Below are 89,115 nucleotides of genomic sequence, written 5' to 3'. Positions count from 1 at the left end.
AGTCTTAAGATGAAAACACCAGATATGGTGCATAAAAAATCCGGAGAAAGAATAATTCCTCCGGATAGTAATATTGTTTAATTTAGTGTCAACCTATTTTAGGACGACTCACTCTTAGATTTCTCAGGTGTATTGTGCTGCTATTATTTCACTCACAGATTTAACGGGTGCACAATGATAGTAACGTAATTATATCACCCTATAACGCAAGCAACAGTTCAATCTGCGAGAATTTTTATGCTTGGATTCCTGCGGAATGACAAAGTATGTGGGTAAACTAAGCGCAATATTTGTCATCCTATGTTTGTAAAATATTAATTTTATTATACATTTCACCTTATTTGAGAATAGTTCTTAATAAACTCTGAAGGTGTTTTTCCTGTGTATTTTTTAAACATCCTGTTGAAGTAGGTCACATTATTAAAACCACAGCTATAGCTGCATTCTGAAATGGTTTTATCCTGAGCCATCAAAAGACAGGCTTTATTAATCCGGTATCGGTTTACAAATTCTGTAAAAGTGATCTGAGTTGCTTTTTTAAAGAAATTGCAAAAGGCCGGTAAAGTAAGGTTCGCCAGTTTTGCTACTTCTTCAATATTAATTTCTTTATCATAATGATGCTCTACATAGGTGAAAATATTTTCCAGTCGGGTTTTATTCTTTGAAATGATGGTGTAAGGCATGATTTCCTTATTTAAAAGCTCATAGTCTTTACATGTAGAGAGTTCGAAAAGAATATCAAGAAGTATTAAATATCTTTTGTAACCATCAGACTCAAGCATGAGTTTAAGTTTTGGAAGCACTGCTTTTTTTACTTTGTGATGAAAGTGAATGCCATATTTCGAAAGTTCCAGTAAGTTTTTAATAGATCTGGCTTCTACTTCCTGTTCAGGGAACTGAAGAATTTCTTCTTTAAACTGAAGTACAATTTCTTCATGGGGATCAATGGAATTTAAACCAAATCCAGAATGGGGAATATTGGATCCGATAAGAACGAGATCTCCATGGGTATAATTACTTTTATGATAACCCACATGGCGGGTTCCGTTCCCGGAAATTACACAGACCAGCTCAATTTCGGGATGATAATGATATTCCCATTTGAATTCCGAAATAGGGGAATTATTATGAATAGTACGGAACGAGCTTTTCTCATTGGGAATGACTCTTTCAAAAGTAACTTTCATTTAATTAATCATATTTAATCATTAAAAATACTAATTATATTAATATTGTTCAAATATTGATTTACTGTGTTAAATTATCGTTAACACAAATGCTTCTATCTTAGCCGACAAGAAATGATCTGAATGAAAAATTTCAATATAAAGGCTGTATTATTTTTAAATTATTTTGTTTTCGCAATTCTTTTGAATTCTGTGGGAACAGTTATTCTCCAGGTTCAGCAGAATTTTGGAATTTCAAAATCGTCTGCCAGTATCCTGGAAGGGTTTAAAGATCTTCCGATTGCCATTTGTTCATTTATCCTGGCTTCATTTCTTCCGAAAATAGGGATCAAAAACTCAATGCTGGCTGCTTTATTTATGGTGAGCTGCATGTGTTTTGTAATGCCTTTTGCCAGTGGTTTTTGGATCTTTAAAGTATTATTTGCCATTGTAGGGATTTCTTTTGCCCTTATTAAAATATCAGTTTTTACGTCTATTGGACTGGTTACAGAAACCGATAAGGAACATTCCAGTTTTATGGGATTTCTGGAAGGCTTTTTTATGATTGGAGTACTGGCAGGAAATCTTCTGTTCAGTTTATATATTGATGATCATAATCCTAAATCTACCCGTTGGCTTAATGTGTACTGGGTTTTAGGAGCGCTTTCTACACTTTCATTTTTGTTTTTATTCTTTTCAAAACTGAACGAGAAGGAGACAAAAAGTGATAAAACAGATCTGATAGGCGACTTAAAAAACAGTGCAAGTTTATTCAGTTATAAAAAAGTATTGTTCTTTTTACTATGTGCCTTCCTTTTTGTGTTGGTAGAACAGAGTTTTCAGACATGGACACCTACTTTTTATAAAGAAATCTTAAAGGTGCCAACTTCAATGAGCATTCAGGCGGGAGCTGTTTTAGCCGGGGCTTTTGCTTTGGGAAGGTTTTTATCAGGTTTCTTCTCGAAAAAGTTCAGCTGGATTTATGTTGTTTCATTTTGCGTAATTGGCTTTGCCGTAAGTTTACTTTTGGTATTGCCATTAACCCATCATATTCATATTGGTACCGATACTAATTGGCTGAATGCACCTCTTGTGGTGTATCTGTTCCCGTTAATGGGTGGTTTGCTGGCTCCTATTTATCCCAGTATTAATTCAGTGATTTTAGCTTCCATACCGAAATACTTACACAGTGCCATGTCCGGACTTATTGTTGTGTTTTCAGCAATCGGAGGAACTATAGGCTCAATTATTACCGGTTTTGTGTTTCAGGAATTTAGTGGGCAGCAGGCATTTTACCTTTCATTAATTCCGCTTTCACTCCTGATCACGTCAGCCATTTTCATGAATAAATTAAAAATAAATCCTAAAAAATAAAATGAGTAATCAACTTTACATCAAGGAAATTCAGACTCTTTTTGATGAGGTACAGAAGGCTAAGATTTTTGAAGATCAAAAAATGATGACCGATGCGGTTCCATTATTTCTGATCAATGAAATCAATAAAAAGTATGAAGAGGCAAAAAAAGCTGAAGATTTTATACTGAAAGATTTTGTGATGGCCCATTTTGATTTTCTAGGGGCAAAAATTTCTGTTCAGAGAGAACATCATCTTCCTATTGAAGAGCATATTGAAAAATTATGGGACGAACTGACCCGTACGGCCTATGAAGAAAAAGGAACCCTCTTGAAATTACCAAAACCTTATATTGTTCCTGGAGGGCGATTTAATGAGTTTTTCTATTGGGACAGCTATTTTATTATGCTTGGATTGCAGGTTTCCGGGAGAGTGGAAATGATGAAGAATATTGTGGAAAACTGTGCTTATCTGATCCAGCATGTAGGGTTTGTTCCGAATGCAAGCAGAACTCATTTCTTAAGCCGTTCCCAGCCTCCGTATTTTTCGCTGATGCTGGATCTGCTTTTTGAAACTACCCATCATAATGAAATCTATATACAATATCATGATACTTTAGAAAAAGAATATGCTTTCTGGATGAATGGTGAAGAAGAGCTGGAGAGTGGTTCATGTATCAAAAGAGTAGTGAAAACCAAGGATGGTGATATTTTAAACCGTTATTATGATACGGAAAATACACCACGTCCTGAAAGTTACCTGATCGATATTGAGGATCATGAAAATGCTTCCGGGGATGAATTTTACAGAAATATAAGAAGTGCCTGTGAATCCGGCTGGGATTTTTCCAGCAGATGGTTTGCAGACGGAGAACATATACAGACTATAGAAACGCTGAACCTTGCTCAGGTAGATCTGAATTGCCTCTTATGGCATTTGGAAACCACACTGGCAAAATCTTCAGCACTTCAGAATCTAACTGAAAAGGAAAATTATTTTACTGAAAGAGCAGCAACGCGAAGACAGATGATCAATAAATACTTCTGGGATGAAAAAGCGAAGACGTATAAGGATTATCATACTAAAAAAAACACAAAAACACCGTCTGAGCATATTGCTGCTCTTTACCCTTTATTTCTGGGATTGGCAAATGGGGAACAGGCGAAAGGAGTTGCCAGAATTATTGCTGAAAAATTCCTGTATCAGGGAGGGTTGGTTACCACAACAAAAAAATCGGGACAGCAATGGGATTTACCCAATGCATGGGCTCCTTATCAGTGGCTGGGTTTTCAATCTATGAAGAATTATGGGTGTAATGAGCTGGCTGAAAAAATAAAAAATAACTGGTGTTCGAATGTAGAAAGAGTCTACAACAATACCGGAAAACTTATGGAAAAATACAATGCATTAGATACAGAAACAATTGCAGGCGGAGGGGAATACCCCAATCAGGATGGATTCGGTTGGACGAATGGAGTGTATTTAAAATTACAACAAAACTGAAACTAACAACAAAAAAATAGGGCTATGAAAAATAAATCAATCTTTTTAATTGCCGCCACAGCTACATTGTACTTCAATAATGTGTATGCTCAGGAAACACCGCAGGACTCCGCGAAAGTCTCTTCCATCGACCAGATCGTTATTACCGGAAATTCTAATCCAAAGAAAAAAATAGAATCCAGTACCGCGATTTCTACTTTCAGTGCTAAGGAAATTCAAAAACAGAATCCTATCAGTGCTGCTGCTTTGCTGCAAAGAGTTCCCGGGTTTGCAGTAGAAACCTCCGGTGGTGAGGTAGGCAATAACCTTTTTGCAAGAGGAATCCCTTCTGCGGGAGCTTATGAATTTGTGCAGGTACAGGAGGATGGTCTTCCGGTTTTTGAAGATGGGGCGCTTCAATTTGCCAATGCTGATAATTTTTTCCGTGTAGATAATACTGTAGGACGCCTGGAAGCTTTAAGAGGAGGGTCAGGTTCTATCTATGCCAATAATTCTCCCGGAGGACTGATCAACTTTATTACTAAAGAAGGAACCAACGATTTTAAAGGAACAGCGAAAATTGAAACCAGTACTTACGGATTAATGCGTACAGACCTCAATGTGGGAGGAGCATTGGTGAAGGATCAATTGTTCTTCAACATAGGAGGTTTCTACAGAACGGATGACGGAATCAGAAAAACCGGTTTCAAAGCCAATAATGGAGGCCAGATCAGGATGAATCTGAAATATGTCTTTGATAAAGGATATGTGAAAGTATATTATAAAAAACTGGACGACAGAAATACATTTTATCTCCCAATTCCTCTGATTCAGGACGGGAATACCTTAAAAGAATTTCCGGGCTTTGATCCTAACTACGGAACCTATAGCTACAGGGCAATCAGTCAGTTGAATATCCCTCAGGCCGGAGGAGGATTTTTTAATAGAAATCTGGAAGATGGAATTCACCCGAAAGTGGATGTAGTAGGGGCTGAATTCAAATATGATCTGGGAAATAATTTCAGTGTTTTAAATAAGACGAGATATACCAATATCAATATGAATTATACAGGGATTTTCCCTGCCGGAAGTCCAAAGACAACTTCTGAGTTTGCAAAGGAGATGGGGATGTCCAGTTATCAGTATTCTCTTGTGAGTAATGGAGCAGTTGTTGATCCTGCGTATGTTCAAAAGTTAGGATTCTGGGCCATTGACAAGCAGATGAATAATTTTGTAAATGACTTACAGCTTAATTATAAATTTGACAAAGGAAATCTAACAGCAGGTTTTTATAAATCTAACTGGAAGTCTCATCAATACTGGAACTGGAGCAATATTTTGGCTACAGCTACAGACCGCCCCCAGCTGCTGAATCTTGTAGACCCTTCACTCAATCCTTCAGATACAGGATATTCTAAAACCTATAATGGGGTTACAGATATGACTTTCCTGCAGAGAGATACCCAGACGCAAGGGAGCTTAAATGATCTGTATTTAAATGTGGATTATAATGTGACAGAAGCACTGAGCCTGAATGGAGGTATCCGTTACAGTCACGATTTTTATAAGGGTAGTTTTGCCAATACGACAACATCTAATTTAAATAACTCAGGATTGACGACAGATGGAACTCATAGCTTTGCAACGACTACGGCTGATGATAACATGAGTGTATTAGGAAATAAATTTACATATTGGAACTACAATATAGATAAGGTGTCTTTCACATTAGCGGCCAATTATAAGATCAACCGAGAAAATGCAGTCTATGCCCGTTTCTCTAACGGTTTCAGATCACCCAATGAGGAAGCTTATTATAATTACTTTTCCAATCCAGCCCCTGATAAACCTTTAAAATCAGTATTAACCAATCAGCTGGAGGTCGGATATAAATATTACTCCCGTACTTTTGATGTGGCGGTAATTCCGTTCTATTCTACATTGAAGAACCTTTCCTTTACAGATATCTTTTCTAGCGGGAAGTCTGAAAACACTTTTGCCAATACAGAAAACTATGGGGTTGAATTAGAAGGGTATGCCCGCTTATTTAATAATATTCTGGAAGTTACATTTAACGGAACTATTCAGAATCCTAAATATAAAAACCTGGAAGCAGGAAGCCTTTTGGAAGGGAATACCGTAAGAAGAATGCCTAAATTTTATTTTAATATTGCTCCTGCAGTCAATATTACAAAATCCTGGAGAGCCTATGTAAGCATGAATTACTATGGTAAAAGATTTCAGGATGAATTAAATGTTCAGACGTTACCTTCTTTCTCAGAATTTGGAGCAGGAATGTCTTACCAGCTAGGGAAAATTCGTTTTGCTGTAGATGGGACCAATATTTTTAACACTATTGGAATTACAGAAGGAGATCCTAGAGCCGGCTCACCAACAGGTGACGGTATTATCATGGCCAGACCTATTATGGGAGCTGCAGCCAGGGCATCCGTTACTTTAGATTTTTAAACTCTATTTCTTTATAACGTGAAACCGTCAGGATTTTTCTGGCGGTTTCTTTTTTTTATAGGCTCTCACAGACCGGGCAGATGTTTGTACCCGCTGACCCGAATACCGTACCCATCTAATTAAAAAATGGATTATACTGCTTTTCAAAACCGATTGAAGTAGGGTTTCCATGTCCGGAAAATACCTGAGTATCATCATGTAAAACAAAAAGCTTAGTTCTGATACCGTCGATAAGCTGCTCATAATTTCCTTTGTATAAATCTGTTCTTCCAATGCTGCCTTCAAAAAGAACATCACCTGAAATCATGAACTTCTGATTTTCATTGTGATACACTACACTTCCCGGAGAATGCCCCGGAACATGATAGATCTTAAACTTTTCTCCATCAAGATCCAGCTCGTCACCTTCTTTTACATAGTTTATCTCTACTTTTACAGGATCTATACTCATTCCGAATCTTAATCCGCTTGCCTGAAGCATATCCAAAACCTCCTGGTCTTCTTTGTGCATATTAACCGGTACTTTAAATGTGTCAGAAGCCCACTGAAGTCCCAAAACATGATCAATGTGAGCATGAGTCAGAAGGATTTTCTGAATTTGTAAGCCATTTTCTGTGATGAATTTTTCAATGGCCTGAGTTTCCTGTCCGTTCATATTTCCCGGATCAATAAGCCAGGCGTTTTTATTTTCGTTGTAGACAATATATGTATTTTCGCTCGCAAAATTGAAAACGAAACCCTGAATCTGAAGCATATCCGAATATTTTTATTTCAAAAATACGATATTATTAAGAAAATGCCGATTTTTCGTTATCTTCGTCATAATGAAAACTTTGCGAATACTTTTACTCTCTTTGGGCGGATTGGTGTATGGACAAAATATCCAGAGTATCCAATTATTCAACCCACAAACGAATGACGAAACTCCTGTCATTAAATTTAATTCAGATGAAAAACTGGTGTTAACTTTTGATGACCTTACCAATGCCAGTGAAATTTATCGATACACGATCAAACATTACGACAGAAACTGGAATGACGATAACCTGTTTTTTACAGAGTTTGCCACAGGAAGCATGAATGGCCTTCTTGATCAGTTCCAGTATTCTTTTAATACATTACAGGCTTATACTCACTATAAACTGACTTTTCCCAATGATAAAATACAAGCGAAAATTTCAGGTAACTTTGAGCTGATTGTTTATAAAGACTCTGCAGATAAACCACTTTTCAAAAGACGTTTTTATCTGGTAGAAGATGCCGCTTCATTAGCTCTCAATATTTCAAGAATAGCAGATGCCAAAAAACCTAATATCAATCAAAGAGTAGAGGTAAAAGCAGTGCCCAGCGGCGGTGATCTTTCTTCCAATGTTAATTCTATGACACTGAATGTGATGCAGAATAACAACCCAAATACGACCATTTCGAATTTGAAAGCAAGTACTGTTTTAGGAAATCAGTTGCTTTTTCAGCAGATGAACCTCAGTTTTCCGGGAGATAATGAATTTTATTATTTCGATAATAAAAATATGAATACCCCTGCGGATATGGTTCGTACTGTAGAAATAAAAGACGGCGTAAACCAGACGTATTTGCATCCGGTTTGGGCTTTCCCTTTAAATTATCAATATCAGCCCGACGTAAACGGAGCGTGGTATTACAGAAGAAATGACTTAGGAAGAGAAAGAGATGCTGAAAGAGAAGCAGACTATTCATGGGTATATTTTTCTTTGGATTCTGATCCTGTAGACAAAGACATTTATATTCTTGGAGGATTTAACGGATATAAGCCGGGCAAAGAAAATCAGATGCAGTATGATGCCGCCAGTAAACAATATGTAGCTAAAATTTTTCTGAAGCAAGGATTTTATAACTATGTTCTGGCAACTAAAGAAAGTGACGGATCTCTAAATTTTGGAGAAATAAACGGAAATTTCTGGCAGACAGAAAACCTGTATCAGGCATTTTTATATTATGCTCCATTCGGAAGAAACTATGATGGTCTGATGGGGTATGGAGAATTTAGAACTCCAATTGGAAATAAACGGTAAAGAATCTTTACTTTTTTGAGAATTAAAAATAATCCAGTATATTAAAAAAATAGGCTGTCTCCCGATGAGATAGCCTATTTTTTGTAAAGCCGTATGAATACTGATTTCTCTGAAAAATACTAGATTATTTGAGCGGTAAAATACAATGTAACACATAATTAAAATTTTAATTCACAAAAATTTGATTTGTGTTAATATTATTAATTAAAACCTTTTTTAATCATAAAATTATCTTTAATTAATTCCTTTTTTTATAAAATCATTATTGTGTTTTATTAATCGATTTATAGTATCTATTGAATTTTATTCATTAAATTAATCATTTTATTGATGAAAATTTATAAATTCGTTTTTCACACTAACAAAAATTATTATGAAGACAAAGTTTATTTTAGTAGCAAGCGTTGCTGCCTGCTCTTTTGTTTTTGGGCAAAACACACCATCAAAATTAGTTCCGGGTAAAAGCGGATTACACGCAGAATTTATGAGGTTTGATAAAAACGCACCCACTTTTCAGGGAGGTCCGGTTTTATTTGATGAAACTTCTCAAAGGCTTTCATCGGGACAGGCCCGCAAACTGGGACTTGAAAAAGATGCCCTGGGATTTGAAACCCACAGATTTCAACAAACCGTAAATGATATTCCTGTGGAATACGGAATGATGGCCGTACAGACTAAAGGAGGCAAAATTGTTGGAGAATCAGGAAAATGGATTCTTAAAGTCCCTGAAAAAATTGAGAAAAAAGCAAATATCTCCGAAAATATAGCATTACAAAGTGCATTGTCATTTGTAGGAGCAGACGCTTATAAGTGGCAGAATAAAGAAGAGGAAGATTTTCTTAAAAAAGATTCAAATGATCCTAATGCCAGCTATGCCCCGAAAGGTGAATTGGTATATTATTCAGATCCTACTGATGAAAAGCTGAATGATTTAGTATTAGCATACAAATTTGACATCTATTCAGAGAAACCATTGAGCAGGCAATATGTTTTTGTAGATGCTAAGAATGGAAAAGTGTTAGGCGTAGATGCCATCATCCATGAAGTAAATACTCCGGGAACGGCTACTACCGGTTACAGCGGAAATCGGAATATCGTAGCTGACTCTTACAATGGAAGCTACAGATTAAGAGAAACCGGAAGAAATGCAGGAACAGCTGTAGAAACCTATAATTTGAAAAAAGGGACCAGTTATTCATCAGCTGTAGATTTTACAGATACTGATAATGTATGGAATAATGTTAACACGAATAAAGATCAGTATGCTACAGATGCCCATTGGGGAGCAGAAATGACTTTAGATTATCTATATACAAAATTTGGAAGAAAAAGTATTGACAACAATAATTTTGCGATCAAATCCTATGTTCATTATTCAACCAATTATTTCAATGCTTTCTGGGATGGTTCCAGAATGACTTATGGGGATGGAAGTTCCACTACTAATGGAGGTAAACCGTTAACTGCGATTGATGTTTGTGGTCATGAAATCACTCACGGAATGACTTCTAAAACAGCTAATCTTGTGTATCAGAGAGAACCGGGAGCATTAAATGAAGGATTCTCCGATATCTTTGGAAATTCTATCGAACGCTGGGCAAGACCTACCCAGGCCAGCTGGACTTTAGGAGAAGACTTTAGCTATGTGATCAGAGATATGGCGAATCCTAATGCATATAGCCAGCCGGATACTTATAAAGGAAAATACTGGAAAGATGCTACCACTACAGGCTGTGCTGTACCGGGACAAACAACAAACGATTATTGTGGTGTCCACACGAATTCAGGAGTCCTTAACTTCTGGTATTATTTATTAGTAACAGGAGGTTCAGGAACCAATGATAATGGATTTGCTTATAATGTTTCCGGAATCGGGTTGGATAAAGCAGGTGCAGTTGCTTACAGAACGTTGACTTCCTATTTAACTTCAACATCTACGTATGCCAATGCGAGAACGTATTCTTTGCAGGCAGCAGCAGATTTATATGGAGCAGGAAGTAATGAAGTAACACAGGTTACCAATGCCTGGAATGCTGTAGGTGTTGGAGGAGGTACTTCTTCTGCAGGACTTATTGCCTCAGCATCAAAAGTTTCTCCATATAAAATCAGCCCGAATCCTGCCACAGACAGGTTTATGGTGGAATTTGAAACGAAAGCCGGAAATGGAGTGGTAGAAGTAGTGAGTTTAACAGGTAAGAGAGAGCTTTCTGAAAAAGTGAATCTTACTGACGGAGAAAACAGAATAAATATACAACTTCCTTCTAATATCCTGCCTGGTGTATACGTTGTAACCGTGAATGGTCAGAATGCAGGAAACCTGATTAAAAAATAATCTCTAATATATTTAAAAAAATAGGCTGTCTCTGATGAGATAGCCTATTTTTTTGTAAAACCTCATGAATGCTGAGTTTTAAGAAAATAGGGGTCTATTTGAGGTGCAAAATACAATGTAGTGCATAATTAAAGTTTTAATTCACAAAATTTTGATTTGTATTAATATTATCAATTAAAATATTTCTTAATGATAAAATTATCTTTAATTAATTCCTTTTTTCATAAAATCACAATTGTATTTTATTTAATATTTCGCAATATGAATTGTATTTTAATTATTAAATATGTCTTTTTGTTGTTGAAAATATATAAATTCGTTCCTGTATTTAACAGATATTATTATGAGAACAAAGTTTATTTTAGTGGCAAGCGTTGCTGCCTGCTCTTTTGTTTTTGGACAAAACACACCATCAAAATTACTTCCGGGTAAAAGCGGATTACACGCAGAATTTATGCGATTTGATAAAAATGGCCCCGATTTTAAAGGCCAGCCTGTTTTATTTGATGAAGCCTCTCAAAGGCTTTCATCGGGACAAGCCCGCAAACTTGGATTAGAAAAAGATGCATTGGGCTTTGAAACCCATAGATTTCAACAAACAATTGACGGAATTCCTGTAGAATACGGAATGATGGCCGTACAGACTAAAGGAGGTAAAATTGTAGGTGAAACTGGAAAATGGATTCTTAAAGTTCCTGCCGGTATAGCGAAAAAAGCCAATGTTTCTGAAGCTGTAGCTCTGCAAAATGCATTGTCATTTGTAGGAGCTGAATCTTATAAATGGCAGAATAAAGAAGAGGAAGAGTTTCTTAAAAAAGAATCAAATGATCCTAATGCTACTTTTGCCCCGAAAGGAGAGCTTGTTTATTACTCTAATCCTTTTGATGAAAAATTATCCGATGTAAAGCTTGCTTATAAATTTGATATCTATGCAGAAAAGCCTGAAAGCAGACAATATGTTTTTGTAGATGCTAAGAACGGTGAGATATTAGGAACAAATGCAATCATCCATGAGATAAATACCCCGGGAACAGGCACAACCGTTTATAGCGGAAATCGTAATATCATAGCTGATTCTTATAACGGAAGCTATAGATTAAGAGAAACTGGAAGAAATGGTGGAACCGCAGTGGAAACTTATAATTTGAATAAAGGAATTGACTTTTCAGCAGCTGTAGATTTTACAGATACTGATAATGCATGGAATAATGTTAATACTAATAAAGATCAATATGCTACTGATGCTCATTGGGGTGCTGAAATGACACTGGATTATTATTTCACAAAATATGGCAGAAAGAGTATTGACAATAATAATTTTGCAATAAAATCATATGTACATTACAAACTGAATTTATTCAATGCTTATTGGGATGGATCAAGAATGCTTTATGGGGATGGAGATTCCCGAAACGGGAACATGCCATTAACAGCTATTGATGTTTGTGGACATGAAATCACTCATGGTATGACTGAGAAAACGGCAAACCTGGTGTATCAGAGAGAATCAGGAGCATTAAATGAAGGTTTTTCTGATGTTTTTGGTAATACAATAGAGCTCTGGGCAAGACCTGCACAGGCAAGCTGGAAGGTAGGAGAAGATTTCAATTATCCAATCAGAGATATGGCCAACCCTAATGCTTACAATCAACCGGATACCTATATGGGAACTTACTGGAAAGATGCTTCAGTTTCAGGATGTAGAAAGCCTAGTAACTTAAATGATCAATGTGGAGTTCACACAAATTCAGGAGTTCTTAATTTCTGGTATTATTTATTAGTAAATGGTGGAACGGGAACTAATGACAAGGGGTTTGCTTATAATGTTTCTGCAATCGGATTGGATAAGGCAGGGGCAGTTGCTTACAGAACATTGACTACTTATCTTACGTCTACTTCTACGTATGCCAATGCAAGAACGTATTCTTTGCAGGCAGCGGCAGATTTATATGGAGCAGGAAGTAATGAAGTAACACAGGTTACCAATGCCTGGAATGCCGTAGGTGTTGGAGGAGGCACTTCTCCGGCAGGACTTATTGCTTCTGCATCAAAAGTTTCTCCATATAAAATCAGCCCGAATCCTGCCACAGACAGGTTTATGGTGGAATTTGAAGCGAAAGCCGGAAATGGAGTGGTAGAAGTAGTGAGTTTAACAGGTAAAAGAGAGCTTTCTGAAAAAGTGAATCTTACTGACGGAGAAAACAGAATAAATATACAACTTCCTAATATCCTGCCTGGTGTATACGTTGTAACCGTGAATGGTCAGAATGCAGGAAATCTGATTAAAAAATAATCCTTAGTATAGTCGATTAAAAAAGGCCACAAGCAATTTGCTTGTGGCCTTTTCTATATTTTTATTGAAGTGAGATTATACCAAATAGAAATCATTAAGTTTTTCTTCGCAAAGTGTTTTTACCACTTCGATCCACCGGTCTTCATCATTCAGACATGGAATATAGTGGAAATTTTCACCCCCGCCATGCATGAACTGCTCTTTTCCTTCCACGGAAATTTCCTCTAAAGTCTCAAGGCAATCTGAAACAAAAGCAGGACAAACCACTGCAAGGTTTTTTACTCCTTTTTTCGGAATAGTTTCCAGGGTTTCATCCGTATAGGGCTCAATCCATTTGTCTTTTCCCAGTCTTGACTGGAAAGAAACAATAGTTTTTTCTTTTGGAAGGCCCATCTTAGCAATCACAGCTTCAGTGGTTTTATAACACTGATGTCTGTAGCAATACGCGTTGTGAGTGTCTACCTGACTGTTGATACAGTTGGCGTCATCAATTTTACAGGTTTTGGACGGATCTGTTTTATAGATATGCCTTTCAGGAACGCCATGATAAGAAAACTGCAGTGCATCAAAGTTTTCAGGAAGCTTTTCTTTAATACTCTCCGCAAGACAGTTGATATAAATATCCCTGTTATAGAAAGGCTGGATATAATTGATCTTTACTTTTGGGAATTTCTTTTTTCTTACCTCTTCTGCCTTTTCAATGACTGTTTCGGTTGTACTCATAGCATATTGAGGGTACAGTGGGAAAAGAACAATTTCAGAAACCCCCTGATCCACTAACTTCTGAATACCGGTTTCAATACTCGGTTCAGCATATCGCATTCCGATTTCTACAGGAACATCTACCACTTTCTGAAGTTTCTTCTGAATCTGTTCAGTAATAACGATAAGAGGAGACCCTTTATCTGTCCAAACTGTTTTATAAGCTTCAGCAGATTTTGCAGGTCTTGTGTTTAAAATAATCCCACGAACAAGAAGGGCTCTAAAGATCCAACGGTAATCAATTACCCTTTCATCCATCAAAAATTCATCAAGATATTCTTTTACATCGTTTACCGCTGTAGACTTTGGAGATCCAAGATTTACCAGTAAAATTCCTTTTTTATCCAATATTTTTTATTTTAATTATGAAACAGACCTGTTAAAATCTGTTACTAATTCTGAGACTCTGGCAAAGGTATTATTTTCAACTGAGCCATCACTGTTAAATTTCCCCTTTATTCCTTTTATCAGCAGCTGATGATCTGCTGCTATTGTTGCTCCGAGAGTTTTTAAAATCATTAATAGTTCTTCGTGACCTTTTTCTCCACTTGCTGAAGCAGTAATGACTGCTACAGGTTTCTCAGAAAAAACAGTCGTGGAAACACACCATTCCAAAAGATTTTTTAATCTCCCGGGAATGCTGAAAATATATTCCGGTGTACAGAATAAAACACCCGCTGAATGTTGAATTTCTTCTCTGATTCTTACTATATTTTCCGGAGTATGGCGATCCGTTAATGCAGTATCAAAATGAGGAAGAGCAGAAAGATCTTCAATCATTTTGAAATTAACATGCGGATGCTGCTCCAGCACCTGTTCTATCAATTTCTGATTACTGGAGTTTTTTGAAGCACTTCCAATAATTATTACAATTTTATTTCCGGGAGGCATTTTATTTCTGTTATCCGTTGACAGCTTCCACTCTTTCCACCAAATCGGGAACAAATTGCTTTAAAATGTTCTCAATTCCGTTTTTCAAAGTAGCCGTAGAACTTGGACATCCTGAGCAAGCGCCCTGTAAAAGCATTTTTGCAGTCTTGCTCGCTTCATCATATTCCATTAAAGAAATTTTTCCGCCATCATTTTCTACTGCAGGAGCAACATATTCATTCAGGATATCAGAGATCTTTTGCTCATCATCCGTATAATCTCTGTTGATGATTTTTTCAACAGGATTTTCATGTTTCTGAGGTTCAGCCTTTGATATTTCACCTCCATTCTGAAGATATTCGGCAATATGGGCACGAACAGTCATCATTACCTGATGCCATTCTACAGAATGATCTTTGGTAACAGCCACGAAATTATCAGAAATAAAAACTTCAGTAGCAAAATCAAATTCTTTGAAGATAGCTTCAGCTAAAGGAACTTCAGCGGCTGCATCTCTTGATTTTACTTCTACAAAACCATCCATCAGTAATTTGCTTGACACAAATTTCATCACGTTGGGGTTAGGAGTCATTTCAGAATAAATCTGATACATCTCTTTTTTCTTCTGAAGATAAATTCTTGGGTTTGCCAATAGCTCATCTTCAATCACATTTTTCAGACTTTCAGCAACATGTTCCCATTCTATGGTATCCTGTTTGGCTACAGCTACAAAATTAGCGGTAATGAAAACTCTTTCCACAAAAGGATAATTGAAAAGTTCTTGTGCTAAAGGAATTTCTGAAATATCTGAGTTTCGGTCCAATTCTAAAGATCCCGGGATGAGATTGTAATCTGCTACAAATTTCATCACTTTTGGATTTTCAGTTGGTTCTATAAGTACGGTACGCATTTTTTCGTTAAATTTGAGATACAAAAATACGCATTAGAAGTTAGAAGCTGAAAGTTAAGAGTTAGATTTTTGCTATCGCTTTAATTTAGAAGTTTGATACTCTAAATAAAAATGAGGTAAATTATAATTTTCAACCAAACTTATTTTTTAAATTTCAAATTAAAACTATGGCACTTGTAAAAGAACTTTTAGGGAAAATACCACAGATCGGAGAGAATACTTTCTTAGCAGAAACAGCAACCATTATAGGAGATGTTACCATGGGAAGAGACTGCAGTGTTTGGTATAACGCAGTAATCAGAGGTGATGTGCATTATATTAAAATGGGAGATAAAGTAAATGTTCAGGATAATGCAATGCTGCACTGTACCTACCAGAAACATCCTTTGAATATCGGAAATAATGTTTCCATTGGCCATAATGCTATTGTTCATGGATGTACAATCAAAGATAATGTCCTGATCGGAATGGGAGCTATTGTAATGGATGACTGCCTGGTGGAAGAAAATTCCATCGTAGGTGCAGGATCTGTAGTGACCCAGGGAACTCATATTAAATCCGGAGAAGTTTGGGGGGGCGTTCCTGCCAGGAAAATTAAAGATATCAATGCCCAGTTACTGGAAGGAGAGGTAAACAGGATTGCAGATAATTATGTAAAATACTCTTCGTGGTATAAGGAAAATGTAAAAGATTACGAATTATAATCGAGGATATCTGTTGCGGGTTTCAGGATGGAATAATTTTCTCTTCTGAAACCAAAACTTCATTTATCTTTACATCAATATATAACAAAGCTCCATATTTTGATGGAGCTTTGTATATCATCCTAGTATAAAAATTCCTAAAAAGAATTTGTAATGATTTGAGTATAGAACCTTTGCTTTATTTTTAATTGTTATCCGGAGTGATGAGCCTTATCTTTCCATTGACACATTTAAGAGACGTAGGAGCAGGGATCATCATACAATCAGACACAATATTATATTTTTCATTAAAAATCCTGACCTTTTCCGTGTATTCATTGATTCTCGACAAGATAGAGACTTCTATTTTCTTGGGGTAAGCAATATACTGCTGTGGTCCGCCGCACGACTTTAGTCCCATTGGAGCAAATGCCCATTCATTCACATCAGTACATTTTTCACCTGAAACCTCAGATTCAATGGATGCTTTTAATTTATCCAATAAAGCCTGGTCGTATTTTTGACTGTCCTGATCGGCAGGTCTTTCAGAAATATCTTTCGGAAGATTGGTATTTGCATTCTTCGAGGTATTACATGAAGTAAGAGTAAATGTAGTACATAATACTAGCAGAGGAATAAGGATAAATTTTTTTTTCATTATAGACATTGTTCTTTATAAGAATTTTCAAAACTTATGCCAAGGTAAGAAAATCAAATTCATTTCCGTATTTTTGACAACGATGAACAATCATTTTTTTGACTTATTAGAGCACACGAACCGAAGTGTCTTTCTAACTGGAAAAGCAGGGACAGGAAAGACTACATTTCTTAATGACTTTGTAAAACGGACAAAGAAAAAACATGTGGTAGTGGCACCTACCGGTATTGCCGCAATCAATGCAGGGGGAGTTACCATCCATTCTATGTTTGGATTGCCGTTAAGAACTTTTCTGCCTACCACAGAAAGGATAGATACCAGTTTGGCTAATAATATAGCTGACCTGATGCCCCATTTTAAATACCGAAAGGATAAACTTAAGCTTTTAAGAGAAGTTGAGATCATTATTATTGATGAGGTTTCCATGTTAAGAGCAGATGTTTTGGACATGATGGATTTTTCTTTACGGTTTATCAGAAGAAATAATCAAAGGTTTGGAGGAGTACAAATGCTGTTCATCGGAGATCTTTATCAGCTTCCGCCGGTAGTGAGGGATGAGCATATTCTAAAAATGTACTATAATTCACCATTCTTTTTTGATAGCCATGCCATTAAAGATATTCCTTTAGTGACCATTGAGCTGACGAAAGTGTACAGGCAGTCTGATGAAGAGTTCTTAGAAATTCTGAATGCTATCCGTGATGGGGATGTGGCAAATATAGATTTTGATTACCTGAATAAAAGGTATGATCCTGACTTCAATATAGGAAAAGAATCTTACGTTTACTTGTGCTCTCATAATAAAATGGCTGATGAGATCAACCAGGAAAAGCTGGCAGAAATAAAAGTGGATGCACAAACCTATGAAGCTAAACTTGTAGGAGACTTTAAAGAAAATCAGTTTCCTAATGAACAATTTTTAGAATTGAAAATTGGAGCACAGATTATGTTCATCAGAAATGATATTTCCGGGGAAAAGAGATATTTCAATGGGAAATTGGGTGAGATTATCGGATTGGACGAAAATGAAATCCGGGTTGTTCTGGATGAAAGCGAACTTGAAATCACTGTGAAAAGGGAGACTTGGGAGCAGAAAAAATATTTTCTGGATACCGATAAAACCATTCAGGAAGAAGTATTAGGGAGTTTCGAGCAGTTTCCGATAAAGCTAGCCTGGGCAGTTACCATCCACAAAAGCCAGGGATTAACCTTTGATAAGGTGATCATTGATGCAGGGAAAAGTTTTACTGCCGGTCAGGTATATGTAGCATTATCCCGTTGCAGAACATTGGAAGGAATTGTTTTAAAATCAAAAATTACTCCTGAAGTTATTTTTAAAGATAACAGGATTCTGCATTTCCATACAGATACTGTGGCCAATGACCATATTGAATCAATTCTGAATCAGGAAAAATATGATTACAGCATCAGAAAAGTACTTCGTACGGTAGATTGTGTATGGTTTTTGAAAGAAGTGGAAGACTGGAATAAACTGTCTGTTGTTACCAAAAATTTAGACCATGTTAAAACCAATCAGCTGTACCTTCAGCTGAAACATGAAAGCGTAAACCTTGGAAAGATTTTTGAAAAATTAGAGCGGATAATTTTCCAGAAGGTTAATAATTTCATTGAGAAAAAAGAAGAATGGTCTGAAATTGAAAGCAAAACAAAAGGAGCTGTTAACTTTTTCTTCGTGGAAACCAGGGATAAAATTTTTAATCCGTTAAAAGAGTTTTATGCTGAAATAAAAGGAGCAAAAGGCTTAAAGCAATATAACGATGAATTCAGAAACTGGCTGGAAGATATAGAAGAATATTTGAATAGCCTGAAAGATATTCACCTTCTTGAAACGAAACTTTTAGAGGAGAAAAATAATAAAGAAATCAATCTGAAAATTGCTAAAGTGCCTTCACAGGTTTTAACCTTTCAGTTATTTGAACAGGGGAAAACCATCGGAGAAATTGCCTTGGAAAGAGGTTTGGTAAAAGAAACCGTAATCGGACATCTTGCGAAATTTGCTGAACAGGGGCTGCTGGATATTTCAAGAGTAATTACTTCCGATAAAATCAAAGCTTTTGAAACAGAGTTTTATAAAAATCCACAAGAAACTTTGACAGAATGGAAGAATGTATTGCCAAGTAATTTTGAATTCAATGAGATCAGGATTCTGATCAATCATTATAATTATAAAAAGGAAAAGAATTCATAAGAATTCTTTTCCTTTTTAATTGATATCTTGGTTGTAAAAACTAGGGATACATCGTATTGATTGTATTAATATCTCCGGTTGTAAAACCTGTTCTGTTGTAGGTAAAAGTAGTATTGTTAGCCCTCTTAATAGTAGGCTGTCCGTTTTTAGAATAGGAATTAGGCCAATACATCATCACCGAATTAATATTGAAAGGACCTATATCTGTTCCGGAATTATACTTATTAAAATTATAAGCCTGCCCATCCTGAATATTGTTCCACTGGATACTCAGATACTGATCTCTGTCTTTACGTGCATGTTCATGATAAAGTCCTACAGTATGTCCCATTTCATGGATAACAGATCCCACAGAAATATATTGATCCAAAGAAATAGTTTGCTTTCCACCCTGATACCCGATATGGGCCCATCCATCTGATCCTGATGAACTTCCGAAAATAAATTCTACGTAATTAGCCTGATTGGTGCGCGGAATCCACTGGGTATTGGTTTTGGAATTATACTCATTAACCGCTGTAGTGATTTTATTAGCATTGATAGAGCCCATATTACCGGCAACACTATAGTAAATTTTAGCTCCCGGCCATCTTGAGAAACTGGCGCCTCCTTTATTAAGTGAGTTGTCTCCTGCCAGCTGTTGGTCGGAAAGTACAATATCTCCCTGGAAAAAATTCATTCCATTCTTCCTTTCGTATGTAATATCTTGCCCTCCCAGTCGTCCGTTTTTAACATTTTCGAGCTGTAAGGCATTGTTTTGAGCTTCCGCAGTAATCTCATCGTTATTTTTACTACAAGACGCTAAAGTAGCAGCAATAACAAGACCTATAAAGAAAGTCCTTTTTGTCAGTTTTTTGTTCATAAAAATATTTTTAGTGGTGTTAAAGTGTATTTTATTTAATGCTAATATAGTAATTTATTTCTCTTATGAATGAATTGTTTTTATTGAAATATTTGTTTTTATGAGAATTGTTTATTTTTAATTGAAATATTAAACAGAAAAGGTTTGACTACAGCCAATCCCTTTTTCTTACTATTTGTTGTGTAAATAGTAACTCTTTGCGTATTTTGAAAATTCTACAAAACCTATTCATGCCGGACCATGATGACCAAAGGATTTGTTTTCGATATACATGATTTTTGTTTTCATGATTTGAAATTTATTTAAGCAATGTATTTATCTGTGTAAGCAAAAGGAATCAAACAGAGCTTCAATTTCAATAGTTTTTGCCTGAACTTGGCGATCAGACTTATCAATTACAAAAAGTAACTAATGCAATTTTTATGTTTTAAATTTGTTTGGTTTTTTAAGCCCCAATTTATAATTATGAAAAATTTTGAAATTTCTGTTTTAGACCTTGCTCCGGTAAAGCAGGGAAAAAGCATTCATGATACATTTCAGGATAGCTTATCTTTAGCTACTCATACTGAAAACTTAAACTATACAAGATTCTGGCTTGCCGAGCATCACAATATGGAAAGTATTGCGAGTTCTGCTACCTCAGTTTTAATTGGTTTTATCGCCAATGGAACAAAAAAAATAAGAGTGGGTTCAGGAGGAATTATGCTTCCCAATCATAGCTCTCTGATCATTGCAGAGCAATTCGGAACCCTGGAGTCTCTTTTTCCGGGAAGGATTGATCTGGGTGTAGGAAGGGCTCCCGGAACAGACGGATTAACGGCTCAGGCATTGGGAAGAAATCCGGCGATTATTAATGAACAGTTTCCAAGACAGATTATAGAGCTTCAACGGTATTTTTCCAAAGAAAATGCTGATGCGATGGTACGGGCTATTCCGGGAGAAGGCCTTGATATTCCTATTTATATACTAGGATCAAGTACAGACAGCGCATGGCTGGCGGCAGAACTTGGACTGCCTTATGCATTTGCCGGGCATTTTGCTCCTGAGCAAATGGAAATGGCCTTTACAATATACAGGGAACATTTCCAACCTTCTCAATATTTAGGTCAGCCTTATGTAATGGCTTGTGTGAACGGAGTTGCAGCAGAAACTTCTGAAGAGGCTCATAAGCTTTCTACTACCTTATTCCAGGCATTTATCAATATTGTAAGAAATGACAGGAAGCCTTTTGCTCCGCCGGTAGATGATATGGATGACATCTGGTCACCCATGGAAAAATCTATGGTTTTACAGAAGCTGAGGTATACTTTTATAGGAGACAAGGTGGAAATTCAGGAAAAAATTCAGGATTTCCAGAATAAATTCAACGTCGATGAGCTAATTATCAATTCTCATATCTACGATCATCAGAAAAGACTGAGATCTTACGAAATCATAAGAGAAGCGGTCAACTCTTTATCTCAAGCACAATAAACCATTCATATTAATTGGCAGATGCTTATTTTTATAAGTATCTTTGCAAAAATAAAAAGTAAAAATGTCCGATATTAAATTAAATACTATTCCAGAGGCTATTGAAGACCTTAAAAATGGTAAAATAATCATAGTAGTAGATGATGAAGATAGAGAAAATGAAGGTGACTTTCTTTGTGCTGCTGAACTGACAACTCCGGAAATTATCAACTTTATGGCCCTCCACGGTAGAGGACTGATCTGTATGCCTCTTCCTGAAAAAAGATGTGATGAGCTTGGATTAGAGGTCATGGTAAGCAGAAGCAGTGATCCTAAAGAAACTGCTTTTACCGTATCTGTTGACCTTTTGGGTAACGGGACTTCCACAGGTATTTCTGCCGGTGACAGAGCTAAAACAATTTTGGCTTTAATGGATGAAAAGTCTAAACCTACGGATTTCATGAGACCCGGACATATCTTCCCGCTTCGTGCAAGAAAAGGAGGCGTTTTGAAAAGAGCAGGACATACTGAAGCTGCTATTGACCTTACTCATCTGTCAGGATTGAAAGAAGGGGGAGTAATCTGTGAGATTATGAATGAAGATGGTACAATGTCTCGTTTACCGGAACTTCACGCATTCGCTCAGAAGCATGATATGAAAATTGTTTCTATTGAAGATTTAATTCATTATCAGCTTAAAAAAGGAAATCTGGTTGAAAGACTTGAAGAGAAAAAGGTAAAAACGCATTACGGTGATTTTGATTTCTACGCGTTCAGAGAAACTTCGAATGACCAGATCCACTTTGCCTTGACAAAAGGGGCATGGACGGTAGATGAGCCTGTTTTAGTAAGAGTACAGTCTTCAGATTCTTATTTTGATGTATTGACTAGATTAAATAACGGAGAAAAACCTTTATTGGAAAAAGTAACCGGTATGGTAAATGAAGCAGGAAAAGGAGCTATTATTTTCATCAATAATGTTTCCAACTCTGAAAATACATTGAGGAAACTTCAGCAGTTCCTGAATTATCAGGACGGGCAGGAGCAACACCCTACTTTAGCATACAACTACAGAGATTACGGTATTGGAACGCAGATCTTAAAGAATTTAGGAATTAATAAGTTTAAAGTAATCACTCAAAACCCTAATATCAAACCTCAGGTTGGAGGATATGACGTAGAAGTTACTGAGCTGGTTCAGTTATAACAGATAAATGATCAATAGAGTATCAGCTTTGCTGAGAAAATATTGAAGAACAAAAAAGGTTTAGGATTTTTCTAAACCTTTTTTTATTTTTAAACCATGACAAAGTCTTTAAAAACACATATCAGAGGTTATGTAGATATTTCAGATGAAAAACTGAATCAGTATTGTAATGCTTTTCATCTTCAGAAAATAAAGAAAAAGGATTTTCTTTTAAGAGAAGGGGAGATTTGTGGATTTGAAGGGTTTGTAGTGAATGGATGTTTTAAAGTTTCCCATACAGATCCCCATGGTGCAGAACAGATACTGTACTTTGGAATTGAAGGTTGGTGGCTTTCAGATATTGACAGCTTTATTACAGGTGTTCCATCAAAACTCAATATTCAGGCTATTGAAGACAGTGAAATTCTTCTTATTTCAAAGAAAGATAAAGAAAAATTTTATCTTGAAATTCCTGAAATTGAAAAATTAATGAGACTGAAGTTTCAAAGGTCAATTATTGCGTTACAACGCAGGATTATTGATAATCTAAGCAAATCGTCAGATGAACGTTATCTGGACTTTCTTAAGGAATATCCTGAAACAGCTCATCGTCTTACCAATATACAGATTGGAGCATATTTGGGAGTAACTCCGGAGTTTATAAGCAGAATACGCAGAAAAATTGTAAGTAAGAGTTAGTCTTCAACCACAAAAGGCTTTATATTTTGTTTGAAATAAGATGGTAAGCCTTTTGTGATTGAAGTTTTAATATATAGCCAGGCTTATAATGTTATTTCGTCAAAATTTCTGAAGCCGTTCAGAAAGTCTTTTACAGTCATTCTTTTCTTTCCTTCCAACTGAAGTTCTTGTGGAAAATACACTCCATCCTGGGTATAAATTTTAAACTCATTTTTTGAAATATCTAAAGTTCCGGAAGGTTTTCCGTGATTTGAGATTTCAAATTTACCCCCGAATATTTTTAATCCTTTTTCTTCTTCACCAATTTTTAGAGTGGTGAAAGCTGCAGGATATGGAGACATTCCAAGGATAAACTGATGAACGGTCTTTGAAGGAGCATTCCAATTGATTTTGGTGTCCTCCTTAAATATTTTATAAGCATTTTTAGGATGTTCTACTTGTGGCTGGGGTCTTTCCTCAATGGTATTTTCAGCCAGTCCATCCAATGTTTTTACCACCAGTCTTGAACCCATTTCCATCAGCCTGTCATGAAGAGCTCCTGCATTTTCGTCAGGTAAAACTTTAAGTTCTTCCTGCAAAAGAATATTCCCTTCATCTATTTTTTCGTTGATGAAGAATGTAGTGGCTCCAGTTTTTTCTTCGCCATTAATTACGGCATAATTGATGGGAGCTGCTCCTCTGTAATCAGGTAATAAAGAGGCGTGAAGGTTAAATGTTCCCATAGCTGGCATTTCAAAAAGAACCTTAGGCATCATTCTAAAAGCAACCACCACAAAAACATCAGCCTCAAGATTTCTAAGTTCCTCTAAAAATTCAGGATTTCTCAATTTTTCAGGTTGGAAAACAGGAATATTATTTTCAGAAGCATATATTTTTACAGGTGACTGGTGAATTTTCTGCCCACGTCCACTTGCTTTATCTGCAACGGTTACAACACCTACAACGTTATGATGAGATTGATGAATAGCCTCCAAAGAAGTCTTTGCGAATTCCGGAGTTCCTAAAAAAACAACTTTCAATGATTTCATAGCACAAAGATAAGTTTTTCGCGGATAGTTGCAGGTTGAATTAGATAGAAGAAACGCTATCCAGCCTGGCAAAAAAATCTTATTCCATCTTCTAGGTCTCCAGTCTCTTGTCTCCGGTTTTATCCGCCTCATCACTCATGATTCAGTGCATATGTTCTGAAATTAAGCATTTTTACTTTTCCGGCATCCAGCAGGTAAATCAGGTTTTCTAAAATGTTTTCTTTAGAATGGTAGCTTAGCTGTACCGAAAGTTCTTCAATGGTTGCTGATCTCTTGGACAGTAGATTGATAATTTGCTGAGAAATATTTTTTCCGAAAATAGATTGCTTATTCTTTTCGCATACAGAACACTGACCACAGTTTTTTGAATTTTTTTCACCAAAATAGGAGAGGATAAGCTTCATCTTACAGTAGTCTTTATTTTCCACGTAAAATTTCATTTCCTCCCATTTCTGGATTTTATTTCTCTGAATATGCTCAAAAAGTTTCCAGTAGGTATGATTGATGATTCTTTCGTCACGGGGTTTTAAAAATTTGATGCTGGCAAGCGCACCATCTATATATTCCAGGTAGTTTTTCTGCTGAAGTTCTTTCAGGCGTTCTTTGATCAAAGGAACACTGACCTCAATCTTGTTGCTTACCTGCTGTTCACTGAACATTACTTTATGAGTGGTGAGACCGGATATAGTCCGGAAAAGAAGTTCAATAAAATAGGCGTCTTTCTGTGGCAGCTGATCTATTTCATCGGCTTTCATAAAAAGTTCCAGTGAAGAAAGGCTTTTATGATCATTATAATAAATGATTTCCTGATTGTGAAGGAAATTAAGAACATTATTAATTTTTGCCTTAGACAGTCTTGTGAAATTCTGTATTCCCACAGTATTCAGCTGAAAGGTTTTTTCTGGCTGTTCAAATTCGGCAACCTGAAAAATAGAGTAGAGATAACTGATAATTTTTAAAAATTCAGCTTTATTGGGAATCTGGTTTTTTAAGATCTGATCAAAGTTCAGCAGCTCCTGTTTATTCCAAAGCATAAAAGCAAAACTGTCTTTTCCATCTCTTCCTGATCTTCCTATTTCCTGATAATAGTTCTCCAGAGAAGCAGCAGGGGAATAGTGAATCACAAAACGTACGTTATCTTTATCAATCCCCATTCCAAAGGCATTTGTAGAAATAAGAACATGATTATCACTTCTGTTCCAGATATTTTGCTTGGTATTTTTCTCTTTTGTCGTTAAGCCTGCATGAAAATAATCTACATTTTTCAACTGATTTTTGTTCAGGAACTCGGCTAACAGTTCTGCTTCTTTTCTTGTTCTTACATAGATGATTCCTGAATCTGTATTGTATTTCAGGATATCAAAAATACGTTGAAATTTATCAGCAACCTCTTCAGTGAAAATTTTGATATTGTCTCTTTTGAAACTTTTTTGAAATACGGAGGGCTTTCTAAGTTCTAGTTTGTTTTTAATTTCTTCAAGCACCTTTGGAGTTGCTGTAGCTGTTAGGGCAAGACAGGGAATTTCAGGATTGTTTTTTCTGAAGTCTTTTATATTCTGATAACTGGGGCGGAAATCCTGTCCCCATTCTGAAATACAGTGGGCTTCATCCACAGCAATGAATGAGAGCTGAATATCCTGAATATTCTGTAAAAACTGAGTATTGGTAAGCCTTTCCGGAGATACATACAACAGTTTTGTCAGCCCTTCCTTACATCGGCCATAAATAGCTTCCGCATCATATTCATCCAATTCTGAAGACAGGTATTCTGCTTCTATATTTCGGAATTTAAGCTGATTTACCTGGTCTTTCATTAATGCCAACAGTGGGGAAATAACAAGGCATGTTCCTTCTTTTAGCAATGCCGGCAGCTGATAGCATAAAGACTTTCCGGCCCCTGTGGGTAGTAAGACCAGTGTATCTTTTTCGTTAATAACAGAATTGATAATTTCTTCCTGAGAATCTCTGAAGTTGCTATAACCCCAGAAATACTTAAGAGTATCATACTTTAGCTTTTGAAAATCTTGCGGAGAAATCATAGGGTAAAAATAAGGAAAGTAATATAACAAAAAAAGCCACGCAATGCGTGACTTTCATATAATACTTAATAAGTTTATTATTTAGCTTCGAAGTATACTCTTCTGTTCGCTCTGTTTTTCCATTCAGGGCATTTTGTAGCTGGCTCACATTCAGGGTATTTAAGGTCTTTTTCACCTTTTCCTACTGCATTAAGTTTACCATTTTGAACACCGTTTTTAATCAGGTAATTCTTCACATTATTAGCTCTTCTTTGAGATAACTTTTGGTTATAAGCATCAGTACCTCTTGTATCTGTAGCACCAATTACACTGTAAGAACCATTTGAAGAATTGATATAGTTAACAGCATTATTTAAGATTGGAGTATTTGATGGTAAAATTCTGTCAGAATTCAAATCAAATTCAATACCTTCCAGTTTAGTTTCAGTTTCTACTACAGGTCCGGTAGTAGTGGTAGGGCAACCGTTGTTTTCCACAGGTCCGGGAACAGTTACACACTTATCGTAAAGGTCAATAACGCCATCTAGATCTGTGTCAAGAGCAACACCGGCACCATCCACTCTCGCTCCGGCAGGAGTATCAAGCTGTCTGTCCCAGTCATCACATACACCGTCGTTATCAGCATCACCTTTTTTACATACTTCAATATCCTGGTTTTTGTTAGCCAGAACGTCAAGTTTGTAATAGATTTCCTGAAGTGGGTCATGCCACATTAAGTGAGATTCGTGTTTTCCTAGCTTTATGGAAAGTCCTAAAGTAGCATTGAAGAAATTATCTGAAACCTGTTCAGAACGCTTGTTGATAGCACTGTATGCATCACCGCCACCGTCAAATTCATCATCACCGGTAATCACATACATCAATCTACCTTCAAGGTCGATTCTGTTGTTCACTTTGAACTTCAGACCTGTACCGGCCTGCATAAACATAGAACCTAGTTTGAAAGGTTTTACTTCAGTCATTAACCTCTGTCCTTTGCTGTCTTTCTGGTATGCTCTGTAGGCAATGGTACCTACCCCTGCATATCCATGAAGAGCCCATCTGTAAGTAGAATGATTATCTACTCTTCTTAAAAGGTTAGAGAAGTTGATATCTCCTAAGATAGAGATGGCATCATACTGAGTTCTTGCCCCTACAGCTGCAGCATCGGGAGCAGCATCTTTAGTATTGAACCAACCCTGTCTTGTTTCTCCTCTGTCATATTGTAGCTTCAGACCAAAAGCATGAGTAATGGCCTTATCGATACTTACATAAGCAGAGTATCCGAAAAGGTTTTTACCATTTCCATTCTTAATGGACGTCAAATCTGATGATTGAAGAAGAGGAACACCCGCACCTACTGAAATCGACCAGTCATTAAATCTCTTCGATTGGTTTGTAAATGGGGAAACGTTGGCAGATCCCGAAGAAAATGTATTGGGATACGTTCCTGTTGAAACTGCCGTTGAGTCTTGTGCATAGCTGGCGCTTGGTATAGCTAATGCCAGAGCAACAATTGCTAAACTTAATTTCATAGTGTTATTTTTTTAAGTTAAGTTATTTTAAATGATTTTATTTATTAAAAACTAATTTTATGTTAATTTTTTTCTAAATTGCTTAAAAATTAACTAATTATTATTTGCAATTAACAGAGTTTTAGCCCTGAAAATGATATAAAGATAGGTAAAAAAATCCAAAATCGAAAAAAAAACCGAAAAGAAGAATTCTTTTCGGTTTTTTTTGTTATAAAAAATTATTTTTTCTTTTTCTTACCAGTAACTTTTTTTACTGATTTTTTTACCGGAGCATCTTCATAGTCTTTCTTTTGGATAGAATTCCATTCAGAAGCTTCTATAAATTTTACAGTAACTTTTCTGTCTGCTAATCTTTCGGCATCAGAAGCTGATGCAGGAATTGTAGCTTCGGCAGAACCTACTCCTCTTGATTTCAGTACATTTTGGCTGATACCTCTGTTTTCAAGAGCACCTACTACTGCAGCCGCTCTTTCTTTAGATAATCTAAGATTGTAAGCTGCATTTCCTTTGCTATCTGTGTGACCGGTCAGTAAATAATTACCTCCGTTTTCTTTGATAATTGAAGCTGCAAGATCTAATTTACTGTTAGACTCAGGTCTTATCGTAGCTTTATTGAAGTTAAAGTAGATATCTTTAAGTGTTTTCTCTACTTCTACTGCTGTCTGATTGTTATCCTTCTTTACAGGGCAGCCGTTGTTTTCCACAGGTCCGGGAACAGTTACACACTTATCGTAAAGGTCAATAACGCCATCTAGATCTGTGTCAAGAGCAACACCGGCACCATCCACTCTCGCTCCGGCAGGAGTATCAAGCTGTCTGTCCCAGTCATCACATACACCGTCGTTATCAGCATCACCTTTTTTACATACTTCAATATCCTGGTTTTTGTTAGCCAGAACGTCAAGTTTGTAATAGATTTCCTGAAGTGGGTCATGCCACATTAAGTGAGATTCGTGTTTTCCTAGCTTTATGGAAAGTCCTAAAGTAGCATTGAAGAAATTATCTGAAACCTGTTCAGAACGCTTGTTGATAGCACTGTATGCATCACCGCCACCGTCAAATTCATCATCACCGGTAATCACATACATCAATCTACCTTCAAGGTCGATTCTGTTGTTCACTTTGAACTTCAGACCTGTACCGGCCTGCATAAACATAGAACCTAGTTTAAAAGGTTTTACTTCAGTCATTAGGCTCTGTCCTTTGCTGTTTTTCTGATATGCTCTGTAAGCAATGGTACCTACCCCTGCATATCCATGAAGAGCCCATCTGTAAGTAGAATGGTTATCTACTCTTCTTAAAAGGTTAGAAAAGTTGATATCTCCTAAGATAGAGATGGCATCGTACTGAGTTCTTGCCCCTACAGCCGCAGCATCGGGAGCGGCATCTTTAGTATTGAACCAACCCTGTCTTGTTTCTCCTCTGTCATATTGTAGCTTCAGGCCAAAAGCATGGGTAATGGCTTTATCGATACTTACATAAGCAGAGTATCCGAAAAGGTTTTTACCATTTCCATTCTTAATAGACGTTAAATCTGATGATTGAAGGAGAGGAACACCTGCACCTACTGAAATCGACCAGTCATTAAATCTCTTAGATTTGTTGGTAAATGGGGAAACATTGGCAGATCCTGAAGAGAATGTATTGGGATATTCTCCATTAGAAACTGCAATGCTGTCTTGCGCATATATAGCACTAGGGATTGCCAGTGCCAATGCAGCAATTGCTAAATTAAATTTCATCGTGTATTATTATTTGATATTTTTTTGATAAAACGCTCGTCAACTTATTTGGTTGGGCATCCGTTGTTCTCTACAGGTCCCGGAACCGTTACGCATTTATCATATAAATCTATAACTCCGTCAAGGTCCATATCCAGAGCAACACCGGCACCATCTACTCTTGCACCTGCAGGAGTATCAAGTTGTCTGTCCCAATCGTCGCATACTCCGTCATTATCAGCATCTCCTTTTTCACATACCACAAGATCATTTGTAGCATTTTCTAAAACGTTGAGTCTGTAATATCCTTCCTGAAGTGGATCATGCCATGCTAAGTGGGAAGTGTGTTTTCCTAGTTTGAAAGACATTCCTAAGCTGACTGTCCATGCATTATCGGATCTTTTTGCATTAAGCATGTTGTATTTTGAATTTTTTGACGCTGGATCATAATCATTGGCATCAGCCCATCCGCCACCGTCAAATTCATCATCACCACTTATGAGGTACATCGTTCTTGCTTCAACATCAATAAGTTTTGAAACCTTGTATTTAACTCCGAAACCTCCCTGATAGAAGATAGAGTTAATGTCAATGTCCTGTTTGATAAATAGAGGAACTCTTTTTGGACTATTGCTCCATCTGAATTCATCATTGTCATGCAGTGAAGTTCTGAATGCTTGAACCCCAATTCCCGCATATCCATGGAATGCCCATCTGTAAGGAGAATGATTGTCAGTTCTTCTTAATAAATTTGAGAAGTTGATATCCCCTAATAAAGATATTTGATCAAACTGGGTTGTAGCAGTACCTACACCTGCTAGCTGGCCTGCTGCACCTGGAAGCTGACCTGTTTGCTTAGTTTCTCCTCTCATATACATTACGCTTAAAGCGAAAGTATGTGAAATTTGCTTATCCACGCTTACGTAAGCATTGTAACCCCAATTCGTTTTGTCTTTATTGATTGATGTAAGATCCGAGTGGACCATAAATGCTGCACCTCCTCCCACAGAAATTGACCAGTCATTGAATCGTCTGGCTTTGTTGTCGAATGGTTGTACATTAGCGGAACCTGAAGAAAAAGTATTAGGGTACTCAGTTGAAGAATTAACTGTAGTACTGTTGTCTTGCGCATAAGCTGCAATTGGCAGTGTAGCCAATAATAATAAACCTAATTTCATACAGTATGTTTTATGTTTTAAATAAAATCTTTTAATAATATTCTGGAAAATTCCCTTTCAAAAAGATGTTTTTTATGAGGGATTTCTAATCTTTCTGATATAAAATTTAATTCATTATAGGTAATGATATCAATATCTATTATTCTGTCTGCATAGCCTCCAGATACTTTTGAATCATTAACTCTTCCCATTTCAACTTCAATATCTTTAATAAAATCAAGCAGTTGAATTGGTGAAAGATGAGTGAATATTACTGCTGCAATATTACAAAAAATATTGGAACTGACAAATTCTACGGGCTCGGACATTAAAAATTCGCTAATTTGTGAAATGTTGTTTCCACCATCGCTAATTTTCTGTAAGGCAAGCTCTACATTTTTTTTTTGATCTCCAAGGTTACTTCCTAGTAACAAAACCACCTTTTGCTGCGACATATTGGAAAATTGATTGATTTATGAGAAGTTTCTTTAAAAATGTTTTGGCAAATATAGTTGCAATTGTGATACTTTGCGCTTTATTTTTCATCTTTTTCATTATGATGCTTGTGTTTAGTTCTATGGGGAATGATAAGTCTGTGACGGTAAAAAAGAACTCGGTCCTTACGATTAATTTAAAAACACATATCATAGACAGCCCTACTGAAGAGGAAGGTGGATTGTTCGGAATTAGCAACCAGAACAAGAGTGTTCTTCTGTATGATGCGTTGGAAGCAATCAATAAAGCGAAAACGGATGATAATATTAAAGGGATCAGTATTGAAGTGGATGACTTAAATGCCGGGCTTACCCAGATTGATGATATCAGAAATGCTATTGAGGATTTCAAAAAAAGTGGAAAGTTTGTGTATGCTTACGGAAATGGAGTTTCACAATCTTCTTATTATTTGGGATCAGTAGCTGATCAGTATTATCTGAATCCTGCCGGTGGTATTGAACTGAAAGGATTGTCCACAGAAGTTACTTTCTTTAAAGATTTTGCAGATAAATACGGGATAGGAATCGAAGTTATACGTCATGGTAAATTTAAATCAGCAGTAGAACCTTTTTTAAGGAATGATATTTCTCCGGAGAACAAAGAGCAGCTAAGTACACTTTTGAATGATCTTTGGAAAAATACATCCGGTAAAATGGCTGTTTCAAGAAAAATTGATACTGCTCAGTTTAAAATGGTTGTTGACAGTTTATACGGAATGATTCCTGAATTGGGATTACAATACAAGCTTGCAGATAAACTTGTTCAAAAGACAGAATATGATGATATGATCAAGTCTAAGCTAAGCCTGAAAGACAAAGAAAAATTAAATAAGGTCTCATTGGCTAATTATATAAGCTCTTATTCAGATGATGATAAATCAGGAGAAAAAGTAGCGGTATTATATGCTTCCGGGTCTATTAACAATGGTGACGGATACAATGATATTTATGCTGAAAAATATGTAAAATACATCAAAAAACTTCAGGATGATGAAAAGGTGAAAGCGGTTGTCTTAAGAATCAATTCTCCGGGTGGTAGTGCTAATGCATCGGATGAGATTTTATTTGAACTTCAACAGCTGAAAAAGAAAAAGCCGCTTATTGTTTCTTTTGGAGACTATGCTGCTTCCGGAGGATATTATGTAGCGATGGCTGCGGATAAAATTTATTCTGAGCCTAATACACTTACCGGTTCAATTGGAGTTTTTGGAGTGATTCCTTATTTTAAAGATATTGCGAATAAAAACGGAATTCGTGCAGACGTTGTTGCAACTAATGCTAACTCTATGTATTATTCCGGGCTGAACGGAGTGACGCCTTATGGAGTGAATATGATGACAAGGGGAGTGGAAGGCACTTACAAGAGATTTGTGCATTTTGTAACGCAAAACAGAAAACAGACTTTTGAACAGATAGACAGTGTTGGCGGTGGCAGAGTATGGAGTGGAGTACGTGCTAAGCAGATTGGTTTGGTAGATGATTTGGGAACACTTAGTGATGCCATAAAGTTTGCGGCACAGAAAGCAGGATTAAAGTCTTACCATGTAGATTCGTTTCCTAAAAGAATGTCCCCTTTCGAACAGATATTTAATGATCTGAATGAAGAAGATGTTTCTGCGAAATTGATCAAAAATAAGATAGGAAAAGCCAACTATGAAATCTTACAGCAGATTACGGATAAAAAACTTCAGGCTGATGTAAAGATGTCAATGCCTTACCAGATTAGAATCGACTAACTAAATTATATTGTAAACAAAATCCCGGATCTGATTTCAGTTCCGGGATTTTATTTTATAATAAGTATTGGCTGAATATTAGCTTTTCTTTGTAGCCATTCCATAAATCCAGAGAATGATTAAAGCTCCTCCAATAGATAAGATCCAGCTTCTTGGATTCCAAAATGAGGCAATATCTCCCCAATGTAAAATATAAACTCCTATAGCTCCTCCTAAAAAGGCTCCCAGAATTCCCAGGATAATAGTGATTAGCCATCCTCCACCCTGAGTACCGGGCATGATCATTTTAGCGATAGCTCCTGCAATAAGACCGAATAAAATCCATGTTATTATTCCCATAGTTGTAAATTTTTAAATGTTAATATTTTTTTTAATAATTTGTTTACTAATATAAGGGAAAACATGATATAAATCATCTTTTCTTGAAGAATGAGTCTACAAATTCCGTACCATTAAAAAGCTGTAAATCCTGCATTTTTTCACCTACGCCTATATATTTTACAGGAATCTGGAACTGATCTGAGATGCCGATAACAACACCTCCTTTAGCTGTTCCGTCTAATTTGGTGACCGCTAATGCATTTACTTCGGTAGCGGCTGTAAACTGCTTCGCCTGTTCAAATGCGTTCTGCCCTGTAGAGCCGTCAAGAACCAACAGGATCTCATGAGGAGCATCAGGAATAACCTTTTGCATTACTCTTTTGATCTTGGAAAGTTCATTCATCAGATTTATTTTATTGTGAAGTCTTCCGGCAGTATCTATAATAGCAATATCTGCATTTTGTGCTACAGCGCTTTGTACGGTATCAAATGCTACAGAAGCCGGGTCGGAGCCCATTCCTTGTTTTACGATAGGAACACCCACTCTTTCGCTCCAGATGGTAAGCTGATCAACAGCTGCTGCTCTGAAGGTATCTGCGGCCCCTAAAACTACTTTTTTACCTTCTGATTTGAATTGGTGGGCAAGCTTTCCGATAGTTGTTGTTTTCCCTACACCGTTTACTCCTACTACCATAATAACATATGGCTTTTTGGAAGCATCAATATTTCCGGTTCCGGCGTGAGGGTTTTCAAGAAGCAGTCCTGAAATTTCATCACGGAGAATTTTATCCAATTCGTTTACACTAACATATTTGTCTCTGGCAACACGTTCTTCAATTCTTCCTATAATCTTAATCGTAGTAGAAGCACCTACGTCAGATGCAATCAGTATCTCTTCAAGATTATCCAGTACTTCATCATCTACTTTACTTTTACCGACTACGGCTTTCGTCATTTTTTCAAAGAATCCCTGGCTGGACTTTTCCAATCCTTTATCTAAGGTTTCCTTTTCTTCCTTTTTGAAAATATTTTTAAACCAACTCATAGTTTTAGTTTATTCTTATTTATTTTTTAATAACTGCTGTGGCTTCTACTTCTATAAACACATCATTTCTGAACAGGCTGCTCACTTCTACAAGACTGCTTACCGGAGGGTTTTGAAGGTTGACATAGGCATCCCGGACTTTTCTGAAATCCGGTGTTTTAGACATATCTGTGATAAATATTCCTAATTTTATAATGTTTTTCGCTGTTCCTCCATATTCTTTCAGAACGTAATCTATATTTTTGAATATCTGGTGTGTTTGCTCCTCTACATTGTTCCCTACCAGGTTTCCTTCCGGATCAAGCGGAACCTGCCCAGACAATAAAACCATTTTAGAATTTCCACAATCAATACTTACTGCTTGTGACAATCCTTTTATGTTGAAAACTTTTGGAGAACTTTTATATTCTAAGGTATTCATAGTTTTCTGACTGAATGAAAATAGAAAAATTGCTGTGCAAAACAGAACAAGAATCTTTTTCATATTTTATTGATTAATAATCTGGTGAACAAAGATAACAAAAAAACTACCCAAAATATGAGTAGTTTTTTATATTGTAAATAAAGTCCCGATTATTTTTTCAAATAACCATCAACTTCGTCTGCATTCATTACTTTTTCTTCGAAAACGTAAGCTCCTGATTTAGAAGACTTAGTCATTTTCACCACTTTAGTCATTTTTTTAGACTGACCGCTTTGTAGGGTTGCTACTACTTTCTTTGCCATTGTAAATTATATTTATAAATTACTTGATTTCTTTATGAAGGGTAGATCTCTTAAGAACAGGATTGTATTTTTTCAATTCCAATCTTTCTGTAGTGTTCTTTTTATTTTTTGTAGAAATGTATCTAGACATTCCTGGCATACCGCTTTCTTTGTGCTCTGTACATTCAAGGATTACTTGAACTCTGTTTCCTTTTTTTGCCATGATGTATTAATTCTTTTTAATCAATCCGTTTCTAGTAGCTCTTTCAATAGCTTCTTCGATTCCAATCTTGTTAATCACTCTCAATCCATGAGCTGATACTTTCAGTGTTACGTGCTTATCTTGCTCCGGAAGGTAAAACTTCTTCTCCAATAAGTTAATTTCAAAACGACGCTTCGTTTTGTTATTAGCGTGAGAAACGTTGTTACCAACCATTGCACGCTTTCCTGTTATTTGGCAAATTCTTGACATATCTCGATGTTCTTATTTGTATAATATTTGAGAGTGCAAAATAACGAAGAATTTTTTAGATAGACAAATCTTTTAGAAAATATTTGAAATAACTTACTGATTAATAATATTGATTTTAAAATAGCCGAATTGCCGGAATAAGGTTGTAGAGCAGGCCTGATATATTTCATGCAGACTTTCTTCATGGAAAATAATTTAATACTTTATCTTTGTTTTTAATTAATCTAAATAAAAATAATATGAAGAGAATTTATATTCTGTTATCTATGGTACCAATTTGTTTAGCCGCTCAGAATTTCGCCGAAATACCAACAGGGATGAACAACTTTTATTATTCTGCGGCGGATATCGCTGATATTGATCATAACGGGACTATGGATATTGTATTCAATGGAGCTATAGATTCAGACGGAGATGGAACAGCAGATATGACTTATAACGAAGTTTATAAGAATAGTGGCTCAGGATTGTCTTCTTATGCGGGGCTTGGTGTAGGGCCCACGCATTTGGGAGATATCAAGTTTATTGATTTTAACAATGACGGACTGCTGGATATTGTCTCTACAGGGCTGAGCTATATGGATGTGGTTAATTATAAACAATACAGATTCAGAAATACAGAAACAGGTTTTGTAAAAGAAGAAAACCTTTCGGGGAAAATTTACGGATCTATAGAGGTTTGTGATTTTAATCATGACGGAAAACAGGATTATGCACTTAATGGAACCCAATACTCCCATGGGGGAGGTTTTAGAAACAGCCTGGATTTTTACCGTAATACAGGAGCTGGTTTTGACATGACTGAAAATTGGGTAGATGGAACTCAGAATGGTAGTTTTAAAATCGTTGATCTTAATAATGATCAGCTTTTAGATCTCGTAATCATTGGATCGGATATCAATGGAGCACCTATCTCCAGGGTGTACATGAATCAGGCTGGAGTGTTGACATTTGTTCAGGATTTTGAACCTCTGACAAGCGGAAAGATAGATTTTGCAGACTTTAATGCGGATGGTTTCCAGGATATTCTTGTGGCAGGAAAGGATGATAATGATAACGGATATTTTGCGGTCTTAATGAATGATGGAACAGGTACGCTGACCACTCATCAGCTTAATCTGCCGGATATTTCTGATGCCTCTATAAGCATTGGAGATGTAAACAATGACGGGTATTATGATTTTATTATTTCCGGAAATGATAATGATGCAGCTGTAAAAACCTATCTGTATAATCCAAACACTCAAAACTTTACTGAAGGAACTACTACGGGAATATATAACCTGGGAGGTCCGGGAGTTGTTCAATTATTTGATTTTGATAATGATCACCATCTGGACGTTTTATTGAGCGGATTCGATTGGTCAAATCCTGATATGCCTTCCCTGACGAAGATTTTTAAAAATACATCTACAGAAGCCAATGCCAAGCCTACACCTCCCACCAATCTGAATCTGACAAGAAACGGAAACAGGTTTGATTTTGCGTGGAGTGGTGCCACAGATGATAAAACACCTGCCAGTGCTTTACGATATGAAATAAGTGTAGGATCAACTTCCGGAGCGATAGATATTGCTAAATATATAGTGACAACCCCATCATGGTTTCTGGAGCTGGATCCTTCTGTTCAGAATGTATACTGGAGCGTAAAAGCAATAGATGCGTCAAAAACCTATTCTAATTCTTCTGCAGAAAACAGCACATTGGGAACCCGTGATATCATGACCAGCCAGCAGCTTGTCGTATATCCGAACCCTGCTTCTGAGAAAGTATATATCAGAGGGGGAAAAGTTTCGGAAGCTGAAATGTTTTCAATGGACGGTAAAAAACTGAATGTTATTTTGAACAGTGACCAATCTATTACTGTCTCTCACTTACCAAAAGGAATGTATGTATTAAAACTGAAGATAAAAAACGAAATAACTACCAAGAAACTTACGATTAAGTAATTGAATCATTCTATCTTCTATCAATGAGAAAAGCCAGACGTCCAGCTGGCTTTTCTCTTTTTTTATTTAAAATTTCTGAATGATCTGTAACATCAACGAGAAGATATGACTTTGCATATCATACAAATTAAGTGGTTGCTTGTGTTGAAGATGATACTTTGCTTTGTTATTAAAATGGGTAACCATTAGAAATAATTTCCATTATTTGCTTTCAACAGCACTGATTGTATTTTACAGCTGAAATATTGAAATACAAAGAGAAAGAATAGAGGGAAATAGAGTAAGAAATATCTTGGTAAAGGGGCTATAGAATAAAATAACAGATAAAATATAAATAATATCCCAAGAAATGCTGCTTGAAATGTAAATCCTGATCTTGACTTTTGAAATAATATATAAATTAACAGCAGATTAAAAACTAATAAGCTAATACTGTATAAATAGGGCACTGTATTACCTGAGAAGTTATAGTTCCCCGGATAATAGTTTAAAAAATTAATTCCGATTTTCTTTAAACTATTTTCAATAAACAATTTAGGATGTGTTGAAATAAAATTCTTGTTGAGCTGATTGAGATAGTTATCTATTTGTTTTTCGTTTTCGTAATGAGTTCGGAGATACTCATCCGTTAATATTATTTTTTTTGACGGATCATAGGGGAAATTGTCACTTGAAAATATATCATATTTTTCATGATTTCCTTTTGCAAAATTATAACTTAAAGAAGTTGAGTAATGAAAAGTTCCTATTTTTTCATAATTTCTTATACACCAGGGGAGGTAGGCGATGAATATGAATGCCAATAGAAGCAGGAGGCTGTAATACTTTATTCTTTTATACAATATGAGCACAAATGCTGAGAGAATCATTAAGAATAAAAATTCATACCGGATATATAATCCCAGTATGGATACAATTGAAATCAGTACTAAATTTTTGTGGGTGATTTTTTTTGATAATTTCAATAGTAAAGCAAAAAAAACATTGAATATAGAGATTGTAAGTGCAAATGAACTGATTTTTGTAATGCCAATAAGAATAGGCGGAAAGAAAATTATGCATACAAAAGCAATAAAGTAATTATTTTTATTCTTATCATTTTCTTTAAAACTTTGAACAAGCGATAAGACTGAAAAAAATAAAATAACAGATTGTAAAATACAGGATATCATTATCCATTGCGGAATCTTAAAAATACTTTGTATCAAAAGTAAATAATAAGGATATAAGGGAGGCATATAGGCAGAAGGCTTACCCAGATAATAATAGTCATGGTAATCCGCAAAATTTTGCATGATGACTTTCCACTCAAATACGAGTGTGGCATTTTTGCTTAGATAGGATACTACTATAAAATACAATAGAAAAATTATAAAATATCTATATCTGAATATTTTTTCCTTCATTTTTTCTATGCTCTAATACATTCAATCATTCTATAAAAACTAAGCCTTCTTTGTTTTTCTTTTGAACCATTCAATCAGAAAATAAAACAATAAAAATCCTAAGGCAAATATTGAAAACCTTGAAAGAAGATCTCCGGCTCTGGTATAGAAAGTCATCGTATCATAAAGATTTACTTTGGCAAATAAAGTAGTCTGATCACCATAAAAAGTATCAGCTACCACTTCTCCTTTCGCATCGATATGTGCGGAAATTCCACTATTGGCAGCACGGGCAATTTCCCTTCTTGTTTCAATAGCCCTTAATCTGGCGTAAGATAAAAGTTGTTTGTGTCCTTCAGAAACTCCCCACCAGGAATCATTAGTCATGATACCTAGGAAATTGGCTCCTTTTTTTACATAATCAGTAACAAACTCGCCATAAATGCTTTCATAGCAGATGATAGGCGCTATTTTACCTTTATTGTAAGGGTTTGAAAAAGCTAGCCTTTCTTTATCTGTGCTTAAAGAAGCCACTGTGCCTCCCAGATTGAGCATGGCATCTCCTAATAGAGGTTTAAGAACACCCATATAGGGAAAAATTTCAACTCCCGGAACAAGTTTCCCTTTGTGATAAACCTGTGTTTTCTGATTGGGAGCTAGCTGAATGGCTGTATTGTAACTTGTTACCCAAACTCCTGAATTGATCTGGTAAGCTTCTTGAGGGATATTTTGCGGATCAAAATAAAAACGGTGAGAAGAAATTCCTGTAGCAAAAACAGATCCGGGATGTTTTGCTAAAAACTCTTTGATATTGTTTAAAAGTAAGCTCTTCTCAAAGCCGGTTTCAGAAATTGAACCTCTACCCGGAATGGCTGTTTCCGGTGCCATGAAATAATCAATTTTTCCTTTTGCATTATTTTCAGCCAGCGTTAGCAAGTCATTTTCAATGGTAAGGCTGTCTTTTGAGTATTTTTCCATGTATGGATCAAGATCGGGCTGAAGCATCAGTACGTTTACCTGTCCCGATGGTTTCTCATTAAAGCTGTTGTACCTGATTAATGAAATAATCATGGGAACGGCAATTAACGCTACTACAATGGAAGAGTTTTTAATCAGATCTTTTCTCTTTCTTCCGGCTTCCCAGGTTCTCAAGGTATAGAAAATTAAAACGTTGATCAGTAAGATCCAAAAACTTCCTCCCGTAGCTCCCAGGGTATCATACCATTGGATAAGCTTAGGATATTCAGAAAATACATTTCCTAAATTCAGCCAGGGCCATGTCAGTTCCCAACCCAGATGAAATTTTTCAAAACTCATCCAGATGGCGATCAAAAATCCTAAGCCCCAATAAGTTCCCTGAGCATTTTTGTACCAATGATAACATTGGAAAACTAAAGAATATAAAAGTGAATTGACCAAAACTGGGAATACCACTGCCATCATGGAATGGCTTCCATCCGGATTTTTAGAGCCATAAAGCCATCCTGTAGTGACGATGTTCCAAATGATAAAACACAGATAGGAAAGTCCGAAAACCATCCAGCTTTTTCTTGTATAGCTGGAGAATTTTGAAATTCCATGTTCCATCATCAGTAGAGGAACAAGGGCAAAAAATATAAAAAAAGGAACTCCATAAGTAGGCCATGAAACCGACAGCAGCATTGCTGAAATAAGTGTAAGTAAGACGTATTTCATTAATTTATTTTAATATACAAATTTAATGTTTTTGAAATGAATATCTTAGCACCTGATGTTAAAGAAAGTATACAAAATTGTAATTATTCCCTATACCTTATTTTTGCTTTACCTGATGTTTTTGGGGATGGGCAGATATCAGTATGAAGATAATCTGATTACTGTAGAACCTATTTTTTCTACAATCAAATTTATTCAGACTACAGATGAGTGGAGAGATATTGTGATTATTGTATTAGGGAATATTGTTATGTTTGTTCCTTTTGGTTTTCTGGGCTGGATTTTTCCAGGGCTTAAAGATCTGAAAACATTGTGTATCACTTTCATTTCAGCTATTGTAATTGTAGAAGCACTCCAATACTTTACAAGAATGGGGATATTTGAGGTAGACGATATCCTCCTGAATACTTTCGGGGTGTATTTGGGCTGGCAAATCAGAGTATTTTTAGAGAAAAAGTTTAGTTGTTGAGTTCTTTAGCACGCTTTTCAGCATTCAGAATTCCCTGTTTTAAAATATCTTTAAAGCTGTTCTCTTCAAATGTCTTTAAGGCAGCTTCCGTAGTTCCGCCTTTGGATGCCACATCTTTAATCAGCTCTTCAAGGCTTTTTTCAGAATTGTTGATCAGATGGTAAGCACCCAGCATTGTTTGTTTTACAAAAAGCTTGGACAGGTTTTCTTCAATTCCCATCTCAATTCCTGCTTTAATCATGGCGTCAATGATATAGTAGAAGTAAGCAGGTCCGCTGCCTGATAATGCGGTAACACCATCCAAAAGATCTTCATTTTCCAGATAGACAGAGCGCCCGGTGCTGTTGAGCAGTCTTTCAATATTGATTAACTGACTGAAAGAAATTCCGTCTGCAGCAGTATAACCGGTAATTCCCATACCTAAAAGAGTAGGAGAGTTAGGCATTGCCCTTACCACAAGTGAATGATTAAGTGATTTTTGGATTTTATCGATATTGATTCCAGCCATAATGGATAAAACCATCTGGTTTTCCTTTAATGTAAACTGGATATTTTGAGCAACAAGCTGGAAATCCTGGGGTTTCACAGCGATAATAACCAGGTCCGCATCCAGTTCTTTAACCTCGCTGAAAGTTGAAATTACAGACTTGGGAAAGTCCTCGGCTATTTTATTAACTTTAGATGGATTTCGGATGATCAGATGAAGGTGTTCAGGTTTGATCAGTTCGTACTTCAAAAAAGATTTTGAAAAAGATAGCCCCATATTTCCGGCTCCCAGAATCGCTATTTTCATATTGTGCCTTTATTTTCAGCTAAAATAATGATTTTATGGAAAATGGGTATGAACTATTATAGGATAATTGCCATTGTTTTTGCGATTACCAATAATACAAAATTGTGTACTGACAAAACTGTAAAATTAAAGGCTGTTTCACTATTGAAGCAGCCCTTGTATTTATTATATAATGTTCACTTCGCGTTCAAGCTCTATTCCAAATTTCTCTTTCACGGAGTTTATAATTTCAGTAGAGAAATCAAAAATTTCCTTGCCGCTTGCCTTTCCGGTTGCATTGATGATCACTAATGATTGCAGCTTGTGTGAGGCTACATTTCCGATCTGTTTTCCTTTCCACCCACATTGTTCAATCAGCCATCCGGCAGGAACCTTTACCCTATTTCCGTTAGCATATCCCTGAATATTTTTAAATTTCTGTTGTAAATCTTCAAACTGAACCAAAGGAATTGTAGGGTTTTTGAAAAAACTTCCGGCATTCCCGATTTCTTTAGGATCCGGCAGCTTGCTTTGTCTGATATTGATCACTGCTTTAGATACATCCTGAATACTAGGGTTTTCAATACCCAGATGTTTCAGTTCAGATTGAATAGCACCGTATTCTGTTTTTACATGATGTTCTTTTTGAGTCAGCTTAAAAGTGACTTCCAGAATGACATATCTGCCTTTTCCTTCCTGCTTAAAAATAGAATCCCTGTATCCGAATTTGCACTGTTCCAGGTTGAAAGTCTTCACTTCAAGGTCTTCCAGATCCAATACTTTACAGCTGACAAAAACATCTTTAATTTCAGTTCCGTAAGCCCCGATATTCTGCATGGGAGAAGTGCCTACATTTCCGGGGATTAAAGACAGGTTTTCCAGCCCGCCATAATTTTTATGTAAGCAATACATCACAAACTCATGCCAGTTTTCACCAGCTTTGGCTGTGACAAGTATTTCACGATCACTAAAGTTTTCTTCGGATATTCCTTTTAAATTAAGCTTAACAGCAAGGCCGTCAAAATCCTTAGTCAATAAAATATTACTTCCGCCGCCCAAAAAAAGCAGGGGAAGAGACTGAGATTTTGAATAGCTGAGTGCTTCTTTTAATTCCTCGATATTACTGACTTCAGTAAAGTATTTAGCATTGGCGTCAACTCCAAATGTGTTATAAGGCTGTAAGGAAAAATTTTCTTGCATGTTTTTATTTGTATTCTTTTGGCAGAATGTAGTCTATTTGTTCTTTAAGCTGTTGAAATTGATTGTAATGTACAGTATCAACATAAGCGTTTACATAAATATGTGACTTTTTAGGAGTACGGATTTGAAAAGTTTCATCTATACCGTCTACAGATTGTTGGCTTGGAGAACTTTTTATATGATCAAGATCCACCATATGAATGGATGAGGTAAGCTGTTTCCAGGTATCGGCATTGATAGCAGAATGCCATTTCTTGTGATTTTGAGTGGAAGTTGTTCCTTTTTCCGCAGTGATGGAATCTTTGGTGACTTTTATAATCCTGTAGTAGCCGAGACTTCCCCCAATATTGGAAATGCTGATAGACGTGATTTCATAGGGGTCCTTAGGGACTGTTTGTACCGATTCCTTTTTGTCACAGGAAAAAAATGCCGACAGCAAAAAGATCGAAAACAGTATTTTCAGATATATATTTTTTGTTGTCGGCATCATATTATAATTTATAGGCTAAATTCTTCTCTGTACTTTTTTAAAGCTTCTTTAAGGATTTCAGCACTTTTTCTCAAATCTTCTTCTTTAAGAACGTAGGCAATTCTTACCTGTTTTTTACCTAATTCCGGATTGCTGTAGAATCCACCGGCAGGAGCTACCATAATGGTTTCCTTATTCAGTGAATATTTTTCCAGTAACCATTGTGCAAATTTTTCTGTATCATCTACCGGAAGCTCGGCAACACAGTAGAATGCCCCTCTCGGTTTAGGACAGATTACCCCTGGGATAGCATTTAACAGGTCTACCAATACATTTCTTCTGTGGGTGTATTCTTCTCTTACAGCTCTAATGTAAGCGCCATCGTTCTGGTGTGCGGCAGTTGCTGCAATCTGTCCCAAAAGAACAGGGCTTAATCTTGCCTGGGCAAAAAGCATTGCTGCATTACGGATTTTTGAAGAACGGGTAAGCATACATCCTATTCTTACGCCACACATAGAATAACGTTTGGATTCCGAGTCTATAATGATGCAGTTTTCGCTCAATTCAGGGAAATCAAGCATTGAAATTTGCTGCTTCCCATCATATACATATTCTCTGTACACCTCGTCAGAGATGATTACGATATCATATTTTAAAGCAATTTCTGCAAGTTTTTGCAACTCTTCACGGGTATACAGGTATCCCGTTGGGTTACCAGGATTACAGATGACAATAGCTCTTGTTTTTTCTGTGATTTTTTTCTCAAACTCTTCTATTGGAGGCAGGGCAAAACCTGTATCAATAGTAGAAGGAACTGCTACTACATTGACATTAAATGTACTGGTAAAACCATTGTAGTTTGCATAATAAGGCTCAGGAATAATAACCTCATCACCATCATCACATAATGTAGAAATGGCAAAATTAAGGGCTTCAGATCCTCCGTTGGTAACAATGAAGTTGTCCGGTGTCAAATCAGCAAAACCTAATGAATGATAATATTCAGTAAGGGCTTTTCTGTATTCTATATTACCTTCAGAAAGGGCATATTCCAATACTTTTAAATCAATATTTTTTAAAGCATTTAAAGCTGTTTCCGGAGTTTCAATATCAGGCTGCCCGATATTAAGGTGGTATACTTTTATCCCTTTTTGTTTTGCTTGTAATGCGAAAGGAACTAGTTTTCTTACCGGCGATGGCGGCATGTGCAGTGCTCTGTTTGAAATATTCGGCATTGTTTAAAAAATTTGTATGGCAAAAATAAGATTTAATTTCCCAATAATAAAATCTATAAATAAATTGTATTTGAAGAATAGATTGATTTATAGTTTTTTGATATCTCTCGTTTTATAGAATTATTTAGAGGTATTTTGTTTTTATTGTTATGTTTTTTAATTATAATAGTTTTTTTTATTGAAATAACATGTAATTACAATTAAAGTTGTTTTTTTTGTAATTTTATTGGATAAATATTAATAAATATGAAAACAAAATTATTTTTAAAAACAATGTCTGTTTTTGCTCTTTTTTCAGCGTCAACTATGATTGCTCAAAATTTTCAGACCATGCCTATTCAGTCTGGGTACACGGCTGACGTAATTGCTAATGGAGCTGGACCTTCTATGGGTTCCACTACTATGGATGTGGATGGAGCAGACTATGCTCTTGTAGCAAGAGACTTTCAATTAACCTCTTCCAGTACACCGCTTACTTATGGGATTCCTTCTGACGGTATTATCAATTCAGCTGTTTCCGGAACGTCTGGTCTTAGTTATCAGCTGGGAGACTTAAGCTCTGATAATTCATTAAGGCTAACCAATAACGGAGATACCGGAACGCTTGTATTTACTACACCAACGGCAGCTCTTAAGTTGTATATGCTTTCTACAAGTGGTAGTGGAGCATCTACCGTAAATGCAACAGTAACCTTTACAGATAATACGACCCAGGTATTTTCTGATATTAGTCTTTCTGATTGGTATGGAGGTTCTAATTATGCCATTCAGGGAATTGGAAGGATTAATAGAAATAATGATAATTTAGAAGCAAGTTTTAGTGGTCCTAGATTGTATCAGTCTGCATTAAATATTGATGCCATTAATCAATCTAAACTTATACAAAGTGTTACAGTTGAAAAAAGTGGAGGCTCAGGCATTCCAAACATTTTTGCATTTTCTGCATCTATTATAATTCCTCAAAATTTTCAGCCATTGTCTGTTCAATCCGGATACACAGCTGACGTAATTGCTAATGGAACCGGGTCCTCTATGGGTTCCACTACCATGGATGTGGACGGGGTATCCTATGCTTTTGTAGCAAATGATTTCCTATTAACATCTTCCAGTACACCAATTACTTATGGTATTCCTTCTGACGGTATTATCAATTCGGTTGTTGCCGGAACACCCGGTCTTAGTTATCAGCTGGCAGATTTAAGCTCTGATAACTCATTAAGGCTGGCTAATAACGGAGATAGCGGAACGCTTGTATTTACCACACCAACGGCAGCTCTTAATTTGTACATGCTTTCTACCAGTGGCAGTGGAGGATCTACCATAAATGCAACAGTAACCTTTACAGATAATACGACTCAGGTATTTTCTAATATTAGTCTTTCTGATTGGTATGGAGGTTCTGGTTATGCCATTCAGGGAATTGGAAGGATTAACAGAAATAATGATAATTTGGAGGAAAGTACCAGTGATCCTAGATTGTATCAGTCTGCATTAAATATTAATGTAGCAAACCAATCTAAACCTGTACAAAGTGTTACTGTTACAAAAAGTGGAGGCTCAGGCATTCCAAACATTTTTGCATTTTCTGCCAATAAAAATATGCAGCTGAGCACCTCTGAAGTGAAAGGGATTTTAAAGAAAACAGCTGTTCATCCCAATCCTTTTAACGATATCTTGTACATATCAGATACCAGGAATGTAAAATCCGTAACGATCGGAGATACGGCGGGAAGAATAGTAAATACCATTGAAAGTCCTGTAAAAGAGCTTAATTTAAGTATGCTGAAATCCGGACTGTATTTTGTTACCCTTTATTTTAAAGATGGTACACAATCTACCGTAAAGGCTATTAAGAAATAAGTTTTTATGTAAAGAATTGTATGGCAGTATAGTGATGTACTGCCATTTTTTTATCCTGTGTTGAAATTTTTTTTTATTTCAATAAATATTATTTTTATTTAATTATAATGCGTTTTCTTTTTGAAAATGATGATAAAATACTTTTAATGTTATTTTTTTTATAAATTTACTGGATAAATATTAGTCAATATGAAAAGAACATTATTTTTTGGAGCTTTAAGTATTACAGCTCTGCTTTTTACATCATCAATGATGGCTCAAAATTTTCAAACCATGCCCGTTCAGTCGGGATATACAGCTGATGTTATCGCCAATGGGATAGGATCTTCTATGACTTCTACAACAATGGATGTGGATGGAGTTTCCTACAATTTTGTTTCCAGGGACTTTCAGCTCGCTGCGAGTAGTACACCGCTTACTTACGGTCTTCCTGTCAATGGGATTATCAATTCAGCGGTAGCTGCAACGCCGGGTTTAAGCTATCAGCTTGGAGATTATTCAGGAAATAATTCTTTAAGAATTAACAGTAATACCACAGGAACAAATACAGGAACCCTGATATTTACGAATCCTGTAGCCGCTTTTAAGTTATATATGCTTTCTACCAGTGGAAGTGGTAGCTCCACAGTAAATGTCACCGTTAATTTTACAGACAACACGACTCAGGTTTTTACCGGGCAAACGATCACAGACTGGTACGGAGGAGCTAATTATGCCATTCAGGGGATCGGAAGGATTCTTAGAACTACAGATGTATTGGATGCTAATTCTATTAATCCGAGATTATATCAGACTATTCTGAATATTGATGCTGCCAACCAGGCAAAACCCATTCAGAGTGTTACGATAACCAAAACCAATAGTGGAGGTGTAGCCAATATTTTTGCCTTCTCGGCTGATGCTTATACTGATTGTGTAGCTCCTACATTATCTGCTACAGGAACGGTTACCTCAAATTCTGCAGATATTTCATGGACGGTTCCTGCCGGTACACAAGCCGTAAGCCATGATATTTATTACAGTACAAGTTCTACAACTCCTACCAGCGCTACAGTTCCAAGTTATTCGGATGTAACAGGAACCTCTTATACATTGGGAAGTTTAGCTCCAAGTACAACCTATTATTATTGGGTAAGAACAAATTGCAGTACTGCAACGGGTGAAAGTGCATGGTCATTCTCTAAATCATTTACTACGTTATGTGGTGCCTTAGTACCTCCATATACCAATAATTTCAGCAGCGTTCCGGGGACATGTTGGGCTAATAATATCTCCGGAGGAAGCCCTTCCACAGGATCTACCGGGACTACGGTCTATTGGGATCAGCGTAATTTCTTAAATGCATCAGCTAACGGACCGTCCGTACATATGAATTTATATTCTGCCAATAGAACAGGATGGCTTAAAACAGTACCGTTCGATCTTTCAGCAGGGGGATATAGAGTGAAATTTAACTATGGTGTTACCACTTATTCCGGAACGGCTACCTCTTTGATGGGTGCTGATGACCTTGTTCATTTCATGATTTCCGAGGACGGAGGAACTACGTGGACGATATTACAAACCTGGAACACGGCTAATGGACCTTCCAATACATCGAATGAATATATTTATAATTTAACGGCCAATACCAATGCCAGTACGCTATTTGCATTTTATGGAACTTCCGGAACGGCAAATGAAGGTCTTGATTATAATTTTTATATAGATGATTTTACTGTTGAAAGTGCTCAGCTGAGTACTTCGGAAGTAAATAAAACAACAAGGAAAGCTGAAGTTCATCCGAATCCTTTTAAAGATATCCTCTATATATCAGATACAAGAGAAGTGAAGTCTGCCACAGTGGGAGATCTGTCAGGAAGAATAGTGAATACGATTGATGGCCCTGTAAAAGAGCTTAATCTAAGTATGCTGAACTCCGGATTGTATTTTGTTACCCTTTATTTTAAAGATGGTACTCAATCTACTGTAAAAGTTGTTAAAAAATAAGTTTTTTTTATGTAAATAATTGTATGGCAGTATAGTGATGTACTGCCATTTTTTTATCCTGTGATGAAATTTTTTTTATTAATTTGACCCTTTAAAAACGAACTGAAAATGCAAATTTTATCTAAGTCGATCGAAGATTATATTTCAAAGATTCCTGAAGACAGACAGGAGGCTTTCAGGAAACTTGCTGATATCATTAATACCAACTTACCGGAGGGGTTTGAGGATGCCACCAATTATGGAATGATAGGCTGGGTTGTCCCCTTGAAAACATATCCTGCCGGCTATCATTGTGCTGCCAATACACCTTTGCCTTTCATTAATCTGGCTTCTCAGAAAAATTTTATAGCATTATACCATATGGGGCTGTATTCCACGCCGGAACTTTTAGAATGGTTTGTGGCCGAATATCCAAAATACTCCACAAGAAAACTGGATATGGGAAAATCCTGTGTCCGTTTCAAAAAAGTGGAAGATATTCCTTTTGAATTAATTGCTGAGCTGAGTAAGAAAATGACGCCTGAAGACTGGGTCAGTATTTATGAATCTCAATACAAGAAATAAGTAAAAAAGCTCCGGAATCATATAGATTTCAGAGCTTTTTTAATAAAGGAAAAAAAGGAATATGGAATTAATCTGTAGTCTTATAGTTTTTTGATGAAAAATGTTCTCAGTTTTATTTTCTAAAATTCAATATCCCAGATTCCGGCTTTCCGCTCAAGTTCAATTAAAGCAGCGGCATTCTCTGCAAGAGCCTGGTAATAGTCTTTCCTGATACTGTTGTAGGTTCTCTGGGCATTCAGAACCTCCAGAATAGAACTTTCCCCTCTTTTGTAGCTGTATGTAATCCCTTCCAATATACTTTTGGCCTCAGTAAGCATTCCGTTATGGAATTGTTTTACCTGCTTCTGAGTGGCTGTATATTGCTGATAAGCCTGCATCACATCTGCCTGTATGCTTTGCTCAATCTGTTGGTATTCAACCTCTGCCTGAGAATGGGCCATTTCTGCTATTTTTAATCCTGCATTTCTTCTGTTTGAAAATTTCAAAGGAATGCTAAGTCCTATTTTTACTGCATTTACGGTTGGTGAAGGAGCTATTTCATTGATGGCCTCAGTATGTCGTTCTGCACCGGCACTGATTCCCAGGTCTATGGTACGGTTGGCTTTTTCAAGGCTGATCTGGCTTTGGGTAATTTGTGTATTTTGCTTGGCTGCCAATACATCTGTTCTTTCATTCAGTGCCTGGAGGATCAGATCATCTACACTGAAATTTCTGTTGAAAGCATTAAAATCTCCGGTAACCTCTCTGCCGGTCATTTTGTGGTCACTGAGAAATACCGATAAATTGGTTAATGCTTGCTGTTCTGCACTTTCAGCCTGAAATACTTCGTTGAGTAAGGAGGCAGCTTCCAGTTTACTCTGTTTTGCTGTAACCAGTGATATTGTTCCTAGGCGGTATCGGATGCTGTCGGACTTGGCCAGTTGCAGTACGTTTTTGTATGAATCCTGCTGTACTTCCAGAAGGGCTTTGGATTTTAAAGCATCAATATATCCTAAACCTGCATCAGCACGGAGATTTCTGAAAAAATCCTGCAATTGTATTTTGCTAAGTTCAGATTGATTTCTGGCCAGATTTATTCTGGCTTTTCTTTTACCTCCCAGCTCCAGCGTCCAGCCGATGGATGCTCCGTAAACATACCCCATATTTTCTCTTACCCCATTGTTGGTGGTTTCCATTTCCAGTTGCGGATCCGGAAACATACCTGCAGTCTGGATGGATGCTTCAGCTATACCTACGTTATATTTTTGGGCGGCATAGCTGAGGTTTTTCTTTCCTACAAGACTCAGGTATTCTTCAAAACGTATAAGTTCTTTTTCCTGTGCCTTTAGTATACCTGTCATGCTGAATAACACAGCAAATAGTATGATAAACTGAGCTCTAATTTTCATCTGATTCTAAATTTTGTTTTTCATTGCGACGTTCAGCCATAAAATAAATAGCTGGCAGCACAAACAGTGTTAAAATAGTAGAGAACATCAACCCGTAAACGATCACCGTAGCCAGAGGCCGTTGTACATCTGAACCGATTCCTGTAGCCAATGATGCCGGGAATAGTCCGATTACTGCAACGGTGGCCGTCATCAGTACCGGCCTGAAACGATCTTTTGCCCCTTTGGTGACTGCAATATTCAAATCATAACCTTTTTTACGAAGGTCATTGATATGAGAAATCATGATGACCCCGTTTTGAATGGCTACCCCAAACAGTGCAATAAACCCGACAGCAGAAGAGACATTAAGAGACATTCCGCGTATATTAAGAGCCAGCATTCCACCGAATAGTGCCAACGGAACGATAGACATAAGGACCAAAGCCTGTCTGAAATCACCAAATGCACTATACAGTAACAGGAACATAATCGCCAACGCCAGCGGAACAATAAATGCTAACCTGGAATAAGCCCTGTTTTGATTTTCAAACTGACCACCCCATTTGATCTGGTATTTTCCGTGATCGTATTGAATGTCTTTTTCAATTTTATCCTGAGCTTTTTTCAGGAAAGAAGAAAGGTCAGTACCTCTTAAATTCAGTTTTACAGTGAGGTGACGCTTATTCATTTCTCTGGTAATGGTACTTTCACCGGTGCTTAATTTTACCTCTGCTACCTGTGACAGTGGGATTTTGGCTCCGGAAGCTGAGGTAAGCATCAGGTTTCCTATTTTGTCCGGAGTGTCGCGGCTGTCTTCGGTGTAACGACAGGAAATATCATATACTTTATTGCCGATAAAGATTTGAGAAATCGCTTTTCCCCCTAATGCAACTTCAATAAGGTCTGCTACATCTGCTACATTGAGGCCGTATTGAGCAATTTTGTCCCTGTCGGCAATAATTTGCAGTTGAGGTAAAGGAGGTTCCTGATCGATGGCAAGGTCAGCAGAACCGGGAATTGTATTCAAAGTAGACATTATGTTTTCGGCAATTCTTCGGGTTTCCTTAAATTCTTCGCCGTATACTTTTACAACCAGTTCACTATGGGCCCCGGAGATTTTATCCATAACCCCATCAATCATAGGCTGTGAAAAGCCTACGGTGAATCCCGGCATATTTTTATAATCTGCATCCAGTTCCTTAATTAAATCTGCTTTAGTTTTTCCGGAAGGCCATTCGCTGTAAGGTTTTATACCAACAGATACTTCAAAATGAGAAGCGGTCCATGGGTCGGTACCATCATCATTACGGCCTGCCTGGATCATCATATAGGTAACTTCCTGATGTTTCAGGGTTCGGGCACGCAGGGTATCACTCATTTCTTTTGATTTGGCTAAAGAAATACCGGGGGGCAGTTGTACCTGAAGCCATATAGATCCTTCATCCAGCTCGGGAAGGAAATCTTTTCCTACAGTATAAGAAAGTATTCCTGCAGATAATAATACAATGCTGACCGGTATAATGACTTTTTTAGGAGTCTGCATGATTTTTTCTATTCTTTTTCCATAGGCAGTACTTATTTTTTCCAGCCATTTGTTATGATATATTTTTTGTGGTTTACGGTAGATCACATAGGCTAATCCGGGAATAAGAAGCAGCGCTACAGCGAGTGCTCCCAATAAGGCATAACCTACGGTGAACGCCATTGGGGTAAACAGTTTTTTCTCTACTCTTTCAAACGCGAATAACGGGAGATACGCGGTAATGATGATAATGGTGGAAAAGAAAATAGGCTTGGCTACTTCAATCACTCTTTGGGTAATTGTTTTTTCTTCGAGAGTTTCCTCTGCATTATCCTCTCTTTTTTTCAGGATAGTTTCCAACATGACAATGGCGCCATCTACAATAATCCCAAAATCGATGGCTCCGAGTGAAAGGAGGTTGGCAGGAATATTAGTGAAATGCATTAAGATAAATGCAAACAATAAGGAAAGCGGAATGGTAATAGCAACCAATAATGCACCTCTCCAGCTTCCCAGAAATACAATCAGTACAATAATAACCAGTACAATTCCCTCAGTAAGGGTATGGGATACGGTGGTAAGGGTTGTTTTTACAAGGTCGGCTCTGTCCAGGAAAGGATGAATTTTTACCCCTGAAGGAAGGGTCTCATTATTCAATTCCTCAATAGCCTGATGAACACCTTCTAGTACTTGGGACGGGTTTTGTCCTCTTAGTAAAAGTACAATTCCTTCTACGCTTTCGGAGTAGTTGCGTTTTCTGTCTGTATAGCTTAGAATACCTTTTCTTTCCAGGTTTCCATATTTTAGTGCTCCCACATCATTCAGGAAAACAGGAACTCCATTCTGTGTTTTAACTACAATTTTTCCAAGGTCAGTTAGGTCTTTTACCAAACCTATCCCCCGGATCACATAGGCCAGGTTTCCCCGGGGTAGCATACTCCCGCCGGCGCTTACATTATTTCTGGAAATAGTTTCCGTAACTTCAGATAATGAAAGACCATACTGCTCTAGTTTATGAGGATCCAGTTCGATCTGAAACTGGGTAGTAATGCCTCCGAAATTGGTTACATCAGCAATTCCTGAAACCTGTTTAATGCGTGGAATAATCACGAAATTTTGTAAATCGGTAAGTTCCCGTAGACTATGGGTATTACTTTCGATAATATAACGATAGACTTCGCCGATAGGAGAGGTAAGGGGATCCAGCCCCGGCTGTGCACCATAGGGAAGCTCCACATCGGTCAGTCTTTCCTGGATTCGCTGTCTGGCCCAGTAATCATCTACACCGTCATCGAATACCATTGTAATAATAGAAAGTCCAAAAGTGCTTTTGCTTCGCATAACATGCATTCCCGGAAGCCCATTCAAAGCCCGTTCTAACGGAATAGTAATTTGCTGTTCTACTTCTTCAGCAGCCAGTCCCGGTACCTGTGTAACCACCTGTGAGCTGACATCGGCAATGTCAGGATAAGCTTCTATGGATAATCTGGTCCAGGAATAATAACCAAAAAAGCCTAGTAAAAGGAAGAGCGCGAGCATCAGCCACCTCTTCTGTATAGAGATTGTAAGTAATTGCTTCATAATTCTTAATTTTTGTACAGCGTATAAAATCTTACGTATCATATGTTTGTACTGAACAGGATACGGTACTTTATAGTTTTTAGATTGTACATTTTATCATATTCATATTATTTTGCCTCCAGCATATAAATTCCGCCCTCAGTCATAATGGTCTCTCCCGACTTCAATCCGGAAATAATTCTTACCGATTTCTGGTCAGTTTCACCCGTTGTTACGGATTTTTTGGTAAATTGGTTCTTACCCGTTTTTATCCATACATACTGAGTGTTGTCCTGCTGCATTAAAGCGGTAACGGGGATCATAACTGTTTTTTCGGGAGTTGTTGAGAAATTAACGGTGGCATACATACCCGGTTTTAACTTTCTGTCCGGATTATCACATTCTATAAGGACTTTTATACTTCGGGTATTCTCGTCTACTATTTCATTAATATGATATACTTTTCCTGTAATATTCCGATCCGGATAAGCGCTTATTTTTACGGAAACGTGATCACCGTTATTGACAAAACGAATGTCTTTTTCTTTAACATCCCCGGAAATCCATACTTTGGAAAGTTCTGCAATAATAATTACAGGATCAGCGTCACCTTTCAGATACTGACCGTTAACAATCTTGTTGGAAATAATTTCTCCATTGATAGGAGCTCTTACAATAAGGGGGCTTCCTATACCTCCTCCTTTGCTGTTATATACCTTCAGGGCAGAGGAGGCATTAGAAAGTGAGGTCTTTTTATTTTTAAAATCTGTTTCCGCTTCATCCAGCTCTTTTTGAATACCGACCCCATGTTTTACCAGATCCTGCTGACGCCTGTAATTTTTCTCTGCCAGCTGCACATCATTTAAGGCATCTGTATAATCCTTCTGAACTGAAAAATAATCGGAAGAAAGGATTTCAAAAAGCGGGCTTCCCGCAGAAACATTTTGACCAAGCCGGATAAAGGATTTTGTAATTCTTCCGGAAAAAGGACTGGCAATTTCTGCATAATGATTGGGAATGGCCTGGATAGTTCCTGCAGACACCACCCCATCACTGTGCTGCTTTTCGGTGATCACTTCTGTCTTAATGGTTTTTAAAACAGGATTGTTTTCAGGAATAATCACATGATCTCCCTTTAATTGAAGATCCTGGCTTTGTGGGTTTTCTCTTTTGGAATCTTTACAAGAAATAATAAAAGCCAAAAGCAGTATTGATAATACAGTATTTTTCATATAAATATTTATAACCAATGATTTATTCTTAATTGAGAGCCTGTAATGCAATAGTTACATCGTTTATTTTCTGTTGCTGCAAACCTATTATAGCCACTGTCCAAATTTTTTGATGAACCGTTGTTTTACAAACTGAGTGAGGATACAATATCCTGTAAGAATGGCAGTCAGATAAGGGAAATACCCCATAGTAGTGGGCAAACTGCTTCAGCCATGAAGGTGCTTTCTGAGTGGCAATTTCATTTTTACCATATATTTTTAAACGGTCTTTTACGGTGTTTTCGCTAAGCCCTTCTTCTGAAGTTTCCAGCATAGCATAAATCATTTTTTCGTTCTCTGAGGCAGCTTCTTTCAATTTTACAAGCGTTGCGGAATTGAGATTTTTGTTGGAATATTTTTTTAACATGGCTTCAGGGTTGGTGTTAAATGTTATAAATCAGTTTCAGTACCTATAATTTCCCAGCTTACCCTGATGACTTTATCTTCAATAGTAAGTCTGCTGGTTATTTTTTCCATGAAACTGTCCTGTGGAGTAGAAGCGTGAACTTCTGCTGTAATGATGGCATTTTCAGGAACGCCATTGTCATCACTGGTGAGAGATTTCAGTAATATTTTATCATTCCCGCTTAAAGACTGCATCAGCTGTACCCGGATGTGGTTTTCCACCTCACTTTTACATTTGATACTGATTAAATATTCGGTATAAAGATTTCGGCTGCTGATAGTGTTGCCAAGCTTTACTCCTAAAGGACGGAGAATGACATGTGTGAGAATAATAAACCCGCTGGTAATAGCTGCTTCAAAAGGAAGGCCTATAGCGCTAAGAGCTCCCACGGAAGCCGAACACCAGATAGTAGCTGCCGTATTGAGTCCCCGTACGGTAAGTCCGTCTTTCATAATAACACCTCCTCCCAGAAAACCTATACCACTCACAATATAGGAAGCTATTCTGCCTGTAGCATCACCTCCGATTCTGATGGAAAGCAGAACGAAGGCCGCAGAGCCAAGGCATACCAGTGTATTGGTACGGAGACCGGCACTTTTTTGGCGCCACTGTCTTTCAAAACCAATGCCGGCACCCAGGAGGAATGCTGTGAAAAGACGGAGGGTAAATTCTAGTGTATTCATAATCTTTTTGTTGTATGGCATGCAGCCGATATACAGAAAGATATATTGCTGAATGCTTAGTTAGTGTAATAATGGGAAGGATCAGTATCCATAGTGGTTTTTATTTGCTGCAAAGGTATTCCTCCTTTTGGAGGGAAGCCGTTAGAAAAGCTTTAGAATGTTATTAGAAAATGATTAGAGAAAACAGAAGGTAAGTGGTTTTTAAAATAAAATTTATAAATTTGATAGTATCAAATGATATTATAATAAATGAAACCTCCGTATCAAATAACGAATAAGATTTTAATATTAATTGCCTCTATTTCTCAAAAGATAGGAGAAATTAATGCTGCTCACTTGTATAAACCTACAATGGAATTAAGGAAAAAGAACAGGATTAAAACAATTCAATCTTCATTAGAGATTGAGGGTAACACTCTCACAGAAGAACAGATTACAGCATTATTGGAGAACAAAAGGGTGGTGGCTCCTCAAAAAGATATTCTTGAAGTTCAGAATGCTATTAAAGTCTATGACCAGTTTGGAAAGTTTAATCCCTATCAAATAAAAGATCTTGAAAAAGCTCATTCAATTTTAATGAATGGTTTGATTGAAAGTGCCGGTAGGTTTAGAGCCACAAATATGGGTATTGTAAAAGGTTCAAAAGTGGAGCATATAACGCCAGGTGGGGCAATGGTTAAAGGTCTAATGAAAGACCTTTTCAGGTATTTGAAAAAAGATGATGATTTATTGTTGATAAAAAGTTGTATTTTCCATTATGAATTTGAATTTATTCATCCGTTTATTGATGGAAATGGAAGAATGGGAAGGTTATGGCAGACGCTGATTTTGATGCAGCAGTATCCCATATTTGAATTTCTACCTGTGGAAAGTTTAATAAAGCAACAACAAAATATATATTATAAAAAACTTTCCGAATCAGATAAAAAGGGAGAATCTACACCTTTTATAGAATTTATGCTCGGAGTTTTATCGGATGCCTTAGAAGAAATTTTACAGATGCAAAATAAAACGCTATATACCGGAGACCGGATTTTGATATTTAAAGATAAAGCAGGTAAAATCAGATTTAGCAGGAAGGATTACTTACAGCATTTTAAAAATATATCTGCACCTACAGCAAGTAGGGATCTAAAATGGGCGGTTGAGCAAGGGATCATAACCAAGTTTGGGGAACAGAGATTAACAGAATACCAATTTTTGGAAAAAACTTAATTGGAGAAATTCTTACTAACTAAGTCTTATGAATTAATGAAAACTGTATCCATTTTGAAAGATAAAATTTCAATACATTTGACGGCAAGCTTTTTTGCATTCGGAATTTCCCGGTTTATAATGATAAAATAAGAGTTTGCCTAATCCCGGAAAATTCTTTCCAAAGTTGTTTTATAAGTTATAAATTTAGAAATGAAAAAGTCTAATGTAGCTATATCGGCTACACTTTTAGCAATAATTTGCGTGCAGGGTGGGGCTTCCATTGCCAAGCAGCTTTTTCCAGCCATTGGTGCTATTGGTACCGTTAGTTTAAGAATTGTTCTCTCTGCTGTGTTGCTCACCTTAATTAACCGTCCGAAATTTTTACAGTTTACAAAACAAAAATGGAAATACTGCGCTCTGTATGGTATTGGGCTGGCGGCGATGAATCTTATTTTCTATATGGCTATTCAGCGAATTCCATTAGGATTAGCTGTTACGGTAGAATTTGCAGGACCTTTATTTCTGGCGTTGGCACTGTCGCGTAAGTTACTGGATGTTGTCTGGGCCTTACTAGCCTGTGTAGGAATTTTACTGATTGTACCCTGGCAGAGTAATCATATAGATTTAACAGGCCTTGGGCTGGCTTTTCTGGCAGGAATGTTTTGGGCAGGTTATATCGTAATGGGTGGAAAAGTATCTAAAATAATGGATGGAAAAGATGCTGTTACTACCGGGATGTTATTTGCGAGTCTTGTTATTATTCCTTTTACCATTTGGGATGGTGCGGTTTTCAATCTTACACCAACCCTTTTTATAAAGGGGCTTGGAGTTGCTATCTTATCCAGTGCGCTGCCATTTTCTCTGGAAATGATGGCGTTAAAAAGACTTCCGGCCAAAACCTTCAGTATTCTGATGAGCCTGGAACCTGCATTTGCTGCTTTTTCAGGATTATTATTCCTCTCCGAAAGTTTAACCTTTTTACAATGGATATCCATTGCCTGCGTAATAGCAGCCAGTATAGGAACTACTGTTTTCAGTAAAATTTCAGTGGAACAGGATGGAAATAGTTAAAATCACTAGGATCCCGGTATTTCAAAATGCACGATAAAAACCGTTTTATCATGCTCTGATGCTACAGAAATTGTTGCATGATGAAGATGAATGATTTTTTCTGTCAGGAAAAGTCCGATACCATAGCCTTTTTCTTTTTTTGAGGTTTCACTTCTGTAAAAAGGTTCAAAAATACGTTGTAAATCTTCCTGGGGAATGATGATACCAGTGTTGGCAAAACGGATAGAAAGTATTTTTTCACCGGCTGTAACATTTATTGAGCATATATGTTCAGGAGAATATTTACAGGCATTGTCAATAAGGTTATTAAAAGCAACCTGCAGCAGGTATTCATTTCCCTGTGTGATCAGCTGATGTTCTTCTACCTCATTTTCTATATTCAGTGAGACTTTATATACTGGATTCTCTCTTGTTATTTTGGTGTAAGATTCCAGAAGTACCTCATCAAGGCGTACTTCGGAAAAACTGATTTCATTAGGATCATAGCTTGCCTTGGCAAGATCCATTAAACTGTTGGACAGTTTGGCCATATTCCTTGCATCTTCCAACGCATACCGGATGGTTTGCTGGTATTCTTCTTTAGTTTGTTCTTTTTCAGAAGCCAGCTCCAGCTCAGTGATAATTGCGGATAATGGGGTGCGGAGTTCGTGTGAAATATTGGATACAAAATGTTTTTGAGAGTCAAAAGAATTTTCCAGGCGTTTCAGCATTCCATTGAAATTCTGGGCCAGCTCGTTAAGTTCATCTTTTTCTCCGGTCGTTTTTAAGCGCAGCTGTAATTTTCCCGCAGTAATCTTTTTAATTTGATTCACCATTTCACTCAGGGGACTCAATGCTTTTTTAGAAAGGAATATTCCGGCGAGATAAATAAGGATCAGGATGCTGATGAAGGCGATAATACTAATGGTAAGAAGATGAGTAAGGTATTCATAACCATACTTATCATAGGAAGCAGCGGTTACAGCATAGGATTTTCCGGCATGATGATAGACTATTCCGATTACCTGTAAGTTGTTTAAAAAGAAGTTGATTTTTTTCTTTTGAAATATCTGCGTGAGCATCGCCGGTGTTTCTTTTACATAGTCAACTTTCGCATCGTCATGATAAATAAGCTGATGGTCAGAGTCATAAATAGCAACCTGAACTTCGTTAAGAGTTCTGTTGTTATTTTTGTACAGCTTATGCATTTCCTGCTCCGGGAGTGAACTTTGAAAAAATAAATCAGCTTTGGCAATGGCCTCGTTTTGCAATTCGCTGTAGAAAGATTTCTCTCTGGCCTCTTTGGACGAATAATAAATAGAAAAGCTGTAAACCCCTAAAAGCATTGCCGTGATTAGGGTAAAGAGGAGTGTAAGCCTGGTTCTTATTTTCATCCGTTTGTTTTTAGTTCACTTCGGTTACTGTATAATGCCTGTTTCGTAGTCTTTTTTTAAGATAAATCCCATACCGGCCTTGGTATGAATAAGCTTAATTTCAAAATCTTTATCAATTTTTTTCCTCAGATAATTGATGTATACGTCAATAAAGTTGGTTCCGGTATCGAAATGGGTTTCCCATACTTTTTCTGCAATTTCACTGCGGGAAAGTACTCTTTCGGAGTTTTCAAGCATGAATTTTAAAAGGTTGAATTCCTTTGGGGTTAATTTTATGGGAATCTGATCTCTGCTGACTGTTTTTTGTTCCAGGTTTATTTCAATCCCTTCATATTTAAGAACAAAAACTTTTTGCTGCCTCTGCAGTGAAAAACGTTTTAAAAGAACTTTAATTCTGGCCGCCAGCTCACGCATTTCAAAAGGTTTGGTTAAGTAATCATCAGCCCCGGCATCAAAACCTTCCAGCTTATCATCAGTCGTTCCGAGAGCGGTAAGCATTACCACGGGAAGGTTGGGTTTTAAAATCTTTATTTCATTACAGAATTCAAGACCGTTTTTTTTAGGAAGGACAATATCCGTGATTATAAGATCAAAATCTTTTTGTAATGCCAGCTTGAGTCCCGTTATTCCATCGTAGGCTGCCGTTACTTCAAACTCAGCTTCCTGAAGCCCCTTGGTGATCAATTTTGAAAGTCTGTCATCGTCTTCAACGAGTAAAATATGTGGCATAAAGATATAGGGAATGTTTGGGTTGATATGAAGAATAGATCAATACTTCCTACAAATGTAATAAATTCTATTTTGTAATTTTGGCGGCGAAACAATATCAGAATGCTAAAATTTAATATATTTTTTTTAAAAAAAATGACCATTACAGGAAGTCTGTTCTTTTTGTTTGTACTGCTTGCGAATTGTAGTGCTTCGCCAACATTAAAGCTTAAAAATGGTGACCTTCTTTTTGTCACTGCAAAAGAATCAGGACTTTCCGGAGCAATTAACAATGTGACACAAAAGCAGAAAGCGGCTTCTTTTGATCATATAGGTATTGTAGAAAAAGATGAAAACAGAATGTTTGTATTGCATGCGGCTCCAAAAGGAGGCTCCCAAAAGCAGGAATTAAAAGAATTTCTTCAGGATCAGAAAGAAGACGGCCAGGAAGTAGTGGTATACCGTTTAAAACCTGAATATCAGAAATCAATTCCATCAGCTGTTGAAAAAGCAAATCAAATGCTGGGTAAACCTTATAATTTCAATTATATCCTGGATGAAAACTCCTATTACTGTTCAGATTTTATTGAAAGAGCATTCAGAGAAGATCATATTTTCAAATTGGAGCCCATGACGTTCACAGATCCTAAGACAGGGAAAATAAATGTTTTTTGGGAAGAGTTTTATCAAAAGAAAAATCTTAAGGTTCCGGAAGGAGAACCCGGCTGTAACCCCAATGGACTGGCCGGTTCAGATAAGCTGGAAAGAATAAAAGAATTGTAAAGAATGTAAAAGAAGCTGTAATGGCTTCTTTTTTTTGTTAAAGTTTTAAAAATATTAGTCTACTAATTTGGTGGACTAATATTTTTTTATATTTTTGTCACAGATTTAATGCAGAGCGCAATATAATCTGAAAGTGTTTAACCAAAAATGTTTAGTGATGATTACACCTAATCCTGGCCTGCAGGTTTTGCAAAACAAAATTACCCTGCCTAAAAAAGAATTGATCCTGGAAATAGAGTTGAATGGGAAAATGAAATTTGAACATTTAATGAATACCATCTACAATCAATTGGGCATTTGTCATAGAGTGTTGTCTGCTAATGTGGAATATGTGAACGGATACAGTTTTGGTACCGTACAATTATATATTAATGTCAATTCAGAAGATTATCAGAACCTTGAGTTCTATCTGAACAAAAATAAACTTTTGAGTACAACGGTAGAGTATCTCTGCCGGAAATATTCTTAAGGGAGATTCATATAGTTTTAATTACCCAAAGTGTCCGGTTTTAATCGGGCACTTTTTTTATTCCTTTAAAATTAAGATTTCCTTTCGCTTACATTGGAGGTGAAACCATTCCTTTCCTTCAACGGCGTGGCAAATCGAAGATTTGATGTGGTGGTTATGCAGTGAAGAATCTAAACTGTTGATTTCTATAGGGATTCAGAATGATGAATTTTTTAGTTTTTAAAAAATAAAAAAGCGTCCGGATCACTCTGAACGCTCTATAGTAATAAAAATAATTTTATATTCTTTCGATATCAGCACCAATAGCTTTTAGTCTTCCATCGATATTTTCATATCCTCTGTCGATTTGCTCGATATTGTGGATAATTGATTTTCCTTCTGCAGAAAGTGCCGCAATTAAAAGTGCATTTCCGGCTCTGATATCCGGAGAAACCATTGTTGTTCCTCTTAATGGCGCTTCCTGATTTAATCCAATTACGGTAGCTCTGTGTGGATCACATAAAATGATCTGAGCCCCCATGTCAATTAATTTATCAACAAAGAATAATCTGGATTCAAACATTTTCTGGTGCACCAGAATACTTCCTTTAGCCTGAGTAGCTACTACCAGAATAATAGATAATAGATCCGGGGTAAACCCTGGCCATGGCGCATCTGAAATAGTAAGAATAGAACCGTCAATGAATTTCTGGATCTTATAATGTTCCTGAGCAGGAATATAAATGTCATCACCACTTTGCTCAAGCTGAATTCCCAGTTTTCTGAAGGTATTGGGAATAACTCCTAATTGGTTCCAGTTTACATTTTTAATGGTGATTTCAGATTTTGTCATCGCAGCAAGACCTATCCATGATCCGATCTCTACCATATCCGGAAGCATCGTGTGCTCAGTTCCTCTCAGATAATCAACCCCTTCAATGGTAAGAAGGTTAGAGCCAATTCCTGAAATATTGGCACCCATTCTGTTCAGCATTTTACACAATTGCTGAAGATAAGGTTCACAGGCAGCATTATAGATTCTTGTTTTCCCTTTTGCCAGTACAGCAGCCATTACGATGTTAGCCGTTCCGGTTACAGAAGCTTCTTCCAGGAGAATAAATTTTCCTCTAAGCTCAGTCGCTTTTAAAGAATAAAAATATTCTTCTTCATCATAATTAAATTCTGCGCCAAGCTCCACTAATCCCTGGAAGTGGGTATCCAATCTTCTTCTCCCGATTTTATCACCACCCGGAGTAGGCATATAAGCTTCCCCATAACGAGCCAGCATCGGTCCCATAAGCATGATAGAACCACGCAGCTTAGCACCATCTTTTTTGAACTCGCTGGATTTTATATAGTCGAAATTTACTTGGTCAGCTTTGAACGTGTAGTCACCGTGTCCGTTTTTAGTAATTTTTACCCCAAAGTCACCCAGAATTTCAATTAATCTGTTGACATCATGAATATCCGGAATATTTTTAATAGTGACCTCTTCATCAGTTAACAGAACAGCACATAAAATTTGTAGAGCCTCATTTTTAGCCCCTTGTGGAGTTATTTCACCCTGCAATCTTTTTCCTCCTCGTATTTGAAATGTTCCACTCATTATTTTCTGTTTTTATGATTATTGTTATGTCTCCTTTTATTGGGTTGATTTTTGTTATTACTGTTGTTATTGTTATTACTCCTATTATTGTTGTTACTGTTATTGTTTCGGTTGTTGTTGTTACTGGTGTAATAGATTTTACTTTTTTCAAGAGAATCTATTCCTGTAAGGTCCAACCTGTTTTCAGACAGTTCCTTCAGGTGGCGGAAAATAACATCATCCGTCACATGTTCCTTATTATAGACATTATAAGATTTCTTCATATTGTTCGCAATTACCTCGATAAGGGCTTCTTTTTCATCACCCGCCTCCAGTTCAATTGCTTTTTCGATCAATTGAAGAATACTTTTTCCGTAAAACTTAAAGTCTCCTTGAAGTTTTGGATATTCCATCCTTTTAGGTTTTTCGGCCAATTCTTCCATCGTAGGAAACGGATAAGGAGAATCTACATCCAAATCGTAATTTGCCAGAATAAAAAGATGATCCCAAAGTTTATGTTTATAATTGTCTTCGTCACGAAGTTGTGGGTTTCTCTGACCCATAAAATCGATGATTGCCATAGCCATTTCACTTCTTTCCTCTTTGGAAGGAAGCTCTTTGCAGCGCTCAACCAACTGTTGTATAATTCTGCCGTATTCGGGCATATGAAGCTGAGTTTTTTGGGTATTGTATTCCATAGTATGCAAATATATGGATTAAAAGAAAAATTGTTTCGAGAATATTAAAAATTTATGATTTTTTAATGAAAAATTGTGCTGGCCTTTCCTATGATTTATTATTGAAAATTAAAATATTTCACCGGAATTAGATTTTGTATGTAAGGAAATTGTAACTTGGTTAATAGGTTTATAATTAAATATTGCAATGAAAAAAACATATTTTCTTCTTTCTGTATGGGCTTTAGCATTAGCCACTTCTTGTGAGAGCAATGATGATATTGGTAATAAATCTTCACAAGAGCAGGAAGTACATGACAAAATTGTAAATGTCACTCACCATGACGGAAGACCCTTCAGTACGGGAGGAGGATCCGGATCTTTACAGGGCAAGTTTGTAGCTGGTCCCGGTGGGGGAGTTTTAATGCAGGGATTTTATTGGGATGTTCCAGAAGGGGGTAACTGGTGGAATACCGTTAAAGATAAATTGACGGCATGGTCCAATGCAGGGATTGGAGCTGTATGGCTTCCTCCGGCTTCCAAAGCTCAAAATGGACCTCTTTCAATGGGATACGACCCCACAGATTATTATGATTTTGGAAATTTTAATCAAAACGGGACTACAGAGACCCGGTTTGGATCGAGAACTGAGCTGGAAGCATTAATTACTAAAGCACACAGTGAAAATATGCAGGTGTTTGCTGATATTGTAATCAATCACAACAGCGGCGGGCAGTCTGAAGAGAATCCTTATACCGGAACGAATACCTGGACCAACTTCTCAGGAGTCGCTTCCGGGAAATTTCAAAGAAGCTATGAAGATTTTTATAAAAATGCTTACGGAAATAATGATGAAGGTTCTTTCGGTGGATTTCCGGACTTGTGTCATGCGAATCCTCATGTACAGGATTGGTTATGGGGAAGGGACGATTCTGTAGGAAAATATTATAAAAATGTGATGAAATTCGATGGCTGGAGGTTTGATTATGTAAAAGGATTTGGACCCTGGGTAGTGAATACCTGGAATTCTAAGGTGGGTGGATTTTCCGTTGGTGAATTGTGGGACTCCAATGTCAATACATTGGAATGGTGGGCAAATAATGCAAACAGTTCCGTATTTGATTTTGCAGCTTATTATAAAATGGATGAAGCCTTTGATAATGGTAATCTGAATGTTTTAAATGATGATATGATGTGGAAGAGAAATCCCTATAAAGCAGTCACTTTTGTTGCCAATCATGATACCGATATTATTAACAATAAAATGGCGGCATACGCTTATATCTTAACTCACGAAGGCTATCCAACTATTTTTTACAGAGATTATGAAGAATGGCTGAACAAAGAGAGATTGAATAATTTAATCTGGATTCATAATAATAAAGCTACAGGAACCACTTCCATTTTATATACAGATAATGATGAATATATTGCAAGACGTAATGGCTATAACGGAAATCCGGGGCTTGTAGTTTATATCAATACTTCGTCAAGCTGGCAGGAAAGATGGATTGAGACCAATTGGGCCAGCCAGCAGATCAAAGATTTTACAGGAAGTTCAGGCTGGTATCCTACAACTCAGGGAGATAAATGGGTGAAGATTCAATGTGCTCCGAATAGCTATTCAGTTTGGTCACTGAATCAATAAGTCTAAAAGCGATTAATTTAAATACTAGTCATTCTTTAAGAACCTTAATCATGTATTTTACGATCAAATTGATTAGGTTTTTATGGAATGACTTTTTATATGCTGCTGCTCTGGCAGGAAAGAGAAATGTTTTCCTGAGGAGAAAAAATCCTGATAAGATGCGGACTATACCTGGATAAATTTTTTCTTCTGATGTTGATCCGGCAGATAACATTTCTGGTTGGCCAGTTTCATTCTGTTTCTGGAAATTATATTATAAACTTTATCACTTAGAAATGCAGGCAATAGCTTTCCAATAGCTGAAAGCTTGTAAATTCCACCTAACAGGTCCGCAATTTTAAGTACTGCTCTTGATTTAATCAGATAATATTGTTCCGGCTTCCAAAGATACATGGTATTGAAATCCTTTGTTTCCAATCCTCTTTCAGATAAAAACTGCTGTCCGAAATCAGATTGTAGTGAAGCAAACATAAATTGGTCCTTTTTATCTCTCTCCAAAATCCATTGTACCCAGAAATTACAGACACCACAGTCTCCGTCAAAAAATACAATATATTTATTTTTCCAGTCTTTCATGATTTCTATTTATTAAACATGATACTTCTTTCGGTATCCTCTTTTACTTTTTTAAAATATTGAGAAAGTGCTGTACGCTGTTCATCCGTCAGTTTTGCATTCTGATGTCCCAAATAATAAGACTCAAGAGGCATTTCCTTTTTTTCTATCATTTCTAAACATTCTTCAATCTTATGAAGCTGTCTTTTAGATTCGTACACTGCAAAGGTAGAAAAATTAAGATGTTTTCTGCCTTCATTTATATGATTTTTTACCACCCATGAGGCTGGTGAAATATTAGAATACCATGGATATTTGGTTTCATTGGAATGACAGTCATAACAAGACGTACGTATAATTTTGGCAATAGGGTCCGGGGTATTTTTAATTTTCAGGAAATCCATACCCGGTGTTGGAGCAGGATTGGTTTTGTCAATAGGAAAAAACTGGATCATAATAAATGCCACAAGAATGACAACTAATACTTTTTTCATAGATGTTCATGTTTCTTATTAGGTTAAAGGTAGTTAAATTATTTTTTATGCTAAGTTGAGGTTGAAATATTTTTATGGGAAGCTGGAGAAGAGAAATAATAGCATGGATTTTAGATAAGCTATACCTTTTCCATAATTTATATAAAGGAGGTGAAGTCCTTTTGATAGACATAAAACTTCTTAGTATCGGTATTCTTCTGCCTTTCTTGTCCAAAAAGTATTACGTTGATCTATTCTAAATTGAGTGGGGTGCTGATGTTTTTTATCCACATTCATATGAATTTTCACTAACTTAATACCACAATTATGTCTTTAGTTTGCATGCTGTCGGAAATGTTTCTTTATAGTTTTTAACTATCATTGAAATAATTATTAATAGATTGTATTTATTAAATAAGCGTTGTAAGTTTGTCATGTTCTTACAACAAAATGTTACTTAAACTGTATTAATCAACATAAAAAATAAATAAACGACAATGGAAAAAGATTCGAATGACATCAGTAAATGCCCGTTTCATAATGGGACTATGAAAAAGAATGTAGCAGGTGGAGGAACCCAAAACCTGGAATGGTGGCCTGATCAGCTTAGAGTAGATATGCTGCGCCAGCATTCATCACTGTCTAATCCTATGGATAAAGACTTTGATTATGCTGAAGCATTTAAAAACCTTGACCTTGAAGCCGTAAAAAGAGATCTTCATGCATTGATGACAGATTCTCAGGATTGGTGGCCGGCCGATTTCGGGCACTATGGACCTTTGTTTATCCGTATGGCTTGGCACAGTGCCGGAACATACCGTGTAGGAGATGGTAGAGGTGGAGCAGGAGCGGGACAACAACGTTTTGCGCCTTTGAACAGCTGGCCTGATAATGTTAGTTTAGATAAAGCAAGAAGGCTGTTATGGCCAATCAAACAAAAATATGGAAGAAATATTTCCTGGGCAGACCTTTTAATTCTTACCGGTAATATAGCGCTGGAATCTATGGGATTCAAAACATTTGGATTTGCTGGTGGCCGTGAAGATGTCTGGGAACCGGATATGGATGTATATTGGGGGTCAGAAAAAACATGGCTAGGCGGAGATGTGCGTTATGCCCATGGTTCGGAAGGAGTCGTGGAGGGACATGCAGCCGTTCTTCCTACCGATGATGATGCAGATGGTGATATCCATTCCAGGAATCTTGAAAAACCTTTGGCAGCCGTACAAATGGGATTAATCTATGTAAACCCTGAAGGTCCGGACGGAAATCCTGATCCTATTGCTGCCGCTAAAGATATCCGCGATACTTTTGGACGTATGGCAATGAATGATGAAGAAACGGTTGCCTTGATTGCCGGAGGTCATACCTTTGGGAAAACTCACGGGGCTGGTCCTGCAGATCATGTAGGCAAAGAACCTGAAGGAGCCGGAATAGAATTACAGGGATTAGGATGGGAGAGCAGCTACAAATCAGGAAGCGGAAAAGATGCTATCTCCAGTGGTCTTGAAGTAACCTGGACAGAAACTCCGACTGAATGGAGCAATTATTTCTTTAAAAACCTGTTTGAAAATGAATGGGAATTGACGAAAAGCCCTGCCGGAGCTCATCAATGGGTAGCGAAGGATGGTGCTGAAATTATTCCTGATGCATTTGATTCCACTAAAAAGCATAGACCAACAATGCTTACGACAGACCTTTCATTGAGACTGGATCCTATTTACGAAAAAATTTCAAGACATTTTTATGAAAACCCTGATGCCTTTGCCGATGCCTTTTCAAGAGCTTGGTTTAAACTTACCCACAGGGATATGGGACCTCGTGCCCGTTATTTGGGACCGGATGTTCCTCAGGAAGAATTAATCTGGCAGGATCCTATTCCGGCAGTGAATCATGAACTGGCAGACGCTTCAGATATTGAAAATCTTAAAACTAAAATTTTAGATTCCGGATTGACTATTTCCGAACTGGTATCTACAGCCTGGGCCTCCGCATCTACTTTCAGAGGAAGTGATAAACGAGGTGGTGCCAACGGAGCAAGAATAAGACTGGAACCTCAGAAACATTGGGAAGTCAATAATCCAACACAATTACAGAAAGTATTAGGAACTTTGGAAGGAATTCAGAATGAATTCAATTCTCAGAACGGAGATAAGAAAATATCATTAGCAGATATCATTGTTCTGGCAGGAACAGCCGCTGTAGAAAAAGCCGCGAGAAATGCAGGACATGATGTTAAAGTAGCATTTGCACCCGGTAGAATGGATGCTTCTCAGGAACAAACGGATGTAGAATCTATGGGATACCTGGAGCCTGTTGCTGACGGATTCCGTAATTACCTGAAAAGAAAATTCTCAGTTTCTACAGAGTCTTTATTAATAGACAAAGCACAGTTGTTAACGCTTACCGCTCCTGAACTTACTGCTTTAATAGGAGGAATGCGCGCCTTAGATACGAATTTTGACGGTTCAAAACATGGGGTATTTACCACCCGTCCCGGAGTTCTTATCAATGATTTCTTTGTAAATCTTTTAGATATGGGAACACAATGGAAAGCCATGTCAGAAGATAAAGAATTATATATAGGAACCGACCGCTCAACAGGTCAGCCAAAATGGACGGCTACCCGTGCCGATCTTGTATTCGGATCCAATTCTGAATTGAGAGCTGTAGCTGAAGTGTATGCAAGTGCTGATGCGCAAGGTAAATTTATCAATGATTTTGTAGCTGCATGGACGAAAGTGATGAATCTGGATCGGTTTGATTTGGATTAACAGATCATCTATCATATGATAAAGACAGCATCACTGCTGTCTTTTTTGTTTTTTAAATATATTTGGAGACTGTTAGTATCATAAAAAAGATACTATTAAGAAATAAAATATACTGATGGAAAAAAAAGAATTTATAAACAGACTTGTTTCAATTACTTTAAAAAATAAAACATCCTTTCAGGGAATACTATATTGTTGTCGATTACGTGACAGATGGTTTTGATCCCTTTGTTGCCAATGTTGAAAAATGCATAAAAAACAAAAACCATCCTTAAAAAAAGATGGTTTGTAGACCCACAGGGATTCGAACCCCGACTGACGGTACCAAAAACCGGAGTGCTACCGTTACACTATAGGTCTGTTTATTTTGGTGATGCAAATTTATAGTTTTTTTTTAAATGTACAAATACCTTATCAAAAAATCTCTAGTTTTTACACTAAAAAATGATAGAGATTTATTTTTTCGGAATGATTTTATATTGAATCCTTGGAAAATACCCAAAAAGTACTGCTGATAAAAATAGCTTTATAGAAAAATAGAATATTACAGGAATCAAATTTATGATTCGTATAAAAAACAAAAACCATCCTTAGAGAAGAATGGTTTGTAGACCCACAGGGATTCGAACCCCGACTGACGGTACCAAAAACCGGAGTGCTACCGTTACACTATAGGTCTGTTTTGATGCTGCGAAATTATAGAATTTATTTTAAATATAAAAATGAAATAAGGAGATAATATAAGACTTTCACCTGTCTTATGGGTTTACTGGCTGATATCCAAATGATTATTTTTGCGAAGAATTTTCGAAATAAGGGATGTTTTTAATACTAAATAATAAAATCTTATCTTTGCAAAAAATTGGGCTCTAAAAGTTAGAGTAACCCATTAATAACTTGTCCCGAGCATAGCAAGGGATTATTAAACATTTTTTATGTCAAATATTGTCGCAATCGTTGGGCGTCCCAACGTAGGAAAATCCACGCTTTTTAACCGTTTACTAGAGAGAAGAGAAGCTATTGTAGATTCTACAGCCGGTGTAACCAGAGACCGTCATTACGGAAAATCTGACTGGAATGGAGTAGACTTCACTGTAATTGATACCGGAGGGTATGATGTAGGTACAGATGATATCTTTGAAGAGGAGATCCGTAAGCAGGTACAGCTTGCAATAGATGAAGCCACTTCCATTATCTTTATGATGAACGTGGAAGAAGGGCTTACTGATACAGACTATGAGATTTTCCGTTTACTGAGAAGATCCAATAAACCTATTTATATTGTCATTAATAAAGTAGATTCTTCTAAGGAAGAACTTCCTGCGACAGAATTCTATCAGTTAGGAATTGATAAATATTATACTCTTTCTTCTGCTACAGGTTCAGGAACAGGAGAACTGTTAGATGATATCGTTAAAGATTTCCCTACCACAGAATATAAAGATCCGTTTGAAGGGCTGCCTAAAATCACTATCGCAGGTCGTCCAAACGTAGGAAAGTCTACAATGACTAATGCTTTACTTGATGTAGAAAGAAATATTGTAACTGATATTGCAGGAACAACAAGAGATAGTATCCAGACCTTATATAATAAGTTCGGACATGAGTTTGTATTGGTAGATACTGCCGGCATGAGAAGAAAATCTAAGGTAAACGAAGATTTGGAATTCTATTCCGTAATGAGATCTATCCGTTCTATTGAATTTTCTGATGTAGTAATCATTATGGTAGATGCTACACAGGGATGGGAATCTCAGGATATGAACATCTTCGGACTGGCTCAGAAAAACAGAAAAGGAATTGTGATTCTGGTAAACAAATGGGACTTGGTAGAGGATAAGCAAACCAATACAATGCGTGATTTCGAAAAAGCTATTAAAGATAGAATAGGACAGTTCCAGGATATTCCAATTTTATTCGTTTCTGCTTTAACGAAGCAAAGAATCTTAAAGGCGGTAGAAGTAGCAATGGAGGTTTATAATGACCGTAAGAAAAAGATCAAAACTTCAAAACTGAACGAGGTAATGCTTCCTATTTTTGAGCAGACGCCTCCACCAGCCAATAAAGGAAAATATATTAAAATTAAATACTGTGTTCAGCTTCCTACGCCATCACCACAGTTTGTATTCTTCTGTAACCTTCCACAATATGTGAAAGAACCATATAAAAGATTTGCTGAAAACCAATTGAGAAAAGAATTCGGGTTTACCGGAGTTCCTATTGAAGTGTATTTCAGACAAAAATAAAATGACTTTTAAATAAAAATCTGGTAAGGAAATATTCTTACCAGATTTTTTATAACTATATGTATTCATTTCGACGCTCCCTGCAGATTCGTTTTTTAATTGTAATTTTGCGGAATTCAATGTCGATTAACTGTAATTTATAAACTTAAGATATTCATGCTTAGTATTTTATCACAAAATTTTTCTCTTGTAAATGAATGGATTAATGAACTTCGAAACGTGGAAGTTCAGCATGACCGGATGAGATTCCGAAGAAATATGGAAAGAATCGGAGAGATTGCAGCTTTTGAAATCAGCAAAGGGCTGGAATACAGAGAAGTTGTTATCCAGACTCCTTTAGATACAATAAAAAGCAGAGAAATTGCGGTACAGCCGGTAATTACCACTATTCTGAGAGCAGGAGTTCCATTGTTTGAAGGAATTCTGAGTTATTTAGACAGGGCAGACTGTGGTTTTGTAGCAGCTTACAGAAAACACGATGCTAACGATTATTTCTCTATTAAGCAGGATTATCTCACTTGCCCGAGTATTGAAGGAAGGCCTTTGATCGTAGCAGACCCCATGTTAGCAACAGGTGCCTCTTTAATTGAGGCCATCAAAGATCTACTGACCAACGGAAATCCTACCCAGCTTCATATTGTAGCAGCAATTGCATCAAGACAAGGAGTAGAAACCGTTCAGAATGCTTACCCTGACGCTCAGATCTGGGTGGGAGCCATTGACGAAAACTTAACTTCAAAAGGGTATATTACCCCAGGGCTCGGAGATGCCGGAGATTTAAGCTACGGAGAAAAACTTCAAAGATAACTTAAGAAAGATTCCAGAAATCTTTTATATTATTCAATAACAAGGTTGGTCGTACTTTATCCATCGGGTGTTTTGTATCCGGAAGTACGGCCAGTTTTGCATTCGGAAGACTTCTGTAAACATGGGCACTCTCTTCAATGGTTACCATATTGTCTCTGTCTCCTATCATAATCTGGACAGGAATATTAATCCCGGCAAAATTATCTTTTAATGGTGGATTTTTTCCTAAGTTAATCATTAAATCAGCAATTGCAGGAAGTAATTTTTGCCATCCAGGACCATGTTGAGCTTCTAAAAGCTGGGCGTACTGCGGGACTTTAGTAAGAATAACTTCAGGATCCAGCATTTTACTTTCTTTTAAAGCCTGTTCTTCAGTCCAGTCAAATTTTGTACCCAGCGTGATGATGGAGTTTACATTTTCAGGTGTTTCCATAGCATAACAAAGCGCAATATAACCTCCCATGCTGTGTCCGAAAAGATATACATCTGCCAGACTATTGCTATTGCAATATTCTTTTAATTCCTGGGTATATTTTTCAATACTGATACCTTCTGTTGAAAGCGCAGTACTTCCGTGTCCCGAAAATAAAGGAGTATGAACAGTAAAATACCGTGATAACTGCTCTAAGTAAGGGTGAAAAAGATCACTGTGGCCTAAAGCGCCGTGCAGTAAAATAAGATGAGGCATGATGTTGTAGTTTTCCGGAAAATTAAGAAAAAGAATTTGAGGACGAAAGAAGTTTGAAAGATTTTAGAATTTCACCTTAAAGCTTTTAATCTGTGAACTTGTGGCTATTAAACATCTACCGCCATCACCAGCACACTTACCTTATTATCACCAGCCTTTAAAATTTCCCATGCAATGGATGAAACGGTGTTTCCTGTTGTAAAAACATCATCAATAAGTAAAATGTGTTTTCCCGTTACTGGTTGAGTGAGTGAAAATGTATTGACAGATTCCAAGCGGTGTTTCTTATCCTTCAGTGCCTGGGCTTTTGAATAATGATTTCTTTTAATCAGGTTATGCTCAAATGGTATGTTGTAAAACTCAGATAATGTTTCTGTGAATAGATGCAGCTGATTGTAACCTCTTTCCCGTAATTTTCTGGGATGTAAAGGTACGCTCACCAGCAGATCATGCTTTATCTCTTTAAAATCCAGACGTTCTATCGCCCATTCTGCCAGAATTTTTCCTGTTTTTTCCCGGCTTCTGTATTTGAGTTCATGGATAATTTTTCTGCTTAACCCTTCTTCCTCAAACTGTATCAAAGCATAAGTGTTCTCAACAGGGAAGAGTAACCTGCATTTTTCTTTGACAGGATTATTTCCCAAATAATCATTATGGGTGAAATGAATTTGGCTGAAACATAAGTCGCAGACCAAAAGATCAGGTTCTATAATCCTGCTGCAGTGGATGCATCGGTTAGGGAAAAATAAATCAAGCATCATTGGTGTGTTTTTAGCTAAGTTAGGAAATTGTTTGTTGTTAGTAAATAAATAGCTGTTTTTAAACTATTCACCCTCTTAAACTTTCATAATCCAGACTCTCACATCCTCCAACTCTCTGACCCTAAAACTCTTTCCTGATCTTCTCAATAGCATTTTTCATACTGAGATTAAAGTGCTCTTTTTCCAGCCGGACGGGAGGAGTCTGTCTTACTTCACAATCCGGAATACTGCAGGACTCACAGGTAACCCCAACGTTAATGGTTTTTAAAGACGGAGATTTTATAAAGCTTATTTTTTTTATGGTCTGGGGATTCAGTAAAATACCGAGGCAGTAACTTCTGTTGCTGCCATCAGAAAATGGATTTTTTTGAGATGTTGAGATAACCAGATAACTTATTCCCTGGTCTTTATAATGGGAGATTTGAGCATCTGTCAACGTTTCATTTTCCTTTAAATGGTGCAGGTTTTTCACAGCGATCCATCTTCTGCAGTAATGCTCATTCATAGCATTGGCATGGGGCGCTTGCTGGTGATTGAGATGCAGCTCTTTTAAAATCTGTATTTTATCGGAATCTTTCTTCTTTACCAGACATAAATAAAACAAATCCTTTATCCCCATTTCAGCAGAAAGGATATTGGTTAACCTGTAATAGAAAGTTTCCGGTGAATTGGTAAAGCCGTTGATAAGATTTTCAAAACTTTTATATTCCCAGTTATTTTGTTTAAAAAAATCTGAGGTTTTTTCAATGGCAGGTTCTTTTGGTATTAATAAGGCTCCTGCAAAATAAGAGGCATAAAAATTATTAAGAATTTCTTCAAAACTTCCGAAATCAAGCCATGAATAAGTAGTGGGACGAACCCTTAAGTCCAGTACATTGAACCCTATTTCTTTGGCAAGAATAAACGTCTTCTGATCCTTTTCAAGTTTTTTGTTGAGCAGCAATAATTTTTTCTCAGGTACAAATAAAGACCGGAGATTATCCAGGGTTCCATATTTTTCAAAATCTTCAGACTGAATATGATAACTGAATTTTTCCACAAGGATATTTTCTAAGGCTTCAGATTTTAGGTTTTTATCAATATACAATTGATTTTCTTGAGTAAATAAGCTGACTTTTTCTTCTATTTCCGGAAAATAATTATCATACAGTTCCTGAAAAGACCGCAATACCGCAAAATAAAATCTCTCTTTCCCAAGGTTATAGTTTTGGGAAATTTCAATCAGGGCATTAATAAAAGCTGTTACTTTTTTGGGTGCATCACTGATAATACTGATAAGGTTGTTTTTATTGATCCCAAATAAATCTAGGGGAATTTCTTTGAAAAAATCGGATTGCAGTATTTCATTGAATGGCGCTAAGCTTTTATCCAGTTTTGTGGATACAAGATCATCAAAAGTACAGTGTAAAGCATCAGAAAGCTGGATGATTTTATCGTGTTTCGGATATTTCTTTCCATTTTCAATTTCGTTGAGGTAAGATTTTGATAATCCGGTTTTTACAGCAAGTTCCTGTAGAGACCAATTTTTCTTTTGTCTCTGCTGCTTCAGCTTTAGCCCGAAAACTGTTTTGATAAAGTCACTTTCTGGATTCATTACCCAAATATAAAAAATTGAATGCGATTATTCGCATAATAGTTTTTAAAATAAATTAGCGAACGTTCGCTGATTGTGAAAATTTTTATTTATGTTTGTAATATCAAATCACAAAATCAACAAGTTATGGAAACGCAGGCTAAATTAAAAATAAAGGCTCAGAAACAGTTTGAAGAAATTTTAACTCCGGATTTGCTGGAATTTCTGACAGCACTTCATCAGAATTTCAACGATAAAAGGCTGGAGCTTTTAAAAGAGAGAAAAAAAACTCAGCAGGAATTCGATAAAGGTGCTCTTCCGCAATTTTTGAAAGAGACAGAAGAAATCAGAAACGGAAACTGGACCTGCGGATCATTACCGGAGGATTTACTGGACAGAAGAGTGGAGATTACAGGCCCGGTTGACCGAAAAATGATCATCAATGCATTGAATTCCGGAGCTTCAACATTTATGGCTGATTTTGAAGACAGTACCTCGCCGACATGGGAAAATTGTATGGAAGGGCAAAAAAACCTTTCTGATACCGTCAGCAGAAAAATTGATTTTACCAACGAAAATGGAAAGGCGTATAAGCTTAATGAGAAAACCGCTGTTTTATTGGTTCGTCCCCGTGGCTTACATCTGCCTGAAAAACATATGGAGATCAATGGAGAAGAAGCATCTGGCTCACTGACTGATTTTGGAATTTATTTTTTCAGAAATGTAAAAAAACTGTTGGAAAAAGGAAGTGGTCCTTACTTCTATCTTCCAAAACTGGAACATTATAAAGAAGCCCGCTGGTGGAATGATGTTTTTGTATTTGCTCAGAATTACCTGGAAATTCCCCAGGGTACAATTAAAGCAACTGTTCTGATTGAAACCATTACGGCTTCCTTCCAGATTGATGAAATCTTATATGAATTAAAAGAGCACAGCGCAGGGCTGAACTGCGGAAGATGGGATTATATTTTTTCCTATATCAAGAAACTAAGAAACCTTCCTGAGTTTATTGTTCCGGATAGAGATCAGGTAACAATGACTTCTCCTTTTATGAGTGCCTACTCAAAAAGAGTGATTGAAATATGCCACAAAAGAAATGTTCATGCTATTGGAGGAATGGCAGCTCAGATTCCGGTAAAGGATGATGAAGAAGCCAATAGAATTGCTTTTGAAAAGGTAAGAAGCGATAAAGAACGTGAAGTAAAGAACGGACACGATGGAACCTGGGTAGCACATCCAGCACTGGTGACAGTGGCAAAAGAAATTTTTGATCAGCATATGCCTGAAAAGAATCAGATCGATAAAAAATTCGAATACCATATCAAAGAGACAGACCTGCTGGAAATTCCTAAAGGAGAAATAACGGAAAAAGGGGTCAGAAAAAATATCAATGTAGGAATCCTTTATTTGGAAAGCTGGCTGATGGGAACCGGTGCCGCGGCCATATACAATCTTATGGAAGATGCGGCCACCGCGGAAATCTCCAGAACCCAGATCTGGCAATGGCTGAAAAATGAAGCTGTTTTAAGTGGCGACAGAACGCTTACCCGAAGTATGGTATTGCAATGGGAAGCTGAAGAAATGGAGAATATTGAAAGCTATGTAGGAGAAAACCGTTTCAAAACCGGAAAATTTAACCTAGCCAAAGAACTTTTCAATGAATTGATCTTCTCAGAAAATTTTGAAGAATTTTTAACCCTGAAAGCGTATCCTTTTATTTAGTTTGAAGGTGAGAGAGTTTGAAAGTTGTAGTGATAAGTTTAAATGAATGTAATTTACCAACTATCAACTATCAACTATCAACTATCAACTGACAACCATACTCAATACTCTCACTCCTACTGCCAGACTACTAATCCCTAACCTCTAAATTAACAAAATCCAAAATATTATGAAATCTAAACAAGAACAAATCCAGGCTATAGAGCAAGATTGGCTGACAAATCCACGCTGGAACGGCGTTAAAAGACCTTATACAGCTGAAGAAGTTTTAAAACTCAGAGGCTCTTATAAAATTGATTACACCATTGCGACAGAAATGTCTAAAAAATTCTGGGATAAATTAAATAGCCAGGATTATGTAGCCGGCCTTGGTGCGCTTACAGGTAACCAGGCGGTTCAGGAAGTGGATGCCGGGCTGGAAGCGATTTACCTTTCTGGCTGGCAGGTAGCGGCAGATGCTAACTTATCGGGAGAGATGTATCCGGATCAGTCTTTGTACCCTGCCAATTCAGTGCCTGCTGTAGTGAAGAAAATTAATAATGCTTTATTAAGAGCAGATCAGGTGCAGTCTGTAAGCGGAAACGGAGATAAAGAATATCTTGTTCCTATCATTGCGGATGCTGAAGCAGGTTTTGGAGGAAACCTAAATGCTTTTGAACTGATGAAACAGATGATTGAAGCAGGAGCTGCCGGGGTTCATTTTGAAGACCAGCTTTCTTCAGCTAAAAAATGCGGACACTTAGGAGGAAAAGTATTGGTTCCTACACAAGAAGCTGTTAATAAACTGATTGCTGCACGTCTTGCGGCAGATGTCTTAGGAGTTCCAAGCCTTATCATTGCAAGAACAGATGCTGATGCAGCTGATTTATTAACATCAGATATTGACGACAGAGATAAAAAATTCGTCACAGGAGCAAGAACTTCCGAAGGATTTTATGTGGTGAAAAATGGAGTAGAACAAGGGATAGACAGAGGATTATCCTATGCTCCTTATGCAGATTTAATCTGGATGGAAACTTCAAATCCAGATTTGGAACAGGCAAGAAGATTTGCCGAAGGAATTCACGCAAAATTCCCTGGAAAGATGCTGGCTTACAACTGTTCGCCTTCATTCAACTGGGCAGCCAAGCTAAGCGTGGAGGAGATGTCTACTTTCCGTGAAGAATTGGCAAAACTGGGCTATAAATTCCAGTTTATCACATTGGCAGGATTCCATGCCCTGAACACAGCAATGTTTGAATTGGCCTTAGCCTATAAAGAAAGAGGGATGGCCGGGTATTCAGAACTTCAGGAGCGTGAGTTTGCACTGCAGCAAAAAGGATTCAGAGCAGTGAAACACCAGTCTTTTGTAGGAACAGGCTATTTTGATGAAGTACAGAATGTTGTTACAAACGGTTCTTCAGCTACCGTAGCCATGAAAGATTCTACAGAAACGGCTCAGTTTCATTAGTCATTTTTTCCATATTTTTTGATACTAAACCTTCTCTTTTCGGGGAAGGTTTTTTTTGGTGGTAGAATTGTCACAAAATTTAAAAAAAACTACCCATTAAAAGTTATTTTGGTTACTTAAACTGCCTTTATTTTACATGAAATTGTTTGAATTATTAAAAAATATGGATGTTAAATGATTTTAGTTCAATAGATTATAGGTTATTAAGCTTAAAAATTAAATTTTTATAGGTCGATATAAATTAATATGTAAATTAGTATGCAATATTCATGACTGTATCTTTTTGATATTTAATAAGATATGTTTTTTTAATCAATAAAAGAATTATTAAAATTAAAATAAGTATTAAAGTATATAATCATGAATAACGAAAACTTTGACACCGTTAAATTCCTTTACAAAAATTTTACGTATCCCTTTCCTGTATTAAAAAATCCCCAGGCAGATTATCTGCAGGAAATTACTGATGAACAATGGATTGATGGAGAATATTTTTGGATTTATAAAAATAATCCTGAATTACGTAAAAAGTATAAAAAGACTAAAACAGCTCATATTACAGCCTGTTTTTTTCCCATAGCATCCCTTGAGCGTCTTAAACCTATGGGTAAGCTGATGCTTTGGGCATTTTATAATGATGATCTCTATGAACAAATTGAGGCTGAATATCTTGGAGATGTGCGAACTCAATCAACTGCTATATTGAATGGTGAAATGGAAGTTTCTGCTTCAACTATACCTTTGGGCGGGATGTTAGCTTCATTGCGACAGGAACTGTTGCAGTTCGTTCCGGAAACATCTGTTTTCCGGCTTAGTCAAATGGTTGACAGGTATTTTTCAGGATTGGAAGCAGAATTAAAATATAAAAAGAACGAACAGTTTCCAACAATATCCGAATGTATTGCTCTGAGAGAAAAATCAGTTTGTTTATATCCTTTTATGCAGCTTATAGAAGTGGAAGCTGGGATTGTATTGCCTCCGGAGGTTCATGAGCATCCTGTTATCCAGCGTCTTCAGGCATTGATATGTCAAATGACAGTTTATTTTAATGAAATACAATCACTCCGGAAGGATGAAGCTACCGGATGTATTTATTATAATATGGTAAAAGTTATCCAGAATGAATACAAAATGACATTAGAAGAAGCCTGTCTTGAAAGTCTGCGTCTCCATAATGAGGGTCTTGAAGAATTTATAAGTTTACAAAACTCTCTTCCGGATTTTGGAATGTGGAATGATGCAGTTGTCAATTGGGTGCACTCTATGAGTCTGTTTCTGAGTGGCTGGAAAACTATTTCTGCCAATCTTGACCGTTATAATGGAACTGCTTTTCCCAGTGCTTTAGAACTTCAGAAAAAATTAAGCGAAATATAATCATTGTTTAAATTAAAGAAGAATTTCTTTAGTTAAGAATGTTTTTACCTATTTAAATTTGATAACAGATAATTAAAAAATTGGATTATATTTGAAGTCGGAAAAAACAATTTTTTAAACAAAATGAATTTAATTAAAGCCCTTTTTATTACAGCAGGATTAGTACTTAGCGCAAATACTGTACATGCTCAGCAAAAAATAGGTAGCGTAAACACGGATGAAGTTTTTTCAAGCTTACCGGAGGTGAAAACAATAAGTGCAACGATTGATAACCTGACGAAAACCAAACAAGCTGAGGTTGAAAAGTTAATCGGTGACTATCAAGCTAAGCTGAAAGCAGCTCAAGATAAAGAAAAAACATTGACTGAAGCTAATAAAGAATCAGTGACTAAAGAACTGATGGCAGCACAGACGGAATTAGATGCTCTAGGCAAAAAAGTAGAAACAGCAAGAACGCAAGCCGGTAAGGAAATTTCAGCAAAACAAAATGAATTGTTGGTTCCATTACAGCAGAAAGTGCGGGGAGCTATTGCAGCAGTGGCAAAAGAAAAAAGCCTGAACATGGTGTTTGATACAGCTTCACAAGGGAATAATAACCTTATCTACACAGATGGAAGCGAAGATATTACGGACAGTGTAAAAGCTAAATTAGGAGGTTCAGCAACAACCTCTAAGCCTGCAGCAAAATCTAAATAATCACCTCAATAGATTAAATACTCTAAAACAGAACCGGTCAATATCCGGTTCTGTTTTTTTATTGCCATTTTATAACAGAAGGAGCGGCTCTATTTTATTTTTTATTATAATTTTGAGTAAATTTCAGAAATGGGTTTAGTATATCAGAAAAAAATAAAAGTAACGGAAGAGCATATTGATCAGAACAATCATGTTAATAATGTTCAGTATGTACATTGGGTGGAAGAAATAGCTGCTGAACACTGGGATCTTTTAAAACATAAAACAGAATATGAAAATGATGTTTGGATGCTTCTGGATCACCATATTCAGTATAAAAAGCAGGCCTATCTGAATGATATGATCACCGTAAAAACCTATCCTCTGTCTCCTGAAGGAGCTAAGCAGCCAAGAAAAGTTGAGTTTTACTGTAATGACAAGCTTTTGGTGGATTCAAGCACACTTTGGGTTTTATTTGATCCTGAAACAAAAAAAATTAAAAGACTGGAAACTAACTGGCTGGAAAAATTTTAAATAATAACATACAGTAAACGACTCCAGATAAAACAAAAAATACTATATAATCATTCTGAAAACCAGTTAGCATGGCAACAAATATTTCAACAATAGTGATTAATGCACCAAAACAGAAAGTTTGGGATACTTTAACACAACCTGAATTCGTAAAACAATGGCAATACGGAAGCAATCTGCTTACAGACTGGATCGTAGGAAGTGCTATAGAGTTTATAGCAGAATGGGAAGGGAATGTATTTAAACAGTGGGGAACCGTTTTGACATTTATTCCGACGGACAGTTTAAGTTATAACCTGTTTGCCCCCAGACCGGGCCTTGAAGATAAGCCTGAGAATTATTTTATCATGAAATACATTCTGACGGATCTTGGCGGAAAAACAAAACTTGAAATTATACAGGAGGATAACAGACCCGATGCTGTACAGGAAGAGCCACAAGGTAAAGAAAATCCGGTTCTTCAGGGATTAAAAAATATTGCGGAAACAAGTTGATATGAAAAGGAAATTAAGAAAAATACATATCAACAATATGGAGTATTTGTATTCTGTTACAGATACATATCATGCAGGTACGGAAACCAATACTTTAACGGTGAGAATATTTTTAAGCGGACAGAAAAAGACCCCTTTAATCATTGAATTTCTGACTTCTGATGATTATTTTATGGGACAGCCCTTACAATCAGGAATTATACTAATCAATAAAATAACTTCCTCTGAAGATGAGGTTAACTTTAATGAGCCCGGGTATATACGACAACTTATCCTGCAGGGACAAAAAAAAGGCTGGACAGGAACTAATGCAATGGAAAAACAAAACGGACTGGATTATTTGGCAGAATTAGGGTATGAAACGGATCAATTAATTTCATGAAATTATGTAATGTAATAAAGCTGTCAATTGTCTATAATAAAGAAATATCGACAGATTAACATATAATGAAACAATCCATTTTAGCAGCGCTCTTTTTAAATTTTTCTTTTTTGGGGTACAGCCAAACAGCAGAACAGTCAAAAGCAATCGACAGCTATATAAAAAAAGTTATCCAAATCAATGAAATTCCCGGAATGGCTGTTGGAATTGTAAAGAACAATACAATAACCTTTCAGCAGTATTATGGCAGGGAAAATTTGGAAACCAGTAAAAAGGTGAATTCCAATTCTATGTTCAGGATCTATTCTACTACGAAACTGATATCAAATGTGGCTCTTTTTAAGCTTATTGAAGAGGGAAGATTATCCCTGGAAGATAGAGTGTCAAAATATGTGGCCAACTTGCCCAATGAGTGGCAAAACGTACAGGTAAAAAACCTGTTGACCCATTCTTCCGGCCTTCCCAATTGGGTTGATTTTAGTGATATTTCAGTAAATGCAACAAATGCTGAAGTTATTGCCCGGTTATCAAAGGAAAAAATGGAATTTGAAACCGGAAATGAATATAGATACAACCAGACAAACTATCTTCTGATTACCATGATTATTGAGAAAATAACAGGGAAGACCTATGAAGATTATGTCCTTGAGAATCAATTTCAGGATGCTGAAAACCAATTGGTATTTTCATCCAATCCTGTTGAGAAAATTCCTAACAGAATTGTAAAGTATAATTATAATACAACAACAAAACAATACGAAAAGGTTACTGCTATTGACGGTGTGAGAGCACATTCTTCAAATGGGTTGGCGATTACACTCCCTGCTTTTTTACAATGGGGTATTCATCTTAGCAAAAATGATTTTCTGAAACCGGAGACAAAAAAAATGATGTGGCAGCCCTTTCACTATAAAAATAATGGATTTGATTTTGCGTATGGTTGGGAGATTACAGATAACAATAATACAAAGTCATATGGCTTTTCGGGGGGAAACGTAAATGCTTATAGTATCTTTCCGGATAACGATATGGCTGTTGCCGTTATGTATAATGGAAATAAAGGGTTTCCAGTGATGTACCAAATGATCAATCATATTGCCGGAATTATGGATAAACGCCTTATGAATCCCTATACATTGGCAGAAGAAATGACAATAGCTGAACCTTTTGTACATCCGGATCTTAAAAAAGAAGTGTATGGATACAGAACAGAAAATGACAAAGTAATTTTTTCTTATCCATATCCTGAAAATCTAAGTACTGAGTTTATCAAGACTATTTCAGTAGCAGGCTCATTTAATGATTGGAATAGTGAGAATACATCTTATCAGCTGGTTCTTAAAAAGAATAATGTGTTCGAAGTTGCAGTACCCAAATCTCAGTTTGAAAAAGGAAAAACTTATGGTTTTAAATTCGTAATGAACAAAAACGGATGGCTGACTATTCCTTACAATGCCATCAATGTAGATGGATCCGGGGATAATAATCTAACCTTAAAAATTGATTAAAAGATGAGTTTAATAGCTGTAATAGAAACAGTCTTTTCTGTGTTTAGCTGTTTTGTCATATCTTTGCACTATGATACGTATAACAAAAATTTTTACCTTCGAAACAGCTCACGTACTGTACAACTACGATGGGAAGTGTAAAAATATGCACGGGCATTCCTATAAACTGTTTGTAACGGTAAAGGGAAGACCTATTAATGATATAGAAAACCCTAAGAATGGGATGGTGGTGGATTTTGGAGATATCAAAAGTATCGTAAAATCTGAAATTGTAGATGTTTGGGACCATTCTGTTCTGGTGAATGCATTATCTCCTCACAAAGAACTGGGAGATGATCTTGAACAGAAAGGACATAAAGTAATCTACTGCAGTTTCCAGCCGACCTGTGAAAATATGTTGTATGCTATTGCTGCAAAAGTGAAATCTAAACTTCCTGAAGGAATTTCTCTGGCTTATCTTAAACTTCATGAGACTGAAAATTCTTATGGAGAATGGTTTGCAGAAGATAATTAATAATTCATTTCCAATAAAGTTCAGACGGTGTTAAAAACAACAATTAATTTAGAACCTGGAAAAAAGGTATATTTTGCTTCAGATCAGCATTTTGGAGCTCCAACTCCTAAGGAGAGCAGGATACGTGAGGAGAAATTTATACGTTGGATGAATGAGATCAAAGAAGATGCTCAGGTTTTATTTTTAATGGGAGATCTTTTTGACTTCTGGCATGAGTGGAAACATGTTGTTCCCAAAGGATATGTGCGTGTTCTTGGTAAAATTGCTGAACTGAAAGACCGGGGAATCCATATTTATTTTTTTGTGGGAAACCATGATCTTTGGATGAAAGATTATCTGGAGGAGGAAATAGGATGTACCGTTTTTTATCAGAAGCAATATTTTGAAATGGGCGGAAAACAGTTTTTGTTAGCTCATGGAGATGGGCTGGGACCGGGAGACAAAGGATATAAGAGAATGAAAAAGTTATTCACAAATCCTGTGGCACAATGGTTTTTCAAGTGGTTGCATCCCGATATTGCCATGAAAATGGCCTTATATCTTTCCCAAAAAAATAAAATGATTTCCGGAGAAGAGGACAAAGCATTTTTAGGAGAAGACAAAGAATTTTTGATCATCTATTCCAAAGAAAAGCTGAAGACAGAGAAGATAGACTATTTCATTTATGGGCATCGTCATCTTCCTATGGTGCTGGATCTGGGACAGCGCTCACAATATATCAACCTTGGTGACTGGATCTCTTATTTTACATATGGAGTTTTTGAAAAAGATTTTGAGCTTAAGGTTTTTGATAAATAAACAAAAAAATTGCCTCTAAAAGAGACAATTTTCGAATGAACCTAAGCGCATTCTTGTTTTTAATCCATATTCCGAATAAGTGATTGCAAGAATTTTACCAAAGTTTAATTTTACAGTAAAAATTATTAAATAAAAAATATTCTTTCTTGAAATTCATTGTATTGAAGGGATGGAAGGGCTAAAAAAGATTTATAAATTGAAAAATATATTCGACATACAAACAGAACAGGATTTTGTGGAAGCATCATTGAAAACATTTCGTTATCAGTATGAAAATGTTGAGATATATAGAAAGTTCGTCAACTTTTTAAAAGTGAATCCTGATGAGGTAGACAGCGTATTGAACATCCCTTTTCTGCCTATAGAAATGTTCAAGAACCATCAGATTCTGGATAAGAATGCCTCTACAGATTTATATTTTCAGAGCTCAGGGACTACCCAGATGAATCTGTCGAAACATTTCATTGCCGATCAGAATTTATATGAAGAAAGTATTTATAAAAGTTTTGAGCAGTTTATAGGTAAGCCCGAAGATTTTATTTTTCTGGGGTTACTTCCAAGCTATCTGGAAAAACAAAATTCATCATTAATTTATATGGTGGATTACCTGATAAAAAAATCGGGAAAACCGGAAAACGGATATTTTCTTTATAACCATTCAGACCTTTTTGACCTTTTAAGCCAATTGAAAGATCAAAAAGTTATCCTTTTCGGAGTTTCTTTTGCCTTGCTGGATTTTTTGGATCATTGTCAGTCCAATACAGGTAATAAGTCTCTACGTTTTCTTGAAAATTTAGTCGTTATAGAAACCGGAGGAATGAAAGGGCGAAAAGAAGAAATGACAAAAGATGAACTTTTGCAAATTTTGCAGGAAGGCTTTAATACCCAAAAAATATACTCTGAATATTCGATGACGGAACTGCTTTCACAAGCATACTCTCTTGGAAATAATGAATATCAATGTCCAAACTGGATGAGGATTATGGTCAGGAATGCAGAAGACCCGTTGTCTTATGAAAAAGAAGGAAGAACAGGGGCTATTAACATCATAGACCTTGCCAATACCCATTCCTGTTCTTTCATTGCAACACAGGATTTGGGGAAAATAAACGGTGATAAATTCCAGGTACTGGGAAGAATAGACCACTCTGATATCAGAGGCTGTAGCTTACTGGTAAGTTGAAAGTTGAAAGCTATATAGATCCGCAATTCGAGGGGAGATTGAAGCCTTAAGATTATACATTTCTCAACAGCCTAAAGTTTCTAACCTCTAAGTCTCCTATCTCTAGTCTCTCTACTCTCTCAGTCTGTTCACGTCAATACATTATACATCATACTTTTAAAAACCATGATCAAAATAGAAGAACTTGTACATGCCTATATTCACTCTCACTGTGATTTTGAAAAAGAGCTTGTTCTGACTAATTATTTTCAGGCAGATTGGGAAGCAGATATTCTGATTGTTGATGCAGAAGGGTGTAGCCATGAAATTGAAATCAAACTTTCTAAAAGTGACTTTAAAAATGATTTCAAAAAATCATATATCAATAAAGAAACCGGTGAAAAGTTTCTGAAGCATGATAAAATTTCCTGTGGAGATTATATCTGCAATACTTTCAGTTTCCTGCTGCCTATGGGAATGGTAGATACCCATCTTATTCCCGAACACTGCGGAATTATTGAATTTTATCATAATGCAGATACATGGGAAACAGAATTTTATCCAATCCGGCCTCCTAAAAAGCTTCATGAAGATTCTTACTGGAGCTTGAATGATAAAGATCTTTTTATCAGGAAAATGGCACTCAATCTTCTTCAGCGTAAAATGGAAATCAAAGGAAAACATGAAGAACTTATTTTTAAAAACCCTTTTGATATTAAAAAGATAAAATAGAAAAACCTGCCAGCCGGCAGGTTTTTCTATTTTGTTATGAATTGAGAACCTCATTAATCTGCTATTTCTGCAGTATCTCTCTGAAGTAAGAATTTGTAGATTAATCCACCTACAATTCCTCCAAGGATAGGTGCTACCCAGAACAGCCAAAGCTGTGACATAGCGAGACCACCTGTGAAAACTGCCTGCGAAAGAGATCTTGCAGGGTTTACTGACGTATTGGTGATTGGAATAGAGATTAAATGGATCAGCGTAAGCGCAAGACCAATGGCAAGACCTGCAAATTTACCGTTTGCCCATTTATCCGTTGCTCCCATGATGATGATAAGGAAAAAGGCTGTTAATAAAAATTCAGCAAGGAATGCTGCGCCCATACTGAATGCCTTTCCGTTGTACACTGCCTCGCCATAGAAATTGGTGGCAAAATCACCCGGTTTTGAAAAATCTACCGCTCCGGCACCGTTAAGGATGGTATATAAACATCCGGCTGCTACAAGTGCTCCTAAACACTGTGCTACGATATAAGGGATCAGATCCTTGGCAGAAAATCTTCCTCCTGCTAAAAGTCCGAAAGAAACTGCAGGGTTGAAATGCCCTCCGGAAATATGACCTACCGCATAAGCCATTGTAAGAACAGTAAGACCAAAGGCTAAAGCCACCCCTAAAAGTCCTATACCAATATCGGGAACTCCGGCGGCAAAAACTGCGCTTCCACAACCACCGAAAACAAGCCAAAATGTGCCGAAAAATTCAGCAAAAAGTTTTTTTATCATATTGTTTATTTTTAAAATGTATCTCAAATGTAAAATTTATATCTTAAAGTAAAAAGTTAAAACTGAAAAAATATTTCAAAAATAAGAGAACAAAAATTATAAATTCAATAATTTGGTTTGAAGTTTGTTTGGGATTTATTTATATAGTACTATCATTGGAATGAATGATATAACATAAACATTTTATCTTTCATTCAGTAAATTTAAAAAGAGGAGTTAATGAAAAAGTTTCTTTGTGTGGTCTTTGTACCTTTTATTTATAATCTGCATTATGCGCAGGTGGCCAAAAGTGCAATGCGTGAATTTAAAGGGATCAAGGTTATGAATATCGAACCCACTGCTCTTTATAAGCCTCATATTGATGCTTCCAAAAGCTTTAAAATACAGCTGCTGAAAGATTCTAAAACAGTACAGAAATACGTTAATAACGGAAAGTTCCATAAAATAAAAAAATCCGGGAAAGGATATCATGTTCAGAAGCTTGATTACAGCAGACCCTGGATGGTATCTAAAGCAAAGGCGACATTAGAAAAAATGGGTACAAAGTTTAGCAAAGATACAAAGGGTGGAACATTCACCGTTTCCTCCATTACCCGGACACTTGAAGATCAAAACAGGTTAAGAAGAGTTAATTCTAATGCTTCACTGGGGATAAGTTCCCACAATTATGGAAATTCTTTTGATATCTCCTACATAAGATTCAATAATGTACTCAAATACAATCCAAAAATGGAACTGGCACTAGAGAAAGTTTTAAAGTATTATGCTAATGCTGGTAGAATTTATTACATCAAAGAGAAGCAACAGCGTTGTTATCATATTACAGTGAGAAATTATTAATTAAAATTCTTACTTGCATAGCATGTGTAGTTTGTATATTTTTATACAACTTAAAAACTATGATTATGACAACATTAAACAGCGAAGACTTCATGCTCTCTAAAGAGGAATGCAAAACAGCTATGGACCAGTGGAGTTTACTTCTTTCCAATTTTCCTGAGCTGAAGAAATTAATTCCCGCCAATTATATTTTCGAAATAAACAAAGGGCATCTGGATTGGATGAGAGGAAATAGTGAATATCCGGAATTCTGTGCTGGGGTAGGTGTTTACAATAAAAATCTGATCATTATTTTATATCCTATGGATGAAAACGGATTGAGAAGAAGTATGGAAGAATATCCATGCAGCCTTCTTTGCCCGCTGGCATATGATTTAAAACTGCAGGAAATACAGCAGTATACGGTTGTTAAAAATGCTCTTCTTTCTAAAGACCTTCAGAATATTGATAAGAATGCAGATATGTCTTTCCCGATTTCCAGTAAACCGGTCCTTGAGCAGGATAAGGCCATAGAAGCTATTGAAAGATGGAGAAATGAAGGAATGGATTGGTTTTATCAGGAATGTACAGCATACAAGGGAACGAGAATCTTTACTAAGTTTTATGTTCCTACAGAAGATTTATGCCTTTCAGATAAAAATTTAACCAGAATAGTATGCTCATTCGGATTAAGATACAGTGATATTTATGGAAGAATGTTAGTAACGCTTGTTTTTATTTC

At 36.6% G+C, this 89,115-nt stretch carries 79 protein-coding genes and 2 tRNA genes (1 of these 81 running past the window's edge); 40 read left to right on the top strand and 41 right to left on the bottom strand.

The window, feature by feature from the left end:
• Positions 1 to 332: 332 nt before the first annotated feature.
• Positions 333 to 1,187: an AraC family transcriptional regulator gene (locus MP478_RS15990; protein ID WP_257190897.1), complete on the bottom strand. Its 855-nt coding sequence runs from the start codon at positions 1,185 to 1,187 to the stop codon at positions 333 to 335.
• A gap of 123 nt (positions 1,188 to 1,310) precedes the next feature.
• Here MP478_RS15990 and MP478_RS15985 point away from each other — a divergent pair, with 123 nt between their 5' ends.
• The 3 genes from MP478_RS15985 to MP478_RS15975 are packed head-to-tail and all read left to right on the top strand — an operon-like array spanning position 1,311 to position 6,471.
• Entirely contained in the window at positions 1,311 to 2,540 is a 1,230-nt protein-coding gene (locus MP478_RS15985; RefSeq protein ID WP_257190896.1) for a sugar MFS transporter, read from the top strand.
• Position 2,541: 1 nt separating this feature from the next.
• A complete protein-coding gene (locus MP478_RS15980; RefSeq protein ID WP_257200972.1) occupies positions 2,542 to 4,023 on the top strand; it encodes a trehalase family glycosidase in 1,482 nt (493 codons plus the stop codon).
• Positions 4,024 to 4,047: 24 nt separating this feature from the next.
• The gene (locus MP478_RS15975; RefSeq protein ID WP_257200971.1) at positions 4,048 to 6,471 is read left to right on the top strand and encodes a TonB-dependent receptor; all 2,424 of its coding nucleotides are present in this window, start codon (positions 4,048 to 4,050) and stop codon (positions 6,469 to 6,471) included.
• Between the two features lie 115 nt (positions 6,472 to 6,586).
• On the opposite strand, the gene MP478_RS15970 is transcribed toward MP478_RS15975, so the two are convergent.
• Positions 6,587 to 7,225: an MBL fold metallo-hydrolase gene (locus tag MP478_RS15970; protein ID WP_257190893.1), complete on the bottom strand. Its 639-nt coding sequence runs from the start codon at positions 7,223 to 7,225 to the stop codon at positions 6,587 to 6,589.
• A 70-nt stretch (positions 7,226 to 7,295) separates the two neighbouring features.
• Between MP478_RS15970 and MP478_RS15965 the strand changes: the two genes are divergently transcribed.
• The 3 genes from MP478_RS15965 to MP478_RS15955 all read left to right on the top strand — a co-directional run bounded on the left by MP478_RS15965 (position 7,296) and on the right by MP478_RS15955 (position 13,147).
• On the top strand, positions 7,296 to 8,522 hold the full coding sequence (locus tag MP478_RS15965; protein ID WP_257200970.1) for a DUF5103 domain-containing protein: 1,227 nt from the start codon (positions 7,296 to 7,298) through the stop codon (positions 8,520 to 8,522).
• Between the two features lie 373 nt (positions 8,523 to 8,895).
• Entirely contained in the window at positions 8,896 to 10,854 is a 1,959-nt protein-coding gene (locus tag MP478_RS15960) for a M4 family metallopeptidase (protein ID WP_257200969.1), read from the top strand.
• Positions 10,855 to 11,197: 343 nt separating this feature from the next.
• Complete coding sequence (locus MP478_RS15955) at positions 11,198 to 13,147, top strand: M4 family metallopeptidase (protein ID WP_257200968.1); 1,950 nt, start codon at positions 11,198 to 11,200, stop codon at positions 13,145 to 13,147.
• 75 nt (positions 13,148 to 13,222) lie between these two features.
• Here MP478_RS15955 and hemH read toward each other — a convergent pair whose 3' ends face one another.
• From hemH to MP478_RS15940, 3 genes are read right to left on the bottom strand one after another with little or no spacing between them, the layout of a single operon-like run.
• Complete coding sequence (gene hemH / locus MP478_RS15950; RefSeq protein WP_257190889.1) at positions 13,223 to 14,257, bottom strand: ferrochelatase; 1,035 nt, start codon at positions 14,255 to 14,257, stop codon at positions 13,223 to 13,225.
• A gap of 15 nt (positions 14,258 to 14,272) precedes the next feature.
• On the bottom strand, positions 14,273 to 14,800 hold the full coding sequence (locus MP478_RS15945; protein WP_257190888.1) for an NADPH-dependent FMN reductase: 528 nt from the start codon (positions 14,798 to 14,800) through the stop codon (positions 14,273 to 14,275).
• Positions 14,801 to 14,810: 10 nt separating this feature from the next.
• Positions 14,811 to 15,689 (bottom strand): NifU family protein, encoded by an 879-nt coding sequence (locus MP478_RS15940; protein WP_257190887.1) that lies wholly within the window; start codon positions 15,687 to 15,689, stop codon positions 14,811 to 14,813.
• Positions 15,690 to 15,856: 167 nt separating this feature from the next.
• Here MP478_RS15940 and MP478_RS15935 point away from each other — a divergent pair, with 167 nt between their 5' ends.
• Positions 15,857 to 16,393: a gamma carbonic anhydrase family protein gene (locus tag MP478_RS15935; protein WP_230040812.1), complete on the top strand. Its 537-nt coding sequence runs from the start codon at positions 15,857 to 15,859 to the stop codon at positions 16,391 to 16,393.
• A 184-nt stretch (positions 16,394 to 16,577) separates the two neighbouring features.
• Here the strand turns inward: MP478_RS15935 and MP478_RS15930 are convergent, their stop codons facing one another.
• Positions 16,578 to 17,030, bottom strand: coding sequence for a hypothetical protein (locus tag MP478_RS15930; protein WP_257190886.1), 453 nt, complete (start codon positions 17,028 to 17,030; stop codon positions 16,578 to 16,580).
• An 82-nt stretch (positions 17,031 to 17,112) separates the two neighbouring features.
• Here MP478_RS15930 and MP478_RS15925 point away from each other — a divergent pair, with 82 nt between their 5' ends.
• On the top strand, positions 17,113 to 19,239 hold the full coding sequence (locus MP478_RS15925) for a helix-turn-helix domain-containing protein (protein ID WP_257190885.1): 2,127 nt from the start codon (positions 17,113 to 17,115) through the stop codon (positions 19,237 to 19,239).
• Between the two features lie 40 nt (positions 19,240 to 19,279).
• Here MP478_RS15925 and MP478_RS15920 read toward each other — a convergent pair whose 3' ends face one another.
• On the bottom strand, positions 19,280 to 20,101 hold the full coding sequence (locus MP478_RS15920) for a M12 family metallopeptidase (protein WP_257200967.1): 822 nt from the start codon (positions 20,099 to 20,101) through the stop codon (positions 19,280 to 19,282).
• Between the two features lie 465 nt (positions 20,102 to 20,566).
• Between MP478_RS15920 and MP478_RS15915 the strand changes: the two genes are divergently transcribed.
• The 3 genes from MP478_RS15915 (at position 20,567) to MP478_RS15905 (ending at position 23,438) form a co-directional block, all read left to right on the top strand.
• Complete coding sequence (locus MP478_RS15915; RefSeq protein ID WP_230040804.1) at positions 20,567 to 21,574, top strand: LLM class flavin-dependent oxidoreductase; 1,008 nt, start codon at positions 20,567 to 20,569, stop codon at positions 21,572 to 21,574.
• A gap of 64 nt (positions 21,575 to 21,638) precedes the next feature.
• Positions 21,639 to 22,760, top strand: coding sequence for a 3,4-dihydroxy-2-butanone-4-phosphate synthase (gene ribB / locus MP478_RS15910; RefSeq protein ID WP_047490331.1), 1,122 nt, complete (start codon positions 21,639 to 21,641; stop codon positions 22,758 to 22,760).
• A gap of 96 nt (positions 22,761 to 22,856) precedes the next feature.
• A complete protein-coding gene (locus MP478_RS15905) occupies positions 22,857 to 23,438 on the top strand; it encodes a Crp/Fnr family transcriptional regulator (protein WP_257190883.1) in 582 nt (193 codons plus the stop codon).
• An 83-nt stretch (positions 23,439 to 23,521) separates the two neighbouring features.
• Here the strand turns inward: MP478_RS15905 and fmt are convergent, their stop codons facing one another.
• From fmt to folK, 6 genes are all read right to left on the bottom strand, one after another.
• Positions 23,522 to 24,466, bottom strand: coding sequence for a methionyl-tRNA formyltransferase (gene fmt / locus MP478_RS15900; RefSeq protein WP_257200966.1), 945 nt, complete (start codon positions 24,464 to 24,466; stop codon positions 23,522 to 23,524).
• Positions 24,467 to 24,597: 131 nt separating this feature from the next.
• Complete coding sequence (locus tag MP478_RS15895) at positions 24,598 to 26,505, bottom strand: ATP-dependent DNA helicase RecQ (protein ID WP_230040799.1); 1,908 nt, start codon at positions 26,503 to 26,505, stop codon at positions 24,598 to 24,600.
• Positions 26,506 to 26,582: 77 nt separating this feature from the next.
• Positions 26,583 to 28,019, bottom strand: coding sequence for an OmpA family protein (locus tag MP478_RS15890; protein WP_230040797.1), 1,437 nt, complete (start codon positions 28,017 to 28,019; stop codon positions 26,583 to 26,585).
• A gap of 218 nt (positions 28,020 to 28,237) precedes the next feature.
• Positions 28,238 to 29,761 (bottom strand): OmpA family protein, encoded by a 1,524-nt coding sequence (locus tag MP478_RS15885; RefSeq protein WP_257190881.1) that lies wholly within the window; start codon positions 29,759 to 29,761, stop codon positions 28,238 to 28,240.
• Positions 29,762 to 29,805: 44 nt separating this feature from the next.
• Positions 29,806 to 30,918, bottom strand: a complete 1,113-nt coding sequence (locus MP478_RS15880; protein WP_257190880.1) for an OmpA family protein — start codon at positions 30,916 to 30,918, stop codon at positions 29,806 to 29,808.
• A 17-nt stretch (positions 30,919 to 30,935) separates the two neighbouring features.
• Positions 30,936 to 31,352 (bottom strand): 2-amino-4-hydroxy-6-hydroxymethyldihydropteridine diphosphokinase, encoded by a 417-nt coding sequence (folK, locus tag MP478_RS15875; protein ID WP_230040791.1) that lies wholly within the window; start codon positions 31,350 to 31,352, stop codon positions 30,936 to 30,938.
• 20 nt (positions 31,353 to 31,372) lie between these two features.
• Here folK and sppA point away from each other — a divergent pair, with 20 nt between their 5' ends.
• A complete protein-coding gene (gene sppA, locus MP478_RS15870) occupies positions 31,373 to 33,127 on the top strand; it encodes a signal peptide peptidase SppA (RefSeq protein ID WP_257200965.1) in 1,755 nt (584 codons plus the stop codon).
• 78 nt (positions 33,128 to 33,205) lie between these two features.
• On the opposite strand, the gene MP478_RS15865 is transcribed toward sppA, so the two are convergent.
• The 6 genes from MP478_RS15865 to rpmB all read right to left on the bottom strand — a co-directional run bounded on the left by MP478_RS15865 (position 33,206) and on the right by rpmB (position 35,670).
• Positions 33,206 to 33,466, bottom strand: coding sequence for a GlsB/YeaQ/YmgE family stress response membrane protein (locus MP478_RS15865; protein ID WP_202270897.1), 261 nt, complete (start codon positions 33,464 to 33,466; stop codon positions 33,206 to 33,208).
• A 73-nt stretch (positions 33,467 to 33,539) separates the two neighbouring features.
• Complete coding sequence (ftsY, locus tag MP478_RS15860) at positions 33,540 to 34,493, bottom strand: signal recognition particle-docking protein FtsY (protein ID WP_047490360.1); 954 nt, start codon at positions 34,491 to 34,493, stop codon at positions 33,540 to 33,542.
• Positions 34,494 to 34,512: 19 nt separating this feature from the next.
• Positions 34,513 to 34,914, bottom strand: coding sequence for a RidA family protein (locus MP478_RS15855; protein ID WP_257200964.1), 402 nt, complete (start codon positions 34,912 to 34,914; stop codon positions 34,513 to 34,515).
• Positions 34,915 to 35,066: 152 nt separating this feature from the next.
• Positions 35,067 to 35,219, bottom strand: a complete 153-nt coding sequence (locus tag MP478_RS15850; protein ID WP_081989060.1) for a DUF4295 family protein — start codon at positions 35,217 to 35,219, stop codon at positions 35,067 to 35,069.
• Between the two features lie 19 nt (positions 35,220 to 35,238).
• Entirely contained in the window at positions 35,239 to 35,421 is a 183-nt protein-coding gene (rpmG, locus tag MP478_RS15845) for a 50S ribosomal protein L33 (RefSeq protein WP_027373683.1), read from the bottom strand.
• 6 nt (positions 35,422 to 35,427) lie between these two features.
• On the bottom strand, positions 35,428 to 35,670 hold the full coding sequence (gene rpmB, locus MP478_RS15840) for a 50S ribosomal protein L28 (RefSeq protein ID WP_002976757.1): 243 nt from the start codon (positions 35,668 to 35,670) through the stop codon (positions 35,428 to 35,430).
• Between the two features lie 239 nt (positions 35,671 to 35,909).
• On the opposite strand from rpmB, the gene MP478_RS15835 reads away from it, so the two are divergent.
• Both MP478_RS15835 and MP478_RS15830 read left to right on the top strand, forming a co-directional pair.
• The gene (locus MP478_RS15835) at positions 35,910 to 37,619 is read left to right on the top strand and encodes a T9SS type A sorting domain-containing protein (RefSeq protein WP_257200963.1); all 1,710 of its coding nucleotides are present in this window, start codon (positions 35,910 to 35,912) and stop codon (positions 37,617 to 37,619) included.
• Positions 37,620 to 38,525: 906 nt separating this feature from the next.
• Complete coding sequence (locus MP478_RS15830) at positions 38,526 to 38,699, top strand: hypothetical protein (protein WP_257190875.1); 174 nt, start codon at positions 38,526 to 38,528, stop codon at positions 38,697 to 38,699.
• 365 nt (positions 38,700 to 39,064) lie between these two features.
• Here the strand turns inward: MP478_RS15830 and lnt are convergent, their stop codons facing one another.
• Complete coding sequence (gene lnt, locus MP478_RS15825) at positions 39,065 to 40,699, bottom strand: apolipoprotein N-acyltransferase (protein WP_257200962.1); 1,635 nt, start codon at positions 40,697 to 40,699, stop codon at positions 39,065 to 39,067.
• A gap of 55 nt (positions 40,700 to 40,754) precedes the next feature.
• On the opposite strand from lnt, the gene MP478_RS15820 reads away from it, so the two are divergent.
• Entirely contained in the window at positions 40,755 to 41,168 is a 414-nt protein-coding gene (locus tag MP478_RS15820; RefSeq protein WP_257200961.1) for a VanZ family protein, read from the top strand.
• Here MP478_RS15820 and proC read toward each other — a convergent pair.
• From proC to MP478_RS15800, 4 genes are all read right to left on the bottom strand, one after another.
• Positions 41,158 to 41,961, bottom strand: a complete 804-nt coding sequence (proC, locus tag MP478_RS15815; protein ID WP_230040777.1) for a pyrroline-5-carboxylate reductase — start codon at positions 41,959 to 41,961, stop codon at positions 41,158 to 41,160. The genes MP478_RS15820 and proC overlap by 11 nt on opposite strands.
• 165 nt (positions 41,962 to 42,126) lie before the next feature.
• On the bottom strand, positions 42,127 to 43,140 hold the full coding sequence (gene murB / locus MP478_RS15810) for a UDP-N-acetylmuramate dehydrogenase (RefSeq protein ID WP_257200959.1): 1,014 nt from the start codon (positions 43,138 to 43,140) through the stop codon (positions 42,127 to 42,129).
• A 4-nt stretch (positions 43,141 to 43,144) separates the two neighbouring features.
• Complete coding sequence (locus MP478_RS15805; RefSeq protein ID WP_257200958.1) at positions 43,145 to 43,630, bottom strand: hypothetical protein; 486 nt, start codon at positions 43,628 to 43,630, stop codon at positions 43,145 to 43,147.
• Positions 43,631 to 43,638: 8 nt separating this feature from the next.
• A complete protein-coding gene (locus MP478_RS15800; protein WP_230040759.1) occupies positions 43,639 to 44,844 on the bottom strand; it encodes a pyridoxal phosphate-dependent aminotransferase in 1,206 nt (401 codons plus the stop codon).
• Between the two features lie 246 nt (positions 44,845 to 45,090).
• Here MP478_RS15800 and MP478_RS15795 point away from each other — a divergent pair, with 246 nt between their 5' ends.
• The 3 genes from MP478_RS15795 to MP478_RS15785 all read left to right on the top strand — a co-directional run bounded on the left by MP478_RS15795 (position 45,091) and on the right by MP478_RS15785 (position 49,257).
• On the top strand, positions 45,091 to 46,704 hold the full coding sequence (locus MP478_RS15795) for a T9SS type A sorting domain-containing protein (RefSeq protein WP_257200957.1): 1,614 nt from the start codon (positions 45,091 to 45,093) through the stop codon (positions 46,702 to 46,704).
• Positions 46,705 to 46,893: 189 nt separating this feature from the next.
• Positions 46,894 to 48,693: a T9SS type A sorting domain-containing protein gene (locus MP478_RS15790; RefSeq protein ID WP_257200956.1), complete on the top strand. Its 1,800-nt coding sequence runs from the start codon at positions 46,894 to 46,896 to the stop codon at positions 48,691 to 48,693.
• 108 nt (positions 48,694 to 48,801) lie between these two features.
• Positions 48,802 to 49,257 carry a DUF1801 domain-containing protein gene (locus MP478_RS15785; protein ID WP_257200955.1) on the top strand — a complete coding sequence of 152 codons (456 nt, stop codon included), beginning with the start codon at positions 48,802 to 48,804 and terminating at the stop codon, positions 49,255 to 49,257.
• A 119-nt stretch (positions 49,258 to 49,376) separates the two neighbouring features.
• Here the strand turns inward: MP478_RS15785 and MP478_RS15780 are convergent, their stop codons facing one another.
• The 5 genes from MP478_RS15780 to MP478_RS15760 all read right to left on the bottom strand — a co-directional run bounded on the left by MP478_RS15780 (position 49,377) and on the right by MP478_RS15760 (position 56,069).
• Positions 49,377 to 50,645, bottom strand: coding sequence for a TolC family protein (locus MP478_RS15780; RefSeq protein ID WP_257200954.1), 1,269 nt, complete (start codon positions 50,643 to 50,645; stop codon positions 49,377 to 49,379).
• The gene (locus MP478_RS15775) at positions 50,635 to 53,730 is read right to left on the bottom strand and encodes an efflux RND transporter permease subunit (protein WP_257200953.1); all 3,096 of its coding nucleotides are present in this window, start codon (positions 53,728 to 53,730) and stop codon (positions 50,635 to 50,637) included. The genes MP478_RS15780 and MP478_RS15775 overlap by 11 nt, the downstream gene beginning before the upstream one ends.
• 107 nt (positions 53,731 to 53,837) lie before the next feature.
• Positions 53,838 to 54,941, bottom strand: a complete 1,104-nt coding sequence (locus MP478_RS15770) for an efflux RND transporter periplasmic adaptor subunit (RefSeq protein ID WP_257200952.1) — start codon at positions 54,939 to 54,941, stop codon at positions 53,838 to 53,840.
• A gap of 28 nt (positions 54,942 to 54,969) precedes the next feature.
• Entirely contained in the window at positions 54,970 to 55,347 is a 378-nt protein-coding gene (locus MP478_RS15765) for a cation-transporting P-type ATPase (protein ID WP_257200951.1), read from the bottom strand.
• A 23-nt stretch (positions 55,348 to 55,370) separates the two neighbouring features.
• Positions 55,371 to 56,069, bottom strand: coding sequence for an MgtC/SapB family protein (locus MP478_RS15760; protein WP_257190861.1), 699 nt, complete (start codon positions 56,067 to 56,069; stop codon positions 55,371 to 55,373).
• A gap of 249 nt (positions 56,070 to 56,318) precedes the next feature.
• Between MP478_RS15760 and MP478_RS15755 the strand changes: the two genes are divergently transcribed.
• Both MP478_RS15755 and MP478_RS15750 read left to right on the top strand, forming a co-directional pair.
• Positions 56,319 to 57,284, top strand: coding sequence for a Fic family protein (locus tag MP478_RS15755; protein WP_257200950.1), 966 nt, complete (start codon positions 56,319 to 56,321; stop codon positions 57,282 to 57,284).
• A gap of 192 nt (positions 57,285 to 57,476) precedes the next feature.
• A complete protein-coding gene (locus MP478_RS15750; RefSeq protein ID WP_257190859.1) occupies positions 57,477 to 58,337 on the top strand; it encodes a DMT family transporter in 861 nt (286 codons plus the stop codon).
• Positions 58,338 to 58,342: 5 nt separating this feature from the next.
• Here MP478_RS15750 and MP478_RS15745 read toward each other — a convergent pair whose 3' ends face one another.
• Positions 58,343 to 59,710 carry an ATP-binding protein gene (locus tag MP478_RS15745; protein WP_257200949.1) on the bottom strand — a complete coding sequence of 456 codons (1,368 nt, stop codon included), beginning with the start codon at positions 59,708 to 59,710 and terminating at the stop codon, positions 58,343 to 58,345.
• Positions 59,711 to 59,734: 24 nt separating this feature from the next.
• The gene (locus MP478_RS15740) at positions 59,735 to 60,439 is read right to left on the bottom strand and encodes a response regulator transcription factor (protein WP_257200948.1); all 705 of its coding nucleotides are present in this window, start codon (positions 60,437 to 60,439) and stop codon (positions 59,735 to 59,737) included.
• A 135-nt stretch (positions 60,440 to 60,574) separates the two neighbouring features.
• Between MP478_RS15740 and MP478_RS15735 the strand changes: the two genes are divergently transcribed.
• Both MP478_RS15735 and MP478_RS15730 read left to right on the top strand, forming a co-directional pair.
• Positions 60,575 to 61,201, top strand: coding sequence for a YiiX/YebB-like N1pC/P60 family cysteine hydrolase (locus MP478_RS15735; protein WP_257200947.1), 627 nt, complete (start codon positions 60,575 to 60,577; stop codon positions 61,199 to 61,201).
• Positions 61,202 to 61,358: 157 nt separating this feature from the next.
• Positions 61,359 to 61,670 carry an NIL domain-containing protein gene (locus tag MP478_RS15730; RefSeq protein WP_047490408.1) on the top strand — a complete coding sequence of 104 codons (312 nt, stop codon included), beginning with the start codon at positions 61,359 to 61,361 and terminating at the stop codon, positions 61,668 to 61,670.
• Between the two features lie 277 nt (positions 61,671 to 61,947).
• On the opposite strand, the gene murA is transcribed toward MP478_RS15730, so the two are convergent.
• Positions 61,948 to 63,255: a UDP-N-acetylglucosamine 1-carboxyvinyltransferase gene (gene murA, locus MP478_RS15725; RefSeq protein ID WP_230040731.1), complete on the bottom strand. Its 1,308-nt coding sequence runs from the start codon at positions 63,253 to 63,255 to the stop codon at positions 61,948 to 61,950.
• Entirely contained in the window at positions 63,255 to 63,932 is a 678-nt protein-coding gene (locus tag MP478_RS15720) for a DUF4290 domain-containing protein (protein WP_230040724.1), read from the bottom strand. The genes murA and MP478_RS15720 overlap by 1 nt, the downstream gene beginning before the upstream one ends.
• A 187-nt stretch (positions 63,933 to 64,119) precedes the next feature.
• On the opposite strand from MP478_RS15720, the gene MP478_RS15715 reads away from it, so the two are divergent.
• Entirely contained in the window at positions 64,120 to 65,559 is a 1,440-nt protein-coding gene (locus tag MP478_RS15715) for an alpha-amylase (RefSeq protein WP_257200946.1), read from the top strand.
• Positions 65,560 to 65,724: 165 nt separating this feature from the next.
• On the opposite strand, the gene MP478_RS15710 is transcribed toward MP478_RS15715, so the two are convergent.
• Complete coding sequence (locus MP478_RS15710; RefSeq protein ID WP_230040720.1) at positions 65,725 to 66,135, bottom strand: thiol-disulfide oxidoreductase DCC family protein; 411 nt, start codon at positions 66,133 to 66,135, stop codon at positions 65,725 to 65,727.
• Positions 66,136 to 66,140: 5 nt separating this feature from the next.
• On the bottom strand, positions 66,141 to 66,608 hold the full coding sequence (locus MP478_RS15705; RefSeq protein ID WP_230040718.1) for a heme-binding domain-containing protein: 468 nt from the start codon (positions 66,606 to 66,608) through the stop codon (positions 66,141 to 66,143).
• A 476-nt stretch (positions 66,609 to 67,084) separates the two neighbouring features.
• Between MP478_RS15705 and katG the strand changes: the two genes are divergently transcribed.
• Positions 67,085 to 69,361, top strand: coding sequence for a catalase/peroxidase HPI (gene katG / locus MP478_RS15700; protein WP_257200945.1), 2,277 nt, complete (start codon positions 67,085 to 67,087; stop codon positions 69,359 to 69,361).
• A 289-nt stretch (positions 69,362 to 69,650) separates the two neighbouring features.
• Here the strand turns inward: katG and MP478_RS15695 are convergent.
• Both MP478_RS15695 and MP478_RS15690 read right to left on the bottom strand, forming a co-directional pair.
• Positions 69,651 to 69,721: transfer RNA gene (locus MP478_RS15695), tRNA-Gln, on the bottom strand.
• A gap of 248 nt (positions 69,722 to 69,969) precedes the next feature.
• Positions 69,970 to 70,040: transfer RNA gene (locus MP478_RS15690), tRNA-Gln, on the bottom strand.
• Between the two features lie 256 nt (positions 70,041 to 70,296).
• On the opposite strand from MP478_RS15690, the gene der reads away from it, so the two are divergent.
• The gene (gene der, locus MP478_RS15685; protein WP_230040716.1) at positions 70,297 to 71,607 is read left to right on the top strand and encodes a ribosome biogenesis GTPase Der; all 1,311 of its coding nucleotides are present in this window, start codon (positions 70,297 to 70,299) and stop codon (positions 71,605 to 71,607) included.
• Between the two features lie 156 nt (positions 71,608 to 71,763).
• Positions 71,764 to 72,414 carry a uracil phosphoribosyltransferase gene (gene upp, locus MP478_RS15680; protein WP_047487971.1) on the top strand — a complete coding sequence of 217 codons (651 nt, stop codon included), beginning with the start codon at positions 71,764 to 71,766 and terminating at the stop codon, positions 72,412 to 72,414.
• Between the two features lies 1 nt (position 72,415).
• On the opposite strand, the gene MP478_RS15675 is transcribed toward upp, so the two are convergent.
• The 3 genes from MP478_RS15675 to MP478_RS15665 form a co-directional block, all read right to left on the bottom strand.
• Positions 72,416 to 73,102: an alpha/beta fold hydrolase gene (locus MP478_RS15675; RefSeq protein WP_257200944.1), complete on the bottom strand. Its 687-nt coding sequence runs from the start codon at positions 73,100 to 73,102 to the stop codon at positions 72,416 to 72,418.
• 107 nt (positions 73,103 to 73,209) lie between these two features.
• Positions 73,210 to 73,863, bottom strand: a complete 654-nt coding sequence (locus MP478_RS15670) for a ComF family protein (RefSeq protein WP_230040708.1) — start codon at positions 73,861 to 73,863, stop codon at positions 73,210 to 73,212.
• 121 nt (positions 73,864 to 73,984) lie between these two features.
• Positions 73,985 to 75,457, bottom strand: a complete 1,473-nt coding sequence (locus MP478_RS15665; protein WP_257190849.1) for a helix-turn-helix domain-containing protein — start codon at positions 75,455 to 75,457, stop codon at positions 73,985 to 73,987.
• Positions 75,458 to 75,583: 126 nt separating this feature from the next.
• On the opposite strand from MP478_RS15665, the gene aceB reads away from it, so the two are divergent.
• From aceB to MP478_RS15605, 12 genes are all read left to right on the top strand, one after another.
• The gene (aceB, locus tag MP478_RS15660; protein ID WP_257200943.1) at positions 75,584 to 77,158 is read left to right on the top strand and encodes a malate synthase A; all 1,575 of its coding nucleotides are present in this window, start codon (positions 75,584 to 75,586) and stop codon (positions 77,156 to 77,158) included.
• A 169-nt stretch (positions 77,159 to 77,327) separates the two neighbouring features.
• Entirely contained in the window at positions 77,328 to 78,608 is a 1,281-nt protein-coding gene (gene aceA, locus MP478_RS15655) for an isocitrate lyase (protein ID WP_257200942.1), read from the top strand.
• 360 nt (positions 78,609 to 78,968) lie between these two features.
• Positions 78,969 to 79,982 (top strand): terpene synthase family protein, encoded by a 1,014-nt coding sequence (locus MP478_RS15650; protein ID WP_257200941.1) that lies wholly within the window; start codon positions 78,969 to 78,971, stop codon positions 79,980 to 79,982.
• Positions 79,983 to 80,105: 123 nt separating this feature from the next.
• Complete coding sequence (locus MP478_RS15645) at positions 80,106 to 80,678, top strand: OmpH family outer membrane protein (RefSeq protein ID WP_257190845.1); 573 nt, start codon at positions 80,106 to 80,108, stop codon at positions 80,676 to 80,678.
• A gap of 129 nt (positions 80,679 to 80,807) precedes the next feature.
• Positions 80,808 to 81,191: a thioesterase family protein gene (locus tag MP478_RS15640; protein WP_257200940.1), complete on the top strand. Its 384-nt coding sequence runs from the start codon at positions 80,808 to 80,810 to the stop codon at positions 81,189 to 81,191.
• A gap of 71 nt (positions 81,192 to 81,262) precedes the next feature.
• Positions 81,263 to 81,685 carry an SRPBCC domain-containing protein gene (locus MP478_RS15635; protein ID WP_257200939.1) on the top strand — a complete coding sequence of 141 codons (423 nt, stop codon included), beginning with the start codon at positions 81,263 to 81,265 and terminating at the stop codon, positions 81,683 to 81,685.
• Position 81,686: 1 nt separating this feature from the next.
• Positions 81,687 to 82,067 carry a hypothetical protein gene (locus tag MP478_RS15630; protein ID WP_230040687.1) on the top strand — a complete coding sequence of 127 codons (381 nt, stop codon included), beginning with the start codon at positions 81,687 to 81,689 and terminating at the stop codon, positions 82,065 to 82,067.
• Between the two features lie 65 nt (positions 82,068 to 82,132).
• Positions 82,133 to 83,575 carry a serine hydrolase gene (locus MP478_RS15625; RefSeq protein WP_257200938.1) on the top strand — a complete coding sequence of 481 codons (1,443 nt, stop codon included), beginning with the start codon at positions 82,133 to 82,135 and terminating at the stop codon, positions 83,573 to 83,575.
• Between the two features lie 70 nt (positions 83,576 to 83,645).
• Positions 83,646 to 84,089 carry a 6-carboxytetrahydropterin synthase gene (locus tag MP478_RS15620; protein WP_047488007.1) on the top strand — a complete coding sequence of 148 codons (444 nt, stop codon included), beginning with the start codon at positions 83,646 to 83,648 and terminating at the stop codon, positions 84,087 to 84,089.
• Between the two features lie 27 nt (positions 84,090 to 84,116).
• Entirely contained in the window at positions 84,117 to 84,887 is a 771-nt protein-coding gene (locus MP478_RS15615; RefSeq protein ID WP_257200937.1) for a UDP-2,3-diacylglucosamine diphosphatase, read from the top strand.
• Positions 84,888 to 85,083: 196 nt separating this feature from the next.
• A complete protein-coding gene (locus tag MP478_RS15610) occupies positions 85,084 to 86,070 on the top strand; it encodes an acyl transferase (RefSeq protein ID WP_257200936.1) in 987 nt (328 codons plus the stop codon).
• 165 nt (positions 86,071 to 86,235) lie between these two features.
• The gene (locus tag MP478_RS15605) at positions 86,236 to 86,781 is read left to right on the top strand and encodes a hypothetical protein (RefSeq protein WP_230040680.1); all 546 of its coding nucleotides are present in this window, start codon (positions 86,236 to 86,238) and stop codon (positions 86,779 to 86,781) included.
• Between the two features lie 53 nt (positions 86,782 to 86,834).
• Here MP478_RS15605 and aqpZ read toward each other — a convergent pair whose 3' ends face one another.
• Positions 86,835 to 87,551: an aquaporin Z gene (aqpZ, locus tag MP478_RS15600; protein WP_230040842.1), complete on the bottom strand. Its 717-nt coding sequence runs from the start codon at positions 87,549 to 87,551 to the stop codon at positions 86,835 to 86,837.
• A gap of 222 nt (positions 87,552 to 87,773) precedes the next feature.
• Between aqpZ and MP478_RS15595 the strand changes: the two genes are divergently transcribed.
• Both MP478_RS15595 and MP478_RS15590 read left to right on the top strand, forming a co-directional pair.
• The gene (locus tag MP478_RS15595; RefSeq protein WP_230040678.1) at positions 87,774 to 88,394 is read left to right on the top strand and encodes a DUF5715 family protein; all 621 of its coding nucleotides are present in this window, start codon (positions 87,774 to 87,776) and stop codon (positions 88,392 to 88,394) included.
• 65 nt (positions 88,395 to 88,459) lie between these two features.
• Positions 88,460 to 89,115, top strand: the 5' portion of a protein-coding gene (locus MP478_RS15590; RefSeq protein ID WP_257190837.1) for a hypothetical protein. The gene runs 115 nt beyond the window's last position; 656 of the gene's 771 nt are visible here — the first part of the coding sequence; the start codon lies at positions 88,460 to 88,462; its stop codon lies beyond the right edge, outside the window.

The sequence above is a fragment of the Chryseobacterium sp. WG14 genome, assembly GCF_024586945.1.
Lineage (GTDB): Bacteria > Bacteroidota > Bacteroidia > Flavobacteriales > Weeksellaceae > Chryseobacterium.
This window is presented reverse-complemented; position numbering and strand designations above follow the sequence as displayed.

Bases quoted from the DNA above. Each gene is read 5' to 3' on its own strand.
- MP478_RS15990 (WP_257190897.1), bottom strand. From the start codon at position 1,187: ATGAAAGTTACTTTTGAAAGAGTCATTCCCAATGAGAAAAGCTCGTTC.
- MP478_RS15985 (WP_257190896.1), top strand. From the start codon at position 1,311: ATGAAAAATTTCAATATAAAGGCTGTATTATTTTTAAATTATTTTGTT.
- MP478_RS15980 (WP_257200972.1), top strand. From the start codon at position 2,542: ATGAGTAATCAACTTTACATCAAGGAAATTCAGACTCTTTTTGATGAG.
- MP478_RS15975 (WP_257200971.1), top strand. From the start codon at position 4,048: ATGAAAAATAAATCAATCTTTTTAATTGCCGCCACAGCTACATTGTAC.
- MP478_RS15970 (WP_257190893.1), bottom strand. From the start codon at position 7,225: ATGCTTCAGATTCAGGGTTTCGTTTTCAATTTTGCGAGCGAAAATACA.
- MP478_RS15965 (WP_257200970.1), top strand. From the start codon at position 7,296: ATGAAAACTTTGCGAATACTTTTACTCTCTTTGGGCGGATTGGTGTAT.
- MP478_RS15960 (WP_257200969.1), top strand. From the start codon at position 8,896: ATGAAGACAAAGTTTATTTTAGTAGCAAGCGTTGCTGCCTGCTCTTTT.
- MP478_RS15955 (WP_257200968.1), top strand. From the start codon at position 11,198: ATGAGAACAAAGTTTATTTTAGTGGCAAGCGTTGCTGCCTGCTCTTTT.
- MP478_RS15945 (WP_257190888.1), bottom strand. From the start codon at position 14,800: ATGCCTCCCGGAAATAAAATTGTAATAATTATTGGAAGTGCTTCAAAA.
- MP478_RS15940 (WP_257190887.1), bottom strand. From the start codon at position 15,689: ATGCGTACCGTACTTATAGAACCAACTGAAAATCCAAAAGTGATGAAA.
- MP478_RS15935 (WP_230040812.1), top strand. From the start codon at position 15,857: ATGGCACTTGTAAAAGAACTTTTAGGGAAAATACCACAGATCGGAGAG.
- MP478_RS15930 (WP_257190886.1), bottom strand. From the start codon at position 17,030: ATGAAAAAAAAATTTATCCTTATTCCTCTGCTAGTATTATGTACTACA.
- MP478_RS15925 (WP_257190885.1), top strand. From the start codon at position 17,113: ATGAACAATCATTTTTTTGACTTATTAGAGCACACGAACCGAAGTGTC.
- MP478_RS15920 (WP_257200967.1), bottom strand. From the start codon at position 20,101: ATGAACAAAAAACTGACAAAAAGGACTTTCTTTATAGGTCTTGTTATT.
- MP478_RS15915 (WP_230040804.1), top strand. From the start codon at position 20,567: ATGAAAAATTTTGAAATTTCTGTTTTAGACCTTGCTCCGGTAAAGCAG.
- ribB (WP_047490331.1), top strand. From the start codon at position 21,639: ATGTCCGATATTAAATTAAATACTATTCCAGAGGCTATTGAAGACCTT.
- MP478_RS15905 (WP_257190883.1), top strand. From the start codon at position 22,857: ATGACAAAGTCTTTAAAAACACATATCAGAGGTTATGTAGATATTTCA.
- fmt (WP_257200966.1), bottom strand. From the start codon at position 24,466: ATGAAATCATTGAAAGTTGTTTTTTTAGGAACTCCGGAATTCGCAAAG.
- MP478_RS15895 (WP_230040799.1), bottom strand. From the start codon at position 26,505: ATGATTTCTCCGCAAGATTTTCAAAAGCTAAAGTATGATACTCTTAAG.
- MP478_RS15890 (WP_230040797.1), bottom strand. From the start codon at position 28,019: ATGAAATTAAGTTTAGCAATTGTTGCTCTGGCATTAGCTATACCAAGC.
- MP478_RS15885 (WP_257190881.1), bottom strand. From the start codon at position 29,761: ATGAAATTTAATTTAGCAATTGCTGCATTGGCACTGGCAATCCCTAGT.
- MP478_RS15880 (WP_257190880.1), bottom strand. From the start codon at position 30,918: ATGAAATTAGGTTTATTATTATTGGCTACACTGCCAATTGCAGCTTAT.
- folK (WP_230040791.1), bottom strand. From the start codon at position 31,352: ATGTCGCAGCAAAAGGTGGTTTTGTTACTAGGAAGTAACCTTGGAGAT.
- sppA (WP_257200965.1), top strand. From the start codon at position 31,373: ATGAGAAGTTTCTTTAAAAATGTTTTGGCAAATATAGTTGCAATTGTG.
- MP478_RS15865 (WP_202270897.1), bottom strand. From the start codon at position 33,466: ATGGGAATAATAACATGGATTTTATTCGGTCTTATTGCAGGAGCTATC.
- ftsY (WP_047490360.1), bottom strand. From the start codon at position 34,493: ATGAGTTGGTTTAAAAATATTTTCAAAAAGGAAGAAAAGGAAACCTTA.
- MP478_RS15855 (WP_257200964.1), bottom strand. From the start codon at position 34,914: ATGAATACCTTAGAATATAAAAGTTCTCCAAAAGTTTTCAACATAAAA.
- MP478_RS15850 (WP_081989060.1), bottom strand. From the start codon at position 35,219: ATGGCAAAGAAAGTAGTAGCAACCCTACAAAGCGGTCAGTCTAAAAAA.
- rpmG (WP_027373683.1), bottom strand. From the start codon at position 35,421: ATGGCAAAAAAAGGAAACAGAGTTCAAGTAATCCTTGAATGTACAGAG.
- rpmB (WP_002976757.1), bottom strand. From the start codon at position 35,670: ATGTCAAGAATTTGCCAAATAACAGGAAAGCGTGCAATGGTTGGTAAC.
- MP478_RS15835 (WP_257200963.1), top strand. From the start codon at position 35,910: ATGAAGAGAATTTATATTCTGTTATCTATGGTACCAATTTGTTTAGCC.
- MP478_RS15830 (WP_257190875.1), top strand. From the start codon at position 38,526: ATGGATACAATTGAAATCAGTACTAAATTTTTGTGGGTGATTTTTTTT.
- lnt (WP_257200962.1), bottom strand. From the start codon at position 40,699: ATGAAATACGTCTTACTTACACTTATTTCAGCAATGCTGCTGTCGGTT.
- MP478_RS15820 (WP_257200961.1), top strand. From the start codon at position 40,755: ATGTTAAAGAAAGTATACAAAATTGTAATTATTCCCTATACCTTATTT.
- proC (WP_230040777.1), bottom strand. From the start codon at position 41,961: ATGAAAATAGCGATTCTGGGAGCCGGAAATATGGGGCTATCTTTTTCA.
- murB (WP_257200959.1), bottom strand. From the start codon at position 43,140: ATGCAAGAAAATTTTTCCTTACAGCCTTATAACACATTTGGAGTTGAC.
- MP478_RS15805 (WP_257200958.1), bottom strand. From the start codon at position 43,630: ATGATGCCGACAACAAAAAATATATATCTGAAAATACTGTTTTCGATC.
- MP478_RS15800 (WP_230040759.1), bottom strand. From the start codon at position 44,844: ATGCCGAATATTTCAAACAGAGCACTGCACATGCCGCCATCGCCGGTA.
- MP478_RS15795 (WP_257200957.1), top strand. From the start codon at position 45,091: ATGAAAACAAAATTATTTTTAAAAACAATGTCTGTTTTTGCTCTTTTT.
- MP478_RS15790 (WP_257200956.1), top strand. From the start codon at position 46,894: ATGAAAAGAACATTATTTTTTGGAGCTTTAAGTATTACAGCTCTGCTT.
- MP478_RS15785 (WP_257200955.1), top strand. From the start codon at position 48,802: ATGCAAATTTTATCTAAGTCGATCGAAGATTATATTTCAAAGATTCCT.
- MP478_RS15780 (WP_257200954.1), bottom strand. From the start codon at position 50,645: ATGAAAATTAGAGCTCAGTTTATCATACTATTTGCTGTGTTATTCAGC.
- MP478_RS15775 (WP_257200953.1), bottom strand. From the start codon at position 53,730: ATGAAGCAATTACTTACAATCTCTATACAGAAGAGGTGGCTGATGCTC.
- MP478_RS15770 (WP_257200952.1), bottom strand. From the start codon at position 54,941: ATGAAAAATACTGTATTATCAATACTGCTTTTGGCTTTTATTATTTCT.
- MP478_RS15765 (WP_257200951.1), bottom strand. From the start codon at position 55,347: ATGTTAAAAAAATATTCCAACAAAAATCTCAATTCCGCAACGCTTGTA.
- MP478_RS15760 (WP_257190861.1), bottom strand. From the start codon at position 56,069: ATGAATACACTAGAATTTACCCTCCGTCTTTTCACAGCATTCCTCCTG.
- MP478_RS15755 (WP_257200950.1), top strand. From the start codon at position 56,319: ATGAAACCTCCGTATCAAATAACGAATAAGATTTTAATATTAATTGCC.
- MP478_RS15750 (WP_257190859.1), top strand. From the start codon at position 57,477: ATGAAAAAGTCTAATGTAGCTATATCGGCTACACTTTTAGCAATAATT.
- MP478_RS15745 (WP_257200949.1), bottom strand. From the start codon at position 59,710: ATGAAAATAAGAACCAGGCTTACACTCCTCTTTACCCTAATCACGGCA.
- MP478_RS15740 (WP_257200948.1), bottom strand. From the start codon at position 60,439: ATGCCACATATTTTACTCGTTGAAGACGATGACAGACTTTCAAAATTG.
- MP478_RS15735 (WP_257200947.1), top strand. From the start codon at position 60,575: ATGACCATTACAGGAAGTCTGTTCTTTTTGTTTGTACTGCTTGCGAAT.
- MP478_RS15730 (WP_047490408.1), top strand. From the start codon at position 61,359: ATGATTACACCTAATCCTGGCCTGCAGGTTTTGCAAAACAAAATTACC.
- murA (WP_230040731.1), bottom strand. From the start codon at position 63,255: ATGAGTGGAACATTTCAAATACGAGGAGGAAAAAGATTGCAGGGTGAA.
- MP478_RS15720 (WP_230040724.1), bottom strand. From the start codon at position 63,932: ATGGAATACAATACCCAAAAAACTCAGCTTCATATGCCCGAATACGGC.
- MP478_RS15715 (WP_257200946.1), top strand. From the start codon at position 64,120: ATGAAAAAAACATATTTTCTTCTTTCTGTATGGGCTTTAGCATTAGCC.
- MP478_RS15710 (WP_230040720.1), bottom strand. From the start codon at position 66,135: ATGAAAGACTGGAAAAATAAATATATTGTATTTTTTGACGGAGACTGT.
- MP478_RS15705 (WP_230040718.1), bottom strand. From the start codon at position 66,608: ATGAAAAAAGTATTAGTTGTCATTCTTGTGGCATTTATTATGATCCAG.
- katG (WP_257200945.1), top strand. From the start codon at position 67,085: ATGGAAAAAGATTCGAATGACATCAGTAAATGCCCGTTTCATAATGGG.
- der (WP_230040716.1), top strand. From the start codon at position 70,297: ATGTCAAATATTGTCGCAATCGTTGGGCGTCCCAACGTAGGAAAATCC.
- upp (WP_047487971.1), top strand. From the start codon at position 71,764: ATGCTTAGTATTTTATCACAAAATTTTTCTCTTGTAAATGAATGGATT.
- MP478_RS15675 (WP_257200944.1), bottom strand. From the start codon at position 73,102: ATGCCTCATCTTATTTTACTGCACGGCGCTTTAGGCCACAGTGATCTT.
- MP478_RS15670 (WP_230040708.1), bottom strand. From the start codon at position 73,863: ATGATGCTTGATTTATTTTTCCCTAACCGATGCATCCACTGCAGCAGG.
- MP478_RS15665 (WP_257190849.1), bottom strand. From the start codon at position 75,457: ATGAATCCAGAAAGTGACTTTATCAAAACAGTTTTCGGGCTAAAGCTG.
- aceB (WP_257200943.1), top strand. From the start codon at position 75,584: ATGGAAACGCAGGCTAAATTAAAAATAAAGGCTCAGAAACAGTTTGAA.
- aceA (WP_257200942.1), top strand. From the start codon at position 77,328: ATGAAATCTAAACAAGAACAAATCCAGGCTATAGAGCAAGATTGGCTG.
- MP478_RS15650 (WP_257200941.1), top strand. From the start codon at position 78,969: ATGAATAACGAAAACTTTGACACCGTTAAATTCCTTTACAAAAATTTT.
- MP478_RS15645 (WP_257190845.1), top strand. From the start codon at position 80,106: ATGAATTTAATTAAAGCCCTTTTTATTACAGCAGGATTAGTACTTAGC.
- MP478_RS15640 (WP_257200940.1), top strand. From the start codon at position 80,808: ATGGGTTTAGTATATCAGAAAAAAATAAAAGTAACGGAAGAGCATATT.
- MP478_RS15635 (WP_257200939.1), top strand. From the start codon at position 81,263: ATGGCAACAAATATTTCAACAATAGTGATTAATGCACCAAAACAGAAA.
- MP478_RS15630 (WP_230040687.1), top strand. From the start codon at position 81,687: ATGAAAAGGAAATTAAGAAAAATACATATCAACAATATGGAGTATTTG.
- MP478_RS15625 (WP_257200938.1), top strand. From the start codon at position 82,133: ATGAAACAATCCATTTTAGCAGCGCTCTTTTTAAATTTTTCTTTTTTG.
- MP478_RS15620 (WP_047488007.1), top strand. From the start codon at position 83,646: ATGATACGTATAACAAAAATTTTTACCTTCGAAACAGCTCACGTACTG.
- MP478_RS15605 (WP_230040680.1), top strand. From the start codon at position 86,236: ATGATCAAAATAGAAGAACTTGTACATGCCTATATTCACTCTCACTGT.
- MP478_RS15595 (WP_230040678.1), top strand. From the start codon at position 87,774: ATGAAAAAGTTTCTTTGTGTGGTCTTTGTACCTTTTATTTATAATCTG.